113 protein-coding genes and 3 pseudogenes (2 of these 116 cut by a window edge) are annotated in these 111,378 nt (G+C 69.0%); 62 read left to right on the plus strand and 54 right to left on the minus strand.

The genetic code is table 11. From position 1 onward, the window contains the following. The 3 genes and pseudogenes from ACIA8G_RS20560 to ACIA8G_RS20570 all read right to left on the minus strand — a co-directional run. Positions 1-156, minus strand: partial view of a roadblock/LC7 domain-containing protein gene (locus tag ACIA8G_RS20560; protein ID WP_396420177.1) — the 5' portion only. It extends 243 nt beyond the left edge of the window; only the first 156 of its 399 coding nucleotides appear in the window; it begins with the start codon at positions 154-156; the stop codon falls past the left edge of the window. Beyond that, on the minus strand, positions 153-2,258 hold the full coding sequence (locus ACIA8G_RS20565) for a nitrate- and nitrite sensing domain-containing protein (RefSeq protein ID WP_396420178.1): 2,106 nt from the start codon (positions 2,256-2,258) through the stop codon (positions 153-155). Before ACIA8G_RS20565 ends, ACIA8G_RS20560 begins: the two co-directional genes overlap by 4 nt. Positions 2,259-2,496: 238 nt before the next feature. Beyond that, a pseudogene (locus ACIA8G_RS20570) lies at positions 2,497-3,828 on the minus strand (OFA family MFS transporter); the annotation flags it as partial. A 207-nt stretch (positions 3,829-4,035) separates the two neighbouring features. On the opposite strand from ACIA8G_RS20570, the gene ACIA8G_RS20575 reads away from it, so the two are divergent. Together ACIA8G_RS20575 and ACIA8G_RS20580 are read left to right on the plus strand one after the other, a co-directional pair. Continuing rightward, on the plus strand, positions 4,036-4,497 hold the full coding sequence (locus tag ACIA8G_RS20575) for a DUF485 domain-containing protein (RefSeq protein WP_396420179.1): 462 nt from the start codon (positions 4,036-4,038) through the stop codon (positions 4,495-4,497). A gap of 3 nt (positions 4,498-4,500) precedes the next feature. Next, complete coding sequence (locus ACIA8G_RS20580) at positions 4,501-6,081, plus strand: cation acetate symporter (RefSeq protein WP_396420180.1); 1,581 nt, start codon at positions 4,501-4,503, stop codon at positions 6,079-6,081. Positions 6,082-6,093: 12 nt separating this feature from the next. On the opposite strand, the gene ACIA8G_RS20585 is transcribed toward ACIA8G_RS20580, so the two are convergent. The 4 genes and pseudogenes from ACIA8G_RS20585 to ACIA8G_RS20600 all read right to left on the minus strand — a co-directional run. Further along, positions 6,094-6,741, minus strand: a complete 648-nt coding sequence (locus tag ACIA8G_RS20585) for a response regulator (protein WP_396420181.1) — start codon at positions 6,739-6,741, stop codon at positions 6,094-6,096. After that, positions 6,738-8,207, minus strand: a complete 1,470-nt coding sequence (locus ACIA8G_RS20590; protein ID WP_396420182.1) for a sensor histidine kinase — start codon at positions 8,205-8,207, stop codon at positions 6,738-6,740. Before ACIA8G_RS20590 ends, ACIA8G_RS20585 begins: the two co-directional genes overlap by 4 nt. Before the next feature lie 11 nt (positions 8,208-8,218). Continuing rightward, a complete protein-coding gene (locus ACIA8G_RS20595) occupies positions 8,219-8,680 on the minus strand; it encodes a phosphatase PAP2 family protein (protein WP_396420183.1) in 462 nt (153 codons plus the stop codon). 53 nt (positions 8,681-8,733) lie between these two features. Beyond that, positions 8,734-9,051, minus strand: a pseudogene (locus ACIA8G_RS20600) (dimethyl sulfone monooxygenase SfnG); the annotation flags it as partial. A gap of 381 nt (positions 9,052-9,432) precedes the next feature. Here ACIA8G_RS20600 and ACIA8G_RS20605 point away from each other — a divergent pair. From ACIA8G_RS20605 to ACIA8G_RS20635, 7 genes are all read left to right on the plus strand, one after another. Then, positions 9,433-9,513 carry a putative leader peptide gene (locus tag ACIA8G_RS20605; RefSeq protein ID WP_396420559.1) on the plus strand — a complete coding sequence of 27 codons (81 nt, stop codon included), beginning with the start codon at positions 9,433-9,435 and terminating at the stop codon, positions 9,511-9,513. A gap of 96 nt (positions 9,514-9,609) precedes the next feature. Further along, complete coding sequence (locus ACIA8G_RS20610) at positions 9,610-11,421, plus strand: hypothetical protein (protein ID WP_396420184.1); 1,812 nt, start codon at positions 9,610-9,612, stop codon at positions 11,419-11,421. Further along, positions 11,421-13,046 (plus strand): hypothetical protein, encoded by a 1,626-nt coding sequence (locus ACIA8G_RS20615; protein WP_396420185.1) that lies wholly within the window; start codon positions 11,421-11,423, stop codon positions 13,044-13,046. Before ACIA8G_RS20610 ends, ACIA8G_RS20615 begins: the two co-directional genes overlap by 1 nt. Positions 13,047-13,055: 9 nt before the next feature. Next, positions 13,056-13,196, plus strand: a complete 141-nt coding sequence (locus ACIA8G_RS20620; protein WP_396420186.1) for a hypothetical protein — start codon at positions 13,056-13,058, stop codon at positions 13,194-13,196. Positions 13,197-13,223: 27 nt separating this feature from the next. Beyond that, complete coding sequence (locus ACIA8G_RS20625; RefSeq protein ID WP_396420187.1) at positions 13,224-13,427, plus strand: hypothetical protein; 204 nt, start codon at positions 13,224-13,226, stop codon at positions 13,425-13,427. A 25-nt stretch (positions 13,428-13,452) separates the two neighbouring features. Further along, entirely contained in the window at positions 13,453-14,691 is a 1,239-nt protein-coding gene (locus ACIA8G_RS20630) for a YeeE/YedE family protein (protein WP_396420188.1), read from the plus strand. A gap of 502 nt (positions 14,692-15,193) precedes the next feature. Beyond that, positions 15,194-16,321 carry a nitrate/nitrite transporter gene (locus ACIA8G_RS20635; protein WP_396420189.1) on the plus strand — a complete coding sequence of 376 codons (1,128 nt, stop codon included), beginning with the start codon at positions 15,194-15,196 and terminating at the stop codon, positions 16,319-16,321. On the opposite strand, the gene ACIA8G_RS20640 is transcribed toward ACIA8G_RS20635, so the two are convergent. After that, a complete protein-coding gene (locus ACIA8G_RS20640) occupies positions 16,252-16,821 on the minus strand; it encodes a DinB family protein (RefSeq protein WP_396420190.1) in 570 nt (189 codons plus the stop codon). The two genes, ACIA8G_RS20635 and ACIA8G_RS20640, sit on opposite strands and share 70 nt — an antisense overlap. 48 nt (positions 16,822-16,869) lie before the next feature. On the opposite strand from ACIA8G_RS20640, the gene ACIA8G_RS20645 reads away from it, so the two are divergent. Beyond that, complete coding sequence (locus ACIA8G_RS20645) at positions 16,870-17,841, plus strand: prenyltransferase/squalene oxidase repeat-containing protein (protein WP_396420191.1); 972 nt, start codon at positions 16,870-16,872, stop codon at positions 17,839-17,841. Here ACIA8G_RS20645 and ACIA8G_RS20650 read toward each other — a convergent pair. Then, positions 17,826-19,391: a glycoside hydrolase family 27 protein gene (locus ACIA8G_RS20650; RefSeq protein WP_396420192.1), complete on the minus strand. Its 1,566-nt coding sequence runs from the start codon at positions 19,389-19,391 to the stop codon at positions 17,826-17,828. The genes ACIA8G_RS20645 and ACIA8G_RS20650 overlap by 16 nt on opposite strands. A gap of 200 nt (positions 19,392-19,591) precedes the next feature. Here ACIA8G_RS20650 and ACIA8G_RS20655 point away from each other — a divergent pair, with 200 nt between their 5' ends. Continuing rightward, a complete protein-coding gene (locus ACIA8G_RS20655; RefSeq protein WP_396420194.1) occupies positions 19,592-20,110 on the plus strand; it encodes a DinB family protein in 519 nt (172 codons plus the stop codon). On the opposite strand, the gene ACIA8G_RS20660 is transcribed toward ACIA8G_RS20655, so the two are convergent. Continuing rightward, complete coding sequence (locus tag ACIA8G_RS20660) at positions 20,107-21,681, minus strand: sulfatase-like hydrolase/transferase (RefSeq protein ID WP_396420560.1); 1,575 nt, start codon at positions 21,679-21,681, stop codon at positions 20,107-20,109. The genes ACIA8G_RS20655 and ACIA8G_RS20660 overlap by 4 nt on opposite strands. Positions 21,682-21,764: 83 nt before the next feature. On the opposite strand from ACIA8G_RS20660, the gene ACIA8G_RS20665 reads away from it, so the two are divergent. Beyond that, complete coding sequence (locus ACIA8G_RS20665) at positions 21,765-22,424, plus strand: RibD family protein (protein ID WP_396420196.1); 660 nt, start codon at positions 21,765-21,767, stop codon at positions 22,422-22,424. Here ACIA8G_RS20665 and ACIA8G_RS20670 read toward each other — a convergent pair. Together ACIA8G_RS20670 and ACIA8G_RS20675 are read right to left on the minus strand one after the other, a co-directional pair. Beyond that, positions 22,408-22,821, minus strand: coding sequence for a DoxX family protein (locus tag ACIA8G_RS20670; protein WP_396420197.1), 414 nt, complete (start codon positions 22,819-22,821; stop codon positions 22,408-22,410). The two genes, ACIA8G_RS20665 and ACIA8G_RS20670, sit on opposite strands and share 17 nt — an antisense overlap. Then, entirely contained in the window at positions 22,814-23,548 is a 735-nt protein-coding gene (locus ACIA8G_RS20675) for a CDP-alcohol phosphatidyltransferase family protein (protein WP_396420198.1), read from the minus strand. The genes ACIA8G_RS20670 and ACIA8G_RS20675 overlap by 8 nt, the downstream gene beginning before the upstream one ends. A 41-nt stretch (positions 23,549-23,589) precedes the next feature. Between ACIA8G_RS20675 and ACIA8G_RS20680 the strand changes: the two genes are divergently transcribed. Together ACIA8G_RS20680 and ACIA8G_RS20685 are read left to right on the plus strand one after the other, a co-directional pair. Further along, positions 23,590-24,573 (plus strand): zinc-binding alcohol dehydrogenase, encoded by a 984-nt coding sequence (locus ACIA8G_RS20680; RefSeq protein ID WP_396420200.1) that lies wholly within the window; start codon positions 23,590-23,592, stop codon positions 24,571-24,573. Further along, entirely contained in the window at positions 24,560-25,258 is a 699-nt protein-coding gene (locus ACIA8G_RS20685) for a creatininase family protein (RefSeq protein WP_396420201.1), read from the plus strand. Before ACIA8G_RS20680 ends, ACIA8G_RS20685 begins: the two co-directional genes overlap by 14 nt. On the opposite strand, the gene ACIA8G_RS20690 is transcribed toward ACIA8G_RS20685, so the two are convergent. From ACIA8G_RS20690 to ACIA8G_RS20705, 4 genes are read right to left on the minus strand one after another with little or no spacing between them, the layout of a single operon-like run. Further along, on the minus strand, positions 25,166-26,134 hold the full coding sequence (locus tag ACIA8G_RS20690) for a YbhN family protein (protein WP_396420202.1): 969 nt from the start codon (positions 26,132-26,134) through the stop codon (positions 25,166-25,168). The two genes, ACIA8G_RS20685 and ACIA8G_RS20690, sit on opposite strands and share 93 nt — an antisense overlap. Beyond that, entirely contained in the window at positions 26,134-26,913 is a 780-nt protein-coding gene (locus ACIA8G_RS20695) for a class I SAM-dependent methyltransferase (protein WP_396420203.1), read from the minus strand. The genes ACIA8G_RS20690 and ACIA8G_RS20695 overlap by 1 nt, the downstream gene beginning before the upstream one ends. Further along, complete coding sequence (locus ACIA8G_RS20700; RefSeq protein WP_396420204.1) at positions 26,910-27,881, minus strand: glycosyltransferase family 4 protein; 972 nt, start codon at positions 27,879-27,881, stop codon at positions 26,910-26,912. The genes ACIA8G_RS20695 and ACIA8G_RS20700 overlap by 4 nt, the downstream gene beginning before the upstream one ends. Then, positions 27,859-28,269, minus strand: coding sequence for a 6-pyruvoyl trahydropterin synthase family protein (locus tag ACIA8G_RS20705; protein ID WP_396420561.1), 411 nt, complete (start codon positions 28,267-28,269; stop codon positions 27,859-27,861). Before ACIA8G_RS20705 ends, ACIA8G_RS20700 begins: the two co-directional genes overlap by 23 nt. A gap of 92 nt (positions 28,270-28,361) precedes the next feature. On the opposite strand from ACIA8G_RS20705, the gene ribA reads away from it, so the two are divergent. Together ribA and ACIA8G_RS20715 are read left to right on the plus strand one after the other, a co-directional pair. Continuing rightward, positions 28,362-28,997, plus strand: coding sequence for a GTP cyclohydrolase II (ribA, locus tag ACIA8G_RS20710; protein ID WP_396420206.1), 636 nt, complete (start codon positions 28,362-28,364; stop codon positions 28,995-28,997). A gap of 38 nt (positions 28,998-29,035) precedes the next feature. Further along, the gene (locus ACIA8G_RS20715) at positions 29,036-30,217 is read left to right on the plus strand and encodes an amidohydrolase family protein (RefSeq protein WP_396420207.1); all 1,182 of its coding nucleotides are present in this window, start codon (positions 29,036-29,038) and stop codon (positions 30,215-30,217) included. On the opposite strand, the gene ACIA8G_RS20720 is transcribed toward ACIA8G_RS20715, so the two are convergent. The 3 genes from ACIA8G_RS20720 to ACIA8G_RS20730 are packed head-to-tail and all read right to left on the minus strand — an operon-like array spanning position 30,175 to position 31,759. Next, entirely contained in the window at positions 30,175-31,119 is a 945-nt protein-coding gene (locus ACIA8G_RS20720; RefSeq protein ID WP_396420208.1) for an NAD(P)-dependent alcohol dehydrogenase, read from the minus strand. The two genes, ACIA8G_RS20715 and ACIA8G_RS20720, sit on opposite strands and share 43 nt — an antisense overlap. Then, complete coding sequence (locus tag ACIA8G_RS20725) at positions 31,116-31,340, minus strand: helix-turn-helix transcriptional regulator (protein WP_396420209.1); 225 nt, start codon at positions 31,338-31,340, stop codon at positions 31,116-31,118. Before ACIA8G_RS20725 ends, ACIA8G_RS20720 begins: the two co-directional genes overlap by 4 nt. Beyond that, on the minus strand, positions 31,337-31,759 hold the full coding sequence (locus tag ACIA8G_RS20730; RefSeq protein ID WP_396420210.1) for a hypothetical protein: 423 nt from the start codon (positions 31,757-31,759) through the stop codon (positions 31,337-31,339). Before ACIA8G_RS20730 ends, ACIA8G_RS20725 begins: the two co-directional genes overlap by 4 nt. 137 nt (positions 31,760-31,896) lie before the next feature. Between ACIA8G_RS20730 and ACIA8G_RS20735 the strand changes: the two genes are divergently transcribed. From ACIA8G_RS20735 to ACIA8G_RS20750, 4 genes are all read left to right on the plus strand, one after another. Beyond that, positions 31,897-32,754, plus strand: coding sequence for a serine hydrolase (locus ACIA8G_RS20735; RefSeq protein ID WP_396420211.1), 858 nt, complete (start codon positions 31,897-31,899; stop codon positions 32,752-32,754). 71 nt (positions 32,755-32,825) lie between these two features. Beyond that, positions 32,826-33,320: a YbaB/EbfC family nucleoid-associated protein gene (locus ACIA8G_RS20740; protein ID WP_396420212.1), complete on the plus strand. Its 495-nt coding sequence runs from the start codon at positions 32,826-32,828 to the stop codon at positions 33,318-33,320. A gap of 7 nt (positions 33,321-33,327) precedes the next feature. Beyond that, the gene (locus tag ACIA8G_RS20745; protein ID WP_396420213.1) at positions 33,328-34,797 is read left to right on the plus strand and encodes a WXG100 family type VII secretion target; all 1,470 of its coding nucleotides are present in this window, start codon (positions 33,328-33,330) and stop codon (positions 34,795-34,797) included. Then, the gene (locus ACIA8G_RS20750; RefSeq protein ID WP_396420214.1) at positions 34,794-35,945 is read left to right on the plus strand and encodes a hypothetical protein; all 1,152 of its coding nucleotides are present in this window, start codon (positions 34,794-34,796) and stop codon (positions 35,943-35,945) included. Before ACIA8G_RS20745 ends, ACIA8G_RS20750 begins: the two co-directional genes overlap by 4 nt. Here the strand turns inward: ACIA8G_RS20750 and ACIA8G_RS20755 are convergent. Genes ACIA8G_RS20755 through ACIA8G_RS20765 form a run of 3 tightly spaced genes read right to left on the minus strand, consistent with a single transcriptional unit; the run spans position 35,936 to position 37,258 of the window. After that, positions 35,936-36,298: a VOC family protein gene (locus tag ACIA8G_RS20755; RefSeq protein WP_396420215.1), complete on the minus strand. Its 363-nt coding sequence runs from the start codon at positions 36,296-36,298 to the stop codon at positions 35,936-35,938. The two genes, ACIA8G_RS20750 and ACIA8G_RS20755, sit on opposite strands and share 10 nt — an antisense overlap. Beyond that, complete coding sequence (locus tag ACIA8G_RS20760) at positions 36,295-36,639, minus strand: MmcQ/YjbR family DNA-binding protein (RefSeq protein WP_396420217.1); 345 nt, start codon at positions 36,637-36,639, stop codon at positions 36,295-36,297. Before ACIA8G_RS20760 ends, ACIA8G_RS20755 begins: the two co-directional genes overlap by 4 nt. 40 nt (positions 36,640-36,679) lie before the next feature. After that, entirely contained in the window at positions 36,680-37,258 is a 579-nt protein-coding gene (locus ACIA8G_RS20765) for a TetR family transcriptional regulator (RefSeq protein ID WP_396420218.1), read from the minus strand. A 128-nt stretch (positions 37,259-37,386) separates the two neighbouring features. Here ACIA8G_RS20765 and ACIA8G_RS20770 point away from each other — a divergent pair. Continuing rightward, positions 37,387-38,794 (plus strand): annotated as a pseudogene (locus tag ACIA8G_RS20770) (aldehyde dehydrogenase). Between the two features lie 16 nt (positions 38,795-38,810). On the opposite strand, the gene ACIA8G_RS20775 reads toward ACIA8G_RS20770, so the two are convergent. Continuing rightward, the gene (locus ACIA8G_RS20775) at positions 38,811-39,146 is read right to left on the minus strand and encodes a hypothetical protein (protein WP_396420219.1); all 336 of its coding nucleotides are present in this window, start codon (positions 39,144-39,146) and stop codon (positions 38,811-38,813) included. Positions 39,147-39,353: 207 nt separating this feature from the next. On the opposite strand from ACIA8G_RS20775, the gene ACIA8G_RS20780 reads away from it, so the two are divergent. Further along, on the plus strand, positions 39,354-40,358 hold the full coding sequence (locus tag ACIA8G_RS20780; protein ID WP_396420220.1) for a Shedu immune nuclease family protein: 1,005 nt from the start codon (positions 39,354-39,356) through the stop codon (positions 40,356-40,358). Between the two features lie 10 nt (positions 40,359-40,368). On the opposite strand, the gene ACIA8G_RS20785 is transcribed toward ACIA8G_RS20780, so the two are convergent. Continuing rightward, a complete protein-coding gene (locus ACIA8G_RS20785) occupies positions 40,369-40,911 on the minus strand; it encodes a DUF6939 family protein (RefSeq protein ID WP_396420222.1) in 543 nt (180 codons plus the stop codon). A gap of 89 nt (positions 40,912-41,000) precedes the next feature. Here ACIA8G_RS20785 and ACIA8G_RS20790 point away from each other — a divergent pair, with 89 nt between their 5' ends. After that, positions 41,001-41,579 (plus strand): suppressor of fused domain protein, encoded by a 579-nt coding sequence (locus ACIA8G_RS20790; RefSeq protein ID WP_396420223.1) that lies wholly within the window; start codon positions 41,001-41,003, stop codon positions 41,577-41,579. Here ACIA8G_RS20790 and ACIA8G_RS20795 read toward each other — a convergent pair. Then, the gene (locus ACIA8G_RS20795) at positions 41,539-42,429 is read right to left on the minus strand and encodes a DMT family transporter (RefSeq protein WP_396420224.1); all 891 of its coding nucleotides are present in this window, start codon (positions 42,427-42,429) and stop codon (positions 41,539-41,541) included. The two genes, ACIA8G_RS20790 and ACIA8G_RS20795, sit on opposite strands and share 41 nt — an antisense overlap. A 22-nt stretch (positions 42,430-42,451) precedes the next feature. Between ACIA8G_RS20795 and ACIA8G_RS20800 the strand changes: the two genes are divergently transcribed. From ACIA8G_RS20800 to ACIA8G_RS20815, 4 genes are all read left to right on the plus strand, one after another. Continuing rightward, positions 42,452-43,846 (plus strand): PLP-dependent aminotransferase family protein, encoded by a 1,395-nt coding sequence (locus ACIA8G_RS20800; protein ID WP_396420226.1) that lies wholly within the window; start codon positions 42,452-42,454, stop codon positions 43,844-43,846. 70 nt (positions 43,847-43,916) lie between these two features. Then, positions 43,917-44,351 carry a Fur family transcriptional regulator gene (locus tag ACIA8G_RS20805; RefSeq protein WP_396420228.1) on the plus strand — a complete coding sequence of 145 codons (435 nt, stop codon included), beginning with the start codon at positions 43,917-43,919 and terminating at the stop codon, positions 44,349-44,351. Positions 44,352-44,368: 17 nt separating this feature from the next. Continuing rightward, positions 44,369-46,600, plus strand: a complete 2,232-nt coding sequence (gene katG / locus ACIA8G_RS20810; protein ID WP_396420229.1) for a catalase/peroxidase HPI — start codon at positions 44,369-44,371, stop codon at positions 46,598-46,600. A 57-nt stretch (positions 46,601-46,657) separates the two neighbouring features. Further along, positions 46,658-47,689 carry an amidohydrolase family protein gene (locus tag ACIA8G_RS20815; protein WP_396420230.1) on the plus strand — a complete coding sequence of 344 codons (1,032 nt, stop codon included), beginning with the start codon at positions 46,658-46,660 and terminating at the stop codon, positions 47,687-47,689. Here the strand turns inward: ACIA8G_RS20815 and ACIA8G_RS20820 are convergent. Beyond that, positions 47,679-48,314, minus strand: coding sequence for a DedA family protein (locus ACIA8G_RS20820; RefSeq protein WP_396420231.1), 636 nt, complete (start codon positions 48,312-48,314; stop codon positions 47,679-47,681). The genes ACIA8G_RS20815 and ACIA8G_RS20820 overlap by 11 nt on opposite strands. A 159-nt stretch (positions 48,315-48,473) precedes the next feature. Here ACIA8G_RS20820 and ACIA8G_RS20825 point away from each other — a divergent pair, with 159 nt between their 5' ends. Both ACIA8G_RS20825 and ACIA8G_RS20830 read left to right on the plus strand, forming a co-directional pair. Next, the gene (locus ACIA8G_RS20825; protein WP_396420232.1) at positions 48,474-49,598 is read left to right on the plus strand and encodes a sensor histidine kinase; all 1,125 of its coding nucleotides are present in this window, start codon (positions 48,474-48,476) and stop codon (positions 49,596-49,598) included. Continuing rightward, positions 49,589-50,233: a response regulator gene (locus ACIA8G_RS20830; RefSeq protein ID WP_396420233.1), complete on the plus strand. Its 645-nt coding sequence runs from the start codon at positions 49,589-49,591 to the stop codon at positions 50,231-50,233. The genes ACIA8G_RS20825 and ACIA8G_RS20830 overlap by 10 nt, the downstream gene beginning before the upstream one ends. A 36-nt stretch (positions 50,234-50,269) precedes the next feature. Here ACIA8G_RS20830 and ACIA8G_RS20835 read toward each other — a convergent pair whose 3' ends face one another. Then, positions 50,270-50,767: a hypothetical protein gene (locus ACIA8G_RS20835; RefSeq protein ID WP_396420234.1), complete on the minus strand. Its 498-nt coding sequence runs from the start codon at positions 50,765-50,767 to the stop codon at positions 50,270-50,272. An 84-nt stretch (positions 50,768-50,851) separates the two neighbouring features. Between ACIA8G_RS20835 and ACIA8G_RS20840 the strand changes: the two genes are divergently transcribed. The 9 genes from ACIA8G_RS20840 (at position 50,852) to ACIA8G_RS20880 (ending at position 62,025) form a co-directional block, all read left to right on the plus strand. Next, positions 50,852-51,910, plus strand: a complete 1,059-nt coding sequence (locus tag ACIA8G_RS20840) for a hemin ABC transporter substrate-binding protein (RefSeq protein WP_396420235.1) — start codon at positions 50,852-50,854, stop codon at positions 51,908-51,910. After that, positions 51,907-52,911, plus strand: coding sequence for a FecCD family ABC transporter permease (locus ACIA8G_RS20845; RefSeq protein ID WP_396420236.1), 1,005 nt, complete (start codon positions 51,907-51,909; stop codon positions 52,909-52,911). The genes ACIA8G_RS20840 and ACIA8G_RS20845 overlap by 4 nt, the downstream gene beginning before the upstream one ends. Continuing rightward, positions 52,908-53,672: a heme ABC transporter ATP-binding protein gene (locus ACIA8G_RS20850; protein WP_396420237.1), complete on the plus strand. Its 765-nt coding sequence runs from the start codon at positions 52,908-52,910 to the stop codon at positions 53,670-53,672. Before ACIA8G_RS20845 ends, ACIA8G_RS20850 begins: the two co-directional genes overlap by 4 nt. Before the next feature lie 536 nt (positions 53,673-54,208). Continuing rightward, positions 54,209-54,919 carry a hypothetical protein gene (locus ACIA8G_RS20855; protein WP_396420238.1) on the plus strand — a complete coding sequence of 237 codons (711 nt, stop codon included), beginning with the start codon at positions 54,209-54,211 and terminating at the stop codon, positions 54,917-54,919. After that, positions 54,912-56,756, plus strand: a complete 1,845-nt coding sequence (locus ACIA8G_RS20860; protein WP_396420239.1) for an HtaA domain-containing protein — start codon at positions 54,912-54,914, stop codon at positions 56,754-56,756. Before ACIA8G_RS20855 ends, ACIA8G_RS20860 begins: the two co-directional genes overlap by 8 nt. 106 nt (positions 56,757-56,862) lie before the next feature. Next, on the plus strand, positions 56,863-58,314 hold the full coding sequence (locus ACIA8G_RS20865; protein ID WP_396420241.1) for a beta-xylosidase: 1,452 nt from the start codon (positions 56,863-56,865) through the stop codon (positions 58,312-58,314). Positions 58,315-58,362: 48 nt separating this feature from the next. Next, entirely contained in the window at positions 58,363-59,679 is a 1,317-nt protein-coding gene (locus ACIA8G_RS20870) for a hypothetical protein (protein WP_396420242.1), read from the plus strand. Positions 59,680-59,727: 48 nt separating this feature from the next. Continuing rightward, positions 59,728-61,476, plus strand: coding sequence for a flavin-containing monooxygenase (locus tag ACIA8G_RS20875; RefSeq protein ID WP_396420243.1), 1,749 nt, complete (start codon positions 59,728-59,730; stop codon positions 61,474-61,476). Between the two features lie 36 nt (positions 61,477-61,512). Then, a complete protein-coding gene (locus ACIA8G_RS20880; protein WP_396420244.1) occupies positions 61,513-62,025 on the plus strand; it encodes a pyridoxamine 5'-phosphate oxidase family protein in 513 nt (170 codons plus the stop codon). A gap of 3 nt (positions 62,026-62,028) precedes the next feature. Here the strand turns inward: ACIA8G_RS20880 and ACIA8G_RS20885 are convergent, their stop codons facing one another. Further along, the gene (locus ACIA8G_RS20885) at positions 62,029-63,069 is read right to left on the minus strand and encodes an NAD(P)-dependent alcohol dehydrogenase (protein WP_396420245.1); all 1,041 of its coding nucleotides are present in this window, start codon (positions 63,067-63,069) and stop codon (positions 62,029-62,031) included. Positions 63,070-63,213: 144 nt separating this feature from the next. On the opposite strand from ACIA8G_RS20885, the gene ACIA8G_RS20890 reads away from it, so the two are divergent. Together ACIA8G_RS20890 and ACIA8G_RS20895 are read left to right on the plus strand one after the other, a co-directional pair. Beyond that, positions 63,214-64,086, plus strand: a complete 873-nt coding sequence (locus ACIA8G_RS20890; protein ID WP_396420246.1) for a helix-turn-helix domain-containing protein — start codon at positions 63,214-63,216, stop codon at positions 64,084-64,086. Next, positions 64,083-64,370 (plus strand): SelT/SelW/SelH family protein, encoded by a 288-nt coding sequence (locus ACIA8G_RS20895; RefSeq protein ID WP_396420247.1) that lies wholly within the window; start codon positions 64,083-64,085, stop codon positions 64,368-64,370. Before ACIA8G_RS20890 ends, ACIA8G_RS20895 begins: the two co-directional genes overlap by 4 nt. Here the strand turns inward: ACIA8G_RS20895 and hpnD are convergent. The 3 genes from hpnD to ACIA8G_RS20910 are packed head-to-tail and all read right to left on the minus strand — an operon-like array spanning position 64,365 to position 66,855. Next, positions 64,365-65,246, minus strand: a complete 882-nt coding sequence (gene hpnD / locus ACIA8G_RS20900; RefSeq protein WP_396420248.1) for a presqualene diphosphate synthase HpnD — start codon at positions 65,244-65,246, stop codon at positions 64,365-64,367. The two genes, ACIA8G_RS20895 and hpnD, sit on opposite strands and share 6 nt — an antisense overlap. Further along, a complete protein-coding gene (gene hpnC / locus ACIA8G_RS20905; protein ID WP_396420250.1) occupies positions 65,234-66,043 on the minus strand; it encodes a squalene synthase HpnC in 810 nt (269 codons plus the stop codon). Before hpnC ends, hpnD begins: the two co-directional genes overlap by 13 nt. Then, a complete protein-coding gene (locus ACIA8G_RS20910; RefSeq protein WP_396420251.1) occupies positions 66,043-66,855 on the minus strand; it encodes an SAM-dependent methyltransferase in 813 nt (270 codons plus the stop codon). The genes hpnC and ACIA8G_RS20910 overlap by 1 nt, the downstream gene beginning before the upstream one ends. Before the next feature lie 146 nt (positions 66,856-67,001). Between ACIA8G_RS20910 and ACIA8G_RS20915 the strand changes: the two genes are divergently transcribed. Further along, entirely contained in the window at positions 67,002-68,273 is a 1,272-nt protein-coding gene (locus ACIA8G_RS20915) for a M14 family metallopeptidase (protein WP_396420252.1), read from the plus strand. On the opposite strand, the gene ACIA8G_RS20920 is transcribed toward ACIA8G_RS20915, so the two are convergent. The 6 genes from ACIA8G_RS20920 to ACIA8G_RS20945 form a co-directional block, all read right to left on the minus strand. Beyond that, complete coding sequence (locus ACIA8G_RS20920) at positions 68,274-69,227, minus strand: glycine betaine ABC transporter substrate-binding protein (protein ID WP_396420253.1); 954 nt, start codon at positions 69,225-69,227, stop codon at positions 68,274-68,276. Next, entirely contained in the window at positions 69,224-69,958 is a 735-nt protein-coding gene (locus ACIA8G_RS20925; RefSeq protein ID WP_396420255.1) for an ABC transporter permease, read from the minus strand. The genes ACIA8G_RS20920 and ACIA8G_RS20925 overlap by 4 nt, the downstream gene beginning before the upstream one ends. Further along, positions 69,955-71,082 carry an ABC transporter ATP-binding protein gene (locus ACIA8G_RS20930; RefSeq protein WP_396420256.1) on the minus strand — a complete coding sequence of 376 codons (1,128 nt, stop codon included), beginning with the start codon at positions 71,080-71,082 and terminating at the stop codon, positions 69,955-69,957. The genes ACIA8G_RS20925 and ACIA8G_RS20930 overlap by 4 nt, the downstream gene beginning before the upstream one ends. After that, a complete protein-coding gene (locus ACIA8G_RS20935; RefSeq protein ID WP_396420258.1) occupies positions 71,075-71,722 on the minus strand; it encodes an ABC transporter permease in 648 nt (215 codons plus the stop codon). The genes ACIA8G_RS20930 and ACIA8G_RS20935 overlap by 8 nt, the downstream gene beginning before the upstream one ends. An 86-nt stretch (positions 71,723-71,808) precedes the next feature. After that, the gene (locus tag ACIA8G_RS20940) at positions 71,809-72,054 is read right to left on the minus strand and encodes a hypothetical protein (protein ID WP_396420259.1); all 246 of its coding nucleotides are present in this window, start codon (positions 72,052-72,054) and stop codon (positions 71,809-71,811) included. 36 nt (positions 72,055-72,090) lie between these two features. Beyond that, a complete protein-coding gene (locus ACIA8G_RS20945; protein ID WP_396420260.1) occupies positions 72,091-73,107 on the minus strand; it encodes an alpha/beta hydrolase family protein in 1,017 nt (338 codons plus the stop codon). Positions 73,108-73,274: 167 nt separating this feature from the next. Between ACIA8G_RS20945 and ACIA8G_RS20950 the strand changes: the two genes are divergently transcribed. From ACIA8G_RS20950 to ACIA8G_RS20975, 6 genes are all read left to right on the plus strand, one after another. Then, on the plus strand, positions 73,275-77,141 hold the full coding sequence (locus ACIA8G_RS20950; RefSeq protein WP_396420261.1) for an amino acid adenylation domain-containing protein: 3,867 nt from the start codon (positions 73,275-73,277) through the stop codon (positions 77,139-77,141). Continuing rightward, positions 77,138-78,058, plus strand: a complete 921-nt coding sequence (locus ACIA8G_RS20955; protein WP_396420262.1) for a pseudouridine-5'-phosphate glycosidase — start codon at positions 77,138-77,140, stop codon at positions 78,056-78,058. Before ACIA8G_RS20950 ends, ACIA8G_RS20955 begins: the two co-directional genes overlap by 4 nt. After that, complete coding sequence (locus ACIA8G_RS20960; protein WP_396420263.1) at positions 78,055-78,717, plus strand: HAD family hydrolase; 663 nt, start codon at positions 78,055-78,057, stop codon at positions 78,715-78,717. Before ACIA8G_RS20955 ends, ACIA8G_RS20960 begins: the two co-directional genes overlap by 4 nt. After that, a complete protein-coding gene (upp, locus tag ACIA8G_RS20965) occupies positions 78,714-79,379 on the plus strand; it encodes a uracil phosphoribosyltransferase (RefSeq protein ID WP_396420264.1) in 666 nt (221 codons plus the stop codon). The genes ACIA8G_RS20960 and upp overlap by 4 nt, the downstream gene beginning before the upstream one ends. 13 nt (positions 79,380-79,392) lie before the next feature. Continuing rightward, positions 79,393-80,307, plus strand: coding sequence for an EamA family transporter (locus ACIA8G_RS20970; RefSeq protein ID WP_396420265.1), 915 nt, complete (start codon positions 79,393-79,395; stop codon positions 80,305-80,307). An 820-nt stretch (positions 80,308-81,127) separates the two neighbouring features. Further along, positions 81,128-81,853: a MerR family transcriptional regulator gene (locus tag ACIA8G_RS20975; RefSeq protein ID WP_396420266.1), complete on the plus strand. Its 726-nt coding sequence runs from the start codon at positions 81,128-81,130 to the stop codon at positions 81,851-81,853. Here ACIA8G_RS20975 and ACIA8G_RS20980 read toward each other — a convergent pair. Then, a complete protein-coding gene (locus ACIA8G_RS20980) occupies positions 81,835-82,407 on the minus strand; it encodes a dihydrofolate reductase family protein (RefSeq protein ID WP_396420267.1) in 573 nt (190 codons plus the stop codon). The two genes, ACIA8G_RS20975 and ACIA8G_RS20980, sit on opposite strands and share 19 nt — an antisense overlap. Positions 82,408-82,578: 171 nt before the next feature. After that, entirely contained in the window at positions 82,579-85,329 is a 2,751-nt protein-coding gene (locus ACIA8G_RS20985; RefSeq protein ID WP_396420268.1) for an ATP-binding protein, read from the minus strand. 109 nt (positions 85,330-85,438) lie between these two features. Here ACIA8G_RS20985 and ACIA8G_RS20990 point away from each other — a divergent pair, with 109 nt between their 5' ends. Continuing rightward, positions 85,439-85,654 carry a hypothetical protein gene (locus ACIA8G_RS20990; protein ID WP_396420269.1) on the plus strand — a complete coding sequence of 72 codons (216 nt, stop codon included), beginning with the start codon at positions 85,439-85,441 and terminating at the stop codon, positions 85,652-85,654. A gap of 138 nt (positions 85,655-85,792) precedes the next feature. After that, positions 85,793-86,542 carry a leucine-rich repeat domain-containing protein gene (locus ACIA8G_RS20995; protein ID WP_396420270.1) on the plus strand — a complete coding sequence of 250 codons (750 nt, stop codon included), beginning with the start codon at positions 85,793-85,795 and terminating at the stop codon, positions 86,540-86,542. On the opposite strand, the gene ACIA8G_RS21000 is transcribed toward ACIA8G_RS20995, so the two are convergent. Further along, on the minus strand, positions 86,539-89,271 hold the full coding sequence (locus ACIA8G_RS21000; RefSeq protein ID WP_396420271.1) for an AfsR/SARP family transcriptional regulator: 2,733 nt from the start codon (positions 89,269-89,271) through the stop codon (positions 86,539-86,541). The genes ACIA8G_RS20995 and ACIA8G_RS21000 overlap by 4 nt on opposite strands. 151 nt (positions 89,272-89,422) lie before the next feature. Between ACIA8G_RS21000 and ACIA8G_RS21005 the strand changes: the two genes are divergently transcribed. The 4 genes from ACIA8G_RS21005 to ACIA8G_RS21020 all read left to right on the plus strand — a co-directional run bounded on the left by ACIA8G_RS21005 (position 89,423) and on the right by ACIA8G_RS21020 (position 91,675). Next, positions 89,423-89,986 carry an RICIN domain-containing protein gene (locus tag ACIA8G_RS21005; RefSeq protein WP_396420272.1) on the plus strand — a complete coding sequence of 188 codons (564 nt, stop codon included), beginning with the start codon at positions 89,423-89,425 and terminating at the stop codon, positions 89,984-89,986. A 103-nt stretch (positions 89,987-90,089) separates the two neighbouring features. After that, positions 90,090-90,752: a DNA alkylation repair protein gene (locus ACIA8G_RS21010; RefSeq protein WP_396420273.1), complete on the plus strand. Its 663-nt coding sequence runs from the start codon at positions 90,090-90,092 to the stop codon at positions 90,750-90,752. Between the two features lie 66 nt (positions 90,753-90,818). Continuing rightward, entirely contained in the window at positions 90,819-91,109 is a 291-nt protein-coding gene (locus ACIA8G_RS21015) for an ArsR/SmtB family transcription factor (protein ID WP_396420274.1), read from the plus strand. A gap of 50 nt (positions 91,110-91,159) precedes the next feature. After that, positions 91,160-91,675: an RICIN domain-containing protein gene (locus ACIA8G_RS21020; RefSeq protein WP_396420276.1), complete on the plus strand. Its 516-nt coding sequence runs from the start codon at positions 91,160-91,162 to the stop codon at positions 91,673-91,675. A 46-nt stretch (positions 91,676-91,721) separates the two neighbouring features. On the opposite strand, the gene ACIA8G_RS21025 is transcribed toward ACIA8G_RS21020, so the two are convergent. The 6 genes from ACIA8G_RS21025 to ACIA8G_RS21050 form a co-directional block, all read right to left on the minus strand. Then, on the minus strand, positions 91,722-92,324 hold the full coding sequence (locus tag ACIA8G_RS21025) for a response regulator transcription factor (RefSeq protein ID WP_396420277.1): 603 nt from the start codon (positions 92,322-92,324) through the stop codon (positions 91,722-91,724). Next, entirely contained in the window at positions 92,321-93,385 is a 1,065-nt protein-coding gene (locus ACIA8G_RS21030) for a sensor histidine kinase (protein WP_396420278.1), read from the minus strand. The genes ACIA8G_RS21025 and ACIA8G_RS21030 overlap by 4 nt, the downstream gene beginning before the upstream one ends. Then, a complete protein-coding gene (locus ACIA8G_RS21035; RefSeq protein ID WP_396420279.1) occupies positions 93,382-94,119 on the minus strand; it encodes an ABC transporter permease in 738 nt (245 codons plus the stop codon). Before ACIA8G_RS21035 ends, ACIA8G_RS21030 begins: the two co-directional genes overlap by 4 nt. Further along, positions 94,116-95,009, minus strand: coding sequence for an ABC transporter ATP-binding protein (locus ACIA8G_RS21040; protein ID WP_396420280.1), 894 nt, complete (start codon positions 95,007-95,009; stop codon positions 94,116-94,118). The genes ACIA8G_RS21035 and ACIA8G_RS21040 overlap by 4 nt, the downstream gene beginning before the upstream one ends. 75 nt (positions 95,010-95,084) lie before the next feature. Then, complete coding sequence (locus ACIA8G_RS21045) at positions 95,085-95,927, minus strand: NYN domain-containing protein (RefSeq protein ID WP_396420282.1); 843 nt, start codon at positions 95,925-95,927, stop codon at positions 95,085-95,087. 10 nt (positions 95,928-95,937) lie between these two features. Then, positions 95,938-96,513, minus strand: coding sequence for a TetR/AcrR family transcriptional regulator (locus ACIA8G_RS21050; RefSeq protein ID WP_396420283.1), 576 nt, complete (start codon positions 96,511-96,513; stop codon positions 95,938-95,940). A gap of 94 nt (positions 96,514-96,607) precedes the next feature. Here ACIA8G_RS21050 and ACIA8G_RS21055 point away from each other — a divergent pair, with 94 nt between their 5' ends. The 3 genes from ACIA8G_RS21055 (at position 96,608) to ACIA8G_RS21065 (ending at position 99,100) form a co-directional block, all read left to right on the plus strand. Then, positions 96,608-97,369, plus strand: coding sequence for an SDR family NAD(P)-dependent oxidoreductase (locus ACIA8G_RS21055; protein WP_396420285.1), 762 nt, complete (start codon positions 96,608-96,610; stop codon positions 97,367-97,369). A 172-nt stretch (positions 97,370-97,541) separates the two neighbouring features. Then, positions 97,542-98,621 carry a dihydrodipicolinate reductase gene (locus ACIA8G_RS21060; protein ID WP_396420286.1) on the plus strand — a complete coding sequence of 360 codons (1,080 nt, stop codon included), beginning with the start codon at positions 97,542-97,544 and terminating at the stop codon, positions 98,619-98,621. After that, positions 98,618-99,100 carry a carboxymuconolactone decarboxylase family protein gene (locus tag ACIA8G_RS21065; protein ID WP_396420287.1) on the plus strand — a complete coding sequence of 161 codons (483 nt, stop codon included), beginning with the start codon at positions 98,618-98,620 and terminating at the stop codon, positions 99,098-99,100. The genes ACIA8G_RS21060 and ACIA8G_RS21065 overlap by 4 nt, the downstream gene beginning before the upstream one ends. A 29-nt stretch (positions 99,101-99,129) precedes the next feature. On the opposite strand, the gene ACIA8G_RS21070 is transcribed toward ACIA8G_RS21065, so the two are convergent. From ACIA8G_RS21070 to ACIA8G_RS21080, 3 genes are all read right to left on the minus strand, one after another. Continuing rightward, complete coding sequence (locus ACIA8G_RS21070; RefSeq protein WP_396420562.1) at positions 99,130-100,758, minus strand: GMC oxidoreductase; 1,629 nt, start codon at positions 100,756-100,758, stop codon at positions 99,130-99,132. A 176-nt stretch (positions 100,759-100,934) separates the two neighbouring features. Next, positions 100,935-101,597 carry a hypothetical protein gene (locus tag ACIA8G_RS21075; protein ID WP_396420288.1) on the minus strand — a complete coding sequence of 221 codons (663 nt, stop codon included), beginning with the start codon at positions 101,595-101,597 and terminating at the stop codon, positions 100,935-100,937. 104 nt (positions 101,598-101,701) lie between these two features. Next, a complete protein-coding gene (locus tag ACIA8G_RS21080) occupies positions 101,702-102,007 on the minus strand; it encodes a hypothetical protein (protein WP_396420289.1) in 306 nt (101 codons plus the stop codon). 210 nt (positions 102,008-102,217) lie between these two features. Here ACIA8G_RS21080 and ACIA8G_RS21085 point away from each other — a divergent pair, with 210 nt between their 5' ends. Further along, a complete protein-coding gene (locus ACIA8G_RS21085) occupies positions 102,218-103,444 on the plus strand; it encodes a PucR family transcriptional regulator (protein WP_396420290.1) in 1,227 nt (408 codons plus the stop codon). 59 nt (positions 103,445-103,503) lie between these two features. Here ACIA8G_RS21085 and ACIA8G_RS21090 read toward each other — a convergent pair whose 3' ends face one another. After that, positions 103,504-104,370: a peptidase inhibitor family I36 protein gene (locus ACIA8G_RS21090; protein ID WP_396420291.1), complete on the minus strand. Its 867-nt coding sequence runs from the start codon at positions 104,368-104,370 to the stop codon at positions 103,504-103,506. Positions 104,371-104,536: 166 nt separating this feature from the next. Next, complete coding sequence (locus ACIA8G_RS21095; RefSeq protein WP_396420292.1) at positions 104,537-105,097, minus strand: hypothetical protein; 561 nt, start codon at positions 105,095-105,097, stop codon at positions 104,537-104,539. Positions 105,098-105,125: 28 nt separating this feature from the next. Here ACIA8G_RS21095 and ACIA8G_RS21100 point away from each other — a divergent pair, with 28 nt between their 5' ends. The 5 genes from ACIA8G_RS21100 to ACIA8G_RS21120 all read left to right on the plus strand — a co-directional run bounded on the left by ACIA8G_RS21100 (position 105,126) and on the right by ACIA8G_RS21120 (position 109,546). Then, positions 105,126-105,527, plus strand: a complete 402-nt coding sequence (locus ACIA8G_RS21100) for a winged helix-turn-helix transcriptional regulator (protein WP_396420293.1) — start codon at positions 105,126-105,128, stop codon at positions 105,525-105,527. 50 nt (positions 105,528-105,577) lie between these two features. Next, the gene (locus ACIA8G_RS21105; RefSeq protein WP_396420294.1) at positions 105,578-108,433 is read left to right on the plus strand and encodes a hypothetical protein; all 2,856 of its coding nucleotides are present in this window, start codon (positions 105,578-105,580) and stop codon (positions 108,431-108,433) included. A gap of 38 nt (positions 108,434-108,471) precedes the next feature. Further along, positions 108,472-108,630, plus strand: coding sequence for a hypothetical protein (locus ACIA8G_RS21110; protein WP_396420295.1), 159 nt, complete (start codon positions 108,472-108,474; stop codon positions 108,628-108,630). Positions 108,631-108,873: 243 nt separating this feature from the next. Continuing rightward, entirely contained in the window at positions 108,874-109,029 is a 156-nt protein-coding gene (locus tag ACIA8G_RS21115; RefSeq protein ID WP_396420296.1) for a hypothetical protein, read from the plus strand. Between the two features lie 313 nt (positions 109,030-109,342). Then, on the plus strand, positions 109,343-109,546 hold the full coding sequence (locus ACIA8G_RS21120; protein ID WP_396420297.1) for a cold-shock protein: 204 nt from the start codon (positions 109,343-109,345) through the stop codon (positions 109,544-109,546). Between the two features lie 90 nt (positions 109,547-109,636). On the opposite strand, the gene ACIA8G_RS21125 is transcribed toward ACIA8G_RS21120, so the two are convergent. The 3 genes in view from ACIA8G_RS21125 to ACIA8G_RS21135 are tightly spaced (at most 8 nt apart) and all read right to left on the minus strand, a layout consistent with a single transcriptional unit that may run on beyond the window. After that, on the minus strand, positions 109,637-110,236 hold the full coding sequence (locus tag ACIA8G_RS21125; RefSeq protein ID WP_396420298.1) for a TetR/AcrR family transcriptional regulator: 600 nt from the start codon (positions 110,234-110,236) through the stop codon (positions 109,637-109,639). Between the two features lie 8 nt (positions 110,237-110,244). Next, positions 110,245-111,264, minus strand: coding sequence for a hypothetical protein (locus ACIA8G_RS21130; protein WP_396420299.1), 1,020 nt, complete (start codon positions 111,262-111,264; stop codon positions 110,245-110,247). Further along, a protein-coding gene (locus ACIA8G_RS21135; RefSeq protein ID WP_396420300.1) for an NAD(P)/FAD-dependent oxidoreductase crosses the window boundary here: on the minus strand, positions 111,261-111,378 show its final stretch. It continues 1,343 nt past the right edge of the window; only the last 118 of its 1,461 coding nucleotides appear in the window; its start codon lies beyond the right edge, outside the window; it ends in the stop codon at positions 111,261-111,263. Before ACIA8G_RS21135 ends, ACIA8G_RS21130 begins: the two co-directional genes overlap by 4 nt.

A 111,378-nucleotide genomic window follows, 5' to 3' on the forward strand; every position in this document is an offset into this window, starting at 1 on the left:
GATCGCCGCGAACTGGGGCGCGGCGTGCGGCGGCAGCTTCGACGACGAGATCAGCACCAGTCCGTCGGCCGAGATCACCACGGCGTGCTCGATGCCTGGTGTGCGCTCGGCGAAGTTGGTGACCAGCCAGCCGAACTGGTCCACCTGCGTGCTCATCGACTCTCCTGCCGGTCGGGAAGACCTTTTTGCACACCGCGCTGGAAGGCGTCGAGGAAGCCCCGAGCCGAGTCCGGCGACTGACGTGCGGCTGCCGGTGCGGGCGGAGGAGGCGGTGCGGCGGCAGCGGACGCCTCGAACCACGACGTCTGCTGTCCCTCGACAGCCTCCCCGCGGAAAGACTCCCAGGACTCCTCCCGTCGTGGGGCGAGTTCTGCCGGAACCAACACGATCGCGCGAGTTCCCTTGCCCTGTTGGGCATCCAGGCGTACCACGATCTGGTGGCGTTCGGCGAGCCTGCCGACGACGAAGAGGCCCATTTCACGGAAGACCTGGACGTCCGCGCCCTCACCCGCGGCCTCGAGCCGCTGGTTGACGACCGCGAGCGCCTCGGGGTCGATGCCGATGCCGTGGTCGACCACGTCGATCTGCACGATGTCGCCTGCCTCGATCGACGCGCTGATCGAGACCTGGCTGTGCGGCGGCGAGAAAGCCGTTGCGTTGTCAAGGAGTTCGGCCAGCAGGCGGACGAGGTCGCTGGCCACGTAACCGACGACCTCGGCGTTCGGTGCCGTGTGCACCATCACCCGCTGGTACTGCTCGATCTCCGCGGCGGCCGCGCGCAGCACGTCGGTCAGCGGGATCGGGCGGTGGAACCGCCGCGCCACGTCGCCGCCGGAGAGCACCATCAGGTTCTCGTTGTTGCGGCGCATGCGGGTGGCGAGGTGGTCGAGCTTGAAGAGGTTCGCGAGCTGGTCCGGGTCCTCCTCGTACTTCTCCAGCTCCTCCATCAGCTTGAGCTGGCGTTCGACGAGGCTCTGGCTGCGCCGCGAGAGGTTCACGAAGATGTTGCGCATGTTCGCGCGCATGCCGGCCTGCTCGATGACCGAGCGGACGGCCTGCTGGTGCACCTCGTCGAACGCGCGCGCCACCTGACCGAACTCCTCGGTCGTGTGCACCGGCACCGGCTCGATCTCGGTGCTGCCCCGTCCGGTCGCCACCATTTCGGGAAGTTTGTGCCACGCCACGTCCAGCGCGGAGCGGCGCAACGCGTTGAGCGAACGCAGCAGGTAGCGGCCGACGATGAACCCGACGGTGCCGGCCAGGATCAGGCTCGCGAACAGGATCGCGGACGCCGCACCCGCCCGGTCGCTCGTCTCGTCGCGCAGGCGGTTCGACGTGTCGCGCAGGTCGTCCTGCAGGCCCTGCACCACGCCGTCCAGCGACGACGCGACCGCACTGGTCGCCTTGCTCCAGTCAGCGGCGGCGATCGGCAACGGCTTGGGCTTCGGGGGTGTGGCGTTGCCGTTGGCCGGCGGTGTGGCGGCCTGCCCGTCCGACGTCGGGTGCACCAGCGCGGCGGACAGCATCTTGCGCTGCGCCTCGATGTCCGGGCTGTTGAACTCCGTCCAGTACGAGTTCAGCTGGTCCGGCGTGGCGAGCGCGGCGAACTGACCCGCGATGTAGCCGAGCTTGACGTTGGACTCGAGGAGCGACCGCACCTCGGCGTTGACGAGCTGGCCGCGGGTGAGCCCGGACAGCACGACCGCCTGCTGGAACAGGACCTGCTCCTGCACGTTGAGCGCGTGGTTCAGGCCCATCGCCGTGCGGGAGAGCGCGGCGTCACCGAAGTCGCTGGCGAGCACCTCGTCCACGTCGAGCATCGACTCGGCGAGCGCGGTGTACTCCTTGATCACGCCCGGCACGTCACCGGTCTTCTCCCGCAGCGCAGGCAGGCCGGCGATCCGGGTTCCGACGTCTTCCATGCGGGCGGTCACGACCTCGCTCAGCGAGGTCTTGCTGATCGCCTGGCGCAACGTCGCGCGCGCGTCGTCGGTGCGGCGCACCTGCTCCTGGAGGAGCTGGACACCGGCACCTTCGGCGATGATCCGCCGTTCCGCCTGCACGCCCTCGATCACGGGGATCATCGCGGCGCGGACCTTGACCAGTCGCTGCAGCGCCGCGTACGACTCGGCGCGTTCCATGTGGGACTGGATCTGCAACACGCCGGCGCCCACCGCGATGGCGACCGGAACGATCAACACCGCGGCGAGCTTCACCGGCAGGCGCCAGTTGCGCCAGTTGACGAGCTTGTTGAACATCAGACGAAGAGCTTGGCCGCGTTCAGGAACAGTCGATACAGCCCGTAGGCGAGCGGGAGACCCACCCACAACCACGCGCCGATCAGCAACAAGCGCTGGGAGCTCACTTCCGCACCACGCCTTCCGAGTCTTCCTTGTCGGCAGCGGACTCGGCGTCCGCGGCGTCCGCCGCCTCGGCCTCGTTCCACTTGGCGACCGTCGCCTCGTCGTCCGTCTTGGGCGAGGGCTTGTCGGTCTCGTCAGCTGCGGCCTTCGGCTCGTGGAACTTCGGATCGACCGGGCGGACCAGCTCGTTCGCGACGAAACCAACGACCAGCAGCGAGATCATGATGTAGAACGACGTGGTGTACAAGTCGGGCCCGACATGTCCGGCCTTCTTGCCCGCGTCCGCGATGGCGTTGACGATCAGCGGCCCGAGCACACCGGCCACGGACCACGCGGTCAGCAGGCGACCGTGGATCGCGCCGACCTGGTAGGTGCCGAACAGGTCGCGCAGGTAGGCCGGGATCGTCGCGAAACCGCCACCGTAGAAGGTGAGGATCACCATCGCCGCGACCACGAACAACGGCACGCTGGACGAGCCGATCGTCAGCAGCAACAGGTAGAGCAGCGCGCCGACGCCGAGGTAGAGACGGTAGATGTTCTTGCGTCCGACCAGGTCCGAAGTGGACGACCAGACGATCCGGCCGGCCATGTTCGCCGCCGACAACAGGGCCACGAAACCGGTTGCCGCCGCCGTCGCGACCGGTGTCGAGGACTCCTTGAAGAAGTCGACCAGCATGGGCGCGGCCTTCTCCAGGATGCCGATGCCCGCGCTGACGTTGAAGCACAGCACGACCCACAGCAGCCAGAACTGAGGCGTCTTGATCGCGTTGTTCGCCGAGACGTTGAACGCGACGGTGGCCTTCGGCTTGTCCTTGAGCAGCGCGGCCTTCTCCGCCACGAACTCCTTGGACGGCAGGCGGACCAGCAGCACGCCGACGGTCATGAAGACCGCGTAGGCGAGGCCGTGGATCAGGAACGCCTTGCCGATGCCCGAGGTGGAGGTGTTCCCGAACGCCGTGAGCATCGAGGTCGACCAGGGTGACGCGATCAACGCTCCGCCGCCGAAGCCCATGATCGCGATACCGGTCGCCATGCCCGGCCGGTCGGGGAACCACTTGATCAGCGTGGACACCGGCGAGATGTAGCCGATGCCGAGACCGATGCCGCCGACCAGGCCGTAGCCCACGACGACCACCCAGTACTGGCCGGCCCACACGCCCGCCGCCGAGATCAGCAGACCGGAGCAGAAGCAGACGAGCGAGGTGAACATCGCCCACCGCGGCCCCTTGCGCTCCACGGTCGTACCGAGCACGGCGGCCGAGAGCCCGAGCATCACGATGCCGAGCTGGAAGGGCAGCGCGCTCTGCGTTCCCGTGATGCCGAGAGATTTCTCCAGAGGCGTCTTGAAGACACTCCAGGCATAGGCCTGACCAATGGAGAGATGAATCGCCAGTGCTGCTGGCGGAACGAGCCAGCGGTTCCATCCGGGAGGCGCGACCGTGCGTTCGCGCGCTAAGAACCCCACTTTATCCCCAACCGTCACAAAAACGCGGACCGATCGATCCTAGGGCAGGTGCACACGTGCGACAACGGGCTGAACCTGTCGATGTGCGTTGCATGGCGTGCAACCGTGGGCCACTGCAGATGAGCTACCCTCGCGTCCAACCATTTGAGACGAATGCAGTGTCCGGTTTGGCCCGTTTCCCGGTATACGGACACGTTGACTGCACACGTGAGAGCGCTACAGTGGTCGCCGCACGCAGAGGGGCGGGAGTACATGACCAAGGCGATGTGGTCGCCTGGAGAAACACAGCACGAGCATCGGGAAATCAGGGGGTTCGCGTCCTTCGACGACCCCGAGACTTTGTCGTACGTCGATTCGAACGGCAAACCGAACTTCGAGCTGATTCGGCAGACCGAAGAATTCCGCACTCTCCGCCGCCGGCTCACGACGTTCATCTTCCCGATGAGCGCGTTGTTCCTCGCGTCGTACCTGACCTTCGTGCTGCTGTCCGCCTATGCGAAAGACTTCGTGAGCACCAAGGTCATCGGTGTGATCAACCTCGGCATCCTGCTCGGCCTCGGCCAGTTCGTGACGTCGATCATCATCACGTTGTCCTATGCGCGGTACGCCAAGCGCCGGCTGGACCCGCAGCGCAGGTTGCTCGCTGAAAAGACCGGGGTCGAGGAGTAAGACATGCCCACCACCGGCAATCCGGTGCTGAACCTCAGCGTGTTCGCGGTGTTCGTCCTGATCACCCTCTACATCGTCTACCGGGCCAGCAGCCGCAACGTCACCGCGTCCGACTACTACGCCGCGGGCAGCTCGTTCACCGGCGCCCAGAACGGCGTGGCGCTGTCCGGTGACTTCCTGTCGGCCGCGTCGTTCCTCGGCATCTCCGGCGGTATCGCGGCGCACGGCTACGACGGCTTCCTGTACTCCGTCGGCTGGGTCGTCGCGTGGCTGGTCGGCCTGCTGCTGATCGCGGAGGGCCTGCGCAACACCGGCCGCTTCACCGTCGGCGACGTGCTGGCGTTCCGGATGAAGCAGCGCCCGGTCCGCGCGGCCGCGGCGAACGCGACCCTGGTGATCTCGTTCTTCTACATGATCGCGCAGATGGCGGGCGCCGGCGGCCTGATCGCGTTGCTGCTGAACGTGACCTCGAAGTGGGGCCAGGCACTGCTGATCGCGGTGGTCGGCATGGTCATGGTGCTCTACGTGCTGGTCGGCGGCATGAAGGGCACGACCTGGGTGCAGATCATCAAGGCCGTCCTGCTGCTGCTCTGCGTGACGCTGATGAGCATCTTCCTGCTCGGCAAGTTCGGCTTCAGCCTGTCCGCGATCATGTCCGCGGCCACCGAGAACAACAAGCTCGGCGAGGCCGTGCTCGACCCCGGCGCGAAGTACGGCTTCAGCGCGATGTCCAAACTGGACTTCGTGTCGCTGGCGCTGTCGCTGGTGCTCGGCATCGCGTCGCTCCCGCACGTGCTGATGCGCTTCTACACCGTGCCGAACGCCTCCGAGGCGCGTCGTTCGGTCGTGTGGGCGACCTGGACGATGGTCATCTTCTACCTGTGCACGCTGGTGATCGGCTTCGGCGCGATGGCGCTGGTCGGCACCGAGACCATCGCCGCGGCACCGGGTGGTGAGAACTCGGCGGCGCCCCTGCTGGCGTTCCGCATCGGTGGCGCGGTCCTGCTGGGCATCGTGTCCGCCGTGGCGTTCGCCACGATCCTCGCGGTCGTCGCCGGCCTGACGCTGGCGGCCTCCGCCTCGTTCGCGCACGACGTGTACGCGAACGTGATCAAGCGCGGCAACGCGGAACCCCGCAGGGAGATCCGGGTCGCCCGGCTGACCGCGGTGGTCGTCGGCGTGCTGTCGATCATCGGCGGCATCGCGGCGAACGGGCAGAACGTGGCGTTCCTCGTGTCGCTGGCCCTGGCGCTGGCGGCCTCGGCAAACCTGTCGACGATCCTCTTCACGATCTTCTGGCGGCGCTTCAACACCACCGGCACGCTGTGGAGCATCTACGGCGGGCTCGGGTCGTGCCTGACGCTGATCATCTTCTCGCCGGTGATGTCCGGGGCCAAGACGTCGATCTTCCCGGACGTCGACTTCTCGTGGTTCCCGCTGGGCAACCCCGGGCTGGTGTCGATCCCGTTCTCGTTCCTGTGCGGGTTCCTCGCGACGATCTTCTCGAAGCCAGAGACCGACAAGCAGGCACTGGCGGCGGAGATGGAAGTGCGGGCCATTTCAGGCATCGGCGCCAGGACCTGATTCCGGGGCGCGTCAATCGGGAATGAGCCCCGATTCGTGCGCGATGATCGCGGCCTGCACGCGGTTGCGGACGCCGAGCTGCCGGAGAATGGTGCTGACGTAGACCTTCACGGTGCCCTCGACGACGTGGATGCGGGCGGCGATCTCCGCGTTCGACAGGCCGGCGCCGACGAGCCCGAGCACCTCGCGCTCGCGTGCGGTCAGCGCCCCGATCCGTTGCGTCGCAACCGGTCGCGGGCGGGAGCTCGCGAGCTGGTCGACGACCCTCTTCGCCACCAACGGCGACAGGTAGGCGGCACCGGTCGCGACGGCGCGCACCCCGGCGATGATCTCCTGCGGGTCGCCGGTCTTGAGCACGAACCCGGCAGCGCCCTCGCCGAGCGCCCTGGTGATGTAGGCGTCGTCGGCGAACGTCGTCAGCACCAGCGTCCTCGTGTCCGGGTGGCGCTCGCGGATCCGGGTGGCCGCGTCGAGGCCGTCGAGCACCGGCATGCGGATGTCGAGCACGGCGACGTCCGGCCGGTGCCGTGCGACCAGGTCCAGCGCCTCGCTGCCGTTCTCCGCCTCCGCCACCACCTCGATGTCCTTCGCGGTGGCGAGCACGGCTTTGACGCCGAACCGCACCACGGGCTCGTCGTCGGCGAGCACCACCCTGATCACGACGGCCTCCTGGCCAGGAATTCCTTGTGCACCAGCCGATCATCCCGGAAGCACAGCTGGTAGAGATCATGGCGCTCGTGGTCGAACGGGTTGCCGTGCGTGCTGTAGTACCGGCATTCGGTGCCGTCCGGCGCGCGCACCCCGAGCGGGTTGTCGACCCGCGTGCGCAGGGGCAGGTCCAGGTCGTCCTCCGGCGCCGCGAGCCGCGCCTGCGCGAACTGTTCCGGTGTCAGCACCGACGTTGCCGCGTCGAACACCATGTACCCCGGCACCCCTGCCGCGATCACCGAACACACAACCGAGGTGATCAGCACAGTTCGCCGCGCGCTCTTCCTGATCGCCTCCGCCGTGCGTTCCCTGCGCACGTGCGTCGGAGTGGTGCGGGGCAGCGGCCGCTCCGGGAGCTTCACCCGCACCTCGAACCCGCCGTCGCCGGTCGGCCCGGCGTCGAACGAACCACCCACGAGGGCAACGCGTTCGGCGAGGCCGAGCAGCCCCTTCCCGCTCCCGACCGCGGTGGTCCCCGGCGCCGGACCGTTGGTGATGCGGAGGTCGAGGTTCGGGGTGAGATCGACGCTGACCTTCGCCGCGGGTGCGTGCTTGATCACGTTGGTCAGCGCTTCGGCGACCACCCGGTGCACGGTCCGCGCGATGATCCCGTCGATGCCGGTCCTGCGCCGGTTCGTGAGCTCGACGTCGAGGCCGCTGCGGGCGACGACCTCCTCGATCGTCGCGACCGGTTCGTCCTCGTCGGCTCGCAGCACCTGCATGACGTCGGCCAGCCGTTCAGCCGCCGCGGTCACGCTCGCCCGTGCGGTCCTGGCGGCCTCGCGTTGCCCGGCGGTGAGCGTCGGTTCCAACTCCAGTGCGCCGACGAGCAGGGCGGCGCGGGCCAGCTCGTGGCCGACCAGGTCGTGCATCTCGCCGGCCAGCCTGGCGCGTTCGGCGCCGCGGGCGTTGTCCGCGTCGCGTTCCAGCAGGGCGGCGTGCTCCCAGCCGACGTCGAGGAGCTCGGCGTACCTCCTGCGAAACCGGCCGACCGCCCACGGCACCACGCCGAGCACCCCGATGCCGGAGGTGACGGCGAGCGCGGTGTCCGAGCCTCCGCGCTCGGTCAGCGCCACCACCACACCGGCGATCTCGGCGACGGTCAGCGCGATCGCCGTCGGTCGCGGATCTCCCGCGTTCCGGCCGGCCAGGAAGCTGGTGAGCGCGAGCGCCGGTGCCAGCGCGATCACGCCGGTAGCGCTGTCGGACTCGACCCGGACGAGGTAGCAGACCAGCCACGCTCCCAGAGCGAGACTCAGTGCCACAGCAGGCCGTTTGCGCACGACGGCCACCGCGGCCGCGAGCACCGCCAGGTAGAGCACGAGCTCCCACACCGCGAGCCGCCCGGCGCGTGACGTCACAGCCGCCGCCACCACCGGCACCGCGGCGCACACCCACAAGATCAGCCGGACCCACACGCCCCCATCATTCACCGGACGCGTTCCAGCACCACGTCCCGGTTCCGCTTCTTCGACAGCACCGCGATCACCCACGACACCAAAGCGCCCAGCAGCAACCCCGCCACCACATCGTGTACATAGTGGACACCCACGACGACGCGCGACGCCGCCGCGGCCACCGCACACACCGCCGCGACCCAGCCGAGCGTGCGGTGCAGCGCCCAGATCGCCACCGCCGACGCACCCGCGATCACCGAGTGGTTGCTGGGAAACGACCAGTCGCCCGGTTCCGGGCAGTCCGCGAGCGACGGCGCGCCACGACAGGGCCGTTCCTCCTGGACGACCAGCTTGATCACCTCGCTGATCGCGTAGGCGACCACCACCCCGGCGCCGGCGAGGACCGCCCGCAGGCGAAACCCCAGCCACAGCCAGGCGAACATCAGCGCGAACACTCCGAGCACCGCGTCGGTGCCCACCACAAGCCAAGTCACCCGGCCGAAGTTAGGAGTGCGGGCGCCCGCGCACCTCTGCCGATCGGAACCGATCAGACCTTACTTTCGACAAGGTCGGCCTCGAGTTCGCGGACGATCGGCAGCACGTGCTTGCCGAAGTACGCGACCTCCTCCTGGTAGTGCAGGAAGCCGAGCAACAGCAGGTCGACGCCGCGCCGCCGGTACTCGACGATCCGTTCGGCGATCTGTTCCGGCGTCCCGATCAACCTGGTGCGGAACCCGTCGTTGTACTGCACGAGGTCCTCGAACGACGAGTCCGCCCACATGCCGCGCCGGTCCCCTGTCGACGGCCCCGCCTGCTGGACGGCATCCCGGAACCCTTGCACAGCAGGGACATCGGCTTTGGCCACGACCGCGGTGGAGACCTCGGCGATCTGTTCGGTGACGCCGTTGTTCTCGGCGAGAACGGCCAGGTCGCGGTTGTACTCGTAGGACCAGTCGGTGCGTTGTTCAATGCTGCTCACACCGAGTCCGCCACTCACGTTGGGCACCCAATAGGCGAACTTCACTCCGCTTTCCGACACCCGAGCACTCCTCACAAAAGAGTGGTACAAATAGCACGACAAAGGCGATCTCTCGGCGACCGACATAATCCTTCACCGATATTCGCCTTTCTTCACCATGCGTGATTGTGCTGCTCCGACCGGCTGAAAAAGAACACCGCCGAGTGGCTTCTCACTCTTTGGTCACCGCGTTGACAACATCAGTCGACTATCGAGATCCTCAGCGGCATGTGCTCCGGTGTCGTCCTTGTCGGACGCCTTCACGTGGACCTGTGTCAGCAGGCCAGCGCACTCTGTCGCTCCCTCTGAGCGCTTTCGCTTTTTGTCCAGATACGTCCGGGCCGGGTGCTGCGCTGCACCCGATCACCCGGCGAATTCGGCGTGCCCAAAAAGGAGAGAACTGCAATGCGATGGCGAAAAACTCTGGCCGGAGCCGCGGTCGCGGTCCTCGCGGCCGGCGTGGTGACGGCCAGCGGGGACAACTCCCCCGCTTATGCCGATGTGCAGACGTTCGTCGACAGCAAGACGGCATCGGACGGCAAGCAGTACTGGGTGAAGAACCACCTCACCCAGCAGGCGCAAACGCTGAGTGCGGGTCGTAAGAAGTGGCTTCTCGTCTGGGCTGGAGACGAGAACATCGCGGACACGCTCGTCAAGGACCTCAAAAACCTGCCCGGTTCACTCACGGGCGGGCTCGGCAAGGTCACCAACGCGTTGCCGGGGCCTGATTTCCTCGCGGTGATCGACGCGACGGAGGGCTCGCCCAGTTACGGGAAGGTCGTGAACACCGCGACCGTCGGCCCGCTGGTCGAGAACGAGCCGCACCACATGCAGTACGTGTGGCACAAGGGCGACACGATCTACGCGGGCGCGCTGTTCGCGGCGGCCACCTACGCGTTCGACGTGAGCGCGTTGCCTTCGTTGAAGCTCAAGGGAATCAGCCTGCCGACGAACACGCTCGGCGGATCCGTGCCGGACGCGTACTGGACGTTGAAGGACGGCACGGCCTACGGCACCTACATGGGTGGTCCGGTGGTGCCCGGCCCGTACGTCTACGCGAACGGGCAAACGGTGGTGGGCAACGGTTTCGCGGGCTCGCCCGGCGCGTTGCTGCGGTTCGACCGGGACGGCAAGGTGCTGTCGCAGGTGTCCGCGGCGACCCCGCAGGGCGACGACGAGAAGCTCTGCCTCAACCTGCCGCGGCTCGGCGCGCCGTCGTGCGCGAACCCGCACGGCATCCAGGCGCGTGAAGACCTGAACATCCTCGTGACCTCGGACTACGCCGAACCCCGCAACATCATCCTCGACCCGGTCAAGGCGCCCTCGCCGTACCTGCGCCGCCCGACGGTCCGCACGTGGGACATCTCCGACCGCAACGCCCCTCGGTTGAAGGCCGTGAGCTACCTGCAGAACGGCCCGCGCGCTGATCCCGCCGACCCGCTGCACCAGGAGAGCCGCGCGGTCATGGAGACGACGGTGACGAACCTGCCGGGTCACAAGGGCGCGTTCGCCCAGACCATGCAGGGCGGCGCGGTGCACTACACGCCGGACATCACGGCCGCCGAGCCGCACTGGTACGAGGTGTTCGACGACGGCTCGGCCGGCAAGGCGATCCACGCGGGCAACGATGCGAACGGTGGCGGTTCGAACGGCGGCTGGATCCAGACGTCGCCGGACGACAGGTACCTCTACCGCGCCATTTCCGGACGGGGCAAGGGCGCGCTCGGCCCGAACGACCCCGGCACCACCGGTGGCGTGTACGTGCTGAACATCGAGAAGCTGCTCGCGGCGGGCACCTCGTTCCAGTGCCGCATCGACACGCTGGCTGAGGCGCAGACCGGTGGCGCGGAGTCCGACTGCCCGTCGCTCGCGGGTGCCGTCCCGATCAACCCCGGCACGCCCGCCGCGGGTCCGCACTGGGGCGCGTACGACAACTTCGAGCTCGGTTCGGACGGCCTCTACCACGAGATCTCGTCGCCACGACGTCTCGCGGTGTCGAACTACTTCGTCGCGCGCACCGGCCTCGACGGTGACCACAAGGTCAACATCGTGAAGATCGGTCCTTCGGGTCAGCTGACCGTGGACAACTCGTTCAAGGACGAGTTCTCCGGCCAGGTCGGCATCAACTTCAACCGCAAGGACTGGCCGCACGGCCCGTTCGGCAACGCGAAGCCGCACTCGGAGCTGTTCGTGATCTCGGATGCGGACGTGAAGTAATGGATCATCCCCACGGAGGTTTCGACGCCGCGTTGGCCGGCGTGTCGGTCTGGGCTGTCGTGCTGCGGCTCGCGCTGCTGCTCGTCTCGGCCCTGATCGCCGGCTCCGGCTTCGCGGTCGCGGGCCCGAAGTGGTTGAGGGCCGCGAACTTCGCACTCGCGGTGCTCGCCATCGGGCTCGTGGTCGTGTCGCTGGTGGCGTTCGACGCGCATCTTCTGGGCGCGCTGGCGCACGGGCTGCTGGTGGTGGGCGTGCCGGTGCTGCTCGGCAAGCCCGCTGTCCGGTGGGTCGCGGGCGCTCTGACGCTGCTGCTGGTGATCGAGACCTCCGTGGGGGACTCCGGTCTGTTGCTGGTGGCCAACACCGTTTACGTGGCCGGTGCGGTCGCGTGGGTGGCGTTGGCGCTGTCGGACTCCGCTCGCGCTCCCCAGCTCGCGCTGTCGTTGGGCGTGGTGCTGGCGCTGGCGGGTCTGGTCAGGCTGGTGTCGTCCGGGCTCGCGTTCGACCGCAGGGTGTACGAGACCCTGCTCGGTCTGTCGCTGGTCGGCGTGGTGGTACTTCCGTTGGCAGCACTGGGAATTCGCCGGTTCGGCACTCTTGCGGTCGCGGCCGGTCTGCTCGCGTGGAGCGGGCTGGCCGCGATTCCCCCGCCGCAGGAGCTGCCCGTTCCGGGAGTTCCGGTGCTTGCTTCACCGGCGCTGGCCGGCCGTCAGGTTCCGGTGCTGATCAGCCCGCACCGGCCGGGACCCAACCTCGTGCACTTCCCGGCGAGCGCGGGAAACCTGTCGGTCAGCGTCGGTGAGGGCGCCGCGGTACCGGCCGTGCCGAGCGCGGGCGCGGACGGCACGTGGGCCTCGGTCGACCTGCCTCCCGGCCGCGGCTCTCTCACGGTGACGTCGGGCTCGGCCAGCGCCTCGGTCTCGTTCGACACCGGCACCGCACCCGGCCCGGCGGCGGACGTCGAGTGCTCTTCGGGGGCGCTCGGCGGTCTGATCGCCGGCAAGCGGGACGTGCTGACGTCGTGCCCGTCCGACGGTCTGTCCACCGAGGACTCCGACTCGCTGACAAAGCTGGTGACGTTCCTGAAGAACAAGGGCGTCACCAGCGTCCGGCTCGTCTCCGACACCACGCCTCGAGGTGTGCAGGCGGCCGCCGTGGTGCGTTCCGGCCTGGAAGTGCGGGATTCGGGTGACGCGCTGGTCGTGGTGTCCGGCTGGTCGGACGCCTACGGAGCGTTGACCCGCGCGGGCATCGAGCAAGCCGAACGCCCGGTGTACCCGCACGGCCTGTACGTGGCGCCGTGGTTGCTGACGTCGCCGATCGCGACCTCGGTGACGACCTTGGCGGTGCCGCTGCGGTTCGACCCGCGGGAACAACTGCCGATCGGGTACGCCGTCGAGGTCGGGAACTCGTTCGGTGGCGCGAATCCCACCCCTGCCGGGTTCCGGTCGTGGCTAGGCCGGTCCGCGGGCGAGCAGGTCCAGATCTACGCGGTCGCGCAGGTGACCGCGATGCCGATGGCGCCGGGCGAGGCGCACGGCCCCGGCATGCCCATGCAGGAAGAGCTTGCGGGGCAATGGGTCCCGAAAGCCACCGTCGTGCCGGTCAGCCCGGTGCTCAGCTGAAGGAGAGAGATGGCCACGCAGTTCCTCACCGAGAACACGCCGATCTGGGTCCTGCCGGGCGTGGACCTCGGCCCGATCCTCGACCCGGCCATCGGCGTTCCCGCCGCACTGGCCCCGATCTTCGAACTGCTCAAGTTCGTCGGCGGCTGATTTTTCCTACCACGAAAGGACATTTTCATGAAGAAGATCGTTGCGGCGGCCGTGCTGAGCGGTGCTGTGCTGGCCGGTTTCGCCTCGCCCGCGTTCGCCGACCCGGCCGTCGTGGACAAGCCGGACACCAGTGACCTCACCAACAAGTGGACGACCGCGCCCCTCGGCATCCCGGTCTTCGGCCTGATCGAGTCCGTCGTCAAGGCCCCGAACTACATCATCCCCAACTAGTTCTTTCGTGCGCTGAGGAGTCCCGGTGACAACGAGATACTTCCCGACATCCTGCGCGGCCCCCGTTCCCGCCCCCGAGGAACCGGTCCGCATCGTCCCGCTCGTCGTCGCCGGGCTCCTGGCGGCCGGCCTCACCTGGTTCGTGTGGTCTTCCTACGGCGCGAAACAGGGCGTGCTGCTCGCCCTCGGCCTGGCCCTGGGGCTAGCCCTCTTCCACTCCCGCTTCGGCTTCACCTCGGCGTGGCGCCAGCTGATCGCCGTCGGCAACGGCGAGGGCCTGCGCGCCCACACCCTGCTCCTCGGCACGGCCGCCACCCTGATCGCCCTGATCATCTCGACCGGCGCCGGCCTGTTCGGCTCGGTGCCCAAGGCCGTCGGCAACCCCCTCGGCCTGGCCCTGCTCGTGGGTGCCGTGCTGTTCGCGATCGGCATGCAACTGGGCGGCGCGTGCGCGTCCGGCACGCTGTTCGCGGTCGGCTCCGGGCAGTCCACGATCGTGCTGACCCTGTTGGGCTTCATCGCGGGCTCGGTCCTCTACACCTGGGCCTTCCCGCTCTTCGACGGCTGGCCCGCCTTCCCCGCCGTGGTGCTCTCCGAGCACGTCGGCTGGTGGGGCTCCTGGCTGATCACGATCGCGCTGCTGGGCCTGATCGTGCTGGCGACCAGGCTGGCGCAGGCCCGCCGCACCCCGCCGCCGACCGACGCGGTGCCTTCTTCCCGTGGCCTCGCGCGGGTGATCCGCGGCTCGTGGCCGATCCTGGTCGGCGCGGTGGTGCTGGGCGTGCTGGCGGCGGCGGTGTTCCTGGTGTCCGGCGGCATCTGGGGCGTCACCTTCGCCTTCGCCCTGTGGGGCGCGAAGCTGGTGCAAATGCTCGGCCTGCACCCCGAGGCGTGGCAGTTCTGGCAGACCCCGGCCAACGCCAAGGCCTTGGCCGCCCCAATCTGGACCGACAAGACGTCGCTGACGAACATCGGCATCATGATCGGCGCCGCGATCGCCGCCGCCGCGGCCGGCGCCTGGAAAATCCACACCACCATCCCGTGGCGCACGGCGGTCGCCGCGGTGCTGGGCGGCGTGCTGATGGGCATCGGTGCCCGGCTCGCCGGCGGCTGCAACATCGGCGCGTACCTGGGCGGCATCTCCGTCGGGTCGTTGCACGGGTGGCTTTGGGGTGTGTTCGCGCTGGGCGGCACGTGGATCGGGCTCCGGTTGCGGCCGGTGTTCGGGCTCGCGAACCCGAAGCCGACCGATTCGGTGTGCTGACACCCGGCCCGGTGACCTGGGCCCTCGTCGGCCCCAGTCCGGCGGCCTCGCGTGCCGACATCGCCCTGGTCACCTGGGCCCTGGTCGACCCGAGTCCGAACGGCTCGCGTGCCAACACCGGCCCCGGTGCCCGGCACCCTGGTCGGGCCGAGCCGAGCTCGCGTGCCAACACCACCCCAGTGCCCTGGCGGCCTGGTCGGCCCGGTGCCCTGACACTCTCCGCCGAACCCGAGCCCCAGCCCGACCTCCTGACACCGTCGGCGAGCCCGAACCCGAACCCGAACCCTGACACCGCCGCCGAGCCCAGCCACCCGCCGCCTCACACCAGCCAGCGAACCAAGCCCCACCCACCCGATGCGTAGATACTGCGTGGCATCCCCCGCGCCCCTTCCTCCTGTCGCGATGAGATGACCATGAATTCCTTGCACCAACCAGACGGAGCCACGCGTGATTCAGGACAAACATCACCCGGCCGAGTGACGCAGCCGAGCTGATCCGGGCCGTGCTGATCCAGCGTGGCGCCATCGCGCTCGTCCAGGTCCTGGGCCTGGCCGTGTGGTTCTCGATGTCGGCGGTCGTGCCGTCGTTGCGGCACGAGTGGGGCATCAGCGCGGGTGCGGCGGTGTGGCTGACCGCGTCGGTGCAGCTCGGGTTCGTCACCGGTGCGGTCGGAGCCACGGTGCTCAACCTGGCGGATCGTGTTCGGCCGCACCTGCTGCTCGCGGGGTCGGCTGCGGCCGGCGCGGGGTTCACGGTGGTGCTCGCGGGCCTGGTCGACGGGCTGTGGGCTGCCATCCCACTGCGGTTCCTCACCGGGGTGGCACTGGCCGGCGTTTATCCGGTCGGCATGAAGTTGATGGCGTCCTGGTCGGAGCCACGCAACCGCGGGCGGGCGCTCGGGGTGTTGATCGGGGCGTTGACGCTGGGGTCGGCGCTTCCTCACGTGTTCGGACGGCTGCCTTGGCGCGAGGTGCTTGTGGCCGCTGCCGTGATCGCGTTCGCGGGTGCGGTTATCGCGCTTGTCGCGGTTCGGCCTGGGCCGCATCTCACTGCCACGGCCGCGCCGCTCAACCCTCGGTATGCGGTGCAGATGTTCAAAGAGCGCAAGCCGCGGCTGGTCAACCTCGGCTACTTCGGGCACATGTGGGAGCTGTACGCGCTGTGGACCTGGCTGCCGACGTTCCTGTTGAGCGCCAACGCTCCCGTTGGGCTCACCGTCTTCCTGACGATGGGTGTGGCGGGGGCGGTCGGCTGTCTTGTCGGCGGGTGGGCGGCGGATCGGTTCGGGCGGGCGCCTGCTGCCGTCGGGGCGCTGGCGGTTAGCGGGACCTGTTGTCTGCTCTCGCCTTTGGCGCACGGGTCGTCGCTGTTGATCGCCTTCTGTGCGGTGTGGGGTGCGTCGGTGATCGCGGACTCCGGGGTCTTCTCGGCCAGTTTGAGCGAGGTCGCCGACCCTCGTTACGTCGGCACGGCGCTCACCGCGCTGACCGCCGTCGGGTTCGGGTTGACGGTGGTCAGCATCCAGCTCGTGCCGCTGCTCGCCGAGGTGGTGACGTGGCGCTACGCGTTCTTGCTGCTGGTGCCGGGGCCGGTGATCGGGGCACTCGCCATGCTGAGGACCAGGTCGTAGTAGCCCTCGGGGTTGTCCGCGCCGGAGCGGCCGTCGATCAGCTCGCGCACCACGTCGCAGTGGCCCGCGTGCTGCGCGGTCTCCGCCACTACCCGGACTAGCAGGTGCCCGAAGGTCGTGGCGCGTTTGTGTTCCGGCCACCACGGCACCGACGCGGGGGCGTCCAGCGGCAGTTGCGCGATCGACTCGTCGGAGTGCTTCCAGGCCAGGCGGTAGAGGTCGACGAGGTACTCGCGGGTCTCGGTGGGCTTGGCCCACATGTCGCCGTTGTCCCAGATCGACCCGTCCTCCGCCCACGGCAGTTTCTCCGGTGCGGGACGGGCCACGCTGTCGCCGAGGTAGCCGAACTCGATCCCGATCAGGTGCTTCACCAGGCCCAGCAGGTTGGTGCCGCTGGGCACGAGCGGGCGCCGGGCGTCGTACTCGCTCAGGCCCGTCAGCGAGTGCACGATCGACTCGCGGGAGTTCTGCAGGTAGTGGCGGAGATCATCGGCAATCATGTCTCGACATTAACGCCGGGGTCCGACAGTTCTGGGAGCCTCGATCTCGTGCAGAAACTGATGATCGCCGCCGTCCTCGGCGCCTCGCTGGTCACCACCGCCGTGCCCGCGCAGGCCGGCACGGCCCACAAGGTCGACGCCGCCGCCGGGTGGCTCGCCAGACAGATGGCCGACGGTGAGCGTCTCGAGACCGAGTTCGGTGGCGTGAAGTACCCGGACCAGGGCCTGACCATCGACGCGATCTTCGCGTTCGCCGCTGCCCGCACCGCCGACGACTACTCCGACCGCGCCGTCGCGTGGCTCGCCAAGCCCGAGATCGCCGGTGCCTACCTCGGCACGGACGGCGAGTCGTACGCGGGTGCGCACGCCAAGCTGGCCGTGGCCGCGCGGGTGAAGGGCAAGGACCCGAAGAGCTTCGGCGGCACCGACCTGATCGCCGGGCTCAAGGCGTTGCAGGCGCCGTCCGGCCGGTTCTCCGACCGCTCGCAGTTCGGCGACTTCTCCAACGCCTTCACCCAGTCCTACGCCCTCTTCGCCCTCGGCAAGGACACCAAGGCCGCCACCTACCTCGCAAACAGCCAGTGCGCCGACGGCGGTTTCCCCGTCACGTTCGAGACCACGCCGTGCGTGAGCGACGTCGATGCCACCGCGATCGTGATCCAGGCGCTGCGCGCGCAGGGCAAGCCGACCAGCAGCGCCGCCGCCTGGCTGCGGTCGAAGCAGCAGGCCGATGGCGGGTTCCCGAGCGCTCAGGGCGGGTCGAACGCCAACAGCACGGGGCTCGCGGCCCAGGTGCTGAGCGGCACGGCGGCCGCGAAAGCCCGTGGCTACCTCAAGTCGCTGCAGGTCGGTTGCACCGCGCCGGAAGCGGACCGGGGCGCCATCGCGTACGACGGCACCAGCTTCAACAAGGCCAACGCTCCCCGCGCGACGACGCAGGCCGTGCTGGGGCTGACCGGCGCGAACCTGGTGACGCTGAGGAGTGGCGGCCCGGCCGGCGCGCCTCAGCTGACCTGCTGAGCCCACTTCTGGTTGCTCTGGCCGTGGCACGTCCACAGCACAAGCCGCGCGCCGTTGCCACTGCCGGAAGCATCGAGGCACAACCCGGACTGGACGCCGACGATCGTGCCGTCGGCGTTCAGCCTCCACTGCTGGTTCGCCTGCCCGTTGCACGACCAGCTGATCACCCGCGTCCCCGGCGCGGTGCCCCGGTCGTACGCGTCGAGGCACCGGTCGCCGAACACCCGCAACTCACCGTTCGGCCACGACGTCCACAGCTGGTTCGCCGCGCCGTGGCAGTCGTAGACGATCACGTTCGCGCCGGGCGCGGTGCTCGGGCCCTCCACGTCGGCGCAACGGCCGGATCCCGTGCCGCGCAACGAGAACGTGCTCGCCGGGATGGGCGTGCCGCCGCTGACCCTGAACACCGCCACACCGTGCGCGGGCACTGAAGCCGACAGCGAACTCTGAGCAGCACCGGTCCACTGGTCGACGATCGTGAACCCGTTGCCCGACAGGCCGATCTCCGCGAACGACGCGCTCAACGTCGCCGAAGTGGTGCCGCGGTTGAACAAACCGACCGCGACCGACCCGTCCGCCAACGGTTTGACGTAGACGTTGTCCCGCACGCGCCGCCCGCCGACGCCCAGCGGATCCTGGTTGACCGCGATCAGCCGCGGGTTCCGCAGCAACGCGCTGATGTCCGGTGACATCGAGCGGAGGTCGTTGCCCGCCATCAACGGCGCCGCCATCAACGCCCACAGCGCGAAGTGCGACCGCGACTCGGTCAGCGTCAGCCCCGGACGACCGGCCACCAGCATGTCCGGGTCGTTGAAGTGGCCCGGACCTGTTTGTGCCGCAAGGGGTGCGTTGGCGTCGAGCGCGTTGACGACGCCCATCGGGTAGCTGTTGGCGTTGCCGTTCTGCCAGATGTCCAGCACGTCCTCGGTGGTGCGCCAGAGATCCGCGACCTGGCCCCAGTTGTAGTCGTCACCGGTCAGCGCGTGGAAGCTGTTCGGGTTGATGCTGTAGACGATCGGGCGGCCGGTGGCCCGCAACGCGTCGCGCATCAGCGAGAACCGCGCGACCTGCTCGTCACGGCTGCCCTCCGGCGAACACCAGTCGTACTTCAGGTAGTCGACGCCCCACGAGGCGAACGTCCTGGCGTCCTGCGTCTCGTGGCCCGCGCTGCTGGTGGAGCCGGGGTAGGCGTTGTTGCGCTGGGCGCACGTGCGGGCGGTCGGCACCTGGTAGATGCCGAACTTGAGGCCGCGGGCGTGCAGGTAGTCGCCCATCGCCTTCATGCCGCTCGGGAACCGCGCCGGGTGCGCCCGCAGGTCGCCGGCGGCGTCCCGCGCGGGGTCGAACCAGCAGTCGTCGATCACCACGTACTCGTAGCCCGCGTCCCGCATCCCGGTCGACACCACGGCGTCGGCGGTCTCGCGGATCTTCGACTCGCTGATGTCGCAGCCGAAGGTGTTCCAGGAGTTCCAGCCGAGGGGTGGCGTCGGCGCCGGCTCGTCCACGGTCGCCACCAGCATCGATGCGAGCAACGCGGCCACGACGATCATCGAACCTCCTGGAGGTGAAGAATCTTCACCTTAATCAGGGGATCAACCCGTCCGCTCGCCGTGGACCAGACCAGGTCAGAGCCGGATCGCTTGAACCCCGCTCAAGTCTCGCTAGAACGGCCGCTCGTCTAGGACACAAGCTGACCTCAAGTGGTTCTACAGTCGTTCATGTCGGGACAAACGAGCGAAGGACAAGAGCGATGACCACCACCGAGATCCTCACCGGCGAGCGCGCGGACCTTCTCGAGACCCTCCGGCAGCACCGCTGGTTCCTGACGTTCACCGCGCAGGGCCTGACCGACGAGCAGGCGGCGTCGAGCCCGACGGCCAGCGCGTTGTGCGTCGGCGGCCTCATCAAGCACGTCGCGACGGTCGAGGAGAGCTGGGTCCGGTTCATCGAGCAGGGCACGTCGGCCATGGAGGTCGACCCGGAGTCGACGGACTACGAGAACCACGCCGCGAACTTCCGGATGGAGCCGGGCGAGACCCTGGCGAGCATCATCGAGCGCTACAACGCGGTCGCGGCCTACACCGACAAGCTCGTCGAGACCGTCGACCTGGACCTGTCGCACGCGCTGCCGTCCGCGCCGTGGTTCCCCGAGGGCAAGACGTGGTCGGCGCGGCGCGTGCTGGTGCACATCGTCGCCGAGACCTCGCAGCACGCGGGCCACGCGGACATCATCCGCGAGACGATCGACGGTCAGAAGACCATGGGCTAGGGCCTGGGCGGGGAAAAGGTCGAGAGGAACTGGTCCCGGAAGTCGCTCATCCGCGACACCGGGGCCGACCCTCCCGGCTTGATCCCGGCATCCCACTTCCAGGCCTCGACGCGCGAGAGCACCGCCGGGTCCTTGGCGACGATGGTGATCGGCACGTCCCGGGAGGCTCCCTCACCGGTCACCATCTGCGCCGGCTGGTGGTCGCCGAGGAACACGAAGATCAGGTTCTCGTCGCCGTAGCGCTCCAGGTACGAGATGACGGACTCCAGCGAGTACGACACGGAGTGCCCGTAGTCGGCGCGCACGGCGGCCGGGTCACGGCCGAAGATCGACTCCGGCGGGTCGTTCGACGCGGGCATCGTGCCGTAGATCGAGCCGTCGCCCAGTGCGGACCAGTCGACGAAGTCCGGCGTCGGTGACCACGGCGCGTGCGAGGACACCATCGGGATGGCCGCCATCACCGGGCCGTGGGCCTTGGACCGCTCCGCGCGCTGGAACGACTCGAGCGTGAACTGGTCCGGCGTCGTCGCGTACCCGAAGCGCGGCCCCTTGTAGCCGAGGTCGGCAGCGTCGTAGATCTCGTTGTAGTGGAAGAAGTCCCCTTCCGGCCACGCCTGCGTGATGCCGGGGACCACACCGACCGAGCGCCACGACGCCTCGCGGAACGCGCGCGGCAACGTCAGCCTGTCGCTGGCCACGAGGTTGCGGTAGCGCTGCTGGTTGTCGATCCACAACCCGGACAGCAGCGTCGCCTGCGCCATCCAGCTGCCGCCACCCGCGGTCGGCGAGGTCAGGTAGGCAGACCGCGACGAGTACCCAGCTGCCTCGAGCCGCTTGTTGCCGTCGGCGAGCTTCGCGGACACGTCCGGCAGGTCCAGCGCGGACTTGCCGTAGCTCTCCACGAACGTGAAGACGACATCCTTGCCCTGCAAGGAGGACAGCAGTCCGGGGTGCCCGCGGAACGCGTCCACCGCCGACTCCTCCGCGAACGCCTCGTGGTCGTGCAGGCCTGCCTGGAAGCGCCGCGCGTGGTCGACCAGCGACGTCGCCGCGGCGTCCGAGTAGACCGGAACTCCTGGCACTGCCAGGGAAAGACACGCCACCGCCGCCAGTGCGACGGCACGGACCGCGATCGGGCGCCGGCCGGCCGCGACGGAACTGAGGCGCAGCACGGACACCGCGGCCACGAACACGATCCCCACGACCAGCGCCACCACGAGCGCCACGGCCAGGACCGACGCGAAGCGGCCGAACGTCACGTCCACGAAGTCGATCGCGGGCACCAGCAGCGGCCAGTCCAGCACGAGGTCGAACGGCCGGTACAGCACCATGTCGAAGCCGATGTCCATGATCTTGACGATCGTGAACAGCCCGAGCGCGACGCCGCCGACGATCGCCACGGGCTTGCGGAGGCGTTCCGGCAGCAGCACCAGCACCATGACGCCGATCAGGGCCTCGAGCGGCACCCGCAGGAACGCCTCGAGCTCGAACTTCTCCAGGTCGCTCGGTGCGATGAGCACGAACAACACGAACAGCCCTGCCAAGACCGTGGCCGTCCGCCGCAGCAACATCCTCACCGAGATTCCCCTTTCCTGACCTAAGAGGTAAACGCGGCGCAGCCCGCTTCCGGTTCAACTGCACTACGATCAGGCCTGTGACCCGCCCGCACGTTCTGCTGAGCGTCGCCGTCAGCATCGACGGCCACATCGACGATCGCGGCACCGAGAGGTTTCCGCTTTCCAACGCCGAGGACTTCGATCACGTCGACCGGATGCGCGCGGAGTCGGACGCGATTCTGGCCGGGGCCGAGACGCTGCGTCGTGACAACGCGCGCCTGCTCGTCTACAGCGACGAGCGGCGTGCGCAGAGAATAGCGGACGGCAAACCGGAGTTCCCACTGCGGGTCACCGTCACCAGGAGTGGCGATCTGGACCCTGACCTGCGGTTTTGGCACTGCGGCGGCGAGCGCCTGGTCTACTCGGCGACCACTCCGACCACTGTGGACCACCTCGCCGAATGCAAAAGATTCAGCGATTTCTCAGGAATTCTGGACGATCTGGGCGCACGCGGCGTGAGAAAGCTCATGGTCGAAGGCGGCACGAGCATTCACACGGCGTTCCTCGAAGCGGGACTCGCCGACGAGATCAGGATCGCGGTCGCGCCGATGTTGATCGGACAGGCGACGGCCCCGCGTTTCGTGAATCCCGCCGAATTCCCCGGTGGACCGGCGCGCCGATTCCACCTTGAGGACGTCGCGAAAGTCGGGGACGTCGCCGTGCTGCGCTACTTCCCGAAGGTCACTTCTTCCCGGTGACGGCGGCGAGCAGGCCGAAGATCTGCTCGCGGCGGTAGATCGCGATCACCAGTGCCCACACCATGAAGATGATCGGCATGCTCGCGTCGTCGAGACCGCCGTTCGTCACGAGGAACAACTCGGTGAGCGCCGCGCCGCCCATGATGCCCGCGAGGGCCAGCGCCGCGATGCCGCAGATCCGCGGCACCAGCAGACCCAGCGCGGCGCCGATCTCCAGCGCACCGGTCAGGTAGCGGAACCACTGGCCGAAGCCGATGTCGTCGAACTTGGCGACGAACTGGTCGGTGAACAGCGCGTAGCCGTTCAGCACGAACTGCACGGCGAGCAGGATCTGCAGGATCCAGACGACGATGTTGCCGATCTTCGCCGCGGTCGAGGTCGAGGTCTGCTCAGACATGCCGGGATCCTCCCACCGGCACCCCGGCGTTGCGCCAGAGCCAGAGCACGTCGCGCCCGAAAGACCACACCAATGACGCCAGGGCGAGGCCAACCAGGGCAACGGCGAACGGGAGGATGGCCGAGGCGGCGACGACCAGGAAGATGCCCTGCACCGCGGCCACGACCTTGCGCGCGTAGCTCGCCGGCAGCGGCGCGTTCATCCAGCGCAGACGCCAGGACGCGGCCACGAACACGTACCGCATGAGCCCGATCGCGAGCACCCACGGACCCATGTGCACGGCCACGTACGCGCTCAGCACCAGGATCAGGAACGCGTCGACCTCCATGTCGAACCGGGCACCCAGCGCGGTCGAGGTACCGGTGCGGCGCGCGACCTGCCCGTCCACCCAGTCGAGCGACAACGCGACCGCCGCGAGCGTCACGACCAGCGCCACCGGCACGTCCTGACCTGCGCGGTCTGCGACCAGCGCGGTCACCGCGCCGACCATCAGGCCGCGGGCCAGGGTGACCCGGTCAGCAGGCCCCAGCGACGCGGTGCGGTGCCGTTGCATGCCGTAGCCGAGGAACGCCCAGGTGGCGAACCCGTAGGCCAGTCCGGCGGCCCAGCCCAGCGGGCCGAGACCGGCCGTGGCACCGACCACGCCCAGCGCGAGGACCTGAAGACCCGCCCAGACGGCGGGCTCCCGCAGGACGGGCGCCGTCCTGGTGTGCTGAAGTGTGATCATTCGGTGCCCCTAGTGGACTTCGTGCGGCGGAGGTGTTGTGAGTGACACGTACGGCGAGTGCCTTTTGGCTCAATGAATCGGGAAACGGGGAGGTTCGGCAGGTCGCGCTGCCTGAGCCGGGTCCCGGCGAGGTCGAGGTGCGCACGCTGTTCTCCGGGGTCAGCCGCGGCACGGAGACCCTCGTCTTCCGCGGTGGCGTGCCGGAGAACCAGTACGCGGCGATGAGGGCTCCTTTCCAGGAGGGCGACTTCCCGTGGCCGGTCAAGTACGGGTACCTCAACGTGGGCGTGGTTGAACACGGGCCCGAACAATTGCGCGGACGCACGGTCTTCTGCCTCTATCCACATCAGACTCGTTACGTCGTCGCGGAGAGCGCCGTCACACCGGTTCCGGACACCGTTCCCGCCGCCCGTGCGGTGCTCGCCGGCACCGTCGAGACCACGGTGAACGCGGTGTGGGACGCGCATCCGCTGATCGGTGACCGGATCGCGGTCGTCGGTGGTGGCATGGTCGGGTCGAGCATCGCGGCCGTGCTGGCCACGTTCCCCGGCGCACGCGTCGAGCTCGTCGACGCCGACCCGGCCCGCAAGGCCGTCGCCGACCGGCTCGGCATCGGATTCGCCCTGCCGGGCAACGCTCTCGACGGCTGCGACCTCGTCTTCCACGCCAGCGCGACCGAACCCGGCCTCACCACCGCGCTGAACCTGCTCGCGCCGGAGGGCCGGGTGGTCGAGCTGAGCTGGTACGGCGACAGGAAGATCGCGGTGCCGCTGGGCGAGTTCTTCCACTCGCGCCGGCTCACGATCCGCAGCAGCCAGGTCGGCACGGTCGGCCGCCCCGACCGCAGCTACGCCGAACGCATGGCGCTGGCACTGGACCTGCTCGCCGACGACAGGTTCGACGCGCTGATCACCGGGCACAGCGCGTTCGAGGAGCTGCCGGAGGTGATGCCGAAGCTCGCCGACGGCGGAATTCCGGCGCTGTGCCACCGGATTGACTACGGTCACGCTCATGTTCCCGAGTGACACCACGCTCGACGTCCGCGAGCACACCATGGCCGTCCTCCCGGTCGGCAGCACCGAGCAGCACGGCCCGTTCCTGCCGCTGGCGACGGACGCGGTGATCGCGTGGACGATCGCGTCGGAGATCGCGAAGGCGCACCCGGTCCGGTTGCTGGCGCCGATCCAGTTCTCGTGCTCGCAGGAACACGCCGGCTGGGCGGGCACCGTCAGCATCACCGCGCGCACGCTGATCTCAGTGGTCACGGACATCGCGGACTCTTTGCGGCGCAACGGGATCACGAAGCTGGTCCTGGTCAACGGCCACGGCGGCAACTACGTGCTGTCGAACATCGTGCAGGAGGGCGAAGGTCTCGCGCTGTTCCCCGGACGTGACGACTGGGCGTTCGCGCGGGAGAAGGCCGGCATCGAGACCTCGGCGTACAGCGACATGCACGCGGGTGAGCTGGAGACGTCGATTCTCTTGCACGCTCACCCCGATCTGGTCCGGCCCGGTTACGAGACTGCCGACCACCTGGCGGAGGACCGGCGGCACATGCTCACCCTGGGTCTGGCGCCGTACACGTCCTCCGGCGTCATCGGGCGTCCTTCGCTCGCGTCAGCGCGCAAGGGCCAGCTCCTGCTCGCGGGGCTGACCGAGTCGTTCCGCCACTACCTCGACCTGTTCGGTCTTGGCGACGCGCCGGCGTGAGGTGAAGAGCACGACCGCGCCGGGCAGGGCCGCGATCAGCGCCAGCACGCCGTAGACGATGCCCGTGGTGAAACCCTGCTGGGCACCGAGCCCGGCGGCACCGAACGCCACCGCGAGGAACGCCTCGCGCGGGCCGAACCCGCCGATGTTCACCGGGATGGCCATGATCAGCAGCGCCAGCACGACGACCGGCGCGAGCTGCGTGATGGTGGCGTCCGACCCGGCGGCGCGGGCGGCCACCACGAACATCGCCACGTACCCGGCGACCGTGGCCGCCGAGAGCCCGATGACCGAGGGCCAGGTCTTGAACGACAGCAGACGAATGCCGTCCGCGAGGGTGTTGACCAGCACTTTCCGCACGGGCCTGATCTGCCAGCCGACGGCGGCGGCCGCCACCAGACCGGCGAGGACGAGCGCGATGGTGGTGCCGTTCGGGGCGAGGCCGAGGCCGGGCGCGGGGTGCGTGAGCAGCACCACGAGCCCGATCCCGATCAGCACGAACTGGCCGGCGAAGCGTTCGAAGAACACGGCGCGCACGCCGCGTCCGACATCGCCCGACTCGCGGCCGTGGTTGACCGCGCGGTGCACGTCGCCGAGCACGCCGGCGGGCAGCACGGCGTTGACCAGCAACGCGCGGTAGTAGTCGCTGACCGCGGTGCGCAGGGTCAGCGACAGGCCGAGGCGGCGCGCGATGAGCACCCAGCGTCCAGCGCTGAGCACCGTCGTCGCGAACCCGATCGCCAATGCGGCGGCGACGGAGAACGCGTCGATCGCGCGCAGTCCGTCGAGGAACGCCCCGGTGCCCAGGCGAAGGCCCAGGCCAACGAGGATGCCCACCGCCAGCAAGAGGCGAAGCCACGGCCAAAAACGCTTCATCAGGCAGCCCTCGGTATCGCTAGCAGGTCGACGTGGTGGACCACCGCGGAGGCCGTTGACCTGCGGCGCAGGTACTCGGACACCTCTGCGGCGAGTGCGGGTTCCTGCTCGACCGCCGCGTCCGCCCAGCCCTTGAGCCATTCGTTGCTCAGCGCGCCGGGGTTCAACGTCCACGGGCTCGAAGCCGTGCGAACCGAAGCGCCGAGTGCCGCGAATGCTTCTTCAGCGGCGGCCGGCGCATCCGGTCCGAGCAGACGGCGCCCGTCCACGACGCGGCGCTGGTGAGCGTTGAACGCGTCCTGGAAGGCGGCGTCGAGCGGCTCGGCCGGGTCCAGTTCGATCCGGCCTGCCACCGAGAGCGTGAACAGTGCGGGCACATGAGCTTCTACGCAAGCAGCGGCCAGAGCGTTCATCTCTTCGGCGGTAAGCAGGTCGAGCAGAGCGGAGCAGGTGACGAGGTCGGCGCCCGCGATGTCGGCGGCTTTCAGGGACGTGAGGTCGCCCTCACGCGTCTCGGCGGTGACGTTCTCGATGGCGCTCACGCTGGCCTCCGCCAGCCCGAGCAGCCGGGGGTCGCGGTCGTGCAGCACCCAGTGCTGTACGCCGCCGAGCCTCCCGGCGAGCCATCGTCCCATCGATCCTGAGCCACAACCCAGGTCACGGATCGTCAGGGGGTTTCGGTTCACCAGAGTTGCGCGGACCACTTCGACGAGCTCGGTCGAGCGTGCGTCGGCGTCCGCTTTCTCCCGCAGTGCCAGCCATTCCGGCGCGAAGGTCATGGCCGCAGACTAGCCAGCACCCTCCGCAGGTCCTCTGTGGATTCGTCCCATGTGGACAGCTCGGCGCGTCGCGTCAGCGCTTTGGCCCGGAGCGCGGCCCGGAAATCCTGATCTTGGAACCACCGCTGGAGCGCAGCTGAGAGCGCGTCTTCGTCGCCTGGTTCGAAGAGCAGTCCGCCGTCTCCGAGCGCGTCGGGCACGGCGCTCGCGATGACCGGCAGACCGTGCGCGAGGGCCTCCGTCACGACCATGCCGTAGGTCTCGTTGCGCGACGCCAGCACGAACAGGTCAGCCTTGGCATATGCGCTGGTCAGCGCCTCGCCGACGAGCGGGCCGGGGAATCTGACGCGATCGTCCCGCGGCAGTTCGCGCAGGAACGGCCGGTGGGGTCCGACGCAGTCGAGCCGGAAGTCGTGGTCGATCTTTCGCAGGGCCCGGACCAGCACGTCGTGGCCTTTGCGGGGTGTGATGGAGGCAACGCAGAGGAGTTGCCGGACGCCGTCCGTTCCGAGTGCCAGTGGCGCAGGATCCGTGCCAGGAACGACCACGTGAACGGTGTCCAGTCCATGATTTTTCTTGATGGTGCGCGCCGCGGTCGGGCTGGTCGCGATGACCGCGCTCGCGGCCCGCAGGACCTGGCGTTCCTTCGCGTCGAGCAGCGCTGCCGTCCCGGGATCGAGACCGGTCTCGTCGGCCAGCGGCAGGTGCACCAGCACGGCCAGCCTGAGCCGTCTCGCGTGCGGCACGACGACCTCGGGCACGCCACAACTGACCAGGCCGTCCAGCAGTACGACGTCGCCGTCCGGGATGCCCGCAAGCGTTTGCTCCAGCGCCGCGGTGTCCCGCGGGCGCGGCCAGTCGCCGGCGACGGGCAGACGATTCAGATCCGCGCTCACGCGCAGGTCGTAGACGTTGCCGCCGCTGGGACTGGCCGGATCGCCTGCGTCAGCCGGCAGGACGAAGTGCACGTTCGTAGCCCGCCCACGCCACGTGAGACTCGTGGAGTGTGACGGCAATCGCATCGATCCCGTGAGCACCCTCACCGAGAGCGCCCTCGGAGATCTTGTCCGCGAGCTGGTCCGCGATGTGCTTCGCGAGCCATTCCGTGGACGTGTTGATGCCTGCGAACTGCGGTTCTTCGTCCAGATTGCGGTAGTTGAAGACGGCCAGGACCTTGCTCAGCTCCTGGGTCGCGAGTCCGATGTCGACAACGATGTTGTCCGAATCCAGCTCAGCACGTTTGAACGTTGCGTCCACCAGGAACGTTGCTCCATGAAGACGTTGTGCCGGACCGAAGACCTCGCCGCGGAAACTGTGGGCGATCATCACGTGATCGCGGACGGTGATGCTGAACAGGATGACCTCCGCTGTGCGGTCGGGTTACGGTGCGACCTCGCATCCGAGCGTAGTTGAACGTTCGGGAGGCGCCTGGTGACGAGGGGACCGAGATGTTCGAACAGGCCTTCAACGAGGAAGACGTGGCGGAGTCCGACCTGGTGACCCGCCGTGGCACCTTCCGCGCGGTCGCGTTCCGCGCGGACGGCCACGAGCACATGGCCCTCGTCTACGGCAAGACGAGCATGCGCGAGAACGTGCTGGTGCGCATTCACTCCGAGTGCATGACCGGCGACATCTTCGCCGCCATGCGCTGCGAGTGCGGTGAGCAGCTCGACGCCTCGCTGAACACCATCGTGCGCGAAGGCAGCGGCATCCTCGTGTACCTGCGCGGTCACGAAGGCCGCGGCATCGGTTTGGTGGCAAAGGTTCGCACCCACGTGCTGCAGGACGCGGGCATGGACACCCTGGACTCCGCGACCTCGCTGGGCCTCCCCGTCGACATCCGCGACTACTCCCCCGCGGCTCGGGTGCTGCGGCACCTGCGCGTGCAGTCGGTGCGGCTGATGTCCAACAACCCGGACAAGATCGCGGCGCTGGAGGAGAACGGGATCCCGGTGACCGCGCGGGTGCCGTTGCTGATGACGCCGAACACGCACAACATCGCGTACCTCACGGCCAAGCGCGACCGGCTCGGGCACGACCTGCCGCAGGTCGACTCGTTCTCACCGCTGCCGCACGCCCGCTGACCGTTGCTTTCCCGGTAGGCGGCGCTCAGAATGTCCGGATGCTGGCGCTGCGGGCAGGGCGGGCGTTCGACGGTGAGCACTCGCTCGCCGGTCCGGTCACGGTCCTGACCGAGAACGGCACGATCAAGGCCGTCGAGCAGGGCCACCCAGACGTGCCCGGTGCCGAGATCGTCGATCTCGGCACCGCGACCGTCCTACCGGGACTGATCGACACGCACGTCCACCTCGGTGGCGACAGCCAGAACGGCGCGCTCGACCGGCTTCCCACCTTCACCGCCGAGCAGCGCGACGAGGTGATCAAGGACAGCCTCGACCGGCACCTGCGGGCCGGCGTGACCACGGTCAGGGACCTGGGCGACCACGAGTGGTCCGTCGTCGAGCAGCGGGACCGGCACCGCCAGCGCGTTCTCGCCTCCGGCCCGCCCATCACCAGCACCAAGGGCCACTGCTGGTCGATGGGCGGCGAGACCGCCGGCGAGGACGAACTGCGCCGCGCCGTGCGCGAACGGGCCGAGCGCGAGGTCGACGTCGTCAAGATCATGGCCAGCGGCGGGTTCGCCACTCCCGGCACCCCGGTGAGCGGGTGCCAGTTCACCGAACAAGAAGTGCGTGTGGTCGTCGAGGAAGCCCACCGGCACGGCCTGCCGGTGACGGCCCACGCCCACAGCCTCGACGCGGTCCAACGCGCCGTGGCCGCAGGTGTGGACGGCATTGAACACTGCACCTGTCTGACGGACAAAGGCATCCAGGTTCCTGCCCAGCTGATGGACGCGATCGCGGAGGCGGACATCGTCGTCTGCCACACACTGGGCACCGTCGGGCAACCACCACCTCAGCTTCTGGAAGTCTGGGCGAAGGTGGGAATGAGCTACGCGCGCAAGGTGGACACGGCGGGCAGAATGCACGACCACGGCGTGAAAACCGTGTCCGGTACCGACGGCGGTATCAGTGCGGGCAAGCCGCACGGCATAGTCGGGATCTCCGTCACCGACCTGGTCAAGGGCGGGCTCCCGAACGCGGCCGCGCTGGCCGCCGCCACGAGTCAGGCAGCCAAGGCCCTGAGCGTCAGCAAGGGCGTGCTCAAGGCCGGCTGGGACGCTGACATCATTGCCGTGCAAGGAGATCCCATGCGGGACATCACGGCGTTGCAGCACGTGACCACCGTGGTCATCGGCGGTCAGATCGTGACGACGACCTTGCCGGCCGACCGTCGCGAGTAGACGCACTCGATCGCGTCCAGCGCTTCGGGCAACGGGAAAGCACGGTCCACCGCGGGCCTCACGGAACCGGCCTCGATCATCACCCGCAGCTCGTCGAACACATCACCGCGCTCGGCCGACATCAGCATGGTGAGCTTCTGCGACACGAACGGGTTCAACGCGGCCGCGCGCAACGCCCGTTCGAACCCGCCGGTCAGCGATCCCCCGGTCTCGGCACCGACCAGCACCAGCGTTCCGCGCGGGGTCAAGGCCCGGCGCAGCCTCGCCAGCGACCGGTTCCCGCCGCAGTCCAGCACCAGGTCGTAGGTTCCGGTGAAGTCCCCGGCCGTGTAGTCGAAGACCTCGTCCGCACCCAACGACCGCACCAGGTCCAGCTTCCGCGTGCTGCACACACCGGTCACGTGCGCGCCGAGCGCCTTCGCGATCTGCACGCCGTACGACCCGACACCGCCACCGGCGCCGAGCACCAGAACCCGTTGCCCCGGTTGTACTCCACGCAGTCCCTGCAACGCGGTCCCGCCCGAGATCGGCACCGCCGCCGCTTCCGCGAACGACAACCCGGCGGGCTTGCGGGCCAGCTGCTTGACCGGCGCGACGGCGTACTCGGCGAACGATCCGTCGCACGTCCCCATCACCTCGTCGCCGACGGAGAACTCCGCGACTCCGGGCCCGATCGCCGACACCACACCGGACACGTCGCGGCCCGGTACCGGCGACTTCGGCCCGCGGAACCCGAAACCGATGACCCGCAACAGATACGGCTTGCCGGTCAGCAGGTGCCACGTACCCATGTCGACGCCCGCCGCCCGCACCTCCAGCAGAACCTCACCCTGCCCAGGCACAGGCACATCCAGCTCACCGAGCACCGCCGATCCGTATCTTCGTTGCACAACAGCCTTCACGTCGTCTCCTCCTCCGGATACTGGAACACTTCTTCAAGCGACACCCCGAACACCCGCGCGATGCGGAACGCGACCTCCAGCGACGGCGAGTACTTCCCCTGTTCGATGGCGATCAGCGTCTGCCGCGTCATCCCGATCGCCGCCGCGAGGTCGGCCTGCTTCATCTCGCCGTGCGCGAAACGCAGCGCGCGGATGGTGTTCGTGACTTTGGTCGGCTTCATGCCATGCCCCGCCGGTAGGCCATGATCTTCGCCAGCGAGCCGAGCACCGCGGACAGCACGAAGCACAGGTAGAGCACGTTCGCGATCCAGAAGTGGTCCGCCTCGGCGATCGCCAGCACCATCGCGGACACGCCACCGATCGCGACGAACGACTGGCCGATGTGGTCGCCGAAGCGGCCGATCTCCCGGTCGCGTTCGTCGACCTGCAGCCCGTCGTTGCGCGAGGCGATGCCCGTCCAGATCCCGGACACGATGCCCGCGACGATCCCGATCCCGATCGTCCACAGCGCGGCGTCCGCGTACGGCACGTCAGTCAACGGCCAGCCGTCCACACGACTCAGGATGACCAGCACATATGCGGCGTAGCCGACCACGGCGATGATCGCCATGGCCCACGCCCGCTTCTCCTCGAACGCCACGGTCCCGCTCCTGATGTCAAAGAAACCTGACACGACCAAGGTAAAGCGAACTGGACACGGTGTCAAATATTCTTTACTTGATCGACGCGTCCGTATGGCGGTCGACGTGGGCCGATCGGCCCCATAGCGTGCGGCTCATGCTCCGGCCGATCCTTGTTGCCTGCGCGCTTGTCCTCACCGCGTGCGGGCACGCCGTGACGGCAGAACCGCCGGCCGCGGCACGGACGCAGCACACGCCGGCCGCAGCACCTCTCGTCGCGACACCCGAGGTCTGCCCGTTGCCCGACAGCGGGTTCGAGTGCGAGTTCCAGAAGCGCATCGAGGCCGCCCGGCAGTACGCCGAGAGCAGGCCGGGCACCGTCGGCATCGTGTTGCACGACCGCAAGACCGGGGCGACGTGGCGCAACGAAAGCGCCGACGACCTGGTGTGGACGGCGTCGACGATCAAGCTCGCGATGGTCGTGAACCTGCTGGAGCGCCACCGTTCCGGCAAGATCAAGCTGACCTCCGGCGACCGGGGGCTGATGAACGCGATGCTGCACACCTCGGACGACACCGCCGCCGATGAGTTGTGGACGAAGTACGGCGGCACAACGTTCAACGCGGCGTTCCCGAAGTACGGAATGACCGATTTGGTGGCACAGCACGGTTATTCGGACACGTTCCCCTACTGGGGCTTCCAGAAGTGCACGGCCGACGACCTCGACCGGCTGATCAACTACGTGCTCGACACCGTGCCCGCAGAGGATCGCGCCTACATCGTCGAGCAGATGCGCAACGTCGGCCCGCCACAGCAGTGGGGCGTCTGGGGACCGGACTCCGGCGCCAAGAACGGCTGGTCGGAGGAAGACGGCGGCTGGGTGATGAACTCCGTCGGGTTCGTCGGGCCGGACGAGCGGTACACGCTCGCGATCATGAACAACCTCAGGGGCGAGGGCGGCTACGACGAGGGCCGCGCCACCGACACGGAGATCACCCGCCTGCTGTTCCGCTGACCGTCAGAGGACTGTCAGTGCCGGTTGCTAGCGTGGTCGACGACCTGCTTGGAACTGGGGAAGGGGTCGCCGTGCCGGACCGAAGGGCACAACTCGAGGAGAAGATCCGCGCGTTCCAGGAGCAGGCCGCGAAGGCGGGCCAGCTCAAGGACAAGATCTCGGAACTGCGCGGGCAGGCTCGCAACGGCGACGGCTCGGTCACCGCGACCGTCGCGCCGTCGGGAGCGGTGCTGGGCCTGCATCTCAGCCCGAACGCGATGAAGTACAGCCACACGCAGCTGCAGCAGGAGATCCTCGCCACCATCAGGGCGGCGACGCAGCAGGCCGCGCAGGCGTTGCAGGACACCGTGACGCCGGTGCTGGGCGACCAGGCGGAGCGCTTCAAGGACGCGTTCAACGCGCACTCGGGCGTGATGATGCCGGACGCGCCGGCGCCGAACGTGGCGCCGCCACAGCAAAACGTACCGCCGCCACCTCCTGTGTCGCGGCCCGCACCGGGGAACCGTCCGAGGCCCGCGCCAGTCTCAGACGACGACGACTTCGGCGGCAACTCGATCCTGAGGTGATGGGGGCATGACGGGATACCAGGTGCAGGGCGGTGCGCTGCTCGCGCACGGCCGCGGTTCGCAGGAGGCGGCCGGCCACTTCGGACAGCTGGCGACCCTGCTCGAACAGGCACGGGTGAGCGACGACTGCTTCGGCCCGCTCGGCGAGCTGATGGCGTTCAAGTACTTCGAGGTCCTCAAGGAATGCCAGGAGATGGCGAACAAGGCCAAGGGCTTCCTGGAGGGCGTGGCCGAACGCACCGGCCAGACCGCGCAGACCTATCAGGACGTCGAGGACGCGATCCTCCAGGGGTTTCAGAAGTTCAGCTCCGGCGGTCCCGGCACGCTGGGTGACCTGAACAGCGCGGGTGACGGCAAGCGCAAGAGCGACTTCGAGCAGAACGCCGGCTACGGCAGCTCGTGGGCCAGCACCAGCGGCGACATCGCGCGGGCGGGCAGCCCGCCGGACGTGGCCATCGCGGCGGTCAACGCCCGCATGGAGCAGCTGCAGTTCGTGATGAGCCCCGGCCAGTCGTTCATCGACAACGGCCTCGGCTTCCTGATCGGCATCGTGATCAGCCCGATCGTCGAGTTCGTCCTCGAACCGGCGATCGGCGACCCCGAGCAGATGCGCAGCACCGGCACCGGCTGGGGCAAGGTCGCGGACTGGGTGCAGAAGACCGGCGAGCACGAGAAGAACCGTGCCGCCGCGACCGCGCAGCCGTGGGTCGGGCAGGCGGGCGACAAGTTCCGGCAGCAGATGGACGAGTTCGGCATGGGCGCGGAGGCGTTCTCGAACGAGATCCGCGGCCTGCAGCAGATGCTGGAGCTCGCCGCCGACCTCTTCGACGCGTTCGTCGAGATCTGCATCGACATCCTGCAAGAGCTGGTGATGGGCCTGATCATCGAGTGGCTGGCCGCGCTGGCAGCCTCGTGGATCACGGCGGGTGCCTCGATGGCCGCGGCGGGCGTCGCGACCACCGCGCAGGTCGGCGGCACGATGGCGCGCCTGGGCCTGAAGGTCAAGCAGTTGCTCGGCAAGCTCAAGCCGTTGATCGACAAGCTCGAGGACCTGCTGCAGGCGCTGCGCAAGGGGCCGCTCCGCAAGCTCGTCGAGAAGGCGGAAGGCCTGCGCGACGGCAACATGGCCGAGAAGTGGGTCATGCGCAAGATCGACGCCAACCCGCTGGCCAAGATCGTCACCAAGGCGGACCCGGCGACGATGGCCTCCAAGACCGGCAACCGGTTCGCCGGCCGGTTCGGTGTCGACGGGCCGGGATCGGACTCGCTGACCACGAACCTCACCGAGGCCGGCCTGCGCATGGCGGGCATGAGCGGCACGACGCACGTGCCGACCGCCATCACCAAGGGGGTCATGGAGAATGCTCCCGGCCTCGCGGTGGAGCAGGGCATCAAGTACGGCTACAACAAGGGTCAGGACCCGTCCTCGGACGAGGAGCGTGCTGACACCATGAACCGAGGATTCGAGTACGAGTGATCTTCTCGGCGCCACTCGGCCCCGGCCACGCCGCCCGGCAGCTCTGCCGGGCCGGCGAGCGGCTGCGGTGGGCGATGTACCGGCGGACGTTCTACTACGCCGTGGACGGCCTCGACCAGCTCGGTGCGCCGGGCCGGTCGTTGTTCACGCGCGGGGTCTCCGCGGTGGGCCGAGGGGTCGGCGACCTCGCGTTGACGATGCTGGGTGGCGGCGGTGACGCCGGGGCCGACAAGGCTCCCGCCGCCGATCATCTGGTGTTCGGGCCGGGACCGTCATGTCTTGCCGCGCAGGCGTTGTCCCGGTTCCAGCCGGGTGCGCGGGCAGATCGGCTGTGGGCTCTCACCTCTGACCGGCTGGTGCTCGCCGAGCGGTACGTGGCACCTGAACCTGTTGCCGCGCAGTCGTTCCTGGGCAAGGCGGTCGGGTTCGGCAAGGAGATCGGGAAGATCCTCGCGGACAACCGCCGCAAGTTCGGCGAGCACATCGAGGGTGAGCCGGTCGCCGTGCCGGAGTACCGGGTGGTGGCCGAGTTCCCGCTGGCTCAGATCGCCGACGCTGCGCCGGCGCGGGTGACGTTGTCCGACGGCTCGGGTTTCGAGTTCCTGCTGGAAGATCCGGCCGTGGCCGATGCGTCGGTCGTCGTCGAGGAACTGACCAGGTTCTGGCTGCGGCCCGGCGAACGCCTGGTGCTCGGGCTGCCACCGATCGTCGGCTATGTCGGCGGCGTTGTCGCCGGGTCGTTGCGGGTGCCCTATTCGGCTGTCGGCCCGATGCCGCCGCTGGAGCTGGACAAGCCGCGGTGGCCGTTGCCCGCGCCGCCGTCGCCGCCGGACTGGATCGACGATCCGACGCTGGGCTACTGGGTGTCGGCGCCCGATGTGTCCTGCCTCGCGGTGCAGCTGGCCGACCACTTCGCGTTCAGCCGGGGCAACGCGCGGCTGGCGGTGAGCGACCAGCGCGTGGCCGTCGTGTACCCGACGCACCTGTTCGAATCCAAGCCCGCGCAGGTCTTCACGACGTTCGCGGAGATTCCGCGCGGCGCGGTCCGGTCGCTGGAGACCGTGTCCGCGGGTTCGAGCCTGCCGGCGCCGCGCGTGGTCAGGATCGCCTTCGCGGACGGCTCGTCGCTGGACCTGCGTCAGCCCTGACCGATGTTCTCCCACAGGCACAGCACGGTGCCCTCGCTGTCCTTGACGTACTGCGAGAACCCGAAGTCCCCCACGCGTTCCTTGGCGTTGAGGAGCGCACCGCCCGCCTCGACCACGCGAGGTGCCACTTCGTCTATCGACTCCACCTCGATGATCAGCACCGGCCCCTGCACGAACTCGGTGCGCGGCGAGATCCCGCCGTCGGCGTCCGCGGGATCGACGGGGTCGCCAGTGGTGTCGACGAGCGCGTACTCGAACGGCAGTCGTTGCGACGACCAGCCGAAGACGTCGCGGTAGAAGGCGGTGGCGCGGCCGAGGTCGTCGGCGGGCAGCTCGAACTTGATCCGAGTCATCGCGCGAGGTCCGGGACTTCGGCGATCAGCTCGTCCGGCGCGGACAACCGCCACGCCTCGAACACCAGCTCCGCGAGCTCGTCGGCCTCGACGCCCTCCAGGTACACCACGACCCAGCCGAAACCGCCCGCGGTGAACTGCTCCTCGAACACGTCCGGCCGCTCGGCCACCAGCGCCTGCTGCTCGGACAGCGTCTGCTTCAGCCCGACCGTCAGCGTGCGCGGCCAGTAGTAGCCGAATCCCTTGCCGCGCACGCGAAACGTGTCGTACTGCTGACCGGTGGAGCGCTGCACGTCGGCCAGCGCGCCCACGATCTTGAAGAACTCGTCCGGTGTTGCCACTGCCGACCCCCAAAGCCGAAGACCAGAAGTATAAAACCGGTCATTCCGCCCGGTGGGGCTTCACCAGCCTGCCGACGGCCACGACGACGCAGTGCCGTTGCGTCGCGGCGTGCTCGGGGTCTGCCGCCAGCGGACCGGCCTCCGGTGACGCGTCACTCCACGCGCCGGCCAGCGACAGGACCAGCGTGAGCAAGGCCCACGGCGGCATCCCCGCATCGATCGCCCCCTCCGCCTGCGCGGCGGCGAGTTGCTTCAGCTTGTCCGTGGTCGCCTCGACGGAGACGGGCAGCATCTCGGCGTGCGGCCGTTCGAGCGCGTGCCAGCGAGCCAGCCTGATGAGGTGCGGATGCGTGCGGTAGAAGTCGTGCAACGCCCCGGCGTACCCCGGCAGGTCGTGCGCGTCGAACTCCGCCGCCGTAAGCCACTCCTCGATCGCGGCCGCGTAGACGAGGTCGAACAACTGCTCCTTGTTGCCGAAGTAGACGTACAGCAGGTTCTTGTTCGCCGAGGCGGACGCGGCGATGCGGTCCACGCGCGCGCCGGCGATGCCGTAGGTGGCGAACTCGTCCGTCGCCGCCTGCAACAGCCGTGCCTTCGTCTCCTCGGACTTCTTGACCATGTCCGCAGGGTAGCCCGATTTCTTCAATTCTAACTAGTTAGTTACATCACCTCGCTTTACCCTGGCGAACCCTCCTGCGCTGCTCCACAGTATTAACTAACTAGTTAGAAAATGAGCAGGAGGACATCATGGTCAACTACGAGAAGCACTACATCGGTGGCCAGTGGGTCGCGCCGGCGCTCGGCGGGACGATCGAGATCAGGTCGCCCCACGACAACTCACTGGTCGGCCGCGCCGCGGAGGCCACCAAGGTCGATGTGGACCACGCCGTGGCGGTGGCACGCGAGGCGTTCGACTCCGGCCCGTGGCCGCTCACGAGCCCTGACGCGCGCGCCGAAGTCGGGCGCCGGTTCAACGACCTGCACAAGGCGCGCGCAGCGGAGATCGCAGCGCTGGTGACGCGGGAGAACGGCTCGCCCGCGTGGTTCACCCAGAGCATCCAGGCGGGCTGCCACGACCAGACCGAGGCCTTCCTGCGCGCCGCCGAGGGGTTCGACTGGGAGTCGCGCCAGGACTCGGCGGTCGTGCGCCGCGAGCCCACCGGCGTCGTGGCGGCCGTGATCCCGTGGAACGCCCCGCACCAGTCCGCGCTCGTCAAGGTCATCCCCGCGCTGCTGGCCGGGTGCACGGTGATCCTCAAGGTGGCACCGGAAACCGCCCTGGACGGCTTGCTCCTCGGCGAGATCTTCACCGCGGCGGGCCTGCCGGAAGGCGTGCTGAGCATCCTCGCCGCCGACCGCGAGGTGAGCGAGCACCTGGTGTCCCACCCGGACGTGGACAAGATCGCCTTCACCAGCTCCACCACCGCCGGCCGCCGCATCGCCTCCATCGCCGGCACCCAGCTCAAGCGCGTGAGCCTGGAGCTAGGCGGCAAGTCAGCGGCGATCGTCCTGGAAGACGCCGACCTGGCCGCGATCGCGCAGGCAGCCACCTTCGGCGCCTTCGTGAACAACGGCGAATCCTGCGCCGCCCACACCCGCCTGCTCGTGCCACGCACCCGCTACGCCGAGGTCGTCGACGGCCGCCTCCGCGGTCGTGGTGGGCGATCCCGCCGAGCAGGGCACGTTCGTCGGCCCGCTGGTCAGCGCACGGCAAAAGGACCGCGTGCAGGACTACATCCGCTCGGGCATCGAGGAAGGCGCCCGGCTCGTCGCCGGCGGCCTCGGCGCACCGGACGGCTTCGAGCACGGCAACTACGTGCGCCCCACGGTGTTCGCGGACGTCTCGAACTCCATGCGCATCGCCCAGGAAGAGATCTTCGGCCCGGTGCTCGTGATCATCCCCTTCGACGACGAGGAGGACGCCATCCGCATCGCCAACGACTCGCCCTACGGCCTGAGCGGCGGCGTGTGGACCGCCGATCCCTTGCGTGGCCTCGCTGTCGCGCGCCGCATCCGCACGGGCACGTTCATGGTCAACGGCGCCATGCCGTCGTTCGACGTGCCCTTCGGCGGGTACAAGGCGAGCGGGATCGGGCGCGAGTTCGGGGCGCCAGGGCTCGGGCAGTACGTGGAGTACAAGTCGATCGGCGTGTGAGCCGGCCTGGCACGGGCTAGTAGTCGGTTGCCGCCAGGCAAGCCTTGAGCCACAAGGCTTCCGGATGGTTGAGCATGATGTCACCGAGCACTGGCACGTCACCGAGGAAACGGCGGACACCAGGAGCCAGCTCCTGGTCGGCTCCGCCGCTCCTCGGCGGTCCGGCGACGGTTTTCGGATCCCAGCCCAGGTCTGAGTGCAGCAGCACAGCCGCCTTCTTCGACCTGCGCACGAAGATCAGCCGTTCTCCGTACTCGTTCACGAAGTAGGAAACATAGTCAGAATCCTCGATGGGATAGCCACTCATGCCGGCGAGCAGCCGCCGCAACTCCCGGCCGATTTCATCAGTCACGGTCCTCACCGTATCGGTTCATGTCACACTCGTTCGGTGAATTACCGATCCGGCTTCGTCCTCCTGAGACTCGTCGAGGAAACCAGGTCGATGACAAAGTCAGCGGAGGTGGGTCGTCACCTCTCTGCCGCGATCGACTTCACCACCGGTGGCACCGGCTCCGGCCCTCCCTACCAGCGCGGCAAACCTCTCGTGGAGCTCCTGCGCATGGCCGCGCTGGCTGCCGGTCAGGCCGACGAGGCCACGATCAGCGACCGCCTCACCGACTTCGCCGAATACGCGGCGGGTGGAATACCGGTGACTGTCCTCGAAACGCTCTATCAACCCGGCCGACGAGAATCCGACGAGCACCACATGCGATTGCTGCTGCAGGTCGGATTACAGCGCAGCACCGAACTGCTCACCGAATTCACCAAACATCGGCCGGACGCCAGCGCGAGTGATGCCCGCCGCTGGTTGCGCGACGTCACCAGGAAGATGGAGAGGTGGCGGATCGGTGAGGACCGGCTCGGCGGTGTGAAGCTGCAACGCAACTTCGCCGATCACATGACCTGGCTCAGCCGCATCCAGCTGGTGCTCACCGACGACGATCCAAAACTGTCTGCTGAGTTCGCTGAGGAACTCGCCGAAGTGCCCGGCGCCGACGCCCTCGCTCAAGCCGTCCAGTGGCATCGCAGAAGGACCGCCCTTGATCGGCTTCGCGCAGTTGTGGACGCCCCGGAGAGCACCGAAGGCCAGATCCACGACGAGCTCAAGAAGCAGACGTGGATCTTCGGCGGCCGCTACGTCGAAGAGCTCGCGCGCCGCCGCCTGGCCCCCGGTGACGAGCTCGACATCCCGCTGCTGCGCGGGGACGGTGCATTGCACGTCGTCGAGTTGAAGAAGGCCAACGTGCCCCGGCTGATCGAGAAGCCGCGTTCCCATCCGTCGGTAGGGATCGAGGTGCACCGCGCCATGACTCAGGCAGCGAACTACCTGCGCTCGCTGGACGAGAACCGCGCACAGATCCTCGCGACTCACGGCATCGAATGCAGGCGGGCATTCGCCACGGTGCTGATCGGGCACCCGTCGTTCGACGCCGGCCCATACACGCCGGAAGAGATCTCAGAGGCGTTCCGCACGTACAACGCTACGTTGAGCCGCATTGAGGTGATCACCTATGGGGATCTGATCGAGTCGGCAGAACGCACACTGGCTCTCGACGCACAGTAAGCCGAACCGTTCAGTTGGCGGCCAGGCTGAACCTCCTCACGTGATCAGCGATCAGTGCCGCGTGGGACAGCGGAGTGCTGAGGTCGTCAACGTCGCCATTGGTCGTGTAGTCGAGAAGCACGACCTCCGACGACATGGCTAACGCGTGCAGCTCCGCGACCTCGGCCCGCAACCGGTGCTCCAGCACCCAGCGATACACCGGCAGGTAGATCTCGTGGCGCGCGGTGCGGTAGTCGAGCAGACGGTCGCCGTGCAGGCCCGCCCGATGGCCTTGCACGGCACCGAAGCGGCGGACGGTGCGCTTCAAGCCCTTCATGGATTTCACGGAGAGCTTCGACCGGTCGACGTCGGCGGATTCGAACACCTTCAACGCCTGCCAGACGCCCTCGACCGATTCGCTCGTCTCGCCCGGCGACATCGGCACCGGGATGCCGCCGTGCGGGTAGAACGGGCTGAAGCGCACCCACGGCTGCGGGCCGCGGGACGTCACGTCGATCACCAGGGAACCAGGCCGGTGGACCTTGCGCCGTTTGCTCGCTACTTCGATCTGCAATGGACACACTCCTCGCTCGGGGTGGTTCGAGCATGACAGGAGGGTCTGACAATTTTCGGCGGGCCTTTTAAGCTGACGCCATGGAGAGCATGGGGGAATCGATCGAGCGGCACGTCGAGGAGCACTTCGGGCCGATCGAGTTCGTGCTGCACGCGATGCCGTCGACCGGTGTGCACGTGCTCGTCGTCGGACCGACGGACGAACGTCCATATAGGACGATCGTCACCGAGGGCATGAGCAACGAGCCGATGACGGTGCCGGACGGCGTCAGCCCGTTCGCGGAACTGATGATGTGCCTGCCGGCGGACTGGCCGCTCGAAGACCTCGAAGCCGAAGATGCCTGGCCGATTCACCTCATCAAGTACCTGGCCCGGTTTCCACACGAGTACGGCACGTGGCTCGGCGCGTGGCACCTGCTGCCCAATGGCGACCCTGCTGTGCCTTACGCGCCGAACACGGAGTTCGCGGGCATCGTCATCACGCCGATGCTCAAGGTGCGGCCCGAGGCGCGCGAGATCGACGGGAAGATCAACCTGCTCGCCGTGATCCCGCTGCACCCCGCGGAGATCCAGCTCAAGACGAGCAAGGGTGCCGACGCGCTCATCGAGGCGTTCGACCGTGCCGGTGTCAGCGAACTGCTTGTTCCACAGCGACCTTCGTCGGTGTGACGCGGCTGCGCTGGGTCAGGACCACGCACACGACCACGACAGCGGCGGTGGCGAGGGCCGGCCAGCCGACCGGTTCACCGAGGACCAGGGCCGCCCACATGAGGGTCAGGACCGGCTGGGCCAGTTGGATCTGGCCGATCTTGGCGACCCCGCCCGCGGCGAGTCCGGCGTACCAGGCGAAGAAGCCCAGGAACATCGAAATCACGGTCACGTAAGCGAAACTGAGCCACACGACGCCTGTGGCGCGCGAGAAATCGGCTGTGTACCAGGAAACCGGCAGCGTCACGGGCAGCGAGACGACGAGCGCCCAGCACACGGTCTGTGCGCCGCCGAGCTCTCGGGCGAGCGCGCCTCCTTCGGCGTATCCCAAGCCGCACAACACAACGCCCGCCATCAGGTAGAGGTCGGCGAGTCCCACACCGCCGGACAGGCCGCCGCCCACCGCGACGAAGGCCAGCACCGCCAGCAGACCGGCGCCGCTGGCCAGCCAGAACAGGCCTGGCGGGCGTTCGGAGGCGCGGACCACGGCCCAGATCGCGGTGCACATCGGCAGCACCGCGATCACGACGGCGCCGTGCGCGGACGTTTCGGTGGTGAGCGCCAGGGAGGTGAACAGCGGGAAGCCGACGACGATGCCGAGAGCGACCACGAGCAGGCGCCGGACCTGCGTTACCGAAGGTAGCGGCGAACGGGATAACGCCAGGTAACCGATCGCCAGCAGGCCCGCACCGAACGCCCGTCCGAACGCGACGAACCACGGGTCGAGTCCGGCTACCGCCAAGCGGGTCGCGGGGAGCGAGAAGCTGAAACCCAGGACGCCCAGCGCGCCGAGTGTTACCCCCGCTGGCACGATAACGTTACTCTTGGCTCTCATGAATGAGGATAACGCAGCGCTCCGCGTTATCGAGGACCTGAGAGCGACGGCACACGCCGGGCGCGCGGGCGATCGCATGCCCTCGGTGCGCGACCTGATGGCGCGCCACCGGGCTTCGCCCGCGACCGTGCAGCAGGCGATCCAGCGGGTCGCGGCCGAGGGGCTCGTGGAGGTCCGGCCGGGCCGGGGCAGCTACGTCGCCCAGCGCACGCCCACGACCAGTCAGGACCTGTCGTGGCAGGCCGTCGCGCTCGGCGAGGGCAGGCCGGGCGAGGACCTGGTGGCGAACCTGATCGCGGTGCCGAAACCCGAGGTCATCCCGCTGTCGAGCGGCTACCTCGACCCGGACCTGCAGCCGGCGGAGGCACTCGGCATCGCGCTGAGCAGGGCGGCGCGGCGGCCCGCCTCGTGGGGGCGGGTCCCGCCCGAGGGCAAGGAGGAGCTGCGGGCGTGGTTCGCGAAGGAGGCGGGCGGCGAACTCAGGACGGGTGACATGACGGTGTGCGCGGGCGCCCAGGAGGCGCTCGCGACCGTGTTCCGCGGTCTCGGTGACCGCGGCGACGCCGTGCTCGTCGAGTCGCCCACCTACCTCGGCGCGATCGCCGCCGCGCGCGACGCGGGCCTCAAGGTCGTCCCGGTACCGGCGGATCAGGACGGCGTGCGGCCGGACCTGCTCCAGGCCGCGTTCGCCCGGACCGGCGCGAAGCTCTTCTACTGCCAGCCGTTGCACGCGAACCCGCACGGCGCCGTGCTGTCCGCCGATCGGCGGCCCGAGGTCATGCGGATCATCACCGGGGCGGGCGCCTTCCTGGTCGAGGACGACTGGGCCCGCGGCTTCACCGTCGACGGACCCGCTCCGCCGACGCTGGCCTCGCAGGACACCGACGGTCACGTCGTCTACGTCCGGTCGCTGACCAAGGTCGCCGCGCCCGGACTGCGCGTCGCCGTGATCGGGGCCCGCGGACCGGCCGGCATCAGACTGAAGAACACCCGGTCGAGGCTGGACCTGTACGTCTCCGGGCCGCTGCAGGACGCGGCGGTCGACTTCGTGACGTCCCCGGTCTGGCGCAGGCACCTGCGCATGCTCCAGCTGTCCTTGAGGTCGAGGCGCGACGCTCTGGCGCGCGAGATCCGCGAGCACCTGCCGGAGTTCGAGGTCGCCAGGTCGTCCGGCGGCCTGCACCTGTGGTCGAAGCTGCCGGACGGCGTCGACGACGTGGAGCTGACCGCGGCCGCGGCGGCGCGCGACGTCGTGGTGTTTCCCGGGCGGCCGTGGTTCGCCGCTGAACCACCGGGCAGCTTCCTGCGTTTGACCTACGGCGGCGCACCTGAGCACGTGCTGGCCGAGGGTGTGCGCCGGCTGGCCGACGCCGTGTCCGCCGTACGGCGATGACCCCAGCTCTAGTGTCTTGTATCGTATCGTTAACTTGACTCACTCAAGAAAAGACGGCAGGGTGATCCTCGTGCCCACAGCATCGGATTTCGAGCGCATGTTGCGTGGAGCCTCACTTCGGGTGACGGCTCCGCGAATAGCTGTGCTGTCCGCGGTGCACGAACACCCCCACGCCGACACGGATTCGATCATCGGTGTCGTGCGCCAGAACCTCGGCGCGGTCTCTCACCAGGCCGTGTACGACGTCCTCAAGGCGTTGACCGGCGTCGGCCTGTTGCGACGCATCGAGCCTCAGGGCTTGGTCGCGCGCTATGAGGCGCGTGTCGGGGATCACCACCACCACGTCGTGTGCCGATCCTGCAGCGTCATCGCCGACGTCGACAGCGCCATCGGTCACGCGGCCTGCCTGGACGCATCCGAAGACCACGGGTTCGTCCTCGACGAGGCCGAGGTCATCTACTGGGGCATCTGCCCCAAGTGCAAGACCGCCGCACAAAGTTCCTGAACACCGGAAGGATTCCCGTGTCCGACAGCAATGACGCCAAGCTGAGCGAGCTGAACGTGGAGGAGGCGGGCGGCTGCCCGGTCGCGCACGGGCGACTCAGCCACCCCGCGGAGGGCGGCAGCAACCGCGACTGGTGGCCCAACCAGCTCAACCTGCGAATCCTGCGCAAGCACCCCGTCCAGGCGAACCCGATGGGCGGCGAGTTCGACTACGCCCAGGAGTTCCTCACGGTCGACCTCGACGAGCTGGCGCGCGACGTCGACGCCGTCCTCACGGAGTCGAAGGAGTGGTGGCCCGCGGACTTCGGGCACTACGGCCCGTTCATGATCCGCATGGCGTGGCACAGCGCGGGCACCTACCGCACCCTCGACGGCCGCGGTGGAGCCGGCGCGGGCATGCAGCGCTTCGCCCCGCTCAACAGCTGGCCGGACAACGGCAACCTGGACAAGGCCCGCCGTCTGCTGTGGCCCGTCAAGAAGAAGTGGGGCCGCAAGGTCTCCTGGGCCGACCTCATGATCTTCACGGGCAACCGCGCGCTGGAGACCATGGGCTTCGACACCTTCGGCTTCGCCGGTGGCCGCGCGGACGTGTGGGAGCCGGACGAGGACGTCTACTGGGGCCCCGAGACCACGTGGCTCGGCGGCGACTCCCGCTACAGCGGTGAGCGCGACCTGGAGAACCCGCTCGCGGCCGTCCAGATGGGCCTGATCTACGTCAACCCCGAAGGCCCCAACGGCACCCCGGACCCGCTGGCCGCCGCCCGCGACATCCGCGACACGTTCGGCCGCATGGGCATGAACGACGAGGAGACCGTCGCGCTGATCGCCGGTGGCCACACCTTCGGCAAGGCGCACGGCGCCGGTGACCCGGAGCTCGTCGGCGCGGAGCCCGAGGGCGCCGCGATCGACGCACAGGGCTTCGGCTGGATCAGCACCCACGGTTCCGGCAAGGGCCGCGACACCATCACCTCCGGCCTCGAGGTGACCTGGACGCAGCAGCCCACCAAGTGGACGAACCTGTTCTTCCAGAACCTCTTCGCCTTCGAGTGGGAGCTCACCAAGTCTCCCGCCGGCGCGCACCAGTGGAAGCCGAAGAACGGTGCGGGCGCCAACACGGTGCCGGACCCCGAGGACGGCACGCTCGACCGCACGCCGATGATGCTGACCACGGACCTCGCGCTGCGCATCGACCCGATCTACGAGCCGATCTCGCGCAAGTTCGCGGAGAGCCACGAGGCGTTCGCCGACGCCTTCGCCCGCGCGTGGTTCAAGCTGACCCACCGCGACATGGGCCCGATCCAGCGCTACCTCGGCGCGCAGGTGCCGCAGGAGGAGCTGATCTGGCAGGACCGCCTGCCGGTCGCCGACCACGAGGTCATCTCGGCCGCCGACGTCGCCACGCTGAAGGCCAAGATCCTGGAGACCGGCCTCTCGGTCTCGCAGCTGGTCAAGACCGCGTGGGCGTCCGCCTCGTCGTTCCGTCAGAGCGACAAGCGCGGTGGCGCCAACGGTGCCCGCATCCGCCTCGAGCCGCAGCGCGGCTGGGAGGTCAACGAGCCCGACCAGCTCGCGCAGGTCCTGCGCACGCTGGAAGGCGTGCAGGAGTCCTTCAACAGCGCCCAGACCGGCGGCAAGAAGGTCTCGCTGGCCGACCTGATCGTCCTCGGCGGTGCCGCGGCGATCGAGCAGGCGGCCAAGGCTGCCGGCCACGAGGTCGAGGTGCCGTTCCTCGCCGGTCGTACCGACGCCACTCAGGAGCAGACCGACGCCGAGTCGTTCGCGGTGCTGGAGCCCACGATCGACGGCTTCCGCAACTACCGCGGCAAGGGCCACCCGCTGCCGTCGGAGTACCTGCTCATCGACAGGGCGAACCTGCTGGGCCTGTCCGCGCCGGAGCTGACCGTGCTGGTCGGCGGCCTGCGCGTGCTGGGCGGCAACCACAACGGTTCGTCGGCGGGCGTCCTCACGGCCAAGCCGGAGACGCTGACCAACGACTTCTTCGTCAACCTGCTCGACATGGAGACGGAGTGGAAGTCGGTGACCGAGGACCAGGAGAACTTCGAGGGCCGCGACCGCGCCACCGGTGCGGTGAAGTGGACCGGTACCCGCAACGACCTGGTGTTCGGCTCGAACTCCGAACTCCGCGCCGTCGCCGAGGTCTACGCGAGTGACGACGCGTCGGAGAAGTTCGTCGCGGACTTCGTCGTGGCGTGGAACAAGGTCATGAACGCGGACCGCTACGACGTCTGATCCACCCCCTCCCCGGTACCCCAGGCCACTCCCCCGGCCTGGGGTACCTTGGTTTTCATGGGGGTCGTGATCAGGGGAATCGCCCTGCCACAGCGCGAAGAGGTCTCGTTCGTCCTCGACGGCGACCGGCTGCGCGCCGGTTCGTCCACCGAGGACGCCGTGATCGACGGCGGCTGGTTGCTGCCGGGGCTCGTCGACGTGCACTCGCATCCGGGGATGGAGAAGCCGGGCGACGCCTACGACCACGACGTGTTCCGACGCCACATGCTCGAGCACCGCGCCGCCGGCGTGCTGGTCGTGCGCTCGCCGGGTTCGCCCGACCCCGTGCCCGACCGCCCCGAGGACCCAGACCTGCCCAGGCTGTACCGCAGTGGCCGCTGGCTCGCGACGCCCGGCCGGTTCTTCGAGGGGTACGGCAGGCGGATCACCGAGGACGAGCTGCCCGCGGCCGCGGTCGAGGAGGCGTCCTCGGGCTGGTGCAAGATCATCGGCGACTGGGAGCAGGACTTCCCGGCCGTGCCACTGGACGTGTTGACGGAGACGATCGATGCCGTGCACGCAGCCGGTGGGCGGGTCGCAGTGCACTGCCAGACCCCCGAAGGCAACCGCAACGCCGTGCTGGCCGGAGCGGACAGCATCGAGCACGGCATGAACCTGGACCACGCGCTGCTGCCGCAGATGGCGGCGCAGGGCACCGTCCTCGTGCCGACCATGACCACGTTCTCGCGGATCGCCGCCAACGCGGACAACGGGCCGGAGCGGTTCCGCGCGTGGATCCAGGCCGGCTGGGACGGCCTGTTCCCGACGGTCCGCGCGGCGCACGAGGCGGGCGTGACGGTGCTGGCCGGGACGGACAGCCTGCCGTGCGGCGGTGTGATCGAGGAGATCTCCTGGCTGGTCAAGGCCGGGATGCCGGTCGAGGCCGCGCTCGGGGCCGGGTCGTGGACTGCCCGGTCGTGGCTCGGGCTTCCCGGGCTGGTCGATGGTGGCTTCGCGGACGTCGTGGCTTACGACGCCGACCCGGTCCTGGATCCGTCGGTGTTGCAGAAGCCTCGCAGGATCATCTTGCGGGGCAACGTCATCGCCTGACACGCGGCATCACCTCCGTCGCCTCCAGGTCCCCCTTGGAACGCAGCCGCCTGACCACGAACAGGATCACGCCGACAGCCAGGGCGGCGAGCACGAGCTTTTGGAAGATGCCCGCGTAGCCCTCGACCCTGTGCCAGTTCTCGCCCAGCAGGAACCCGGCGCCGACGAACACGGTGTTCCAGATCAGGCTTCCTAACGTGGTCAGCACCAGGAACTTCGGGAAGTTCATCCGCTCCACCCCCGCCGGCAGCGAGATGAAGCTGCGGAACAACGGCACCATCCGGCCGAAGAACACGGCTTTGGTGCCGTGCCGGGTGAACCAGGCCTCGGTCTTGTCGAAGTCGGTCACGCTGACCAGAGGAATGCGCGCCACCAGGCGGCGGGTGCGTTCGCGGCCCAGCATCATGCCCGCCAGGTACACGATGACGGCTCCGGCGACGGAGCCCAGCGTCGTCCAGAACAGGGCCGCGGGCAGGCTGAACACGCCTTTGCTCGCGGAGAACCCGGCCAGCGGCAGCACCAGCTCGCTCGGGATGGGCGGGAACAGGTTGTCGAGGCCCACCACCACGGCCGCGCCGACGCCTCCCAGCGACTCCATCAGCTCGACAGCCCACTCAGCCAGCATTGTGTCCCCCTTGGACGGTGAATCGGTCGGGGTCAACGCTAGGAAGGGGAGGGAGGAGGGACCATGAGGTTGTCCGTCGGGAATCGGGGTGAAAACCGCAGGGCAATACTGCGGAAAACCACAATGCCGGGGTCGGACGGCGCCAGTACGGTTGGACTCGTGCACCAGGACGATCAGCTCAGCGCGGGTTCGCTGGTGCGCAGGTGGTTCCGGATGCTCTTCGGGTTGCTGCTCGGGTGGCTGACCGGTGTGCTCGATCTCCTCCTCGCGGTGCTGGGTGTCGGGGTGATCAGGCAGACCGAGTACCAGCTGGGCCGGATCGCGCGGTTCGACCAGCCCGTGCACATCAACCCGCTGACCAAGGGCCGGTGCCGGCGGTATCTCGGCGTGCGGTGGGTGGTGGGCTGGGTCGGCGCGGGCGTCGTCTACCTGCTGTTGTTCTGGTGGGCCATCTCGATCTCGATGGTGACGGCGTGGCTCGTCGGCGGCAGTTGGGGCCTCGTCGAGGAGGGCGACCGGGTCACCACCAGCCTGGTCGCGCTGGCCACGGTGCCGGGCGCACTGATCATCTTCGTGACCACCGCGGGCGTGCCGGGGGTCGCGGCGCTGGACAGGTGGCTCGCCACCAGGATGCTCGGCACGAGTCAGCAAACGCTGCTGCGCCAACGGGTCGCGGAGCTGACGAGCACGCGTGCCGAGGTGATCGAGGCGATCGACGACGAGCGCAGGCGCATCGAGCGCGACCTGCACGACGGCGTCCAGCAGCGGCTGGTGGCGCTCGCGATGCTGGTCGGCAGAGCTCGCCGGGTGCACGACGACGAGCGGTTGCAGGAGCTGTTGAAGCAGGCGCACGACACCGCGACCGCGACCATCGACGAGCTGCGCGAGGTCGCGACCAGGGTCTATCCGGGCGTGCTCGCCGAATCGGGGCTGGGCCGGGCGCTCGAGGAGCTGGCCGAGCGGTCGAGCGTGCGCGTGCAGGTCCACAACGCGTTGATCAAGCCACCGGGCACCGCGCTGGAGACGGTGATCTACTTCGTGATCTCCGAGGCCGTGAACAACGCGGCCAAGCACGCCGATCCGTCGCTCGTCGACGTGGTGGTGACGGACAAGGCGGGCCAGATCGTGGTGACGGTGCTGGACAACGGCATGGGCGGCGCGGACGAGCACGGTACGGGTCTGTCCGGCCTCGCCCGCCGGGTCAAGGCGGTCGACGGGACGTTCCAGGTGAACAGCCCGATCGGCGGTCCCACCACCATCTCAGCGAGGTTGCCGTGCGCGTGATCCTGGCCGAGGACTCGACGCTGCTGCGCGAGGGCCTCATCCGGTTGCTGGCCGAGGAGGGCCACGACGTCGTCGCCGCCGTCGGCACCGCGCCGGAACTGGTGCAGGCCACCGAGAAACACCGGCCGGACATCGTGGTCACCGACGTCCGGATGCCGCCGGACCACAAGGACGACGGCATGCGCGCCGCGCTGGAGATCCGCCGCTCGTGGCCGGATGTCGCCGTGCTCGTGCTCTCCCAGTACATCGAGAGCCGCTATGCCACCGAGCTCATCACGAGCACCGGGGGCAAGGTCGGCTACCTGCTCAAGGACCGCGTGGCCCAGGTCGACGAGTTCCTGGAGGCACTCGACCGGGTCGCGGCGGGCGGGGCGGCGTTCGACCCCGAGGTCGTGCGCCGGCTGCTGTCCAGAACAACCAAGGCCGACCCGATCGAAACGCTGACCCAGCGCGAGAAGGGTGTCCTCGAACTGATGGCACAGGGCCTCACCAACGCCAGCATCTCCCAGCACCTGCACATCTCGCAGAGCGCCGCGGAGAAGCACATCAACGCGATCTTCGACAAGCTCGGTCTCGCCGGATCGTCGGGCCTGAGCCGCCGCGTGGTGGCGGTGGTCCGCTACCTGGGCAGCTGAGGCGCGGGCACGGTGAGGCCGTGCCCGCGCGTCAGATCAGCTCCAGGACGCCGGGACGAAGACGTCGAAACTGCGGTCGAACAGGCCGAGGTGGTCGCGCCTCGTGACGATCGCGCACGTCACCTGCGCGCAGTCGAGGTTGCCGCCCGCCTGCTTGAGGTGGATCTGCGCGGTGAACGACCCGTCGGCGGCGATCGGGACGCTCGGGTTGCTGCCCGCCGGTGTGTTGGTCACCCAGGCCGACGGGCCCGCGCCGGTGCCGCCCTGACCGTCGCCGCCCAGGCACGGCGTCGGGGTCGAGCCGTAGCTGTAGTCGTCCGGCACGCGGCACAACGCCACGTAGTAGCCCTTGGTCGAGTCGTAGCCGGTGCCGGTCACGGTGATCGTCTCACCGGCCGGGTCGAGGTCGGTCGCGTTGGACGCGCTGAGCGTGTGGCCGTTGCGGGAAGCGCTTCCCGGAGCGGCCAATGCGGGCATGGCGGTGGTCACCAGCGCAGCTGCGACAGCCGCCATGACGAGCATCTTTCTTGCCATCACTTGTCCTTGGAGTGAAAGGGACTCGGATGTGGTGGGACCTTCACCCTAGACTGTTAGGTAAGCCTAAGTTAAGTTCAGGGCGTGAGAATCTGGGTGGCTGTGCTCACGGTCGTGCTGGTGGCGGGGTGCACCGGTACGGCCGGCCGAAACGCGCCTCAGGTGCCGGCCGGTGACCCGAGCCGGACGCCGCTGGAACAGCTCGAACCCGCCAAGGACCCCCGGCTGAAAACCGGTCCGTCGACCGCGACCGTGGCCGAGCCGGACATCGTGCCGATCAGCGACAAGGTCACGCCGAGGCTGCCCACGACGGTCACCGACGCGCAGGACACCAAGGTCACGGTGAGCAGCGCGGACCGGATTCTCGCGTTCGACACGTACGGCACGCTCGGTGCGACGGTGTTCGGGCTGGGGCTGGGCGATCGCCTGGTCGGCCGCGACACCTCGACCGGTTTTCCCGCTGCCGCAAAGCTTCCGCTCATCACGACCAACGGCCACCAGCTCAACGCCGAGGCGATCCTCGGGCTGCGGCCGACCGTCGTGATCACCGACACCACGCTCGGGCCGTGGGACGTCGTGTTGCAGCTGCGCGACTCCGGCATCCCCGTGGTCGTCACGGACTCGCGGCGCGCGGTCAACAACGTCGGCACGCTGATCGAGCAGGTCGCCGACGCACTCGGGGTGCCAGCGGAGGGACGCAAGCTCGCCCAGCGCACCACCGTGGAGATCGAGAAGGCCAAGATCGCGGCACACCGGCTCGCCAACGACTCGAAGCTGCGGGTCGTGTTCCTGTACCTGCGCGGGCAGTCCGGGGTCTACCAGATGTTCGGCACGGGCACCGGCGCGGACGACCTGATCACCGCGGTCGGCGCGGTCGACGTGGCGTCCGAGGTCGGGCTGCAGGGCGCCAAACCGATCAACCCGGAGGCGCTGTCCAAGGCGGCACCGGACGTGATTCTGGTGATGTCGAAGGGACTTCAGTCCGTCGGCGGGGTCGAGGGCATGGCCACGGTGCCCGGCGTCGCGCAGACTCCGGCCGGGCAGAAGCGCCGGATCGTCGACATGAACGACTACCAGGTGCTGAGCTTCGGGCCGTTGACGGCCGCGGTGATCGACGGGCTGGCAAGGGCGCTGTACACGTGAGATCGCTGCTCTTCCTGACTCTCGCGGCCCTGCTGTTCGGCGCGATCCTGCTGTCGGCTTCGATCGGTCAGTTCCCGATTCCGGTCCAGGAGGTCTTCGCGTCGCTCTTCGGCAGCGCGTCGCCTGATCCGATGGCCGAGGCGACGCTGTGGAACGTCAGGTTCCCGCGCGTGGTCATGTCCATCGTCGTCGGCGCCGTGCTCGGCGTCGCGGGTGCGTTGATGCAGGGCGTGTTCGGCAATCCGCTCGCCGAGCCCGGCGTCGTCGGGGTCTCCTCGGGCGCCGCGGTCGGCGCGTGCCTGACCATCGTCTTCCAGCTGAGCTTCCTCGGTCAGTTCACGACACCGGTCGTGGCGTTCGCGTTCGGACTCGCCGCGACACTGCTCGTGTACTCGTTCGCGCGGTCCGCGGGACGCACCGAGGTGGTCACGCTGATCCTCACCGGCGTCGCGATCAACGCGGTGGCCGGTGCGGGAATCGCGTTCCTCACGTTCCTCGGCGACCAGCAGGCTCGCGAGCAGATCGTGTTCTGGCAGCTCGGCAGCATCGCCGGCGCGCGGTGGACCTACGTCTGGACGGTGTTGCCACTGGCCGCCGCGGGCATCGCGATCGCGGTGTTCCTAGCCAAGAGGCTCGACCTGCTGTCGCTGGGCGAGCGACCGGCGCGGCACCTCGGCGTGAACGTCGAACTGCTGCGGCTCGGCTCGATCGTGCTGGTGGCGCTCATGGTCTCGGCCGCGGTGTCGTTCACCGGCGTGATCGGGTTCGTGGGACTCGTGGTGCCGCACCTGATCCGCATGATCGCCGGCCCGGGCCACCGCGTGCTGCTGCCCGCGAGCGCACTGGGCGGAGCACTCCTGCTGGTGGCAGCGGATCTGGGCGCGCGCGGCGTGATCACGTTCGTGGACCTGCCGATCGGCATGCTGACCGCGCTCGTCGGCGGGCCGTTCTTCTTCTGGCTGCTCAGAAGGACCCGGCAGCAGGCGGGTGGCTGGGCGTGAAGCCGGAGTTGTTCTGCGAGAACGTGTCCGTGAGCCTCGGCGGGCAGGAGATCCTGAAGAAGCTGGACCTCACCGTGAAGTCCGGCGAGGTGCTCGCACTGGTCGGCCCGAACGGCGCGGGCAAGTCGACCGCGCTGGCCGTGCTCGCCGGCGACGTCCGTCCCGACGCGGGATCGGTGTGGCTGGACGGAAAACCGCTCGACGAGTGGACCGCGCGCGAGACCGCCCAGCGCCGGGCCGTGCTGCTGCAACGGATCACGCTGTCGTTCCCGTTCACGGTCGCCGAGGTGATCCGGATGGGCCGGGCGCCCTGGGACGACGGCAACGACGACGTCATCGCCGAGGTCATGGCGCAGACCGAGATGGCGGCGTTCGCCGGGCGGAAGTTCACCACGCTGTCGGGCGGCGAACAGGCCCGTGCGGCGCTGGCGCGCGTGCTCGCGCAACGCGCCGGCGTGCTGCTGCTCGACGAACCGACCGCGGCGCTGGACATCCGGCACTCCGAACTGGTGCTGCGGACCGCCAAGGCCCAGGCCGACCAGGGCAGCGCGGTGCTGGTCGTGCTGCACGACCTCGGCATGGCCGGGGCGCACGCCGACCGGGTCGCCGTGATGAGCGACGGCTCGATCGTCGCGGACGGGCCGCCGGCCGAGGTCCTCACCGAGGAACTGCTGAGCGAGGTCTACCGGCACCGGGTCGAGGTGTTCGCGCACCCGCGCACCGGCCGGCCGGTCGTGCTGCCGTGGAGAGGGGAAGCATGACGCCGAGAATTGTCGGTGCTGTCTGGGAGAATGAATGCAAGGGGACCCCCTGGAGGGGACCCCTGCGAAAGCTTGCGGCGGCACGCATGCGAGAGCCTGCGGCGGCGGCCCTGCGACAGCTTGCAGCCGGACCGACGCGCAAGGTTGGGGCGGGCCCCTTGCGAGAGCCTGCGACAAGGCCACTGCATCAGGTCGGAGCGGAGCCCTTGCGCCCGGTCGCGGCGGGGCCCCTGAGTCAGGTCGGAACCGGGCTCCTGCGCCAGGTTGGAGCGACAAGCCTGCGCCAGGCCGGAGCGGAGCCCTTGCGCCAGGTCGCGGCGGGGCCCCTGAGTCAGGTCGGAACCGGGCTCCTGCGCCGGGTTGGAGCGACGAGCCTGCGCCAGGCCGGAGCGCGGCCCCTCCGCCGGCGCGCGGCAGCCCTCCGGCGCCTCGCCTCGACCGCAACAGCAGCAACACTCCGGCACCTCGCTGCGGCCACTGCGGCCGCAGCGCTCCTGATCCTGGCAGCACAGCCCGCATCAGCCCAAACCGCAAGGGTGTCCGCAGCACCCACCACCGCTGACCCCGACTACGCCACCACGCTCACGTTGCGCGGCACCGGTTTCCAATCAGTCAAGAACGGCTACGGCGGCATCTACGTCTTCTTCGGCTGGGTATCCGACCCCGCAGGCGGCTGGAAACCGAGCAAGGGCGGCGCCTCCGGCACAACGATGCGCTACGTCCAGGACAAAGAAGCCAAGGACAACAACGGCTACCAGCGGTTCATCTCGTTCCCCGGCGGCGAAACCGAGCACGCGGCCAACGGCGTAGTCAACGCCGACGGCACGTGGAGCGCGCAGCTCAACGTGCCCGGCGCGAGGTTCAAGACCGCCGGGCGGGACGGCGCGGTGTCCGAAGTGGACTGTCTGAAGGTCACCTGCGGCGTCATCACGGTCGGCGCGCACGGCGTGGTGAACGCGAACAACGAGACGTTCACGCCGATCAGCTTCGCGATCCCCAACCAGCCCGCAAAGCCCACGCCCACAACAACAACGACGACCACTCCCCCGGCAACAACAACCACCACCACAACGACGACAACAACGACGACGACCTCGACTCAGCCCGAGGTCCAACCCGCGGCGCAGGCCAGTCCCGACAACGGGAAGCCCGGCTGGCTCGTCCCAGGCGGCATCGGCGCCGCCGTCCTGCTCGCCGCGGGTCTCGTGTGGTGGCTGCGGTTCAGAAGGGGCAAGACCGATGAATAGGGCACTCGCGGTGCTCGTGACCGCCGCGGCACTGGTCACAGCGACACCGGCTGCAGCACAACAACAGATGGTCCCCTCGGTGACCGTCTCGCCGAACGTCGGCAGCCTCGACCCGGCCGGCACGAAGATCACCATCACCGGGTCCGGGTTCGACCCGAAGTTCAACGACGGCAAGGGGTGGGGCGTCCGCGTCGGGCCCAAGCGCGACGGCTGGCGCGACAAGTCGACCACCACCAGCCAGTATTCCAAGCTGCTCAAGGAGAACTGGGCCGTCGGCATCAACCTCAAGCCGGACGGCACCTGGCAGGCCACGCCGACGGTCAAGGCCGCCTACAAGGTCGGCTCGGACGAGTTTTCCGCGGCGACCGAGCAGCTCTACCTCATGATCTTCGCCTGGGACAGCCCCGACACCAGCGCGGATCTGGTGGTACCGCTGACGTTCAACGGCGTCACGTCGCCGTCGCAGCCACTGGCGGGCAGCCTCAACTGGCCGGTGATGACCGGCTGGAACGGCACCCCGCTGGACGGCGCCATCGGGCAGACCTGGCCGTACGCGGGCGGCGTGCAGGACGGGCCGCTCCAAGCGCAGTTCACCGGCAGGTTCGACTTCGCCGCCGCGCGGATCGCCAAGCCGCGCATCGAGTTCCCCGCCGGCAGGCTGACCGCCGAGGTGAACGGCATCAGCGTGCACCTCGCCGATCTCAAAGCAGCTGAGACAACACTCAACGGCAACACCGCGACGCTGCAGATCAACGACGTGAAGCTGACCGAAAAAGGCAGCAAGGCATTGAACCTGCCCGCCGGCACCGCGCTGGCACCGGCGAGGTTGATCTACCCGGTCGCCGCGCCCACCCTGGCACTCGCCGCCACCGAGATCACCCAGGGCGGCAAACTCACGTTCAGCGGCAAGGGTTTCGGCGCGAACGAACAGGTCGACCTCGGCCTCGGCATCATCACCGCGACGGCAAACGGTGACATCGCGGGTGAACTGGTCACCACCGCGGCGCCTGGCACGCACACGCTCACCGCGACCGGCGTGACATCGAAACGCACCGCGAGCGCCACCTACACCGTGAAAGCCCAGCAGGCGTGCGAGGTCACGACCGTCACCAAGGGCACTCTGCTGTGGGGCTTCAAGAAGAGCTTCCGCAGTTACGTCGGCAACGGCAGCGGCAACAGCATCACCGGCTCGGAAGGCGCGATCGTCACCGACATCGACGCCTCCCCCAACGCCAACGGCGTCACCACCGGCGCGCATCAGTACCCGTTCCAGAAGGCGAACTACACGTCGGCCACGCAGTTCGACGTCTCATTCGGCGGCAAGATCACCTTCTCCTATCCCGGCCACTTCTTCACGATCCACCTGGCCAACCCGAAAGTCACGGTGCAGGGCGCGAAAGGCAAGCTCAAAGCCGATGTCGAACTCGCGACCAGCGGTCCCGCGCCCGGCACGCCGACGAAGCTGACCGGGGTCGAGCTCGCGGATCTCGACCTGGCCGCCGCGAAGAGCGCCAGCGACGCGGGCGTGCTCACCGTCACGGGTGTGCAGGCCACGCTCACGAACTCCGAGGCGTTCGCCGGGTTCTACGGCGCTGGTGACAGGCTCGACGACCTCACGCTGACCCTCGGTTCGTCCTGCTCGTCGCTGCCCGCACCGCCCGGCCCCGCCGGTCCGCCGCCGGTCGTGCAGGCGCCGCAGGACCTCGTTCCGCCGCTCACCTTCCGCCCGCAGCGGCTGGCCAGCACGGGCGCGTCCCCATTGGTGCCGTTGATCGCGGGAATTGTGCTGCTGGGCAGCGGTATCGCACTGATGACGGCCACTCGAAAGTCGAATTGACCAGGCATGAATCGGAACCGCGATTACTGACCGCATCCCGAAAGGAGGAGTTGATCACTATGATGGGTGAGTGCCCCCGAGACGTCGCCCTGTTGCGCTACTCGCTGTGCTCGCACTGGTCGGTGCGGTCACCGCTTGCACCAGCACGGCGATGGGCGGCCAGGCCGGGCTGCCCACGAGTGGGCATCTGACCACGTCAGCACCCAAGGCCCCGCCAGCGGTGCGGGACGGGCTCAAGCTGGCGGTCGAGAACGGGCGGCAGAGCCCCGGCACGGTCATCGCCGGGACCGGGGACGCCGTCTACAACTACGGGCCCGCCATCATGCTCGACGGCGGCAAGGTGCGCGCGTGGTGGTGCAGCCAGATGGGCGTCGCCCAGCCCAACGGCGACGACATCCTCTACAGCGAGGGCCCGAGCGCGGACGGCCCGTTCAGCGGCGCGCAGCCGGTGTTCTCCGGCAGCAACACCAGCTTCGACGCGATGCACACCTGCGACCCGTCGCTGATCAAGATCAACGGCACTTATTACATGTATTACACCGGTGCCTCGCGGGACAACCACGCCAACGGCAGCTCGGTCGGCGTCGCGACCAGCAGCGACGGCCTGAGCTGGACGCGGGCCAACGGCGGCCAGGCCATCCTCGGCACGTCCGGCGACGTGATCCGCGAGAACGCCTACGGTGCCGGCCAGCAGGCCGCCGTCTACCTCGACGGCTGGGTCTACCTGCTGTTCACCGACACCACCGGCTACGCGGCTGCCACCAACGGCGCCGGCCAGTACGTCCTGCGCTCGAAGGACCCGCTGTTCACCGCGGGTGTCGAGGCGCTGGGCCCGCAGGGCTTCAAGCCGGTGCCGTCGACCAAGCAGCCCCGCACGCGGTCCGTGGTCGAGGCGTTCAGCGCGGACTGGATGTGGATCGAGGCGGCCTCCGCGTTCGCCATCGCCCACTCGACCGACGCGGGCACCACCGTCACGTTCTGGAACAAGGAGTTCACCCGCCACCCGTACGAGCCGGTGGTGATCCCGGGCCCGTGGCGGGAAGGCCCCGGCCTCGTGCGCACCCCCGAGGGCCACGCGCCGATCCACGCCGGCGGCCCGTGCGACAAGGTGGGGCTGGACGTCCTGCGCTCCACCGTCTACGGCGGGTCCGGCGCACCGACGAACATCAGCCACTTCGGCATCGACGCGCTCGGGCTCAACGGCTGTGCCACCCCCGAGGAGGCACGGGTGCTCAACGGCTTCTCGGTGCCCTCCCCCGAACGCACGGCCGACGTCGTCGTCGACGGCAAGGTCGTCCGGTTCGAGCGCGGTTCGGCGGCGGCGAAGTTCGCCAGCGGCGTGATCGGCTGGCGTCCGCAGATCGTCGACTCGTTCAAGGTCTCCGCCCGCGTCCCGGCGGGGGTGCCGGCCGTGGTCGGGCCTGATGGCGCGGCCGGCCTGCTGCTCAACGGCAAGCTGTTCGTGATCCCCGCGATCGAGATCGCCACGCTCAACTCCTCCGAGGTCACCGTCGTGACCCAGGACCAGTGGGACCGGTACGAACGCCTCCTGAACTGACCCCGGTACCGTCACCCCGGAAACGGACTTTCGGGGGACAGACCAGTGGTGGCGACTGCAGAACGATCCAGTGCGCTCGCGGGCAGCGTGATCCCGCTGCCGGAGGAGCCTCCCCACGAACGGGCCTGGCTGGGCTACTCGTTCTGCTTCGTGCTCTCGGTGGCGTTCCTGCTGCTCATCCCGCCCGGCTGGGCCCGGCTCGACCACCTGTGGGCCGAGGACGGCGCCCGGTTCATGGTCGACGCGGTGCGGACGCCGACGCTCACGAACCTGATCGAGCCCTACGGCGGCTACCTGCACACGTTGCCGCGGCTGGTCGCCGAGGTCGTCGCGTTGCTGCCGCTCGAGTGGACCGCCGCCGGGTTCGCGATCGCCGCGGCGATGCTGCGGGCGCTGGTCGCGCTGATCACGTTCGCGGCCTCCGGCGCGTACCTGCGGTCGACGCCGCTGCGGCTCGCGCTGGCGTCACTCGTGGTGGTGCTGCCCGCGGGCAACTCCGAGACGTTGAACAACATGTCGAACCTGCACTGGTTCCTGCTGTACGGCGCTTTCTGGGCGTTGTTGTGGCGCAACGCCCCGCGCGTGCCGGTCGCGCTGTTCGTGTTCCTCGCCGCGTTGACCAGCCCGCTGGTCTTCATCCTGGCGCCGATCGCGCTCGTGCGGCTCGTCCTGCCGCGCAAGGAAGTGCCGATCACGTTCCTCGTCGGGCTGGTGGTGCAGGGCCTGGCGATGCTGCTCGCGACCCGCACGCCCTACTCGCACGACGAGGTCGACCCGGTGCAGGTGCTGCTCTCGAGCCTGCTGCGGGTGCCGGTGGTGGCGTTCACCGGCTCCGAACGGGTCGGCCAGATCTACCCGGCGCTCGGCAACCTGCTGATCCTGGGCGCGCTGCTGGCGGCGGCTGTGCCGATGGCGGCCGGGCTGCGGTTCGGTGACCGGGCGGGACGGACGCTGGTGCTGGTCGCCGGCGCGTACAGCGTGATCGTCATCCTCGCTTGCCTGGTGCTGAACTGGACCCAGGTCCTGCAGGTGCAGGCGCCCGAGGTCGTGATGGCCGCGCAGCGGTACAGCATCGCGCCGTGCCTGTTCCTGTTCACCGCGATCTTCGTGGGACTCGACGCGACGCCGGGCCGGATGTGGGAACGCGCGGTGGTGGGCGCCAGCCGCTACGTCGTCGGGATCGCCGTGGTGGTGAGCGTCTTCGCGCACCTGCAGGAGCCCAAGACGGTGCTGAGGGGCATTCCGTGGGACGAGAGCCTGGCGAAGGCTCGCGCGGACTGTGCCGCGGGAGCGCCCGAAGCACGCCTGGAGCATGAGCCGAAAGACTGGTTCTTCGTCGTGCCGTGCCGCTCAGTGGGTCGATAGCGCGCACCTGCCTCAAGCCTCTGGTCCACTCGAGTGGTGACGCAGACGGTGAATGACTGGTTGGAGCGGTTCGAGACCGCGCTGAAGGCCCGTGACGTCGATGCCGCGGCCGCGCTCTTCGCCCAGGACAGCTACTGGCGCGACCTCGTGGCGTTCACCTGGAACATCAAGACGGTCGAGGGCCGCGACGGCGTGACAGACCTGCTGAAGGCCTGTGTGGACGTCGACGCGACCGGGTTCCGCACCACCGAACCGCCCACCGAGGCCGACGGCGTGACGGAGGCGTGGCTCGAGTTCGAGACCGCGCTGGGCCACTGCCGGGGCTATCTGCGACTGACCGACGAGGGCGCGCGGACGTTGCTCACGACCCTCGAAGATCTCAAGGGTTTCGAGGAGCCGCAACGGGATCGGCGCCCGTTCGGCGTCCGGCACGGCCCGGTTCCCGGCCGGCGTTCGTGGGCGCAGGAGCGCGCGGCGGAACAGGCCGAGATCGAACGGCAGCCGTACGTCGTGGTCGTCGGCGGTGGTCAGGGCGGCATCGCGCTCGGCGCCCGGCTGCGGCAGTTCGGCGTGCCCGCGCTGGTGCTGGACCGCAACGACCGCGCCGGCGACGCGTGGCGCAACCGCTACCAGACCCTCACGCTGCACGTCCCGGTCTGGTACGACCACCTGCCGTACATCCCGTTCCCGGACAGCTGGCCGGTGTTCACCGCCAAGGACAAGCTGGCCGACTGGATGGAGATGTACACGCGGGTCATGGAGATCCCGTACTGGACGCGGTCCGAGGTGAAGTCGATCTCCTACGACGACGGCTGGACCGTCACCGTCGACCGCGATGGCGAGACCGTGCTGCTGCACCCCGCGCACGTCGTGATCGCGACCGGCATGGCCGGAAAGCCCAACGTGCCGTCGTTCCCCGGCGCGGACCTCTTCGAAGGCGAGCAGCACCACTCCTCCGCACACCGCGGGCCGGAGGGTTACGAGGGCCGCAAGGCCGTGGTGATCGGGTCCAACAACTCGGCGCACGACATCTGCGCGGCACTGGTCGAGCACGGCGCGGACGTGACGATGGTGCAGCGCTCGGCCACGCATGTGCTGAAGTCGGAAACGTTGATGGACCTCGCCCTCGGCGGCCTCTACTCGGAGGAGGCTGTCGCGGCGGGCATCACCACCGAGCGCGCGGACACGCTCTTCAACTCGCAGCCGTACCGGGTCATGACGGAGTTGCAGCGCTCGGCGCAGGAGCAGATCCGGGAACGTGACGCGGAGTTCTACGCACGGCTGGAGCAGGCCGGGTTCGCGCACCAGTGGGGCGACGACGGCACCGGCCTGGTGATGATGTACCTGCGCCGCGGCTCCGGCTACTACATCGACGTCGGTGCCTCCGCCCTGATCCTGGACGGGTCGATCAAGCTCGCCCACGGCCAGGTCGCCCGGCTGACCCGCGACGCCGTCGTGCTCGAGGACGGCACCACGCTGGAGGCGGACCTCGTCGTGTACGCGACCGGGTACGGGCCGATGAACGGCTTCGTGGCCGATCTCGGCGGGGCGGAGATGGCCGAACGGGTCGGCAGGGTGTGGGGCATCGGCTCGGACACCTACCGCGATCCGGGACCGTGGGAGGGCGAGCAGCGCAACATGTGGAAGCCCACGCAGCAGCCGGGATTGTGGTTCCACGGCGGTGACATGGCTCAGTCGCGGTTCTTCTCGCGGTACCTCGCGTTGCAGCTCAAGGCCCGTTTCGAGGGCCTGCCGACGCCGGTCTACGGGCTGCAGGAGGTGCACCACCCGAGGTAGCTGTCGAAAACGCGGTCGCCCGTTCGACGTGAGTGCATGACGAACATTGAGACGCGCAACCTCGACCAGTACGGCGCCCCTGTCCTGCAGTGGACCAACGCTCAGGACCTGCTCGCCAAGGAATCCGCCTCGGAGGACGTGCCGTTCTTCCTGAACACCGTCCGCCCGGACGGCAGGCCGCACTCGGTGGGTGTGGGCGCCGTCTGGTTCGAAGACGCCCTGCACTTCGTGAGTGGGCCGGACACCCGCAAGTCGCGCAACCTCGCGGCGAACCCGGCCTGCACGGTGTCGGTGCGGCTGACCGGACTGGACCTCGTGCTGGAGGGCGACGCACACCGGATCACCGACGAGTCCACTTTGGACCGGGTCGCCGCCAGGTACCGCGAGGCCGGCTGGCCCGCCGAACGCGAGGGCGCGGCACTCACCGCGCCCTACACCGCTCCGAGCGGCGGCCCACCGCCCTGGTACGTCTACCGGATCACCCTGCGCAGCGCGCATGCTGTCGCGAGCGCAGGGCCGGGCGGTGCGACGCGCTGGACGTTCGGCTGAGCCTCAGATCGTCGCGGTGTCGATCACGAACCGGTACCGCACGTCGCTCGACAGCACCCGCTCGTAGGCCACGTTGATCTGGTCGGCGTCGATCAGCTCGATCTCGGACCCCAGGCGGTGCTCGGCGCAGAAGTCCAGCATCTCCTGGGTCTCCGCGATACCGCCGATCATCGAACCGGCCAGCGTCTTGCGGCCGCCCAGCAGTCCGAACAGGTTGATCGAGATCGGCTCCTCCGGCGCGCCGACGTTCACCAGCGCGCCGTCGGTCTTGAGCAGCCCGAGGTAGGCGGTGAAGTCCAGCGGCGCGGACACCGTGGACACGATGACGTCGAACTGGCCCGCGAGCTCGGTGAAGGTCGCCGGGTCGCTGGTGGCGCGGTAGTCGCTGGCGCCGAGCTTGAGCCCGTCGTCCTTCTTGCGCAACGACTGCGACAGCACGGTCACCTCGGCGCCGAGCGCGGCCGCGATCTTGACACCCATGTGGCCGAGCCCGCCGAGGCCGACGATCGCGACCTTCTTGCCCGGTGCGACGCCCCAGTGCTTGAGCGGCGAGTAGAGCGTGATGCCCGCGCACAGCAGTGGCGCGGCGACGTCGAGCGGGAGCCCGTCCGGGATCCGCACCGTGTAGTTCTCGTCGACCACGATCTGCTTCGAGTAGCCGCCGTAGGTGACCTCACCGTTGCGGTCGAGGCCGTTGTACGTCTGCGTGTTGCCCTTGGCGCAGTACTGCTCGAGTCCGCGCAGGCAGAACTCGCACTCGCGGCACGAGTCGACCATGCAGCCGACGCCGACCCGGTCGCCGACGGCGAAGCGGGTCACCTCGGAGCCGACCTCGGCGACCACGCCGGCGATCTCGTGGCCCGGCACCATCGGGAACCTGCCCCGGCCCCAGCCCTCGTTGACCTGGTGGATGTCGGAGTGGCAGATGCCCGCGTACTTGATGTCGATCAGGACGTCGTGCGCGCCGACCGCGCGACGCTCGATCGTGGTGCGCTCCAGCGGTGCCTTGGGGGCGGGAGCGGCGTAGGCGGCGACGGTGCTCATCAGGGGGTTCTCCTCGTTGTCGTGTCGCCAACGACACTGCCGAGGTTGCGAGGACCTGCCCAGACACCTGCTTTTCGTACGTCTGCTGTGCCTACCACTGGCAGTAGCAGGCACGATCGCGCAACGGCGGGAATACTCGAGGTCATGACCGTCGACCCGCGCACCGAGCTGAGCGAGTTCCTGCGCAGCCGCCGCGCGCGGCTGACCCCGGACGACGTGGGCCTGACCCAGTACGGCAGGGCCCGCCGCGTGCCGGGACTGCGCCGTGAGGAGCTGGCGCAGCTCGCGGGCGTCTCGGTCGCGTACTACACGCGGCTCGAACAGGGCAACGGCCGCAACGTCTCGGCCGAGGTGATCGACGCGATCGCCAGCGCGTTGCGGCTCAACGGTGCCGAGCGTGCGCACCTGCGGAACCTGACGCAGTGCAAGACGACCAAGAAGAAGACCTTTCGGCCACAACACGTGCGGCCGGCGTTGCAGCACCTGCTCGACACCATCGGGGTGCCCGCCTACATCGGCGGACGGCGTGCGGACGTCCTCGCGTGGAACCCGCTGGCCGCCGCGCTGTTCGGTGACTGGGGCGAACTGCCGCCCAGGGAACGGAACTGGGCTCGGCTCGTGTTCCTGGACCCGGCTTACCGGGAGCTGTTCGTCGACTGGGACAGCAAGGCCTCCGACATCGTCGCGTTCCTGCGGATGGACGCGGGCTGCTACCCGAACGACCCGGAGCTGGCCGCGCTGGTCGGCGAGCTCTCGGTGAAGAGCGAGGAGTTCCGGCAGCTCTGGGCCAGGCACGACGTCAAGGAGAAGACCCACGGCGTGAAGCGCCTGCGGCACCCGCTCGTCGGCGAGCTGGCGCTGTCGTGGGAGGCGCTCAGGATGCCCAGCGACGCCGGACTGTTCCTGACCACCTACTCCGCGGAACCGGGCACCCCCTCCGCGGAGGCACTGCAGCTGCTGGCCCATTGGGGTGCGGACGCGACCCGCGCCGGAACCTCTGTTCATACTCAGGCATGAGAACGCCGCGTCTGGAGATCGAGTACTGCACCCAGTGCCGGTGGTTGCTGCGCGCCGGGTGGACCGCGCAGGAGCTGCTGACGACGTTCACCACCGAGCTGGGCGAGGTCGCGCTGATCCCCGGCACCGGCGGCGTGTTCGACGTGCGGCTCGACGGCGAGACGGTGTGGTCGCGCAAGGAGCAGGAGGGTTTCCCGGACCTCGCCGTGCTCAAGCAGCTGGTGCGGGACCGGGTGGCGCCGGAACGGTCGTTGGGGCACACGGACCGCAAGCAGTCGTCATGAGCTGACCTGGTGCACCAGCGCACGAGCCACGACCACCGCCTTCTCCCTGGTGGGCAACGAGGTGCGGCGGCTCAGTGCGGCGAGTGGATCGGCAGCGACCCGGTCGAGCAGCCGCCGGTAGATGGTGGCCATGGCCGCGACGCAGGCCGCGCTCCTGCGGTCGAGATGGGGCAGCAGGCGCAGCCCTTCGTCGTACCACCGCTGGGCGCGCTCGGCCTCGAACCGGACGAGCTCGACCAACGCTTCCGGCGGGTCGGTGAGCCGCTGACCGTCCCACCGCAGCGTGCACCCGAACCGGTCCAGGTCCTCGGCGGGCAGGTAGATCCGGCCGTTCCTGCTGTCCTCCGCTATGTCGCGCAACACGTTGGTGAGCTGCAGGGCGATTCCGACCGCGTCCGCGAACGGCTCGGCCGCGTGCGGGTCGTCGGTGCCGAACACACCGATCAACAGGCGCCCGGTGGAACCCGCGATGCACCGGCAGTAGCGCTCCAGGTCGGCGAACGTCCGGTACTCCACGCCGCGGACGTCGTCCTCGCAGCCGTCCAGCAGTTCGTCGAACACGCGCAGGGTGACGGGGAAACTGGCCGCGACATCGGCCAGCGCCACGAACACGGCATCGTCTCCGGCCGCTCCCCCGTCGACGGCGTGCAGCCGCTCACGGAGGTCCGTCAGCATCTTCTGCTTCACGTCGGCCGGCGCGTTGCCGTCGGTGATGTCGTCGACCAGACGGGCGAACGCGTACAGCGCGCTGAGCGCGCGGCGTTTCGGACCGGGCAGCAGCCGGATGCCGTACCAGAAGTTGCGGGCCCGGCCACGGGTCACCTCGGCGCAATGGCGGTACGCCGCCGACACCTCCACCGAAATCACCCGGCCCATGTTCGTGACCACTCGACGAGCAGCCGCGTCCGCGCCGGTCGCACCGGCACCGCGAGCACGTCGTAACCCGCGTGCCGCAACGCAGTCAGCGTGGCGCGGCCTCCCGCGACATAGCCTGCGACGGCGATCCTCGCGAAGCCACCGAGTGTTCCGATCAGCGGTCTGCCCTCGTCCAGCAACCGTTCCGCGCGCCGGGCCTGCAACGCCACGACCTCACGCAACCGGACGGGCGTGCTCGTCGCGGTGAAGTCCTCCTCGACACAGCCGAACCGGCTCAGGTCGGCGGCCGGCAGGTAGACCCGGCCACCCGCGTGGTCCTCGCCCACGTCCTGGCAGTGCTCGATGATCTGCAACGCGGACGACACGCGGTCAGCCAGCCCCAGCCGTTGCGGCGTGGCGGCGGAGAAGATGCGCAGCACGATCCGGCCGACCGGATCGGCGGACAGGGCGCAGTACTCCAGCAGCTCGGCGAAGGTCTCGTAGCGGGTCTTCACCTGGTCACGGCGGTTCGCCTCGATCAGCATGGCGAACTCGGCCATCGGCACGTCCGGCGTCAACGGAGCCAATGCGGCGACGAGCGGCATCTCGGGCGGTGATCCGCGGTAGAGCCGCAGGAGATCCGCTTCGACCTGGTCCAGCAGGCCGAGGCGGTCCGCGGGCGGGTACTCGTCACCGATGTCGTCCACCCACCGCGCGAAGTCGTACAGCGCGAGCAGGCGAGCACGGACGCGTACGGGCAGGATGCGCGCCGCCACCGGGAAGTTCTCGTTCGTGGCCTGCGCGCGAACCTCGTTCATCACTGCTTCTCGAAACGCAGCAGCCGCACGTGGATGGCGCGCTCCTGCCAGGCCCGGTGGAAGTTCCGGTGCCAGTGGATCGAGTCCCGCAGCCGCTCGCCGTCGGTGGCCTCGGCCCAGTCGGCGCTCTGCCGCCAGAACTCGGTCGTGTCGTCGGTGACGTCCTCGTCGGTGACAAGTGCGAACCCGGCCGCCAGCGCGTGGGTGACGTATTCCTCGACCGTGCCGATGGCCGTTTTCCAATAGGCGTCGAACGGTTCGCGCCACTGCGGGTCGTTCAGGAAAACGTCCTGGACGCACAACGCCCCGCCGGTCCGCACGACCGCACCGAGCCGGGCGAACACCTCGTCACGACGCATGTAGCACATGCTCTCCATCGCGACCGCGCCGTCGAAAGCGGTGTCGTGGGGCAGTTCGGCGGCGTCGGTGAGCAGAGGCGTGACGCGGTCGGCCACCCCGGCCTCGGCGGCGAGCCGGCGGATGACCGGGATGTGGTCCGGCACGTTCGTGACGGCGGTGACCGTGGCGCCGTGTTCCTGGGCCCAGTAGAGGGATCCGCCGCCCAGCCCGCACCCGATGTCGGCGATGTGCCCGGACAACGTGGCGTCGGCGTGCCACCGGCGCGCCGCGTGGGCCACGAGTGCCTCCTGGGCCGCGGTGATCCGCCGCCGGATGGCCGGACTGTCCACGGCCGGGTCCGCTGGCACGTCCCGGAACAGTCCGATGTGGTAGTGCACTCGCGGGCCTGGGCCGTACTTCTCCAGGAGGTACTCGGTCTTGTCGGCCAAGTGCGTGCGGGCCGCTGTGCTCATGAGTTCGATCATGACGACCCGATCGGCCGCTATCGAGGACCGAACGGATGAGAAGTGTCTCATTTGGACAGTCACTGGCCGTGACGAGCGCAGGTCGCCCCAACGGCCGGTGACAGCGGCATGACCCGCACACTAAGCCTGTTGGCATGAGAATTCTGCTTGGCGTGGCAGCCGCCCTGCTGACCGTTGGATCGGTCACGGCGCCGACGTTGGCGGTATCCGAGGCCGGACCGGCCAGCTATCAGGTGAGCGACGTCCGCACCCCTGAACAACGCACGAAACTCGCCCGCTCCGGCGCGGCGATCGACTCGGTCGAGGAACACGGCATCGTCGTGATCACCGCGACCGGCGCCGAGGTGAACCGCCTGCGCGCTCAGGGTTTCGACGTGCGCGAGCTACCGAAGCCGATCACCGCGGCCGATGTGACCCCGTTCGACTTCCCTGCTCAGGACGCGAACTACCACAACTACACCGAGATGAACGCCGCGATCGACCGGGCGATCACCACCTACCCCGCGTTGATCTCCAAGCGGGTGATCGGCAAGTCCTACCAGAACCGCGACATCGTGGCCGTCAAGATCAGCGACAACGTGGCGGCCGACGAGAACGAGCCCGAGGTGCTGTTCACGCACAAGCAGCACGCGCGGGAACACCTCACCGTCGAGATGGCGCTGTACCTGGTCAACTCGTTCACCTCCCAGTACGCCACCGACGCGCGGATCAAGGGGCTCGTCGACACCCGCGAGATCTGGATCGTGCCGGACGTCAACCCCGACGGCGGCGAGTACGACATCGCCACCGGCAGCTACCGGTCGTGGCGCAAGAACCGGCAGCCCAACGCCGGCTCCACCGCCATCGGCACCGACACCAACCGCAACTGGGGCTACAAGTGGGGCTGCTGCGGCGGTTCGTCGGGAACGCCCTCCAGTGACACCTACCGCGGTGCACGGGCGGAGTCCGCGCCAGAGGTGAAGGTGGTCGCCGACTTCGTGCGCAGCCGCGTCATCGGTGGCACGCAGCAGATCAAGGCGTCCATCGACTTCCACACCTACGGCCAGCTGGTCATGTGGCCGTTCGGCTACACCACGGACGACCTCGCGCCCGGCCTGACCAAGGACCAGCACGACACGTTCACCACGATCGGCCGGTCGATGGCCGCGTCGAACGGCTACACACCCCAGCAGGCGAGCGACCTCTACATCACCGACGGCGGCATCCGCGACTGGCTGTGGGGCTCGCAGCGGATCTTCGCCTACACCTTCGAGATGTACCCCGGCAGCTCCGGTGGCGGCGGTTTCTACCCGCCCGACGAGGTCATCCCCGCGCAGACCTCACGCAACCGGGAGGCCGTGCTGCAACTCCTGGAACGTGCCGACTGCCCGTACGAGGCGATCGGCAAGGAGGCCCAGTACTGCTGATCAGTCCGTCCTGATGAACCCCTTGGACACCATCCAGTCGCGGGCCACCTCGCCCGCGTCCCTGCCCTCGACGTCGACCTGACGGCACAGCTCGATCATCTGGTCGTTCGTCAGTGCGCGGCTCACCGTCTCGAGTGGGCCGCGCACGGCCGGATACCGGGCGAGGAACTCGGCACGCACCGTCGGTGCGACGTTGTACTGCGGGAAGGCCTTCTTGTCGTCCTCCAGCACGCGGAGCTTCTGCGCGGCGATCCGGCCGTCCGTGGTGAAGACCTCGCCGATCGGGCACGTACCGCCCGCGACGGCCGAGTAGATCGTGCCGATGCCGAAGTTCTTCACCTCGGTGGCCGAGAAGCCGTAGGTCCGCAACGCGGCGGGGAAGCCGTCCTGGCGGCTGGTGAACTCGGTCTCCAGGCAGAACACCGCTTCGCCGGGGTTCTTCGCCAGAAACGCGGCCAGGTCCGAGGTCGTGCGCAGCCCGTGCTGCGAGCCGTAGGCCTCGGTGACCGCGAACGCGTACTGGTCGTTCAGCGGTGAGTACGCGAGCCACTCGACGCCGAACCGGTCGAGGTCCGCCTTCTTCGTGGCGTCGTACTGCGCCTGCTCGCCGCCGGGCACCGGGAGTTCGTTGCCCTGGTAGTTGATCCAGCCGGTGCCGGTGTACTCCCACGTGACGTCGACCTCGCCGTTGAGCAGGGCCTGGCGCGCGGTCTGCGAGCCCTTCAGGTCGGTCAGGTCGACGACGTCGGCGCCCGCCGCGGACAGCGCCATCTCGGCGAGGTAGCCGAGCAGGATGTTCTCGGTGAAGTCCTTGGACCCCACGGTGATCTCGACCCCGCGCAACCCCTGGTCCGGCTGGATCGACCCCGGCAGCACCTTGTAGGGCAACGCGGTGTTGACGTCGAGGCCACACCCGGTGAGACACAGCAGGACGACCAGCAGCAACCGGCTCATCGCAACCCCTTGGGGCCGAACCACTGCTCCATGACCGCGCCGGCCCAGTCGACCAGCAGCGCGAGTCCCGCCGCCAGCGCGGACCCGGTCACCAGCACCTTCATCAGGTTCAGCTTGTAGCCGGTGTCGATCAGCAACCCGAACCCGCCCGCGTTGACGAACAGCCCGAACGTCGCCGTGCCCACCGCGAGCACCAGCGACGTGCGCAGACCGGCCAGGATCAACGGGGTCGCCAGCGGGAACTCGACCCGCCACAGCACACCCGAGGCCGACATGCCGATGCCGCGACCGGCGTCCACAAGGGAGGGTTCGACCTGCTGCAGGCCGACGATCGTGTTGCGCAGCACCGGAAGCAACGAGTAGAACGCGAGCGGCAGCGCGGCCACCCACAGCCCGCCCTCCGCGCCGGTGAGCAGGAACCACAGCACCAGCACGCCCAGCGCGGGCGCGGCCTGGCCGACGTTCGCGATCGCCAGGAACACCGGCGCGAGCCAGCGCGCCCACGGCCTGGTCGCGACGACGCCCGCGGGAACGGCGACGAGGACCACGATCGCGGTCACCACGACCGTCATCAGCAGGTGATCGGCCAGCGCCGCCAGCAGCGAACTCGCGTTGAGCGTGCCCTTCTCGGTCGCGGTGAGCTCGCTCGTGAACACCCACACCAGCACGCCGCCGACGATGAGCAGCACCGCGAGCGGCTGCGCCCAGAACCTGATCCGCCCGGCCGTCATGCGGTCGCCCGCAACCGTTGCACGACATCGGTCACGGTCGTGAGGTCGAGCGTGCCGACGTACTCGCCCCGGTTGCCGGTCACGACCGCGCGCCCGCCCTCGTTGACCATCGCCTCCAGGGCGTCCCGCAGCGTCGACTGCAGCGTCACCGAGTCCTGCACCGGCCGCCCGACGGTGGCCAGAGAGCGCGCGTGGGCAAGCTCCTTGACGTGTACCCACCGCAGTGGCCGGTCGCGTTCGTCAAGAACCAGAACGAACTTCTCCGCGCCCAGCTCCACAGTGGACGGATCCGCGTCCGCCTTTGCCGTCACCGCCTGACCGAGCTCGACGTCGCGCACCCTCGTGAGTGTCAACGCCTTCAGCGACGCACCGGCGCCGACGAACCCGGCCACCGTGTCGTCCGCCGGGTTGGCCAGGATCGCGTCCGGCGTGTCGTACTGCAGGATCGTGGACCGGTCGCCGAGCACGGCGATCCGGTCGCCGAGCTTGACCGCCTCGTCGAAGTCGTGCGTGACGAACACGATCGTCTTGCGCAGCTCGCTCTGCAGCCGCAACAGCTCGTCCTGCAGATGTCCGCGGGTGATCGGGTCGACCGCGCCGAACGGCTCGTCCATCAGCAGCACCGGCGGGTCGGCCGCGAGCGCGCGGGCGACCCCGACCCGTTGCTGCTGCCCGCCGGAGAGCTGGCGCGGGAACCGGTGCGCGAACTCGCCGGGATCGAGCCCGACCAGGTCCATCATCTCCTCGACGCGAGCCGCGATCTTCTTCTTGTCCCAGCCCAGCAGCCCCGGCACGATCCCGATGCTCTGCGCCACCGTGAAGTGCGGGAACAACCCGGCCTGCTGGATCGCGTACCCCACGCGGCGCCGCAGGTCGTCCGGGTCGATCTTCAGCGCGTCCTCGCCGCCGATCGTGATCGTGCCCGAGGTCGGCTCGATCAACCGGTTGATCATCCGCATGGTCGTCGTCTTGCCGCACCCGGACGGCCCGACGAACACCACGATCTGCCCGGCGGGCACGACCATCGAGAAGTCGTCGACCGCCGCCGCCTTCTGCCCGGGATACCGCTTCGTCACGTGGTCGAGCCGGATCTCGATACCTGCCGCGGTCACATTCTCAGCCACGGATTCCCCTCGACACGGTGAAACGGTTGACCAACACGTAAACGCCGTCGAGCAGCAGAGCGAGGATCACCACGCCGATCGTCCCGGTGAGCGCCTGGTTCAACGAGTTCGCGCTACCGGCGTTCGCCAGCCCGGAGAACACCTCGGAACCAAGTCCCGGCCCTTTCGCGTAAGCGGCGATGACGGCGATGCCCATCAGCATCTGCGTCGCCACCCGCATTCCGGCGAGAATCGCGGGCCACGCCAGCCGCAACTCGACCCGCGTCAACACCCCGAACCGGCTCATGCCGATGCCTTTGGCCGCATCACTGACGGCAGGATCCACACCGCCGAGCCCGACGATCGTGTTGCGCACGATCGGCAGCAACGCGTAAAGCACCAATGCGATGACCGTGGTGTCCGCACCCAGTCCGAACACCGGAATCAGCAACGCCAGCAGCGCGAACGACGGAATCGTGAGAATCGTGCTCGCCAACGCCGTGGCCAGCGCCGATCCGACCGGACTGCGATAGACCGCGACCCCGATCACCACGCCGAGGACAGCAGCCAGAACCGTGCATTGCACGACGGCGCTGACGTGCAGCAACGCCTGCAACGACAGCCGATCCCACCGATCGGCCACGTACTCGAGCACATTCATCCTCGTAGGCCCCGCCCGCCGAAGTTGGCGTCAACACAACCTCATCGGCGGCAAATGGGCAACAGCGAGGCGAAATTCCGCCGGAATCAGGAGAAGCAGCGGATCGGATCGAGCCGGTCGTGCACGACGTAATCACCGCTGCGATCGACACCGCTGGGCGGCAGCAGGTAACCGGGAGCACCGTCGGGGAGGCCGAGTGCGAACAACGTGCCACCGCCGTCGGAGCCGAAAGTCACCACATCAATGCTTTCCCGGCCGTCGAGACGGACCGGATGCGTGCCGGTAGAAGTCGGCCAGTGGCTCTGGCAACGCTCGTGGTCGAAGCCGCTCACGCACCGCACCGTACTTGTGTAGCGAGGGCGGGGAAGTCACGGCAGGTCGACCTCGGCGGTCACGTGCGGCAACGGCCGTTCCACGCCACTCAACAATGAGTCGAACTTCGTCTCCCCGTAGAGATAGCGCCGGAAGAACGCCGACAGGTACACCACACCGGCTTCCCGTTGCTCCTGCTCGTTCAACTGCCGCTCCTCCGCCTGCAACGCCCGGCAGAACCCAGGCCGTGTGGGCTCGGCATCGTCCTCCGCCGTGACCTGACCGCTCGACGGCGACCACTCGGTGTTGAAGAAGCTGTGGTTGGCGCCCTGCACCATCAACCGGTGCACCGGCACGACGTTGCGCGAGGCGGCGTCCTCGAAGTACTGCTCCGCCCCGGGGTTGCTGGTCTTGTCACAACCTCCGATCACCGTCAGGAACGGGATCCGCGAGACCACCGAGTCCGACCCGCCGCTGGGCACCGGCTCGAGCGCGACCACGGCCTTCACCTCGACGCCTTCCGGCCAGCTGTGGTAGCCGTCGGCCGAGTGCCGCGTCGCCCCCCGGCCGCCCTTCGAATGTCCCAGCACACCAACACGTTTCGTGTCCACTCGGAACGCGCCGAACTGCGGCGCCAACGGTCCCGCGCTTGTGGTGGCCTGCTGCCACATCCGCAGGTGCGCGTTGATCAGTGCCGCACGGTCGGCGTACTCGTCGGGCGATGTGGAACTGATGTGGTTGGCGTTGACCGAAACCACGACGAACCCGGTCTTCGCCAGTTCATGCGCGAGGTAGTCGTACCCGCGGTAGCTGGACACCTGTGGAACTCCTGGCTTGCAGGGCCATCCATAAAGGTCTTCGTAGGTCGCGTCCGGCCGCCGATCCTCGCATTTGGCGAACAGACCGTGCAGCAGCACGACAAGCGGATGTGAGCCTCTGCCGACGTCGCGTGGATAGTGCACGGAAGCGGACAGGTCCGGCGTGACCTCGTAGGACGCCGTGCGGACCTCGTCCGCGGCCGCCGTCGCCGGTACACCGAGCATCAACACGAGCAGGCCAAGCGTCAGTCGCAACACAGAGGACTTTGTACCTGCGGTAAGTCCGCCGTTCGTCCAGATCATGTCCGGATCCTGGAACAGTCCGCTCCAGAAGGATTCGAGCAGTCGATCGTACGTTTTTCAACGTAATGAGGCCCTCGCGTGCCCGCTGGTGACCGCCGATACCTTGGGGGATTTCTGAGATGTCGAACGAAGCTGCAGCAGTGGACGGCGGATGCCTGCCCGACCTGCTGCGCAAGCAGGTGGAGGAACACCCGGACCGCACGGCCGTCGTCTTCGGCGACGACAGCATCACCTACGGCGAGCTCTTCGAGCAGAGTTCGGCGCTGGCCACGCACCTGCGGCGGCTCGGCATCGCCGCGGACGACTGCGTCGGCATGTTCGTGGAGCCGTCGCTCGACCTCGTGGTCGGTGCCTGGGGAATCCTGTGCGGCGGCGGGGCCTATCTGCCGCTGAGCCCGGAGTACCCGGAGGAGCGGCTCCGGTACATGATCGAGGACTCGCGCACGAAGGTCGTGGTGACCCAGCCCGCGCTCAAGCAGCGGCTCACCGAACTGGCGCCCAGCCACACCAGGATCGTCACCCTCGAGGACTGCGACGAGGCGTTCGACGACGGCTTCAGCCCCGCGCACGACAGCCTCGCGTACATCATCTACACCTCGGGCAGCACCGGCCGGCCCAAGGGCGTGATGATCGAGCACCGCAGCATCGTGAACCAGATGCTGTGGCTGCACGACGACCACGGCATCGACCGCACGAAGCGCGTGGTGCAGAAGACGCCGATGAGCTTCGACGCGGCGCAGTGGGAGATCCTGGCCCCCGCGGTCGGCAGCACCGTCGTGATGGGCAGGCCCGGCATCTACCGCGACCCGGAGATGCTGATCGAGACCATGCGCGAGCAGGGCGTCACGACGCTGCAGTGCGTGCCGACGCTGCTGCAGGCGCTGATCGACACCGAGGAGTTCCACACCTGCTCGTCGCTGCAGCAGGTCTTCAGCGGCGGCGAGGCGTTGTCCCGCACGCTGGCCCAGAGCTTCGTGGAGGCGATGCCGGCCGTCCGGCTGATCAACCTCTACGGACCGACGGAAACGACGATCAACTCGTCGTCGTTCGTGGTCGATCCCGAGGAACTCGCGGAGGCACCGAAGTCCATCTCCATCGGCGCACCGGTCGCGAACACCAGCTACCTCGTGCTCGACGCGCAAAAGAACCCGGTGATCCCCGGCGAGATCGGTGAGCTCTACATCGGCGGCGTCCAGGTCGCCCGCGGCTACCTGCACCAGCCGGAGCTGACCGAGGAACGGTTCGTGGACGGCATGTTCCGCACCGGCGACCTCGTCACGCAGAACCTCGACGGCACCGTGCAGTTCGCCGGCCGCGCGGACAGCCAGGTCAAGCTGCGCGGATATCGGGTCGAGCTGGACGAGATCAGGCTCGCGATCGAGACGCACGACTGGGTGCGCAACGCGGCGGTGATCGTGAAGTCCGACGAGCGGACCGGGTTCCAGAACCTGATCGCGTGCGTCGAGCTGAACCCCAAGGAAGCCGCGCTGATGGACCAGGGCAACGCGGGCTCGCACCACCAGTCGAAGTCGAGCAGGCTGCAGGTCCGCGCCCAGCTGTCGAACCCCGGCGTGCGCGACGACCTCGGCGGCCGCGAGTCGTTCGAGCTGCCCGGCGAGGAAGCTTCTTGCCTGCAGCGGAAAGTGGTGTTCTCGCGCAAGTCGTACCGGTTCTACGAGGGCGGCCAGGTCACCGACGCCGACCTGCAGCGGCTGCTCGAGCGCAAGGCCGTCGGTGCCGGCTCGCGGCAGCCGGACACCGTGCGGTTCGCCGAGCTGGGCGAGATCCTGCGCTACTTCGGCGCGCACTTCAGCGACCAGCGGCTGCTGCCGAAGTACGGCTACGCCTCGCCGGGTTCGCTTTACGCGACCCAGCTCCACCTCGAGCTGCACCACATCGCGGGCCTGCCGGCCGGGCTGTACTACTACCACCCGCTGCGTCACCAGCTCGTGCTGATCTCCCCGCTGGAGGAGAACCGCGACGTGGTGGCGAAGCTGCACTTCATCGGGCGCAAGGCCGCGATCGAGTCGGTGTACCTCAACAACATCCAGGAAGTGCTGGAGATCGAGACCGGCCACATGGTCGGGCTCTTCGAGGAGGTCCTGCCCGGCTACGGCCTCGACGTCACGGCTGCCGAGTACACGCCGGGCACGAAGGACCTGCTGGACGTCGCCGACGAGGACTACTACCTCGGCACGTTCGAACTGTGCGCGTACACGGGACTGCGTGAGGACGACGTCGACGTCTACGTCCAGACGCACCCCGGCAAGGTCGCGAACCTGCCCGGCGGCCAGTACCGGTACCGCGACGGCGAGTTCGAGCGGGTCTCGGACGAACTGGTGCTGCGCAAGCACGTCATCGCGATCAACCAGGCGGTGTACGAGCGGGCGAGCTTCGGTGTCACCGCGATCAGCAGGTCCACAGAGGACTGGCGGCGCTACGTCGACCTCGGCCGGACCATGCACCGGTTGTCGGCCAACGACGTCGACCTCGGCTTCATGTCGTCGGGCTACAGCTCGAAGTCGGACAACGACCTGCCGTCGGCCAAGCGGATCAACGGGATCCTGGCCGACATCGGCGAGGAGGGCGGGCCGTCGTACTTCTTCCTGGGCGGCAAGGTCTCCTACGAGCAGCGCCGCAGCCCCGGCATGAAGGAAGACGTCGTCCACATGAAGGGCCCGGCCGAGTTGATCAGGGACGACCTGGTCAACTTCCTGCCCGACTACATGATCCCCAACAAGGTCGTGGTGCTCGACAAGCTGCCCATCACCGCGAACGGCAAGATCGACGTCAAGGCGCTGGAGGTCTCCGACAAGACCGATGTGGACGACCAGGACCGGCCGTTCATCGCGCCGCGCACCATCACCGAGCGCCGCATCAGCGAGATGTGGAAGAAGCTGATGAAGCGCGAGACCGTGTCGACGCACGACGACTTCTTCGAGACCGGCGGCAATTCTCTGATCGCGGTCGGCCTGGTCAACCGGATCAACAAGGACTTCGGCACCGGCCTGCCGCTGCAGGTGCTCTTCGAGTCGCCGACGATCGAGCAGCTCGCGCGCCGGGTCGACGGCCTGCACGAGGGTCCGGTCTCGCGGCTCGTTCCGTTGCAGCCCAACGGTGACGCGACCCCGGTGTTCTGCTGGCCCGGTCTGGGCGGCTACCCGATGAACCTGCGCACGCTGGCGAGCCGGTCGGAGCGGCCGTTCTACGGTGTGCAGGCGCACGGGATCAACGAGGGCGAGACGCCGTACAGCACGATCCGCGAGATGGCTGCTGCGGACATCGAGGCGATCAAAAAGGTCCAGCCGGAGGGCCCGTACACGCTGTGGGGCTATTCCTTCGGCGCACGGGTCGCGTTCGAGACGGCCTACCAGCTCGAACAGGCGGGCCACGAGGTCGCGAACCTGTTCCTGATCGCGCCGGGGTCGCCGAAGGTGCGCACGGAGCGGGTGAGCGACGAGGCCTCGTACGACAACAAGGCGTTCGTCACGATCCTGTTCTCGGTGTTCGCGGGCAGCATCACCGACGCCAGGCTGGCTCAGTGCCTGGAGGTCGCGCGGGACGAGGACAGCTTCGCGGCGTTCGTCAGCGGCGAGTTCCGCGACCTGGACAGCGAGCTCGTGCGCCGGATCATCAAGATCGTCACGGAGACGTTCTCCTTCAAGTACACCTTCAGCGAGCTGGCCGAACGCACGATCACCGCGCCGCTCACCATCTTCAAGGCGCAGGGCGACGACTACTCGTTCATCGAGGGCAGCGAGGGCTTCTCGGTCACCGACCCGGTCGTCGTCGAGCTCGCGGCCGACCACTACAGCCTGTTGCGCGAGCCCGACATCGACGAGCTGCTGGCGTCGATGCAGCGGCGCGACGTCGTCCAGGACGAGATCGCGCGGGTGCCGGTGCTGCTCACCGACGAGCAGATGTCCGAGCTGATCGCGGCCGTGACCAAGGCGGTCACGCTGGCCATAGCGGGAGGCCGATCGTGACGATTCCCCTGGTGTACAGCGAGGAAGTGGCCGAGGCGATCACGGCGGGCCAGCCCGTGGTGGCCTTGGAGTCCAATGTCATCACGCACGGCCTGGACTACCCGGAGAACGCCGAGACCGCACGCCGGGTCGAGGACGCGGTCCGGGCCGGCGGATCGGTGCCCGCGACGATCGGCATCGACAGGGGCCGGATCCTCGTGGGCCTGACCGAGACCGACATCGAGCGGTTCGCGTCGACACCGGGCATTCCGAAGGTCAGCAGCCGGGACCTGCCGATCGTGCTGGCCCGCGGCGGGATGGGCGCGACGACCGTCGCCTCGTCGGTGATCGCGGCCGAGCTGGCAGGGCTGAAGTTCTTCTCCTCGGCGGGAATCGGCGGCGTGCACCGCGGCGCCGAGCGGACCATGGACGTCTCCTCGGACCTGATCCAGTTCACCCGGTCCAAGGTCGCGGTGGTGTGCGCGGGCGCGAAGAACATCCTCGACCTCGGGCTCACGATGGAGTTCCTGGAGACGCACTGCGTCCCGGTCGTCGCGTACCGCTCGGACGACTTCCCGGCGTTCTACTGCGTCTCCAGCGGTCTGCGCAGCCCGCACCGCGTCGACGACCCGCTGGAGCTGGCCCGCGCGATCGAGAACCACTGGGCGCTCGGCAGCCCCGGCTCGTTCCTCGTCACCACGCCCACGAAACCGGGTGACGCCATCGACGGCGCCGAGGTGGAGTCGGTGATCGCCGAGGCGATCGAGCGCGCGGAGCAGAAGGGCGTGAGCGGCCAGGCGATCACGAAGTTCCTGATGCGGGCCGTCGACCGCGCGACGGAGGGCCGTTCCGCGAAGGCCAACGTCGCGGTGCTGGTCAGCACCGCCGAGGTCGCGGGTGAGCTCGCCGCCGCACACGCGAAGGAGTTCAGCCGATGAACCGCTGCGTGATCTTCGACCTGGACGGCACGCTCGTCGACTCCCCGCGCGGGATCATCACGACGTTCGCCGCGGTGTTCAGCCAGCTCGATCTGCCCACAATGGACTCCGCCTCGATCCGCGGCACCATCGGGCTCCCGCTGCCGGCGGCGTTCGCGAAGCTGCTCGGCACGTCGGCGGACGAGCCGGTCGTGGCCGAGTGCGTGGCGCTCTACCAGCCGACGTTCCGCAAGATCGTGCTGCCGATGGCGTCGCAGCTGGTGTTCCCCGGGGTGTTCGACGGCCTGAAGTCGTTGCAGGACGACGGTTTCCGGCTGGCCGTCGCGACGAGCAAGTTCATCGCCAACGCCGAGGCGCTGCTGGTCGCGGCCGGTCTGCGCGAGGAGTTCGAGGTCGTGGTCGGTGCCGACCAGGTCGCGAATCCCAAGCCTGACCCCGAATCCGGCTTCGTCGTGCTGAAGAGGCTCGGAGTGGCACCGGAACGCGCGGTGATGGTCGGTGACACCACGCACGACCTGCTGATGGCTCACGCCGCCGGCATGTCGTCGATCGGCGTGACCTACGGGGTGCATAGCGTCGAACAGCTGCTCAGCGCCAACCCCACCTGGCTCGTCGACTCGTTCGCCGGGGTCGTGGCCGCCGTCAAGGAGTGCTCGTGACCTCGATCGACGCGTACCTCGAGAAGAACGTGCACCTGTTGCCGCAGACCAACCAGCTGCGCGCGTTGCATACGATCGTGCGCGACCGCGACACGTCCCGCGAGGACTTCGTCTTCTACGCCGAGCGGATCATCCGGCTGCTCGTCGAGGCGGGCCTGGACCTGCTGCCGTTCGAACCGCACGACGTCACCACGCCGATCGGCGCCACCTACAACGGACTCCGGTTCGCCGACGGACTGGTCGGCGTCCCGATCATCCGGGCGGGCGAGAGCATGGAGGCTGGGCTGCGCGCGGTGTGCCGGGGCGTCCGCATCGGCAAGGTCCTCATCCAGCGGGACAAGGACACCAAGCTCCCGAAGCTCTACTACCGGAACCTGCCGCAGGACATCGCGTCGCGGCACGTGCTGCTGCTCGACCCGATGCTCGCGACCGGCGGTACCGCCAACGCCGCGATTCAAGTGCTGCTCGACCAGGGCGTGGTAGAAGAGAACATCGTCTTCATCACGTTCATCACGGTGCCGGACGGCATCGAGGCCGTGTGCTCGCGATACCCGCGCGTGCGGATCGTGACTTCGGCGATCGAGGAACGGCTCAACGAGAACGCCTACATGCTGCCCGGCATCGGTGATTTCGGCGATCGGTTCTTCGGCACCGAGAAGTGACGGGGGAAGCTCCATGAAGGGCAACCGACTGCTGGCCGACTCGGCCATCACCGCACTGGCACCGGCGATCTGGGGCAGCACCTACCTGGTCACCACCCAGCTCCTGCCACCGGACCGGCCGCTGCTCGCCGCGACCGTGCGCGCGTTGCCCGCCGGCCTGATCCTGCTGGCGTTCGGCCGGATCCTGCCGCAGGGCATCTGGTGGTGGCGCGCCCTGGTGCTGGGCACGCTCAACATCGGCGCGTTCTTCTTCCTGCTGTTCGTCGCCGCCTACCACCTGCCCGGCGGCGTCGCGGCGCTCGTCGGCTCGGTTCAGCCGGTGATCGTGCTGGTGCTGGCCGCGGTGCTGCTCGGCGACCGGATACGGCTGCCCCACGTGCTCGCCTGCCTCGCCGCGTCCGCGGGCGTCGCGTTGCTGGTGCTCAAGGCGACCGCGCAACTGGACCTCGTCGGGGTGCTCGCCGCGCTGGGCGGCGCGGTGTGCATGGCGTCAGGAATCGTGCTGACGAAGCGGTGGCAGCGACCGGTCAACGTGCTGCTGTTCACCGGCTGGCAGCTGACCGCCGGCGGCATCGTGCTGCTGCCCGCGCTGTTCCTGGTCGAAGGGCTGCCGAGCACGATCACCGGCACCAACGCGCTGGGCTTCGGCTATCTGATCGTGCTCGGCTCGCTCTTCGCCTACTCGGTCTGGTTCCGCGGCACGGACCGGGTGCCCGCGATCGGGTTGTCGTTCCTCGGCTTCTGCAGCCCGATCGTGGCGACCGTGCTCGGGTTCGCGTTCCTCGGCCAGACGCTGTCGTTCCTTCAGCTGGTCGGTGCCTTGATCTTGATCGGGGCGATCGTCCTGGTGCAGCTCACGCCCCAGAAGCCGGCGCCGGTGGCCACCACGATCCCGGCCAGCGCGGCCAAGGTCGGCGCGTCGGGCTGAAGCAGCGACTGACCGCGTCCCGCCTGCCAGGTCACCAGGGCGAGCAGCGCGGTGTAGCCGAGCGCGGCGACCCCGACCAGCCGCGCCCGCACCCGCTCGTCCACCCGCCGCAGTGCGAGAACGACCAGCAACAGCACCTGGATCCCGTGCAGCCCGACGAAGTGCGGCACCCGGAAGTCGCCACCCTCACCGATGCCATGTCCCTGGTACATCACAACTTCCTGGCCGTTGGCATCGATGACCGTGCGCTGGTGGATCTCCGTGGCCATCCAGTACACCGGCAGGATCATGCCGACGGTCGCCAGCGCGAGACCGGCGCGCACGGCCCGCATCAGAGCTTTGTCGCCACCGCTTTGGAACAACACCAACGTCACGATGGCCAGCTGCACGAGGAACAACGCCGCCACACCGTTGGTGAAGATCTGCGTGGCGAGCAGGGTGATCGGATCGGTCGAGGTGTTGAAGTGGCTGAACGTGCCGCGGGCGGCCTGCAGCGTGATCGCACCGACCTCGGCGAACGCAGCCACCGCGAACACCGTGCCCAGCCACCAGCCGAACCGGCGCGCTCTGGTGAGCGTGCTCTGCAGCCACGAGAGCGTGCCGGAGTAGACGGCGAAGGCGAGGCCGAACTTCAGCGGCTTCAGCCAGATCGGTTCGCCCAGCAGCGTGCGGTCGTCGAGGAAGATCCCGGCCGCGGCCACCACCGCGAGTCCGAGCATGAGCAGTGTGTTGACCAGGAGCGGGCGGTGCCAGTTCGTGAACATGACGGCAATGCTCAAAGGCTGACGCACCGTCAAGGTCAAGCCCGCAGAATGGGTTCGTGCTGACGATCAAGCGGCTCGCCGAATATGTCGGGGTCACGGTGCGGGCCGTGCGCCACTACCACCAGACCGGCCTGCTCCCCGAACCGGAACGCGACTCCTCCGGCTACCGGCGCTATCCCGCCCAGGCCGTGGTCGACCTGATCCGCATCAGGACCCTGACCGCCGCCGGCGTGCCGCTGACCCGCGTGCAGGAGCTCATCAAGGCCACCCCCAAGGAGTTCGCGCGAGCCGTCGACGAGATCGGCGAGGGACTCACGCGGCAGATCGAGGAACTGGAGCAGCGCAAGCTCGGCGTGGCCGCTCTGCAGGCGGGCGACCGGCTGTTCCTCCCCGCCGAGATCGCGGACTACCTCGATCAGCTGCGGGCGCTGGGGGTCAGCGAACGCGGTGTCAGCTTCGAACGCGACGGGTGGATCGTGCTCGCGGCCGCCTATCCGGACCGAGCGTTGACGTGGATCGCGCAGAAGCAGGCCCAGCTGGAGGATCCGGACTTCCGCCGGTTCTACGTCACCTACGACCAGGCCCACGACTGGGATCCGGCCGACCCGCGGCTCGACGGCCTGGCCGACGTCATGGCCGCCAGGCTGCGGCGGGAAGCTGCCGACACTGTCCACGACGTGCTGTCCGCCGACGAGCAGTCGCTGCTCGGTGAGCACGTGCGCGACTACTCGCCGGCCTGGATCCGGCTCGCCGAACTGGTGCGTCAGCGCACGACGTCGTAGACCAGCTTCTGGATGCCGTTGCCGTAGGACTCGCTCTCGACGAGCTTCAGCATCTGCTTGTCCTTGTCGGTCTCGCTGAACAGGCGCTTGCCCGCGCCGAGCAGCAGCGGGAACACCAGCAGGTGGTAGCGGTCGATCAGGCCGGCGTCGGACAGGTTGCGGTTGAGCGTCGCGCTGCCGTGCAGGGAGATCGGCCCGCCGTCGGTCTCCTTCAGCGCGGCCACGTCGTCGAGCGAGCGCAGGATGGTGATGTCGCCCCAGTTGTCGACGAGCTGGTCTTCCTTCAGCGTGCTGGACACGACGAACTTCGGGATGACGTTGTAGCGCGGGAAGTAGTCGAGGGTCGGCCACACCGGGGAGAACGCCTCGTAGCTGAGCCGGCCCATCATCATCGCCGCTGCCTCGTCCTGCTCACGGCCCTTGAGCTCGTAGGCGGCCTCGTCGAACTCGATGTCCTTGAACGTCCAGCCGGAACTGCGGTGACCGGGTTCGCCGCCGGGCGCCTCGATGACGCCGTCGAGTGAGACGAACGCGGTGGCGATCAGGGTGCGCATCGGGTTTCTCCTTTGGTGTTCGGCCTGGCTGTCATCAGGGCGTCGAACGGGAGATGCCGGGTTCGACACCTCGCGCCAAGGGAATTTTCCGGCATGAGTAACGGCGGCGCTGGACACCCCACCGAGTCCAGCGCCGCCGGTGCCCAGGAGTGTGTCGATCGGAGCCCTCACCTACATGCGGGCGGAGCCCCCAATTAAGGGCAGCGCGTACTTGATCAGTGCGGCCCGGGAGTCCTGGCCGGTGCGGGCGCGCAGGCTGCCCACGTGCCGTTCGACCGTTCGGGGGGACAGGTACAGCCGTTCGGCGATCTCCGCGTTGCCGAACCGTTCCACCACGAGCCGCAGCACCTCGTACTCCCGCACCGTCACGCCGACCCGGCGCAGCTCGGCCGGCACGGTGTCGTGGTCGCGCCGGCGGCGTTGCTGAGGGGCACCGGCCTCGCGCAGCGCCGCACGGCACGCGGCGGCGACGGCGGGCACGTCGATCCGGTGGAAGTACTCCTCGGCCTCGCGCAGCCACGCCAGCGGGTCGCCCCAGCCGTCGGCCAGTGCTCGCGGCCCGGCCAGCCGCAGGCCGAGGTAGCGCGGCAGGCCCAGTCCGGTGCTCAGTTCCAGCGCTTCGGCAGCGGCCTCCCCTGCCTTGTCGGGATGGCCGTCGCGGCCGAGCAGGATCGCCCGGCTCCACGCGAAGTACGTGCGGTGCAGCAGAACCTGGGCGAGGTGGGACGAGGCCAGCCGCTCGTACTCGGCCCAGCCCGCGAGACCGTGCGCGACCCGCACCAGCAGCCGCGGGCCCTGGTAGAACGTGCCGCGCAGGATGCGTGGCTCCTTGACGGCCTTCTCCACCTCGTCGAACTCGGCCAGCGCGCGCTCGTACTGCTCCTCCATCAACGCGCAGATCGCGGCGCTGTAGGACCAGATCTCCTCCGACCCGCCGTGGTCACGCAGCCGGGCCAGTGCCTGGTCGGTGGCCTTGCGCCGCCCGTGCATCGCGGCGACACCCGCCTCGACGGCGACGGCTAGCTGCTTCAACGCGTCCAGCCCCAGCCGCTCGGCCGCCGCTCCCGCGCTGGCACCGCAGCGGGCGGCCTCGTCGTACTCGCCGCGCACGAGGTAGGTGGAGGCCAGGTGCAGATCGGCCGCGACCAGGATGACGATCGCACCGGTGTCGAGCGCGGCCTGGCGGGCGGCGAGCAGGCTGGTCGCGTCGATGGTCAGGTACTTGTCCACGACGCCCAGTTCCAGCAACGCCCGCAGCCGCCACGCCGCGAGCCCGTGCGTCTCGGCGACGTCCTGCCAGCGTTGGACGTACTGCCTGGCTTCGGCGAGGTCCTGGCCTCTGGTGCACCGCGCGAGCACCTCTAGCGCCTCGCAGACGATCTCCGGGTCCTCCGCCGTCGCCGCGCGTTCGGCCAGCGCGCGGGCTTCGGGTACGCGGTCGAGTTGGTTGAGCCCGAGCAGCAGGGTCGCGGCGACGACGTCCATGGCCGCCGCATGGGTCTGCCTGGCGGAGTTGACGAGGTCAAGCCCGCGTTCCCACTGCCCGGCGACGGCCGCGACCCGCGCCTGCGCGAGGTGCACCGCGGCCCGGCGTTCCGGTCTGGCACGCGAGGCGGTGAGCGCCTGCTGAAGCCGTTCTCCCAGCGCGAAAGCCCGCGCGCCGTTGTCCGCGGGGACGACGACCGCGGCGAGCGGCAGCACGGCGGCGAGCGCGTCGAGCAGGTCGGCCGCGAGGTCCGGTTCCCCAGTCATGGCCTGGCCGCGTTCGAGCAGCTCGACCGCCGTGCCGAACCGGCCGAGCGCCGCGGCCTGCCGGCCCGCGCGCACCAGGGCGCCCACGGCCCTGCCGCTGTCCCCTGCCGTCGTCCAGAGCTCGGCGATGAGCTCCAACTCGTTGGGACGCAACGCTTCCGTGGTCTCCGCCGCGGCACGGGCGAGCGCCACTCTCGCCGTCGGCGTCATCCGGCCGCGAATCGCGTCGGCGGTCAGCGCGTGCCGGAACTGGTGGCCGCTGACGAGCTGCGCCCGTTCGGCGTCCTGCAACAGCCTCGTCGCGTCCGCGGCCTCCGTGACGGCCGCGACGACGTCGAGCGGGAACGACCGCCCGAAGAGCGCGGCCACTTCGAGCAGCGCGACGCACTCGGGGCCGAGCGCGTCCACCCGTTGCAACGTCGCCGCGGCCACTGTCGGCGGCACACCCGCCTGCAGGTCGCCGTTGAGCAGCTCCTCGACCACGAACGGCACGCCGTCGGCGATCCTGGTGAGCGTGGCCAGCACGTCGGCGGGCGCGGGCGCACCGAGGCAGTGCCGTGCCAGTTCCGCGACCTCACCATCGTGCAACCCGTTGAGCCGCAACACACCCGCGACCCGGCGTGCCGCAGCCTCGTTCGCAAGTCGTTGTGCGCCATCGGGATGCGGTCGCAGGGTGGCCAGCAGCAGGACAGGCGCGTCCGCGAGGTTGTCGAGCAGGTAGTCCACCACGGCCAGCGTCTCGCCGTCCGCGTCGTGCAGATCTTCCAGCAGCACAACGGTTTTCTCGGCCGTGACCAGCCTCAGGATCGCCTCGGCCTTGACCACGGCCGGATCCGGCATCCCGGCGGACGCATCGGGAGTCAGCCGCAGCAGAACGGGCAGGTAGGCGCCCAGCTGCCGTTCGTCGGGCGCGTCCTCGCGGAACGCGGACAGCACGGCCTCGCACAGCGCGCGCAGCGGCACCGCCCGGCTCGCTCTTCCTTTGAGCACGCGAAATCCGTGCTGCGCGGCGTGTCCGGCGAGTTCGGACGCGAGCCGCGACTTGCCGATTCCCGGCTCCCCCACCAGGAACATCGCGCCACCGCGCCGTTGTCCGGCCCGTGCGACCGCGGCCCGCAGTGCTGAGGTCTCCGCGCTCCGGCCCACCAGTACGGGGGACGTGAACTGCATGACACGCGACACTACACACAGTCGGATGGACCGGTCAGGAATCGAGAAGCGGCGCGGGCGGCCCGCTCCTACCGTTGACCTCAACGAAGTCGACGAGAGGACAGACGCGATGAGCGGCAAGCGGATCCGCCAGTTCCACCGCTGGGTGAGCATGTTCTTCATGGCCACGGTCGTGCTGACGGCGGTCGCGCTGACCGTGGACAGCTCGCTGGTGTGGGTGTCGTACGTGCCGCTGCTGCCGCTGTTCGTCCTGATGGGGACGGGCGTCTACATGTGGTTCCTGCCGGCGATCGCCCGGCGTCGTGCCCGGCGCGCGGTGGCCTAGCCGTTCAGCCGGTTCTACCAGGTGACGGCATACGCGGCGGTCACGTCCGGCCGTCCGGTGAGCGTCGATCCGATCGGCATGACGAGCAATCTGAGTGATCACGGTAGAACCGCACGATAGCCGCATTATTCTGCGCTTATGGGGGAAAACACCGACACGCCAAAGACATTCCCGAACCGGTTCGCGGACTCGTACGGCCAGTCCAGCGACCGCTGCGAGTGCTTCAAACAGCAGCGGCGGAAGGTCCGCTTCCACGCGGAACGACAGGACCCGTCAGCACCGGGCTGGCTGCACCTGCTGGACCTGGTCGAGGAGGCGGCCGCCGACGGCCGCACGGTCTTCAAGCCGCTGCTCGACCTGAGCCCCTCGGAACGCCGCGAGGTCGTCACCCTGCCGCCCACCATCGCCAAGCTGACGGCGGTCGAGCACCTGGACCTCTACGGGTCCAACCTGGTGCGCATCCCACCCGCGATCGGGGCCATGGTGAGCCTGCGGCGGTTCGACCCCTACACCTCGTACCGGTTGCACTGGTTCCCGTACGAGCTGACCCGGTGCACCCGGTTCAACAACAGCACGGTGAGCACTCGCGCCATCTACGGCAACTTCAAGTTCCGGCCACCGTTCCCCGCCCTGCGCCCTCCCACCACCGACCTCACCGACCTCGACCCCGGCATCTGGGGCACCGAGTCCGTCCACACGTGCAGCGTCTGCGACGGACCGATCACCGAGCTGAACCATCGGTGGATCACGCTCTTGGTCGGCTCCGACCACCTGCCGCTGCTGGTCAACGCCTGCTCCACGGACTGCGTGGCCGCGCTGCCGACTCCGCCCGACGACTACGTGCCGACTCCGCACACGGGCGGACCGGACCTCGTCCAGCCCGCCTAGACCGGCATCAGCGCCCGCAGCGGACGGAGCCGGGCACGAACCGCACCCGCGTCGGGGTGGTCGAGATCCTCGAGAATGCCGAGCGCCTCCTGCCACGCCGCGCGGGCGGGTCCCGCACAGCCGGCCGCGAGGTGGCTGTCCCCGAGGTGCACGAGGACGTCGGCGGTCCAGAAGCGGTCGCCGAACGAGCGGAACAGGTCGAGAGACCGCTGGTAGCAGGCGATGGCGCCGCGGTGGTCGCCGAGGTGGTGGCGGATGTAGCCGAGGCTGTCCCAGGTGGAGGCCTGGCCGTCGGGGTCGTCGAGCTCCTCCAGCAACACCAGCGCCGCCTGGCAGGAGGTGAGTGCCCGATCCAGGTCGCCGAGCAGGGCCTGGTACCAGCCGACCGCGTTGAGCGCGCCGGCCTGGCCGCTGCGGTGGCCCGCGGCCCGGTAGAGGACGAGGGCCTGCCGGGAGTGGCGCAGGGCCTGGTCGTGGTCGCCCTGCCGTTCGCTCACGTAGGCGAGTTCGCGCTGGGTGCGGGCCTGCCCGACCGCGTCGCCCGCCACGTCGAGACTGCACTGCAGGTGGAAGCGGGCGTCGTCGAGGCGGTCCAGCTGAGTGGCGGCACGGGCGAGGTAGCGGTGGGCGTGACTCTGCGCGAGCGGGTCGCCGAGGTGCAGGGCGGCGGCCAGTGCGGCGTGGCCGATGGCGGAGAGGTCGGACCAGTGCCCGCGGCGTTCGAGGAACTCGGCCAGCGCCCAGGCCAGGTGCCAGGCGTGGGTGTGCGAGCCGGTGGCGGCGGCGTGGCCGACGGCGGCGAGCAGGACGTGGTGCTCGGTGGTGAACCAGGCCAGGGCCTGCGCGAAGTCGCCGAGGCGCTCCGGGTGCACGCAGGACGCGGGCGGCGGGGTGATCACGTCGCGGGCCGGGCTCAGCAACCGGGTCGCGGCGTGGGCGTGGTGGACGTAGTGCTCGAGCAACCGGACTGTCGCGCAACGTCTCTCTGCGTCGGAGTCGTGGATCTCGGCTTGCTCCACGGCGTACGCACGCAGCAGGTCGTGCAGGACGAACCGGTCGGGCCGGTGTTCGGTGAGCAGGTGCGCGCGGGTCAGTTCGGCGAGCAACGGCCGGATCTGGGCCACACCGCTGAGAGCAGCGGCGGCCGCCGCCGAGACGTCCGGGCCCGGATGCAGGCCGAGCAGGCGGAACAGCCGGGCCGCCGCGGGCCCGAGGGCCTGGTACGACCAGGAGAACACCGCACGGACGTCCGTCGCCGAGTCGCCGCCGTCGAACGGATCCAGGCCTCCGCGCAGCTCGGCGGCGATCGCCCGCAACGGGAAACCGGTGCAGGCGGCGCGTGCGGCCACGATGGTCAGCGCGAGCGGCAGGCCCGCGCACCGCGTGATGATCTCGGCCGCGGCGGGGTCGGCGATCCGGTCCGCGCCGAGGCGGTCCGCGAGCAGGTCGCGAGACTCCACTGTGGACAGAAGATCGAGGGCGACCGGGTGCGCGCCGTCCGCGGCGACCAGCCCGGCCAGCCGGTCGCGGCTGGTGACCAGCACCAGGCAACCGGGGCTGCCGGGCAGCAGCGGCCGGACCTGGGCGGCGTCACGAGCGTTGTCCAGCAGGATGAGCATGCGCTTGTCCGCCAAGGCACTGCGGTACAGGCTGGCCTGCGCGTCCACGCTCACCGGGATGCCCTCCAGGTCCAGGCCGAGGGCGGCGAGCAACGCGCGCAACGCCTCGCCCGGCGCCATCACCGCACCGCTCGAGTCGAACCCGCGCAGGTTGATGTACAGCTGTCCGTCCGGGAACCGCGCCGCGACCTGGTGAGCCCACTGCACCGCCAGCGCCGTCTTGCCCACCCCGGCCGTGCCGGACACCGCGGCCACGAACGGATGCCGGCCGGCCAGAACCGCGTCGAGCGCCGCGAGCTCGCGAGCCCGCCCGGCGAACGACCGCGGCGGCGCGGGCAACTGCCGCGGTACCGGCCCTGCGACCGGCGCAGCGACCGGACGGCTGACCGTCAGCGCCTGGTCCGCGGTGAGGATCTGCTTGTGCAGCAACCGCAAACCGGGTCCGGGGTCCGCACCCAGCTCCTCGGCCAGCAGCAGCCGGACCTGCTCGTAGCGCAGCAACGCGTCGGCCTGACGCCCGCACCGGTACAGCGCCAGGATCAACTGCCCGGCCAGCCGTTCGTCCAACGGGAACGCGGCGGCCGTCGCGTCCAGCTCGGCCAGCAACTCGGCGTGCCGTCCCTGCTCCAGCGCCAGGTCGTTGCGGTCGAGCAGGGCGGCGAACCGGCGCGCCTCCAGCGCGGACCGCACGCTCGCCAGCCACGGGGTGTCCAGCGCGGCGAAGGGCTCGCCCCGCCACAGCCCGAGCGCCTCGTTCAGCAGCACAACGGCTTCGCCTGGCTCGGTGCGCGCCCGTGCCACAAGATCGTGGAAACGGTGCAGATCAACGGACATCGGGTCGACCGTCAGGACGTAGCCGCCCTGCCTGCCGACGATGCGGACCTCGTCGGGAAGAACCTGCCGCAACCTGGACACGTACCCGGCGACCGCGTTGCGCGCCCGATGCGGAACCTGCTCACCCCACACCCGATCCACGAGAACGTCCACGAGCACCAACCGGTTGGCGTCCACCAGCAACGCCGCCAGCACACATCTCTGCCGGGAGTGGCCGACGTCCACGATCCGGCCACCGACGCGGACCTCGACGTCGCCGAGCAGTCCGAACTCCACGAACCACGCTCCCCTTCAGGAGTACGCAGAAGGCCGCTGAGCAGCCGATTGCACAAAGATCGAATCGCCACCGAAGACCTGGCGCCCACGCTCGTCCCCGACAGACCGGGTCGCAGGGAACTGGTCGTCAGCAGCCCAACGGAGGCAACAAATGTCCACCCGGACTCCCCAGCGCCGGACGCTTCTCCGCCGGGTCAGCGCCGCGATCGCGCTGACCGCCGCCGCGGTGGCTCTCGCCGGCGCGGGGACCGCGTCCGCACAGCCGCAGGCCGCCGGCACCAGTGCCGTCACCTACGACCTGATCCGCAACGTCAACAGCGCCAAGTGCCTGGACGTCGCCGACGGCAGCCGCGACAACAAGGCCGCCATCGCCCAGTACACCTGCGACGCCAACAAGACCCACCAGCAGTGGACCATCGAGCAGGTCGGTGACGGCAGCGGTGCCGTCCGCATCAAGGCCGCCCACAGCGGCAAGTGCGTCGACATCTGGGACTCGAGCCAGGACGCGACCGCGGACGCCACCCAGTACAGCTGCAGCGCCACCAAGTTCAACCAGCAGTTCCTGGTCGAGTACACCGCTTCCGGCGCGATGAAGTTCAAGGCGCGTCACAGCGGCCAGTGCCTCGAGATCGCGGGCCGCAACTTCAGCAACAAGTCCAAGCTGCACCAGAACTGGTGCGTCGCGCACCCGGCCCAGGAGTTCGTCATCGGCTGACCGCTCCTTTCCCGCGGGTTGTGCCCTGCCAGGGGCACAACCCGCCTTTTCACGTCCAGGCTCGTAGGCTGTCCGTCACTGGTGGCGAACTGGAGGTCAGCTGGTGGCCGAGACGACGGTGGCCGAGGTGATGGCCGAACTGGCCGCGCTGGAAGACCCGAAAGCACGCGCGGTCAACGAGAAGCACGGCGACGACCACGGCGTGAACCTGGGCAAACTGCGCGCGGTCGCCAAACGCCTGAAGACGCAGCAGGACCTCTCGCTGCAGCTGTGGGCGACCGGCGACACCGCGGCGCGCCTGCTGGCGCTGCTGATCTGCCGTCCCAAGGCGTTCGGCCGCGACGAGCTGGACACCATGCTGCGCGAGGCCCGCAAACCCAAGGTGCACGACTGGCTCGTGAACTACGTGGTGAAGAAGAGCCCGCACGCCGAAGACCTGCGCCAGACCTGGTTCGCCGACCCGGACCCGGTGGTCGCGAGCGCCGGGTGGGCCCTGACCACCGATCGCGTCGCCAAGAACCCCGAGGGCCTCGAAGGCCTGCTCGACACCATCGAGGCGGAGATGAAGGGCGCCCCCGACCGCCTGCAGTGGGCGATGAACCACTGCCTGGCCCAGATCGGCATCGAGCACCCCGAGTTCCGCGCCCGTGCCATCGACATCGGCGAGCGCCTCGAAGTCCTCAAGGACTACCCCACTCCGCCGAACTGCACGTCGCCGTTCGCGCCCGTCTGGATCACCGAAATGGTGAGGCGGCAGTCTTCCTAATAGAGGCCAGCAACGGCACCATTTCACGCTATCCTTCGCGAGGATTTCACGAACGAGGGGGTCGTCGTGGAGGAAAGACAGGATGCTGTCGCGCTCTTACTGGGGAAAGCACGCGCGGCAGTGCTCCGTTTGGTCGACGGAAGTCCGACCATGGGCGAACTGGCCGCCCGGGCCCGCATCGCACGTAGCGTCACGAGCTATCACTGCGAGGTGCTCGAAGAGGCCGGCCTGCTGGTCAGGGAACGGCAGGGCAAGTCGGTGCGCGTGCATCGCACGAGCAGAGGCACCGCATTGCTCGCCCTGCTCTCCGCTCATTTCAACAATTCTCGAAAAGATTGCACCGGCCGGGTCAGCTAAATAGAGTGATCGCCGAAAGGGGTTTGTTTCAACCAACTGGGGGAATCATCGTGCGCAAGATTCTTGTGCTCTTCGCCGTCCTGATCTCGGCCATCATCGCCGCACCCGCGGCACAGGCCTCACCACTCGGCCGGCTGCAAACCCGTGCGGACGCGTCCGCGCAGGCCTACGGCATCATCGTGAACCGCAACAGCGGGCGGTGCCTGGAAGTCGAGAACTCGGCGGGCCACGACGGCGCCCGCGCTCAACAGTGGGCCTGCGTCGGCCAGCCCGGTGCGCAGTGGCAGCTGGAGTGGGTCAGCAACACCGAGTTCATCCTGCGCAACCGCAGCGGCAAGTGCCTCGAGATCGAGAACTCGTGGGGCCACAACGGTGCGCCCGCACAGCAATGGGCGTGTGTCGGCCAGTCCGGCGCCTACTGGCACGCCTTCGTCAGGCCCGACGGCTGGCTCTTCATCGTCAACCGCAGCGGCAAGTGCCTGGAGATCGAGAACTCCAACCCGAACGACGGCGCTCGTGCGCAGCAATGGACCTGCGAGGCCATCAACACCATGCAGTGGCGCTGACCGCTTCGTAATGCCTGCCCTGGAAGGCACCTGCCTTCCAGGGCGTCTAGAGCCAGCCCCGGTCGCGGGCCGTGTTCGCCGCCTCGGACCGGTTGCGCGCGCCGAGCTTCGCCATCACCGCCGACAGGTAGTTGCGGACCGTGCCCTCGGCGAGGTTGAGCCGGGCAGCGATGTCGGCGTTGCTGGCGCCGGTGGTGACCTCGCGCAGCAGCTCACGTTCGCGGGCGGTGAGCGGGTCGGAGCTGTCCCAGGCGGCCATCGCGAGCTCGGGCGCGACGACGCGTTCGCCCGCGTGCACGCGGCGCAGGGCGGAGACCAGTTCCGCGATCGGCGCGTCCTTGAGCACGTAGCCCGCCACGCCGGATTCCATGGCGCGCCTCAAATAGCCGCTGCGGGCGAACGTCGTGATGATCAGGACTCGGGTGGGGTCGCCGCGATCGCTCAGCTCCCGCGCCACGTCGAGGCCGGTCCTGCCGGGCATCTCGATGTCGGTCAGCAGCACGTCCGGCCGGTGTTCCGCCACGGCCGCAAGCGCTTCGTCGCCGTCGCCCGCGGTCGCGACGACGGTGACGTCGGGCTGGAGATCCAGCAGCTGGGCGAACGCGCCGCGCACCATCGCCTGGTCCTCCGCCAGCACGACCCTGATCACGTGGCCACCCGCAGCGGGACGGCGATCGTCACGGTGGTGCCCGCCGAGCCGGTGCGCCGGACCAGCCCGCCGAGCGCGGCGATCCGTTCGCGCATGCCCATCAGCCCGTTGCCCTCCGGCGCGTGGTTGCCGACACCGTCGTCGGCGATCACCAGGCGCAGCTCGCCGTCGCGGGCCTCGATCCCGATGTGGCACGTCGTCGCGTTCGCGTGCCGTGCCACGTTGGTGACGGCCTCCCGCAACGCGAGCGCCAGCTCGTGCTCGGTCGACCCGACGATCACGAGGTCCGGGTCCTGCCGCACGACGACCTCGACGCCCAGGCTCGTCAACGCGGCGCGGGCCGCCTCCAGCTCGGTCTCGAGGCTCGCGCTGCGCCAGCCGGAGACGGCGTCGCGGATCTCGCTCAGCGCCGCACGGGCGGTCCGCTCGATCTCCGCCGCCTCCTCCTGCGCCCGTGCGGGATCGGCGGCGACGAGCTGGGCGCGGACGATGATCGCGGTCAGCGTGTGGCCGAGCAGGTCGTGCAGGTCGCGGGCGATGCGCTCCCGTTCCGCGAGGGTGGCGAGGTGCTCGACCCGCGCGTTGCGGATGCGCAGCTCGTCGGCCTCGCCCTCCCGTTCGGCCCACTCGACCTGCAGGATGCCGACCAGCCACAGGAAGATCAACGACGGCAGCAGCCCCCACAGCCGGTACGGCAGCTCGACCACCGACACCACGCCGAACACGCAGATCAACGCGGACAGGCCGACGAACCACCGCATCGCCACGCGCCGGGACTCCGCCAGGCCCGCGAACGCCGCCGCGTAGACGAAGAGCACCGCGGCACCGGTGTTGAACGGCGTCGCGAGCGCGCCGAGCACCACCGTCGGCACGAGGCACCGCCAGCGGACCAGATCAGGCCGTTGCCACGCCAGCACGTACATCGGGATGAAGGCAGCGGCCACGACGGCCACGAGCACCCAGTCCGCCCAGTTGGTGGCCGGGTCGAAAATCGGTGCCCACAACAGGTTCCCGAGGTAGAGCAGGTGGAACCAGCGGGAGATGCCGGCGACTTTTCTCATGACCGTGCATGACGATACGACAGCGCGGCCAGTGCCGCAGTCACCACGGTCGTGCCGAGCAGCGCGAGCGCGTGGGTGAGCACGGGCCCGCCGATCAGCTGGGTGCGAGCCAGCCCGGCCAGGTGGTAGGTCGGCAGGAACCGGGCGATGTCGGTGAAGAACGCGGGCATGATCGAGAGCGGCATCCACAGCCCGGACACGACGGACGCCGGGATGAGGATCGCGTTGAGCACGGCGGCAGCAGCGCCGGACCCGACCTGGAACCCGATCGCGAGGCTCAGCAACGCGAACGGCAACGCGCCCACCACCAGCACGGCGAGCATCCGCAGCAGGGCGGGCACCGGCACGTCGAGCGACCCGGTGATCGCCGCGGTCACCATCATCGCGATCAGCACCCCCGCCGCGTAGGGCAGCGCGGCCACCACCTTCGCCGCGAGCGTCACGCCGATCGGCACCGCGGACACCCGTTTCGCCCGCAGCCAGCCACGTTCGCGATCGGCCGCGACGCCGATGCCGGGGTTCATCAGCACCACCGAGATCACGCCGAACGCGCCGAACGTGGCGACCATCGAGGTACCCGCCGACACCCCGCCGCTGCTGAACTTCCCGAACAGGGACACGAAAAGCGCGAAGAACGCCACCGGCATGATGATCGAGAAGAACAGCGCGGCTGGTTCGCGGACGATACCCCTCAGCTCGTCCGCGAGCTCGACACCGAAGATCTTCGTGTTCATGCCGCCGCACCCCTCTCGATCAGACCGGCCACTGCCTCTTCCAGTCCGGCGCCTTCGACCCGCAGATCGGTCAGCCCCCGGTCCTGCGCGAGCAGCACCCGCAGCAACGCTTCCGGCGTGCGAGTGCCGAGGTGGACGTGCTCGCCGTCGTCGCGCACCGAGACCACGCCGGGGAGTGCTTCGAGCTGCTTGCGCCCCAACGCCGTCCGCGCGATCACCGTGCGATCGGGCAACCGGGCCATCAGCTCGTCCGGCGTCCCCTCGGCGAGCACGCGACCGCGGTCGAGCACGACGACGCGATCGGCGACGGCCGACGACTCCTCGATGATGTGGGTGGTGAGCAGCACGCCGGTGCCGCGCTCCCGCCGTTCCGCCAGGATCTGCCAGAACCTCTTGCGGGCAGGCACGTCCAGGCCCGCGGTCGGCTCGTCCAGCACCAGCAACCGCGGATCGGCGACGAGCGCCATGGCGAGCTGCAGCCGTTGTTTCTGGCCGCCGGAGAGCTTCGCCGCACGCCGCCCGGCCAGTTCCGTCAAGTCGAGCTCGGCCATCACCGGCCCGGCGGCCGACCTCGGCACCCCCGCACGCACCGCGGCCCCGGTGACCAGCTCGACCACCTTCAACGTGTTCGGGAACCCCAGAGACTGCTGCACCACGCCGAGCTGGCGGCGGGTCGACGCGAGCCGCGGATCCCCGCCGCGGACACGAACCCGGCCCTCCTTCGCGGGCAGCAACCCGATCACCAGGTTCACCAGCGTCGTCTTGCCCGCGCCGTTCGGCCCGAGCAACGCCACGCACTCCCCCGCGCCGACGTCGAGATCGACGCCGGCCAACGCCTGCGTGGCGCCGTAACTGTGCCGCGCCCCGCGCACTTCGAGCACCGTTTCCATGGTGCCCAGCCTGGCTCGGCCTGGGTGGTCGCCAGTAGTGAGGCGGCGTCACCAAGGCGTGGTGACAAATGTCAGCTACTCGGGGCGGACGGACTGCGCCCTCGGGTACTTCCGGCCCGGCATCGGCTCCGGCGACCCGGTGAACGACACCGGCGTGCCCGTCAGCAGCAGGGTCAGCCCCGCCGCCAGATCGTCACGCGAGACGAACCACGACCCGCCGCGGGTGTCGGTGATGAACCCGTGCGTCTGCCCGGACTTCCAGCTGCTCACCGTGCCCCGCCGGCGTCCGCGCGGCGCGCCCGCCGGTGAGGCCACCGCCTCGGAAGACCGCACGAACGGACTCCGCAGCGGGTAGTCGGGCGCGTCGGTGGGGGCGAAGAGCGCGTCGAAACCGGGGGTGAAACGCGTCGCGGCCCGCAGCGGCGCCGCGGTGCGCGGAGTCCAGGCAGGCGGCTTGTCGACCGTCCGCACGTCGACGACCGGCACGATCACGTGCACGCCGCGCGCGGTCAGCCTGGTCGCGAGTGGAGCGAAGTCGGAGTCCCCGGTGAGCAGGACGACCCACTGCAGCGGCACCGTGGTCGCGCGATCCCACGCCTCCAGCGCGAGCTGGACGTCGACGCCCTTCTCCTTGCCGCCGTGCAGAGGCATGTCGTGGCGGGTGATGCCGGCGGAGGCCAGCACCGCGTCGAAGGACGCGGCGGGAGTCGAGATGCGGCCACGCACGTAGTGCGCTTCCGAGACCACGCAGTCCTCGATCGGACGGCCGGTCTCGGTGTGGACGTACCAGCGCAGCGCGTCGTGCAGGCCGTCGAGCGAGATCCGGGCCGCCCTGGCATGTGCGGTCGCGTAGAAGTCGCTGAGATAAGCGAACCACGTGCCGTCGTAGAACACTCCGATGCGGACGGTCTCCCCCATCAAACGGACTTTACCGAATCGGCAGCAGCTGGTCGGCGAGGTTCCCGGCTACCTCGGCCAGCGCCTCGGCGGGCAGGCCGCTCCGTCCCATGTAGACGATGCCCTGCTGGGCCGCCTGCAGCGTGCGGGCGAACGTCACCGGGTCGATCCCGGCGGGCAGGTCGCCTTCGCGTTGCGCCCGCTCCACGGCGCCCGCGACCAGACCGGCGATGTGCTCGTACGCCTCGCGCGCCTTCGCCGCGACCGCCGGATCCGTGGCGGCGAGTTCGGTGGTGCTGTTGGCCAGGTAGCAACCGCGGCGCTGCGACGCCGCGCCGGCCACGAGCAACGCCCGCAACCCGTCCACCGCGCGCGGGTACCCCGCCAGGTTCTGCTCCAGCGACTCGCACGATTCGTTCACGTAGGCCTCGAGGGTGCGCATGAACAGCTTGTGCTTGTCACCGAACGCGCCGTAGAGGCTGCCCTTGCCCAGTCCGGACGCGCGCGTGAGGTCGTCCAGCGACGTGGCCGCGTAGCCCGCGGTCCAGAACTGGTCGCGAACGTCGCGCAGGACCTCCTGCTCGTCGAACTGCCTCGGTCGTGCCACGCCCTCGACGATACCCGTTATTGACCGATCGTTCCATAACGGGCTAGTTTTGGACCGGACGGTACAGAACCACTTTGAAGACGGAGACGGGCACATGAGTGCACTTGCTGGACGGACCGCCCTGGTGACCGGCGGAACCTCGGGTATCGGCCTGGCGATCGCCGCGCGGTTCGTCGCGGAAGGAGCCGGCGTCTTCGTCACCGGCAGGCGGCAGCCGGAACTGGACGCCGCGGTGGCCCGGCTCGGATCCGCGGCCATCGGCGTGCGCAGCGACGTGTCCGATCTGGCCGACCTGGACCGGTTGTTCGCCCGCATCGCCGCGCACGGCAAGGGACTCGACGTCGTGGTCGCGAACGCCGGCGGCTCCGCGGCTCTGGAGACCATCGAGACGCTGACCCCGGAGGCGTTCGACTCCGACTTCGGGATCAACGTGCGCGGCACCGCCTTCACCGTGCAGAAGGCCTTGCCGCTGCTCAACGACGACGCGTCGATCATCACGCTCGGCTCGACCTCGGCGTCCCGCGCGACCGCCGCACTCGGCACGTACTCCGCGACCAAGGCCGCCATCCGCCAGCTCACCAGGGTCTGGGCACTGGAGCTGGCGCCGCGCGGCATCCGCGTCAACACGCTGGTTCCGGGTCCGACCGAGACCCCGGGCCTCAAGAACGCACTGGCGAACGGCCCCGGCGGAGTCGACGCGATGCTCAAGTACCAGGCGGGCCGGGTCGCGCTGGCCAGGGTGGGACATGTCGACGAGATCGCCGCGGCCGCCCTCTTCCTGGCCACCGGTCAGTCGAGCTTCATGACCGGCAGCGAACTGTTCGCCGACGGCGGCGAGGCACAGGTGCTGATCTGACCCGGAACAGCCGTCCTCAGTAGACAGAGCCGCCGCCGTTCTGTAAATCGACGAAACAGACGGATCCCCAGCGGTCGCAAAGGTTTTCGCGACTGCTCCCCACGGGTGGACATCGGACCGGGACGACCGCAGCTCTTCACAACTGAAACGTGTTCTAGTTATTCTGCGTCGCATGATCGCCACAGTGGTGTGGGGTACGGGAAACGTCGGGCGTGCCGCGATTCGGGCCGTCGAAGCCCATCCGGCGCTGAAACTGACGGCCGTGGTCGTCCACAACCCCGACAAGGTCGGCCGCGACGCGGGTGACCTCGCCGGGATCGACCAGGAACTCGGGATCGCGGCGACCGACGACGTCGAGGCGGTGCTCGCCGCGAGCCCGCGCGCCGTGGTGTACGCGGCCTCCGGTGACATCCGGCCGGATGACGCCCTCGCCGACATCACCAGGGCGATCCGGGCCGGCGCCGTCGTCGTCACGCCGTCCCTCTACGCCCTTTACGACCCTCGCAGCGCCCCGCCCGAGCTCAGGGAACCTGTTCTAGCCGCAATCGCGGACGGCGGCGGATCGCTCTTCGTCTCCGGCGTCGATCCCGGCTGGGGCAACGACGTGCTGCCGTTGCTGATCAGCGGGCTGGGCAGCGAGGTGGACGCGATCCGCTGCCAGGAGATCTTCGACTACTCCACCTACGACCAGCCCGACGCGGTGCGGTGGCTGATCGGCATGGGCCAGCCGCTCGACTACCAGGCGCCGATGCTCATGGCGACGGTGCCGACCATGGTGTGGGGCGGGCAGATCCGGCTGATGGCCAGGGCGCTGGGCGTCGAGATCGACGAGATCCGCGAGACCGTGGACCGGCGCGCGCTCGACGCCACGGTGACGACCAGGACCATGGGCGAGTTCGAAAAAGACACCCAAGGCGCGATCCGGTTCGAGGTGCAGGGCATCGTCGGCGGCGAACCGCTCATCGTCATCGAACACGTCACGCGCATCCACGCGTCGTGTGCGACGGACTGGCCGATGCCGCCCTCCGGCGACGGCGCACACAAGGTGATCATCGAGGGACGGCCGCGGATCGAGGTCTCGGTCGAAGCCGTCGACGAGGGCGAGAACCGTTCCGCAGGCGGCAACGCGACCGCCGTCGGCCGGCTGGTGAACGCCATCGACTGGCTCGCGGAAGCCGATCCCGGTCTCTACGACGCGCTCGACGTCCCGTTGCGGCCCGCGGCCGGCAAGCTCGGAAGGAACTCGCGATGAACATCGACGTCCCCGAGGGCAAGGACCCGATCGCGTACGTGTGGGGCGAGATGGTGCCCGGCATCGGCGTCGCCGCCGCGAACTTCTCGCTGTCGGTGTACAGCCACACCACGCTCGGGCTGCGCGAGTTCGAGGCCGCGCGGCTGCGGACCGCGCAGATCAACGGCTGTGCCTTCTGCCTCGACTGGCGGACCGAGAGGGACGGCAAGAAGGTCGAGGAGGAGTTCATCGACGCGGTGACCGAGTGGCGCACCACCGATGCCTTCGACGACCGCACCAGGCTGGCCGCGGAGTACGCCGAGCGGTACGCGCTGGACCACCACGGTCTCGACGACGACTTCTGGGACCGGATGGCCGCGCACTACAGCCAGGTGGAGATCGTGGAGCTGAGCATGAGCATCGGCGCGTGGCTCGCGTTCGGCAGGCTGAACCACGTGCTGGGCCTCGACACCCGCTGCATGTTGCCCAGCCAGCTCTGAGGCCCAGCACTCTCCACTGTGGAGTCACGTCACAGGTCGGTGGCGATGATCTTCTCGATGTTCCGCTCGGCGAGCGCCGTGATGGTCACGAACGGGTTCACCACGGTGCTGCCGGGAATCAGCGAGCCGTCGATGACGTACAGCCCGGGATAACCGTGCAGGCGCCCGTAGTTGTCGGTGGCCTTGGTCAGCAGCGCGCCACCGAGGGGGTGGTACGTCAGGTGGTCTCCCCAGATCTTGTAGACGCCGAAGAGATCGGTCCGGTAGATCGTCCCCTCCTTCGCGTTGATCTTTTCGAAGATCGTTTTCGCGGCGTTGATGGACACCTGTTTCCAGGCGGTCTGCCAGTTCAGGTCGACCTTGCCCGCGGCGGCGTTCCAGGAGAACTCGGCGCGGTTCGGCGTCTTGGTGATCGACAGGTAGAACGAGGCGTAGGTCTCGATCCCGGTCGGTAGCGGCGCCACCTCGGCGAACGCGCCGCCGGCCGCCCAGTTGTCGATGCCGAGGGTGGGGATGGACGACTGGAGCTTTCCGGTCGGGTCCCACATGTGGTTGGCGCGGCCGCACATCACGTTCCCGTTGTCGCCCCAGCCCTTGCCGACCTCGCCGTTCAGGTTCGGCAGCGCGCCGGTGGCCTTCAGCTTCACGAGCAGCTTGCTGGTGCCGACGCTGCCGGCCGCGAAGAACACCTTGGCCGCGGTCACGGTCTTGGTGGCCACCGGGTCGCCGTTGGTGTTGAGCTGGTCGATGGTGACCGTGAAGCCACCGCCGGACGCCGGCATCACCGAGGTGACCTTGTGCAGCGCCGAGATCGTGACTCGCCCGGTCGCCCTGACCTTCGCGAGGTAGGTCTTCTGCAGCGATTTCTTGCCGTAGTTGTTGCCGTAGAGGATCTCGCCGATCAGCGCCGACTTGGGGACGGTCCCGGCCGCCTCCTGCTTCATGTAGTTCCAGTCGTACACCGTGGGCACGAAGACGAACGGGAACCCGGAGCGCTGCGCGTGCTTACGGCCCACCCGCGCGTACTGGTAGCACTCGGTGGTGTCGAACCAGGCCGGGTCGATGAGGCCGACGCCGAGTTCGGCGTTGGCGCGCGGGTAGTAGACGTTGTACATCTCGTCGGGGTTCACCGTGGGCAGCACGTCGCCGAAGTGCTCGCGCTTGGGCGTGACCGCCATGCCGCCGTTGACGAGCGAACCGCCACCGACGCCGCGGCCCTGGTACACGGTGATGCCGCTGAACTCCTCGGCGTCGAGAATCCCGGTGTAGCGCGGGATCGCCTTGTCGATCGGGAATCCCAGGAAGTTGCTCAGCGGCTGTTTGGTCTTGGTGCGAAGCCAGAAGGACCGCTGATCCGGTGTCGTCGTGTTGGCGAAGATCTTGCCGTCCGGGCCCGGGGTGTCCCACGCCATGCCCATCTCGATCATGTGGACGTCCACACCCGCCTGCGCGAGGCGCAGAGCCGCCACGGCACCGCCATATCCGGTGCCGATCACCAGCGCCGGGACGACGGCCGCGTCGGTGATCGAAGTGGACGCCGGAACGGCCGCTTGGGCCGCAGAACCGAGGCCTCCCAGGGCCACGGCCCCAAGAATAGAACCTGTTCCAGCGATGAACGAACGTCGTGAAGGACCCTTGAAACCGTTGTCACACGTCATTGTGTGGGTCATGTGATCTTCCTCACTCTTGCCGCATGAGAACAAGTTATACCTGGGCTTGTCCGGCAAGTCACTACCTGCTAGTTCCGGTTCATTCAGGAAGCGCAAAGAGGCGAGCGCTCAACATGAGCGCTCGCCTCGGTTTTTGGTCTACAGAGGACTAGGGCCGGTCAGGACTACTTCCGGTAGAAGTGCACGTTGCGCCACTGGTGTTCGGCACTCGCGGTCTTCAAAGTGCCGTACACGCCGTACTTGAAGTAGTGGTCTCCTTTGGGCCCATTCGCAGTGTGCACGTGCTTGCCGTTGATGTAGATCGAATAGCTGCCGCCGGTCGCGGTGGCGTTGTGGGTGACGTTGACGCGGACCCACTTGCCGTTGATGCCGCTGACGAGGTCCTTGCCCCCGCCGCGGAGGGTGCCGCCGTTCCGCGTGAACGACCGGATCATGAGCGTGGTCGCGCCGTCACCGTCGTTGCCGAAGATCTGCATGGCGCTCTCGTCGTCGGTGCCCGCGGTCACCTTGAGCTCGCCCTCGAACTGCCGCTGGCCGGTCCGATAGTTGTCCTGGATCCGCGCCTCGACCCGGTTCGACCCGTTGTTGAAGAGTTTGAAGGTCTGCACCCCGCCAGACCTCAGGTAGGAACCGCCGGGCCCCGACGCGCTGTTCGTGCTGCTCGGGTAGGACGTGATCACGCCCTTGCTCTGGATCTGCAGGTTCCAGGAGGGGTTGTGCTCGGTCCAGCCGCTGCCCACCGGACCGGCGAACGCACTGGGCTGGACCACGGCCACCGCCAGAACGGCGGCTCCGGTGATCGTGGCGACTCGTCGCGCCAAACGCATGGTTGCTCCTTGTGTGATTGCAGGGCTTGCACACAGGCGGCAGCCAAATGCCATCTCAGCGCATCACCGGTGGTGAGTCATCCACCGGAATTCCGGGCGTCCGGTCAGCGCGAGTCAGGCAGGGCGAACGTGGAGTGCCCCGGCGCCGCGGGCAGTCCCAGCAGCTGGCCGGCGACGTCGACGAAATCGCCGCCGCACTGCCACAACGTTCGATCCGGATCGACGACGAACGGATCCGTGGGGTCCGCATCGCGTTCGGGCACGCGATAGGCCAGGGCTTCCGACTCCGAGTAGGCGAGCACCGTCTCGTTGGTGCCGCGCCACACCCGCCGGAACATCACCGCGTTGACGCAGGTTAAGCGGTCCTGGACGACAGTCCGCCGGAACCCGCGCCGCAGCAACAGCTTCATGCACTCCTCGACGCTGCTCACAACATCCTTTCCGGCCGACGTCGCCTGCTGGTGTGAACTAACGAGTCTGGCGGCGTTCCGGAGCCGTCCCCAGCACCCATCACTCGAACAGGGCAAACGTTTGAGGCACGTGCACAACGCGAACGTCCCCCGTTCGTGCACCGCACCACACAAGAAAGACCGGATCGGGCTATCGCCCACGGCTGCCGGATGCGCAAGCCTCTGGCGGTGGTGGACATCCCGGCGCCAGACCCGCACGCGGCGCTGTACGAGCGCGCCGCGACACAGATCCCGAGCATCGCCGAGAAGGTGCTGGAGGCGTTCTTCGCCCGATCAGCGGCCTACCGGCAGCTTCCGCACCAGCTCGTCGATCGCGAGATCACCGAGGCGGTGACCCGAAATCTGCAGGTCTTCCTGCGTGCGCTGCGCGAGCAACGGCCGCCCGCGCCGGAAGAGCTCGCCGAGCAGGTCGCCACGGCGGTCCGCCGAGCTCAGCAGGGGGTTCCGCTCGACGTCGTGCTGAGCACGTACCACGTCGCCGCGCACGTCGGGTGGGAGGCGATGGCCGCCGTCGCCGAGCCGGAGGACGTGCCGGACCTGCTGGCGACCGTGCCCGCACTGCTGCGGTACCTGAGCGTTGCCGTGCCGTCCGTCGCCGCCTCGTACCTCGCCGAACAGCAAGCGCTGCACGCCGAGCGCCGGGAAGCCGGCCGCGCGCTGGTGGCAGCCCTGCTGACGGGCCGGGAGGCCGAGCCGCTGGCCGAACGGATCGGGCTCGAACTGGCCGGCCACCACGTGGTCCTCGCCGTGCGCGTCGAGGCACCGGCGTTGGCCGATGGTGCCGACGCGAGGCTTGCCGTGCACGGTCTCGTGCGCCGCCTGCGGGCCGAGCTGCCGAAGCACGCGCTCTCCGCGCTCGACCACGACGGCGGCACCGTGCTGCTGCCCGCGTCGGCGGAGACCATCGAGCAGGAGCTGGCCGACGCCGCCGAGCTGGTCCGCAGCCTGCACACCGCCGCGGGTACCGGCCTGATCGGCGGAATCGCCGCCGCGGAACGCCGCGAGGACATCCCCACCGCTGCCAGGCAGGCCGCCGACATCGCCGAGCTGGCCCAGCGCCTCGGGCGTCCGCCCGGCGCGTTCTTCCTCGACGACGTGCTGCTCGAGTACCAGCTCTGCCGGCCGGGTCCCGGCCGCAAACGGCTCGCGCGCGTGATGGACCGGCTGGCCGAACACCCCGACCTGCTGCACACGCTCAGGGTGTTCATCAACAGCGACCACAACCGCCACCGCACCGCCGACGAGCTGCACCTGCACCGCAACACGTTGAACTACCGGCTGCGCCGCGTCACCGAGCTCACCGGGTACAACCCCGCCGACCCCACGGACATCCGGCTGCTCTCCGCGTCGCTCATCGTTCACGACCTGCGTTCCTGACCAACGCGAAAAAGGCGAGCGTTCGGGGCGCTCGCCTTTTTCGCGTTCAACCGTTCAGATCAGTCGCCGTGCGGGTTCTGGATCGAGACGTGGACGTGGTCGTAGTGGCCACCGGTCACACCGCTGCCGGCGGTGTAGTTGCGCCAGCCCTCGGACGCGCGGGCGACGCTCCAGATCTTGCCCTGCCAGATCACGTAGCGGACGTCGAGCCGGCTGGCGTGCTTCTGCAGCCACCGAGCGAGCTTCCAGCCCTGTTCCTTCTGCGCCGCGTTCGGGTACTGCCCGATCGCGTTCGAGATGGTGCAGTCGAGGGCGTTGCCGGTGTTGTGGTTGCTCGTCGACGACTCACCGCTGCGGTAGTCACCCACGTAGCACTGCTTCTCACCGGTCAGGTCGGCGATCTGCTTGTCGACGAACGCCGTGCGGGCGGTGGCCTGCGGAGCGCGGGCGGTCGCCGACGGGTGCGGGTTGACCGGCGGAGTCGCGTAGCTGCCGTCAGGAGGCGTCGGGCTGCCACCGTCGTTGAGCCTGTGGGCGGCGTTCTCGTTCTTGAGGTCCGAGTTCAGGTTGACCTTGCCACCGGCGGCGATCGTCTGCCGGGGACCGGCGTAGCCGCTGTTGAAGTACACCGTGACCGGGTTGCTGGTGCGGTTCCAGACAGCCGCGGCCTCGTTCTTCACGCACAGGCCCTTGCCGGCGCCGGCACCCTTGAAGTCGTAGCAGCTCGGCTGCTCGTCGCCGTAGTCGGAGACCGACGTGTTGAAGTCCGAGACCGAACCCTCGTGGTTGCTGTTGTAGTACAGGCAGAACTCGCCCGCCTCACAGGAACCGTTGCGGGCCGTCGCCGCGGAAGCCGGGGCCGAGCCCAAAGTGACGCCGATCAGCGCACTGGCCAGGACCGCAAAAGTAATTCGCTTCAGCACCATAAGCCTTTCTGTTTTTCCGCAGGGTCCGACAGTGCGAGCACCGAAAATGCCCGAGCCGCCCCCGTCGACTTTGTCGGAGCCCCCGCTCGTGCAGCAGGGGAAGCTTCTGGTGAGAAGGATTGCGATGGCCGCTGACATCTCGCTGACACCCGCGGCCACCGATTTGTCAGGATCGGCTGCGGCGATCTTCGGCCAGCCAGTTCGTCTCCCACGTCGCTCCGCCGTCGGCCGAGAACGCCTGCTCGAACCTGGCCCTGTCCTGCCCCTGCCGGGTGACGAGGAAGCGCACCTTGATCGGACGGCCGCCGAGCTGGTCGTCGCCGTAGAACTCGCCCACGCCGTTGCGGAACCCGCCGTAGACCGCCGGGGTGAGCAGTCCGTCGCGCATGTTGACGAAGGTCAGACTCCACCGCTGCGCTTGCGGCTCGTAAAGCCGCAGGTTGAGGCCGTCGATGCGGCCGCTCGCCCCCGAGACCTTCAGCTCGACGACGTTCGCCCGCTGGTCCATGAGCGGCCGGACGACGCTGGTGCCCGCGAACTGGAGCCACTGGTCCGGGGACTCCGAGAGCGGCTCGGCGAGCACCCGCACGGTGGTGCGCCAGGAGCCGATCTCCCAGTCGAAGTCGCGCTGGCCGCCGGCACCCGCCGACGACGTCGACGCGGTCGCCGCAATCAACATGAGGGCCGCGAAAGCCACGGCCAGAATTCTTTTGTGTGGCACGGTCATGGTCCGACTATCCGAGCGGAGCGCGACCATGAACAAGAAGGCACCTGCGGGTAACCTCTCGCGCCCCAACCCGTTGCCCGGCTGTCCGATGGCCGCGGCGTTCGCCGCGATCGGCGGGAAGTGGAAGCTGACCTTGCTGTACTGGCTCGCCCACGGCGAATCCCATTTCGCCGGCCTGCGCCGCCGTGGCACGCCGATCACGTCCAAGGTGCTGGCCGAGCAGTTGCGCGAACTCGAAGCCGACGGGCTCGTCGAACGTGTGGAGACCGGACCGGTGCCGGCACGCGTCATCTACCGGCTCACGCCGTACGGGGCCACCGTCCTGCCCGTGGTCGAGGGGGTTCGGGTGTGGGGTGAGGCCCACCTTCAGCGCACTCGCGGTGAGGGCGCGCCGGAAGCGGCGATGGGCTGCGCCGACTCGATCGCCTAGCCACAGCGAACGGCCAAAACGGGTGGCACGGGTGCGCGATGATGATGTCGATGTCCATCCAACTGGCGTTCGGAGTCACGGCCGGACCTGGGCTGCGCTGCTGGCCACCCACGTCGGGCGGCCGAGCCGTGCCCGGAGACCGGCCGGGTGCCCCGGTCGCCCTCGGCCCGGCCGACGCGGCACCCGAGGTGGTGCGGGAGGCGACCAGGCAGCTCGCCCTGCTGGTGCGGGGCGGCACCGAGGCGGCCGCGGCGGGCATCGATCTCGGCGGCGGTTTCATCTCCGCGCGGCTGGCCGGCGCCCACGGTGACCGGCGCGATGCGGTCCTCGCCGCGTTGAAGGTCCTCGGCGTCGACCGCGCCCACCTGCTGGGCGACCGGACCGCCGGTCTGGTGGCGATGTTCGGGCCGGCGGCGACCAAACGGGTCGGCGCGGCCGCGCACACAGCGCTCGCCGAGGAGCGTTGGGCGGCGCTGCACCTGGCCTCCGCGGCATCCGATCTCCTCGGGCCGGAGCAGCTGGAGCGCGTGCTCGGCCTGCGAGCTCCGGACGGGATCGACCCGTTCCCCCTCGGCGCGGCGTCCACGCTGGCCGACCACCTGTCCCGGGTCCTGGCGGGATATCCACGACCTCGCCGGCTGGCGCTGATCATCAGCCTCTGGGACCACGTGTGCGCGCTGCTCGTCGAGCAGCAGCTCATGGCACGGCGCGCCGCGACGCAGACCCGTGCCGACCGGATCGACAAGCTCCGCGAACGCCACCGCGACCACTTCGACGAGCCGATCGTGGAACGCCTGGGCTGGGCGTTCGACGGTGAGCCGACGCTGGCGGCCGCGGCTCGCTGGCGACCACCCGCGTGGTGGAGCGCGGCGGAACTCGGCCGGCTGCTGGAGGACGCCATCGCGGCCACCGCGCTGCTGCGGTTCGCCAGCACCGTGTCCGACGAAGGACTCGAGGTCGCCGCGGACAGGCATCGCGACGAGCTGGTCGCGGCCGACGCCTGTCTCACCAAGGCCGCGCGGTCCAAAGCCGCGCGCCGCCACGAGGGCGGGTACAGCCACCCGGCGCGACCGGGATGCTATGTCCAGCAGCTGGTTCAGATGCTGACCCCGGAGCGGGCGATCACCGCGAAGATCAAGACCTACGTGCAGGTGCGGGTCGCCATGGCCCGCAACTACGGCGTGGTCGTCTTCGACGCCGTGACCGCGCTGCTCGATGAGCTCGACGAGCAATCGCTGCACAACTGCTGGGACGCCTGCAAGCCGTGGCAGGCACCCCACCTGCCCCGGTGGCGCGCCGCGGCGGGGTTCTCGCGGGCACCGGACGGCTGGGAGCAGCCGCCGCTTCCCGACGCGCACGCCGACGGTCCGAAACAGCCGCTGGCGCAACGGATCGCGGCCGGAGACCCGGCCTCCGCGGAGACACCGCACGATCTGCTCTGGTTCGCCGACCTCGCCGACGCACTGGCACCCTTCCACGGCAACGAGCGCGCCAGGGTGCGGCACCAGCAGCCGGCGCCAGAGCTGCGCTACGACGCACCTGCACCCCAGCCGGAGCCCGGCAACCCCCGAGCCGACTCCCTGCCGCTCGCGGCCGCCGGGGTCGCGCAGCTGGTCATGTTCGGCGCGACACCACCGCCCCGCTGCGGCAGCTGGGCCGAGCTGGCGGCCGGGGTCAGCGCGAGCGCGGTGATCGCCGAGGCCAGTGTCGGCGTCTTCCCGATCCCACCCGAAGTGTCCACTATGGACAAACAGGTGCTCGCCGGGCTGTCCGTCGAACTGGGCCGCGAACCTCGGCAGCTGGCCGAGTGGTCCAGCTACATGGGCAACTGCATCGGCGAGTGGTGGTACGCCGCCCAGGCACGCCGCGGCCAGTGCGTGCTGATGGCGTTGCGCGACCCCGCCGACGGCCGCATCGTCGCCAACCTCGACATCCGGCGGCACACCGGTGGCTGGCACGTCCACGAGCTGCGGGCGCGGTTCAACGACAGCGTTGACGCGGCGCTGGAAGCGCAGGTCAAGCAGTGGGTGGACAAGATCCCGGTACCCGTGCCGCCCGCGCCGGAGCCCCTGCTGCCCGTGCCGCCGGTGCGAGCGCGGGGCGGTTCGGCCCGTCGTTCCGCCGCAGGACGCCTGCCCGCCGAGCTCGTCAGCGCCCTGACCACGGCGGCAGAGCGGGAACTGGCGTCGGCGCAGGCCGTGTCCGCACGCCACGTCTACACCGCGCTGGCGCGCGGACTGGGACGCCCAGGGCAGCCCGCCGACTTCGACCCGGACGCGGCGGCGATCGCGTTGAAACGCGTCGGTCCGGCCGAACACACGGACCTGCTTCGCACGGCTCTCGACGCCGGGCTCGACGCACCGGCCCTGTGGCGGGCGACGCGCGTCCGGCCGCTCACCGCCGCGGTGGGCCGGCTCGATTCAGGACTGCGCGAGTACGACCGGCTCGACACGCTCACCGACGGTTCACCGTTGCCGCGAACGCTGCGCGCCCTCGTGCGCCGCCCGGAGATCGCGCCGGCCCACGCCATGGACGTGGTGGCACGAGCGGTCCGCACGGCCATGGGCGACCTGGCCGGTGACGACGCGCTCGCCCGGTCGGTGGCAAAGCGCCCGTCGACCGAGCTGGTGTGCGCACTGGCGATCGTGACGACCTGCGCCGGTAAGTCCACAAAGGACGGTGTGGTGCAGGTGGCCGAGGCGAAGAAGACGGTGGTTCCCGGCTTTCCCGCCAGCGACCTGTCCGACGAGCACGGCCCGTGGCAGAAGGCGCTGCCCGCGGCGGCGGACCTCGGCGCGCCCGTGGAACTGTTCTGGGAGCGCGTCGCCGAGCACGGCCTGCTCGTCCCGGCAGCGCTGCTCGGCAAGGGCGGCTGGCCCGCCCTCTGGCAGCGCGCACACCGCTGAGCCCGCACGACATCGCCGAACGCAGGCACACTGGATTCATGACCGACAAGTGGAACGTCCTGCCCGACCCACCGAAGCCGGAGGACTGGGTGGCGGAGAAGGACACGAACCCGCCGCTGCCAGGCGCGCTCGCCGAGGCAGAAGCCGATCGCGAGGTGCGGGAGGCGCGCAACGTCCTCGAGCGCGGCGGTTACTAGTCCGTTCACGCGCCCCCATGACGGCAACGACAGTCGCCTGGGTCACAATCTGTGTGCGAAACCGCCTGTCACCTCGGGTGGGCTTCGCACGTGATCGGGCCGTACCGCATCTGACCTGCCGTGCTCGCGCATCAGACCGCCGCGTGCCAAGGTGGGGGCCCTCAAGAACGCGGTTTCGACCCTCTGCACCACGTGTAACCCATGGCCATCGGACCCACGAGTCCCGCATGGAGGCATAACCGCATGACGAAGAACTCCAAGAAGGCCACCGTCGAGGTTCGCGAACCCCGGCCCAAGCCGCGCCGGGACGTCTCCCACGTTCCGTGGCGTGTCTGGGTGGTCGTGTGGAGCGCCATCTCCGCAGTTACGAGCCTGGCGGGCCGGCGCTCCAAGCGCTAGCGACCTCCGCGCGGCGCCAGGCACCAGGACGGGCGGTCGGTCATCCGTGATCGACCACCGGGGTTGTCGCGAGCGCCGACGAGGCGCAGATCACCCTCTCCGGCCACCCCCGCCCACGAGAGTTCACCGACCGGTTTCGCCCAGGCGCAGATTTCCGGGTGCCCTCCGGTGTAGCGTGTGGGCCATCAGTCATGGTTCCGAAGTTCCAGTCGCCCGTGATCACAGGTCACGGGCGTTTTGCTGTTCCGCGAGCTATGGCAGATCATTTCCGGATCCGCAACGTGCGGGTGCCGATTCATGCTTGGAGTTACACATGGCCACCGGAACCGTCAAGTGGTTCAACGCTGAAAAGGGCTTCGGCTTCATCGAGCAGGACGGCGGCGGCGCTGACGTCTTCGTTCACTACTCGAACATCGCCGCTCAGGGCTTCCGCGAGCTCCAGGAAGGCCAGAAGGTCTCCTTCGAGATCACTCAGGGCCAGAAGGGCCCGCAGGCGGAGAACGTCGTCCCCTCCTAGTCCCTCGTCAGCCGCGGAACCACTAGCGGCATGCGCGGAACACCAAAGCCCGGTCGGGTGATTTTTTCATCCGGCCGGGCTTTGTTCTGCTCACCCCAGCAGGGCGGGCCCGATCCAGCGGCGGACCAGAGCCCGCAGCTGCCCGTCGGTGAGCGCCGGCGTCGAGGGGTGCTGCAGGAACGACAGGAAGAGCCGCATCAGGATCTCAGCGAGCCCCTGAAGCTCGTCGTCGGTGGCGATCCCGGCCCCGGCCCAGTCGACCGGCACGTTGCGAAGGATCCGCGCGCCGAGAGCGAACGACTCGGGCGAGGTCACCGCGACCGTGAAGAAGTCAGACTCGCCCGCCTGCAGCAACAACCCCAGGTAGGGCTCCCGCGGAACCTCCAGAACGCCGAACACGACGGACTCCACCGCGACCTCGGCCGGGCTGCCGAACGAGGCGAGGTGCCGTTCCATCCGCGCGGCGAAGTCCTCGACGTTGGCCAGCGCGACGGCGCTGAGGATGTCCGCCAGCCGCGGGAAGTACCGGTAAACGGTCTGCCGGGTCACACCAGCCTCGGCGGCGACCACGGACATGCTGGTCTTGGCGAGCCCGACCCGGTCCACACACGCCATCGCCGCCTTGACGATCCGCCGGCGCGCCTCGTCCTCGGTGCCGGGCGGGTTGCCCTGCCAGCCGTGGTACCCCATGCGCACCATCATCCCCGAGAGCGCTGCCTCAGTGCCGCGAGCATCAGACCGGCCCCGATGAAGCAGGCGAGCGCGTAGAGGCCGCTGCCGACCGGCACGCCACCCGGCAGTGCGCTGATCCAGAACACCGCCATCCCACCCAGGTAGACGGCGGGGTAGATCCGGACGAAGGCGGACAGCGGTTCGCCTGGGCTTCGGTTCGCCACGACGATCCAGGCGCCGGCCACCCACACCACGGCGAGCTCGACGCCGAGAACCCAGGCCTGAGCGGTGGCGTTCCCGTCGAAGAAGCTGGACGGGATCCCGGCGATCGCCATGGTCGGCGGTGTGAGGACACCGGCAGCGAGAACTCGCAGCACCAGCGACCGTTTTCGGTGTTGCCCGCTGGTGAGGCGCACGACCAGGTAGGTCATGGCTCCCAACGAAACCGACGCGAACAACAGCATGCTCGTCATCGGCACCCCGTCCAGCGCGGGGTGGTTGACGATGTGGTTGTCCGGATTCCAGGCCCACCACTTCAGCCGCGGTCCGATGTGGTCGAAGACCTCGTAGAAAACCTGGCAGGCAAAGGCAACGGCGACCGACCCAGCCAGCGCACCGCGGCGCGCGAAGATCCCGAGCGACCGCACCACCTCGTACGCGACCTGACTGATCACCGGGTAGAACGCGATGATGTAGAGCGGCAACCTGTCCCACATGAACTGCACGGTGAACTGGTTGTGGGCGAAGATGAAACCGTAGATCTCGTTCAGCCCGAACCACTCCGGGAAGTATAGCGGCGGCTCGATCACCGCGAGGTAGACCAACGAGGTCCACCACAACGCCAGGTTGATCGGATCGCCCGCGCGATACCGACGCACCGCGTGCACCAAAGCCGCGACGGCGCCACAGATGATGAGCACCTCGAGCAACGGCATCGTCCAGTGCACAAGATCCCACGGCGGTCGAACCGAGACCACAGGCGACACGTCGTGGCAGTCGAAGCCAAGCTCACGCGTGACGGCCTCAGCCTCCGGCCCGCATCTCATCGCGCGACAACCGTTGCCACAGCACCGTTCCGCGAGTAGTCCGTAGCCGGGGGCTCAGCCTGCGGGTCGAACCCGAACGGAACCCGCTGCCGCCCCAGCGCAGTCCGAATCCGG

The organism is Lentzea sp. NPDC051213 (genome assembly GCF_044455585.1).
Lineage (GTDB): Bacteria > Actinomycetota > Actinomycetes > Mycobacteriales > Pseudonocardiaceae > Lentzea.

What these genes read in the sequence shown, in the direction of transcription:
- ACIA8G_RS20565 (WP_396420178.1), bottom strand. Translation starts at nt 2,258, where the DNA reads ATGTTCAACAAGCTCGTCAACTGGCGCAACTGGCGCCTGCCGGTGAAG.
- ACIA8G_RS20580 (WP_396420180.1), top strand. Translation starts at nt 4,501, where the DNA reads ATGCCCACCACCGGCAATCCGGTGCTGAACCTCAGCGTGTTCGCGGTG.
- ACIA8G_RS20605 (WP_396420559.1), top strand. Translation starts at nt 9,433, where the DNA reads ATGTGCTCCGGTGTCGTCCTTGTCGGACGCCTTCACGTGGACCTGTGT.
- ACIA8G_RS20610 (WP_396420184.1), top strand. Translation starts at nt 9,610, where the DNA reads ATGCGATGGCGAAAAACTCTGGCCGGAGCCGCGGTCGCGGTCCTCGCG.
- ACIA8G_RS20615 (WP_396420185.1), top strand. Translation starts at nt 11,421, where the DNA reads ATGGATCATCCCCACGGAGGTTTCGACGCCGCGTTGGCCGGCGTGTCG.
- ACIA8G_RS20620 (WP_396420186.1), top strand. Translation starts at nt 13,056, where the DNA reads ATGGCCACGCAGTTCCTCACCGAGAACACGCCGATCTGGGTCCTGCCG.
- ACIA8G_RS20625 (WP_396420187.1), top strand. Translation starts at nt 13,224, where the DNA reads ATGAAGAAGATCGTTGCGGCGGCCGTGCTGAGCGGTGCTGTGCTGGCC.
- ACIA8G_RS20640 (WP_396420190.1), bottom strand. Translation starts at nt 16,821, where the DNA reads ATGATTGCCGATGATCTCCGCCACTACCTGCAGAACTCCCGCGAGTCG.
- ACIA8G_RS20650 (WP_396420192.1), bottom strand. Translation starts at nt 19,391, where the DNA reads ATGATCGTCGTGGCCGCGTTGCTCGCATCGATGCTGGTGGCGACCGTG.
- ACIA8G_RS20655 (WP_396420194.1), top strand. Translation starts at nt 19,592, where the DNA reads ATGACCACCACCGAGATCCTCACCGGCGAGCGCGCGGACCTTCTCGAG.
- ACIA8G_RS20660 (WP_396420560.1), bottom strand. Translation starts at nt 21,681, where the DNA reads ATGTTGCTGCGGCGGACGGCCACGGTCTTGGCAGGGCTGTTCGTGTTG.
- ACIA8G_RS20670 (WP_396420197.1), bottom strand. Translation starts at nt 22,821, where the DNA reads ATGTCTGAGCAGACCTCGACCTCGACCGCGGCGAAGATCGGCAACATC.
- ACIA8G_RS20675 (WP_396420198.1), bottom strand. Translation starts at nt 23,548, where the DNA reads ATGATCACACTTCAGCACACCAGGACGGCGCCCGTCCTGCGGGAGCCC.
- ACIA8G_RS20685 (WP_396420201.1), top strand. Translation starts at nt 24,560, where the DNA reads ATGTTCCCGAGTGACACCACGCTCGACGTCCGCGAGCACACCATGGCC.
- ACIA8G_RS20690 (WP_396420202.1), bottom strand. Translation starts at nt 26,134, where the DNA reads ATGAAGCGTTTTTGGCCGTGGCTTCGCCTCTTGCTGGCGGTGGGCATC.
- ACIA8G_RS20695 (WP_396420203.1), bottom strand. Translation starts at nt 26,913, where the DNA reads ATGACCTTCGCGCCGGAATGGCTGGCACTGCGGGAGAAAGCGGACGCC.
- ribA (WP_396420206.1), top strand. Translation starts at nt 28,362, where the DNA reads ATGTTCGAACAGGCCTTCAACGAGGAAGACGTGGCGGAGTCCGACCTG.
- ACIA8G_RS20715 (WP_396420207.1), top strand. Translation starts at nt 29,036, where the DNA reads ATGCTGGCGCTGCGGGCAGGGCGGGCGTTCGACGGTGAGCACTCGCTC.
- ACIA8G_RS20725 (WP_396420209.1), bottom strand. Translation starts at nt 31,340, where the DNA reads ATGAAGCCGACCAAAGTCACGAACACCATCCGCGCGCTGCGTTTCGCG.
- ACIA8G_RS20735 (WP_396420211.1), top strand. Translation starts at nt 31,897, where the DNA reads ATGCTCCGGCCGATCCTTGTTGCCTGCGCGCTTGTCCTCACCGCGTGC.
- ACIA8G_RS20745 (WP_396420213.1), top strand. Translation starts at nt 33,328, where the DNA reads ATGACGGGATACCAGGTGCAGGGCGGTGCGCTGCTCGCGCACGGCCGC.
- ACIA8G_RS20755 (WP_396420215.1), bottom strand. Translation starts at nt 36,298, where the DNA reads ATGACTCGGATCAAGTTCGAGCTGCCCGCCGACGACCTCGGCCGCGCC.
- ACIA8G_RS20765 (WP_396420218.1), bottom strand. Translation starts at nt 37,258, where the DNA reads ATGGTCAAGAAGTCCGAGGAGACGAAGGCACGGCTGTTGCAGGCGGCG.
- ACIA8G_RS20780 (WP_396420220.1), top strand. Translation starts at nt 39,354, where the DNA reads ATGGCCGCGCTGGCTGCCGGTCAGGCCGACGAGGCCACGATCAGCGAC.
- ACIA8G_RS20790 (WP_396420223.1), top strand. Translation starts at nt 41,001, where the DNA reads ATGGGGGAATCGATCGAGCGGCACGTCGAGGAGCACTTCGGGCCGATC.
- ACIA8G_RS20800 (WP_396420226.1), top strand. Translation starts at nt 42,452, where the DNA reads ATGAATGAGGATAACGCAGCGCTCCGCGTTATCGAGGACCTGAGAGCG.
- ACIA8G_RS20815 (WP_396420230.1), top strand. Translation starts at nt 46,658, where the DNA reads ATGGGGGTCGTGATCAGGGGAATCGCCCTGCCACAGCGCGAAGAGGTC.
- ACIA8G_RS20820 (WP_396420231.1), bottom strand. Translation starts at nt 48,314, where the DNA reads ATGCTGGCTGAGTGGGCTGTCGAGCTGATGGAGTCGCTGGGAGGCGTC.
- ACIA8G_RS20835 (WP_396420234.1), bottom strand. Translation starts at nt 50,767, where the DNA reads ATGGCAAGAAAGATGCTCGTCATGGCGGCTGTCGCAGCTGCGCTGGTG.
- ACIA8G_RS20860 (WP_396420239.1), top strand. Translation starts at nt 54,912, where the DNA reads ATGAATAGGGCACTCGCGGTGCTCGTGACCGCCGCGGCACTGGTCACA.
- ACIA8G_RS20880 (WP_396420244.1), top strand. Translation starts at nt 61,513, where the DNA reads ATGACGAACATTGAGACGCGCAACCTCGACCAGTACGGCGCCCCTGTC.
- ACIA8G_RS20885 (WP_396420245.1), bottom strand. Translation starts at nt 63,069, where the DNA reads ATGAGCACCGTCGCCGCCTACGCCGCTCCCGCCCCCAAGGCACCGCTG.
- ACIA8G_RS20890 (WP_396420246.1), top strand. Translation starts at nt 63,214, where the DNA reads ATGACCGTCGACCCGCGCACCGAGCTGAGCGAGTTCCTGCGCAGCCGC.
- ACIA8G_RS20895 (WP_396420247.1), top strand. Translation starts at nt 64,083, where the DNA reads ATGAGAACGCCGCGTCTGGAGATCGAGTACTGCACCCAGTGCCGGTGG.
- hpnD (WP_396420248.1), bottom strand. Translation starts at nt 65,246, where the DNA reads ATGGGCCGGGTGATTTCGGTGGAGGTGTCGGCGGCGTACCGCCATTGC.
- hpnC (WP_396420250.1), bottom strand. Translation starts at nt 66,043, where the DNA reads ATGAACGAGGTTCGCGCGCAGGCCACGAACGAGAACTTCCCGGTGGCG.
- ACIA8G_RS20910 (WP_396420251.1), bottom strand. Translation starts at nt 66,855, where the DNA reads ATGAGCACAGCGGCCCGCACGCACTTGGCCGACAAGACCGAGTACCTC.
- ACIA8G_RS20915 (WP_396420252.1), top strand. Translation starts at nt 67,002, where the DNA reads ATGAGAATTCTGCTTGGCGTGGCAGCCGCCCTGCTGACCGTTGGATCG.
- ACIA8G_RS20920 (WP_396420253.1), bottom strand. Translation starts at nt 69,227, where the DNA reads ATGAGCCGGTTGCTGCTGGTCGTCCTGCTGTGTCTCACCGGGTGTGGC.
- ACIA8G_RS20925 (WP_396420255.1), bottom strand. Translation starts at nt 69,958, where the DNA reads ATGACGGCCGGGCGGATCAGGTTCTGGGCGCAGCCGCTCGCGGTGCTG.
- ACIA8G_RS20935 (WP_396420258.1), bottom strand. Translation starts at nt 71,722, where the DNA reads ATGAATGTGCTCGAGTACGTGGCCGATCGGTGGGATCGGCTGTCGTTG.
- ACIA8G_RS20950 (WP_396420261.1), top strand. Translation starts at nt 73,275, where the DNA reads ATGTCGAACGAAGCTGCAGCAGTGGACGGCGGATGCCTGCCCGACCTG.
- ACIA8G_RS20960 (WP_396420263.1), top strand. Translation starts at nt 78,055, where the DNA reads ATGAACCGCTGCGTGATCTTCGACCTGGACGGCACGCTCGTCGACTCC.
- ACIA8G_RS20970 (WP_396420265.1), top strand. Translation starts at nt 79,393, where the DNA reads ATGAAGGGCAACCGACTGCTGGCCGACTCGGCCATCACCGCACTGGCA.
- ACIA8G_RS20980 (WP_396420267.1), bottom strand. Translation starts at nt 82,407, where the DNA reads ATGCGCACCCTGATCGCCACCGCGTTCGTCTCACTCGACGGCGTCATC.
- ACIA8G_RS20985 (WP_396420268.1), bottom strand. Translation starts at nt 85,329, where the DNA reads ATGCAGTTCACGTCCCCCGTACTGGTGGGCCGGAGCGCGGAGACCTCA.
- ACIA8G_RS20990 (WP_396420269.1), top strand. Translation starts at nt 85,439, where the DNA reads ATGAGCGGCAAGCGGATCCGCCAGTTCCACCGCTGGGTGAGCATGTTC.
- ACIA8G_RS20995 (WP_396420270.1), top strand. Translation starts at nt 85,793, where the DNA reads ATGGGGGAAAACACCGACACGCCAAAGACATTCCCGAACCGGTTCGCG.
- ACIA8G_RS21005 (WP_396420272.1), top strand. Translation starts at nt 89,423, where the DNA reads ATGTCCACCCGGACTCCCCAGCGCCGGACGCTTCTCCGCCGGGTCAGC.
- ACIA8G_RS21030 (WP_396420278.1), bottom strand. Translation starts at nt 93,385, where the DNA reads ATGAGAAAAGTCGCCGGCATCTCCCGCTGGTTCCACCTGCTCTACCTC.
- ACIA8G_RS21035 (WP_396420279.1), bottom strand. Translation starts at nt 94,119, where the DNA reads ATGAACACGAAGATCTTCGGTGTCGAGCTCGCGGACGAGCTGAGGGGT.
- ACIA8G_RS21040 (WP_396420280.1), bottom strand. Translation starts at nt 95,009, where the DNA reads ATGGAAACGGTGCTCGAAGTGCGCGGGGCGCGGCACAGTTACGGCGCC.
- ACIA8G_RS21045 (WP_396420282.1), bottom strand. Translation starts at nt 95,927, where the DNA reads ATGGGGGAGACCGTCCGCATCGGAGTGTTCTACGACGGCACGTGGTTC.
- ACIA8G_RS21055 (WP_396420285.1), top strand. Translation starts at nt 96,608, where the DNA reads ATGAGTGCACTTGCTGGACGGACCGCCCTGGTGACCGGCGGAACCTCG.
- ACIA8G_RS21060 (WP_396420286.1), top strand. Translation starts at nt 97,542, where the DNA reads ATGATCGCCACAGTGGTGTGGGGTACGGGAAACGTCGGGCGTGCCGCG.
- ACIA8G_RS21065 (WP_396420287.1), top strand. Translation starts at nt 98,618, where the DNA reads ATGAACATCGACGTCCCCGAGGGCAAGGACCCGATCGCGTACGTGTGG.
- ACIA8G_RS21070 (WP_396420562.1), bottom strand. Translation starts at nt 100,758, where the DNA reads ATGACGTGTGACAACGGTTTCAAGGGTCCTTCACGACGTTCGTTCATC.
- ACIA8G_RS21075 (WP_396420288.1), bottom strand. Translation starts at nt 101,597, where the DNA reads ATGCGTTTGGCGCGACGAGTCGCCACGATCACCGGAGCCGCCGTTCTG.
- ACIA8G_RS21080 (WP_396420289.1), bottom strand. Translation starts at nt 102,007, where the DNA reads ATGAAGCTGTTGCTGCGGCGCGGGTTCCGGCGGACTGTCGTCCAGGAC.
- ACIA8G_RS21085 (WP_396420290.1), top strand. Translation starts at nt 102,218, where the DNA reads ATGCGCAAGCCTCTGGCGGTGGTGGACATCCCGGCGCCAGACCCGCAC.
- ACIA8G_RS21090 (WP_396420291.1), bottom strand. Translation starts at nt 104,370, where the DNA reads ATGGTGCTGAAGCGAATTACTTTTGCGGTCCTGGCCAGTGCGCTGATC.
- ACIA8G_RS21095 (WP_396420292.1), bottom strand. Translation starts at nt 105,097, where the DNA reads ATGACCGTGCCACACAAAAGAATTCTGGCCGTGGCTTTCGCGGCCCTC.
- ACIA8G_RS21100 (WP_396420293.1), top strand. Translation starts at nt 105,126, where the DNA reads ATGAACAAGAAGGCACCTGCGGGTAACCTCTCGCGCCCCAACCCGTTG.
- ACIA8G_RS21105 (WP_396420294.1), top strand. Translation starts at nt 105,578, where the DNA reads ATGTCCATCCAACTGGCGTTCGGAGTCACGGCCGGACCTGGGCTGCGC.
- ACIA8G_RS21110 (WP_396420295.1), top strand. Translation starts at nt 108,472, where the DNA reads ATGACCGACAAGTGGAACGTCCTGCCCGACCCACCGAAGCCGGAGGAC.
- ACIA8G_RS21115 (WP_396420296.1), top strand. Translation starts at nt 108,874, where the DNA reads ATGACGAAGAACTCCAAGAAGGCCACCGTCGAGGTTCGCGAACCCCGG.
- ACIA8G_RS21120 (WP_396420297.1), top strand. Translation starts at nt 109,343, where the DNA reads ATGGCCACCGGAACCGTCAAGTGGTTCAACGCTGAAAAGGGCTTCGGC.
- ACIA8G_RS21125 (WP_396420298.1), bottom strand. Translation starts at nt 110,236, where the DNA reads ATGGGGTACCACGGCTGGCAGGGCAACCCGCCCGGCACCGAGGACGAG.
- ACIA8G_RS21130 (WP_396420299.1), bottom strand. Translation starts at nt 111,264, where the DNA reads ATGAGATGCGGGCCGGAGGCTGAGGCCGTCACGCGTGAGCTTGGCTTC.